This window comes from Arthrobacter sp. ASL1, assembly GCF_056680475.1.
Window position 1 is genome coordinate 3,155,038 of the sequence record NZ_CM155284.1, and the last position, 112,909, is coordinate 3,267,946.

Consider the following 112,909-nt stretch of genomic DNA (forward strand, 5'->3'; position numbering starts at 1 on the left):
GCTCATCTGGCCTGCCGTGTTGATCATCGCCGGGGCCGTGTTGGCCTGGCTGCAACTCGATGCGGTGAGCCGGCGGGGCCTGCGCAAGGCCGCGGGCGCGGACCGGGCCATGGGCATGGTGCGGCTACTCGGAGGCGTCGCCCTCGTGGTCCTGGGGCTGATTTTCCTGGTTTCCGGTGCCGTGAGCCTCGAGGCGCTGTGGAACGGGGCCTTCGTTGCCGTCATCGTGCTGGGCGGGGTCGTACTGGTCCTGGCACCCTGGGGGCTGAGGTTCTGGCGGGACTTCGAATCGGAACGGGCCAACCGCGTCCGGGTGGGCGAGCGGGCCGAGATCGCGGCCCACCTGCACGATTCGGTCCTGCAGACCCTGGCCCTGATCCAGAAGCGTGCCGGCGACGAGGCCCAGGTCCTGCGGCTGGCACGGGCCCAGGAACGCGAACTACGCCAATGGCTCTACCGGGAGACGCCCGTGGCCGAGGGTGACATCTGCGAAGCCATCCGGGCCGAGGCCGCACGACTCGAGGAATCCCACGCCGCCGTGATCGACGTCGTCAGCGTGGGCGAGCGTGAGGGCCTGGACGGGCACGACGCCGTGGTCCAGGCCGCCCGCGAGGCCATGCTCAACGCCGCCAAGCACGCCGGCGGAACGGTGTCGGTCTACGTGGAGGCCTCCGCCACCGGGGTCGACGTCTTCGTCCGGGACCGCGGTACCGGCTTCGACCCGGAGGCCCTGCCCGGGGACCGTTTTGGGGTCCGGGAATCCATTGTCGGGCGCATGCAGCGCAAGGGGGGATCCGCGACGATCACCAGCAGCGCCGGGGGCACCGAAGTCCACCTGGCCATTAAAAACGAGGCAAACGAGGAGCAGAACCGATGAACACCGGTGAACCGACACGAGGGATGCAGCCGATCCGCGTCGTGGTCGTCGACGACCACGCCATCTTCCGGTCGGGGTTGAAATCCGATCTGGATACCCGCCTGCAGGTGGTCGGGGAGGCGGCCACGGTGGACGGGGCGATCCGCGCCGTGAACGAATTGCGCCCCGACGTCGTCCTGCTCGATGTCCACCTGCCCGGCGGGCGCGGGGGCGGCGGGGCCGAGGTGGTGGCCGGATGTGCGGGCATGCTCGGCGATGTGCGTTTCCTGGCCTTGAGCGTTTCCGACGCCGCGGAAGACGTGGTGACGGTCATCCGCGCCGGCGCCCGGGGGTACGTGACCAAGTCCATTTCCGGGCAGGACATCTCCGACGCGGTGGTGCGCGTGGCCGCCGGCGATGCGGTCTTCTCGCCGCGGCTGGCCGGATTCGTGCTGGACGCCTTCGGCACGCAGGCCGCCGTGAGCGCGGACGACGAGCTGGACCTGTTGTCCGCCCGGGAGCTCGAGGTCATGCGCCTCATCGCCCGTGGCTACACGTACAAGGAAGTAGCGAAGGACCTGTTCATTTCCGTGAAAACGGTCGAAACGCACGTCTCGAAGGTGCTGCGCAAGCTGCAGCTCTCCAACCGGCACGAACTCACCCGGTGGGCCGTGGATCGCCGCATCCTCTAGCAACGGTTCTGCCCCGTGGTCACGACGGCCCGTGGGGCTTCGGGGCCGCGGGGCAGAAGCCGACGGGTGGGTAGACGGCTACCGGGCCTGGCCCAGCAGGTTGGCGATCCGGCCCACACCCTCGGCGAGATCGTCGTCGCCCAGGGCATAGGACAGCCGCAGGTAGCCCGACGGGCCGAAGGCCTCGCCCGGAACCACGGCCACCTCCGCCTTCTCCAGGATCAGTGCCGCCAGGTCGGCAGACGTTGCCGGGCGCGCGCCGCCGATGTCGCGCCCGAGGATCCCGCGGACATCGGCGTAGACGTAGAACGCGCCCTTCGGGGTCGGGCAGTCCACCCCGTCGATCGCGTCAAGCGCCGAGACGATGGCCTTGCGGCGGCGGTCGAAGGCGGTGCGCATCTCGGCCACTGCATCCAGGGGGCCCGAGACGGCGGCCAGGGCGGCCATCTGCGAGACGTTGGCGACGTTGGAGGTGGCATGCGACTGCAGGTTGGTGGCGGCCTTGATGACGTCCGCCGGGCCGGCCATCCAGCCCACCCGCCAGCCGGTCATCGCATAGGTCTTGGCCACGCCGTTGAGGATGACGACCCGATCGCCGAGCTCCGGGGCAGCCGTCGCGATCGAGGTGAACTTCGCGTCGTCGTAGGTCAAGTGTTCGTAGATCTCGTCCGTGACGACCCACAGGCCCTTGGCCGCCGCCCAGCGGCCGATCTCGGCGACCATCTCCGGCGGGTAGACCGCGCCGGTCGGGTTTGATGGGGAGACGAAGACCAGGATCTTGGTCCGGTCGGTGACCGCCGCCTCGAGCTGGTCGACGGTGACCAGGTAGCCCTGCTCCGGCCCGGCGAAGACCTCGACCGGCACGCCACCGGCCAAGCGGATGGACTCCGGGTAGGTCGTCCAGAACGGGGTCGGGACGATGACCTCGTCGCCCGGATCCAACAGGGTAGCGAAGGTGTTGTAGACCGCCTGCTTGCCGCCGTTGGTGACCAGCACCTGGGCAGGTTCGATGGCATAGCCCGAGTCGCGTTGGGTCTTCGCCGCGATCGCCGCCTTCAGGTCGGGCAGCCCGGCGGCGGGGGAGTAGCGGTGGAACCGCGGATCACGGGCAGCGGCGATGGCGGCCTCCACCACGTAGTCGGGCGTCGGGAAGTCCGGCTCGCCGGCACCGAACCCGATCACCGGACGCCCGGCGGCCTTCAGCGCCTTGGCCTTGGCGTCCACGGCGAGCGTGGCTGATTCGGCGATGGATCCGATGCGTCGGGAGATGCGTGACATGGGGTCGCTTCCTGGGGGTCGGGGCGTGGAGCCTGGCAGTTTCCAGCTTAGCGGCGTCCCGGCGCGCCGCCCAGAATGCGTCCGTGCGCGGAACGGCGCTTGCCACCCGCCCCGTGTAGGCGCCGGTCGGTTCGACTTGTGGGGGTCGAATGCGTAGACTGTTTCCTCGGTGTTGGAATACGCCTCGATGCGGTGTGCTTGAAGGCAAATCGCTGTGGGGAGGACCACCAATCCCAAAGGGTAGTGGCGCAATTGGTAGCGCAGCGGTCTCCAAAACCGCAGGTTGCAGGTTCGAGTCCTGTCTGCCCTGCGCAGTGGCAACCCACACAGCAGGTGTGGGGGCTCGGCGAAATCCACGTCACGGTGTGTTGCGGCCGACAGGCCGCGGTACACCGTGATTGTTTCAAGAAGCGAAGAACGCGAATCGAGGCACAGTGACCGAAGCAACAGCGGGAGGCTCCAAGGGGTCCCCCCGCGGCCGCAAGCCGGCCCAAGGTGGGCTCTTTGCGCGTATCGCCTTGTTCTTCCGTCAGGTCATTTCCGAGCTCAAGAAGGTCGTCACCCCGACCCGCAGCGAGTTGGTGAACTACACGCTGACCGTTCTGGGGTTTGTGATCCTGGTGATGCTCATCGTCAGCGGGCTGGACCTGCTGTTCGGGAACGGCGCGATCCTCGTCTTCACGAACCCGCCGGAGCGGTAGGAGCGGTCGACGCCCACTTTGTGGGTCCGACAGCCCGCGACCTCGCCACGATGAAATGTTCTGGTTTACCAGTCAAAGAAAGCAGGAACCGCAGTGTCCGAGCAGGAACTCGAACCGCAGGCCAACGACAAAGCCGTTGAGCAGGCAAACGAGGCCGACGCCGTAGAGGTGTCGGCCGATTCCGTCGTTTCGGAAGAGCCGTCCGCCCCCGACGCGTCCGAGGACACCGCGAACGACGACGCACCGAGCGCCGACGACGCAGCGCCCGAGGGCGAGGACGCCGCACCGAGCGCCGACGACGCAGCGCCCGAGGGCGAGGACGCCGCACCGAGCGCCGACGACGCAGCGCCCGAGGGCGAGGACGCCGCGGGCGATGCGGACGCCGAGGACAGTGTCCCGGAGCTCTCCCCCGAGGAGGCCGTCGTGGCCGCCAAGGAGGAGTTCCGCACCCAGCTGCGCCGCCAGCCCGGTGACTGGTACGTCATCCACTCCTACGCCGGTTACGAGAACCGCGTGAAGGTGAACCTCGAGACCCGCGCCCAGACGCTGGGCATGGAGGAGTTCATCTACGAGATCCAGGTCCCCATGGAAGAAGTCGTGGAGATCAAGAACACGGCCCGCAAGATCGTCCGCCGCGTGCGCATCCCCGGCTACGTGCTGGTGCGCATGGAGCTGACCGACGCATCGTGGGGCACCGTCCGGCACACCCCCGGGGTCACCGGGTTCGTCGGCAACGCCCACGATCCGGTGCCGCTGAGCCTGGATGAGGTCTACTCGATGCTCGAGCACACCATCGTGACCGAGGAGCCGTCGACGGATGGCAGCCCCTCCAAGCCGGGCCGCGCCCCGATCACCGAGGTCAACGTCGACTTCACCGTCGGCGAGTCGGTGACGGTCAACGACGGGCCGTTCGAGACCCTGCCGGCGACGATCAGCGAGATCAAGCTCGAGTCGCAGCAGCTCGTGGTCCTCGTTTCGATCTTCGAGCGCGAGACCCCCGTGACACTGTCGTTCAGCCAGGTCACCAAGATCCAGTAGGGATCACCGAAGACTTCGTCTCCCGCGCGGCCGCTTTCCGCCGCGGGAAACGATCCGGCCGCCGCGCCACGGCGGCCACCAGCCCCGGACACGCTCCTGTGTTCCGAGGGAAACGCATTGAGTAGAAGGACCCGAAATGGCCCCGAAGAAGAAAAAGGTCACCGGCCTCATCAAGCTGCAGATCCAGGCAGGTGCCGCCAACCCGGCCCCGCCGATCGGTCCCGCACTTGGTCAGCACGGTGTCAACATCATGGAGTTCTGCAAGGCGTACAACGCCGCCACGGAATCCCAGCGCGGCAACGTCGTCCCGGTGGAGATCACGGTCTACGAAGACCGCTCGTTCACGTTCATCACCAAGACCCCGCCGGCAGCCGAGCTGATCAAGAAGGCAGCCGGCGTCGCCAAGGGCTCCGCCACCCCGCACACCGACAAGGTCGCGAAGCTGAGCCGGGCACAGGTCGAGGAGATCGCCAACACCAAGATGGAGGACCTGAACGCCAACGACATCCAGGCCGCCGCCAAGATCATCGCCGGCACCGCCCGCTCCATGGGCATCACCGTCGAGGGCTAATACCGCCCCACCCGTTTCCGCCACCGGCGGGAACACCCCCCCAACATCAAAGAACGACGCCGGAGCCTCCATCCGGAGGATGCCACCGGCGTCGTAGTGGCAGGGTCCAGCGCGATCCACGAATGACCACGACTGCATAAGGAGAACAAGCAGATGGCAAAGCGCAGCAAAGCATTCCAGGCGGCTGTCGCCAAGATTGATGGCGACAAGCTGTACACCCCGACCGAGGCCATTGCCCTGGCCAAGGAGACGGGTTCGGCCAAGACCGATTCGACCATCGAGGTGGCCTTCCGCCTCGGCGTCGACCCCCGCAAGGCCGACCAGATGGTCCGCGGCACGGTCAACCTGCCGCACGGCACCGGCAAGACCGCACGCGTCCTCGTCTTCGCCAACGGCGACAAGGCCGAAGCGGCCATCGCCGCCGGCGCCGACTTCGTGGGCTCCGATGACCTGATCGCGAAGATCTCGGCCGGCTGGACCGACTTCGACGCCGCCGTGGCGACCCCTGACCTCATGGGCAAGGTCGGCCGTCTGGGCAAGGTCCTCGGGCCGCGCAACCTGATGCCGAACCCGAAGACCGGCACGGTGACCATGGACGTCGCCAAGGCCGTCACCGACATCAAGGGCGGCAAGATCGACTTCCGCGTCGACAAGCACTCCAACCTGCACTTCATCATCGGCAAGGTGTCCTTCGACGCCGAGAAGCTGGCGGAGAACTACGCGGCGGCACTCGACGAGGTCCTGCGCCTGAAGCCGTCCGCCTCGAAGGGCCGCTACATCTCCAAGGCCACCGTGGCCACCACCTTCGGCCCCGGCATCCCCGTGGACCCGAACGTGACCAAGGTCGTTGCCGGCGCCTAGCGCCAGCCGTCGCCCGGTCTCCGGGCGGAGAAATGGCCCCCGCATCCTGCTTCGGCAGGAAGCGGGGGCCTTCCTTTGTCTCCCCGGCCGGTCCGGCATGTGGACTGCTCCGGGCCCGCCTCTTTACGCGGCGGTCCGGGGCACGTAGGCTATTGATTGATAATTCCCAATCAGTGGTGCGGCATCATGTCGTTTCCAGAACCCCGGCGGAGGGCGCCATGCCAGGACAACTCACGATCGAGGACCTTCCGGTCCCCGCGACGGTCGACGGGGCCGGAGGGCCCGACTTCGCCGCCGTCCAGCAACTCTTTCGGGATGCCGCACGCGAAGAACTGGGCCACGAGGACCTGGTCTCCTCCGATGCCGTGCAGCTTGCCCGCATCCAGCCGAGCCCCTATGGGCGCAATCTCCTGCTGGTGGCTCGCGCCGGCATCGAGGCGACGGCGCCGGTCATCGCCGCCGCGCTGGTATTCCTGCCCCAGGCCGAGAACCTCAACGCAGCCGACATTGACCTTGTCGTCGCGCCCGCGTGGCGCCGGCAGGGGGTTGGCACCCGGCTGCTGGCACGGGCTACTGAGCTGTGCGGCCTTGAGGGGCGCACCATCCTGAATGGGTACGCGGAACTGTCGCTCTCGTCCGGCGACTCCGTAGGCGATCCGGGTGTCGGAATGACGATCATGTCGCCCGAGTCGGGTGCCGGATGGGTGGCGGCAGGTGCGCCCTCCACGGCATTCGCCAGCACGCACGGCTTCACCCTGGGCCAGATCGAGCGCGGTAGCCGTGTGGACCTGAAGCCGGCGACGGCCGTGGTTCTGGATCGACTTGAACGCCAGGCGGTTGCCGCCTCGAGCGGATACGACACGCTGTCGTGGACCGGGCCCGCCCCGGCCTGGGCCGTCGAGGACTACTGCCGCATCATCGAGCGGATGGACACCGACCCGCCCCTTGGCGGGCTGGAATTCGAGCCGTCACGTTGGGACGACGCCCGGCTGCGCACCATGGAGGACCGCCGCCGGCGACAGGGCACCACCTCCGTCGTCACCGTGGCCCGACAGGTGGCCACCGGGCGGTTGGTGGCCTATACCGAGCTGGTGGTCTTCGCCGGACGGGACGACGTGGCCTACCAAGAGGGCACGCTGGTCCTCCCCGAGCACCGGGGGCATCGGCTGGGTCAACTGGTCAAGGCGAGGAATCACCGCGACCTGGCACGACTCCAGCCCATGGTGGAGCGGATCTACACCTGGAATGCCGCGGAGAACGCATACATGTTGCGCATTAATGAGGCACTGGGATTCACGGCCTGCCTGGTCGAGGCCGGATGGATCCGCAAGTAGGGCCGGCGCGCCGGCGGCGCCCGCGCGGCGGCCCACGCTCGGGTGGGGTCCCCGGATCGCCTCGATTTGGCCGGGCCGGGCCGGTCGGGATATGGTTGGGGAACCAAAGACCGTCGGTCGGTGGTGCCCCGTGCCAGCACGGGAATCCATCCGAAAGTCCCAGCTAAGGGGCGGCCTACGCAGGTGAACGAAGTTTTCCTCCCCCATGCGGTCTACATTGCTTGGGGTTGAGAAGCCCCGTGCATCTGCGCGGGGCGTTTTTTATGCCAGCCCCCCCGGGGTGTGTGGGCCGGGAAGATCGACTCAGAGACAATCCCCGGAAGGAGGGTTATGGCAACGCAGATCAAGATTTCCGCAGTTGAGGAAATCGTCAACGACTTCAAGGAGTCCGGCGCCGCTGTCCTGACCGAATACCGTGGGCTCACCGTTGCACAGCTCAAGGAGTTGCGCCGTTCGCTTGGTCAAGACACCAAGTTCGCGGTCGTGAAGAACACTTTGACGGGCATTGCAGCCAAGGAAGCAGGCATCGAGGCATTCGATGGCCAGCTTGCCGGCCCGACCGCTATCGCCTTTATCAAGGGCGACGCAGTGGCCGCGGCCAAGAGCCTGACGGATTTTGCCAAGGCCAACGAGAAGCTGGTCATCAAGACCGGCTACTTCGATGGCAAGGCCATGGACGCGTCCCAGGTGGCCGCACTGGCCGCACTCGAGTCCCGTGAGCACCAGCTGGCCCGCGTGGCCGGTGTCCTCCAGGCCCCGGCTTCTGCCGCGGTCCGCACCATCGAGGCACTGCGTGCAAAGCGTGAAGAAGAGGGTGGTGCAGCATCGACTCCGGCCGAAGCTCCCGCCGCTGAGGCCGAGGAAGCACCTGCTGCCGACGCTGCCACCGAAGAAGCCTAAGGGCCCTTCACACCACCAAACATCTCGCGGCATCCAATCATGCCGCCCCATGGAAAGGACGCCACATCATGGCGAAGCTCACCACCGAAGAGCTCCTTGAGACCTTCAAGGAAATGACCATCGTCGAGCTCTCCGAGTTCGTTAAGACCTTCGAGGAGACCTTCGAGGTCTCCGCCGCTGCTGTCGCCGTTGCCGGCCCGGCCGGCGGCGCCGCCGAGGCCGCCGAGGAGCAGACGGAATTTGACGTCATCCTCGAAGGCGCTGGCGAGAAGAAGATCGCAGTGATCAAGGAAGTTCGCTCCCTGACGTCCCTCGGGCTGAAGGAAGCCAAGGACCTCGTGGACGGCGCCCCCAAGGCCGTTCTCGAAGGTGCCACCAAGGAAGCTGCAGAGAAGGCCAAGGAGGCCCTCGAGGCCGCCGGCGCGAGCGTCACGGTCAAGTAGCCTCACCGCACTTCAAGCGGGGCCCCGTACACCTTCCGGTGTGTGGGGCCCCGCTTTTTTAAAACGCGCGTCGGCTGTTGGGGAAGTCACATTCATTCGGATTGCCGGGCCCGATTTGCTACCGTGATAGGTAACGACTTGGTAACGCGCGGCACGGAGGGAGATGGATCGCATGTCCAGCTCCACGGCTACGGCCTCCCGCTCGGCCCCGGCAGACCCCGCCGCTTCAACGATCCCGGGCGCTTTGGAAGGCAAGATCGAGACGCCTCGGAAGGGCGGCCGGCTGGCCTTGCTGGACGGGCTGCGGCTCCTGGCGGCCATCGGGGTCATCCTCTACCACTACACCGCGTGGCATCACGGCTACTGGGGAGTCGAACCGGCCAAGGCGGCGTGGCCCTACCTGTCCCGCGTGAGCGTCTTCGGGAACATGGGCGTGCAGCTCTTCTTCGTGATCAGCGGCTTCGTCATCCTGCTTTCCGCCTACGGCAAGCGGCCCGCCCAGTTCATCGGATCCCGTGTCGGCCGGCTGTTCCCAGCGTACTGGGTGGCTGTCCTGGCGACCGGCGTGTTGATTTTCTTCATCTGGCCTTCGATGGGGGAGCGGCTCTCCTTCGCCGACTGGGCGGTGAACCTGACGATGATGCAAACGGGATTCCACGTCCCGCACGTCGACGGGGTCTACTGGACCCTTTGGGTCGAGATGCGCTTCTACGGACTCGTCCTGGTCCTGATGATGCTCGGCTGGGTGACCCGAAAGCGCCTCCTGGCGTTCGCGGCCATCTGGCCCATGCTTGGTCTGCTGGCCCCGCTGATTCCGAGCAACTTCGTGCGCCAGGCCCTCATCCCGGAACATGCCGCCCTCTTCGCCGGCGGGATGTGCCTGTTCCTGATCTTCCGCTTCGGTCACACGCCACTGCGGTGGGCCGTGCTTGGCCTGAATGTCGTCCAGGCCGCCTGGCTTACTGGAAAGACGGGTAGCTCCGAAGCAATGGACCTGGTGGGGTATGCCATTCCACCACAGGTCTACTGGGGCATTGTTGTCGGGATCTTCGCGATCATCGCGGTTTTGGTGCTGACGCCGCTGCGCCGGGTGGATCTGCCCGGCATGGCCCTGGCGGGAGCCCTGACCTACCCGATCTACCTGCTGCACGAGATCTGGGGATGGTGGATCATCGACCAGCTCAGCGGGCACCTCCCGCGTCCGGTCATCCTCGCCATCGCGATGGCCGCCGCGGGCATCGCCGCCTATCTGGTCTACCGGTTCGTCGAGCAAACGATCGGGCGCCGTCTCGGCAAGGCGGTCACCGCTGCCGTGGACGCAGTGGTTTCCCTGCGGGGGCCGGCGCGCGCCTTCGCCGCCCGCGCACGTGCGGCAGAGGACTCCCGCAAGCCAACCTCCCGGGTGGTACCCCACAACCCGGGGGGAATCACCCGGGGGCTGTAACCGGCCCCCGTCTGCTCAGGCGTCCCGGGAGAGCAGCAGGGCCTCGCCCTGCCCGCCGCCGCCGCACAGGCTCACCGCGGCCTTTCCGCCGCCGCGCCGCTGCAACTCGAGCGCGGCATGCAGTGCCAGGCGTGCCCCGGAGGCCCCAATAGGGTGGCCCAAGGCGATGGCACCCCCATGGACATTCGTCTTCTCCAGTGGATAACCCAGGTCCTTCAACGACTGGCATGCAACCGCACCGAAGGCCTCGTTGATCTCGATGAAGTCCAGATCGGAGACGGACCAGCCGGCCTTGTCCAGGGCGGAGTTGATGGCGTTTGACGGTTGTGAGTGCAGGGAGGTATCCGGGCCGGCTACCTGCCCCGGAGCGCCGATGACGGCCAGGATGTCCAGTCCCTTGCTCTCTGCGTATTCGCGGGAGGCGACGACGACGGCTGCTGCCCCATCCGAGAGGGGGGATGAGTTGCCTGCGGTGATGGTCCCGTCCTTCGCGAAGGCGGGGCGGAGACCGCCGAGCGTCTCCGCGGTGGTGTTGGGGCGGATTCCCTCATCCGCGTCGACGATTACCGGATCGCCCTTGCGCTGGGGAGCCGAGAGCGCGACGATCTCGGCGTCGAACACACCGGATTTCTGGGCTGCGGCTGCCCGCTGGTGCGATGCCGCAGCAACCTCGTCCTGCGGGAGCCGGTCGATCCCGAGCTCGGCATTCTTGGCTTCGGTACCCACCCCCATGGACTGTCCGTCAAAGGCATCGGTGAGTCCGTCGTGGTCGACCGAATCAATGGCGGTGAAGCTGCCGTAGTTCCATCCTTTCCGGCTGCCGGGCAGAAGGTGCGGGGCGTTGGTCATCGACTCCTGGCCGCCGGCGATGACCACATCCGCCTCGCCAAGGCGGACCATGCGGGCGGCATCGGTGATGGCAGCCAACCCGGAGAGGCAGACCTTGTTGATGGTGACCGTTGGCACGTTCCAGCCAATGCCTGCCTTGATGGCCGACTGGCGGGCCGGATTCTGCCCGCATCCAGCCTGCACGACATGGCCCATGATGACGGCCTGGACATCGACAGCCGGGACTCCTGCCTTGTCCAGGGCCCCGACGATGGCGGCGGCGCCCAGGTCCACGGCGGTGAAGCCGGCCAGTTGGCCCTTCAGTCGGCCGAATGGGGTGCGGGACCCCGAAATGATGACTGCGTCGCGGGGGTCGGACATGGTGCGCTCACTTTCGTCGAAAACAACTCTTTACCCAATTATGGTGACGCAGACCATAATGACCAAAGCGCGGAGAGCCGCCGGCGCGGGAAGTGCGGGTGAGCCCGGAATCGCGGTGGGGCAGGAGGTCCGCCAAATTTTTTTGGTTCCGATGCGGGCCTTTTGCCCGAACATCTAGTATGGTGGACAGATTCTCTACAGGCGTGTAATGTGGATCCTTGCGTCTTCCCTCTTTCCAGTCGGCCTTCATATAGCGGTGGGCCCGATGTTCGGTGGTGTTCCGGGTTCCTCATCCCGGGCGGGGATGGCGTCGGAAACCTGACGGTCTGTGGAAGGATCCATCTTGGTCGCCTCGAGCACCTCAAATCATCAAACCGCTAGTTCGGCTCGCACCGCGGAAGCGGCTGGCCGAATCACATTCGCAAAGATCCACGAACCCCTCGACGTGCCGAATCTGCTGGCGCTTCAGGTCGAGAGCTTCGACTGGCTCGTTGGCAACGAGAACTGGAAGTCGCGGCTGGAGAAGGCCCGTGCCGAGGGCGTTGCCGGTGTCGCCGACACGTCCGGGCTGGCCGAGATCTTCGAGGAGATCTCCCCGATCGAGGACTTCCAGGGCACCATGTCGCTGAGTTTCTCCGAACCTGAGTTCGCGGACCCGAAGTACACCGAGGCCGAGTGCAAGGACCGCGACGCGACCTATGCGGCCCCGCTGTACGTCAAGGCCGAGTTCATGAACAACAACACGGGCGAAATCAAGCAGCAGACCGTCTTCATGGGCGATTTCCCGCTGATGACCGGCAAGGGCACGTTCATCATCAACGGCACCGAGCGTGTCGTCGTCTCGCAGCTGGTCCGTTCCCCGGGCGCCTACTTCGAGCGCACCCCGGACAAGACCAGTGACAAGGACATCTTCACCGCGAAGATCATCCCCTCGCGTGGCGCCTGGTTCGAGCTCGAGATCGACAAGCGCGACCAGGTCGGCGTCCGCCTCGACCGCAAGCGCAAGCAGTCCGTGACCGTGCTGCTCAAGGCTCTCGGCTGGACTGAAGGCCGCATCCTCGAGGAGTTCGGGCAGTACGATTCCATCCGCGCCACCCTGGAGAAGGACGCGACGGAGACGAAGGAAGAGGCGCTGCTCGACATCTACCGGAAGCTCCGTCCGGGCGAGCCGCCGACGGTCGACGCAGCCCAGGCATTGCTCGACAACCTGTACTTTAACGCCAAGCGCTACGACCTGGCCAAGGTCGGACGGTACAAGATCAACCGCAAGCTCGGCGTCGAGACCCCGCTGGATTCGCCGATTGCCTCGGTGCTGAACATCGATGACATCGTCGCGATGATCAAGTTCCTGGTGGCCCTGCACGCCGGTGAAGCCACCGTTCCCGGCATCCGCAAGGGCGAGAAGGTCGACATCCGCGTGGAGGTCGATGACATCGACCACTTCGGCAACCGCCGCATCCGCGCCGTCGGCGAGCTCATCGAGAACCAGGTCCGCACCGGTCTCTCACGCATGGAGCGCGTCGTCCGCGAGCGCATGACCACGCAGGACGTCGAGGCCATCACGCCGCAGACGCTGATCAACATCCGCCCCGTCGTGGCCGCTATCAAGGAGTTCTTCGGGACCTCCCAGCTCTCGCAGTTCATGGACCAGAACAACCCGCTCGCCGGACTGACGCACAAGCGCCGCCTGTCCGCGCTGGGCCCGGGTGGCCTGTCCCGTGACCGTGCCGGCATGGAAGTCCGAGACGTCCACCCGTCGCACTACGGCCGCATGTGCCCCATCGAGACCCCCGAAGGCCCGAACATCGGCCTGATCGGCTCGCTGGCCACCTACGCCCGCATCAACAACTTCGGATTCATCGAGTCCCCGTACCGCAAGGTCGTCAACGGCAAGGTCACCGACCAGGTCGACTACCTCACAGCGGACGAGGAACTCGAGGCGATCATCGCCCAGGCGAACGCCCCGATGACCGACGACCTGCACTTCGTCGAGGACCTGGTCCTTTGCCGTGAGCGTGGCGGCGGCGGCGAGCCCGTGCTCGTCGAGCCGCCCGAGATCGACTACATGGACGTCTCCCCGCGACAGATGGTCTCCGCGGCCACCGCGCTGATCCCGTTCCTGGAGCACGACGACGCCAACCGCGCCCTCATGGGTGCCAACATGCAGCGCCAGGCCGTGCCGCTGTTGGCCTCCGAGGCGCCGTTGGTCGGCACCGGCATGGAAAAGTACGTCGCGGTCGACGCCGGTGACTCCATCACCGCCGGCAAGCCCGGCGTGGTCGGCGAGGTCTCCGCCGACCTGGTCACCGTCATGAACGACGACGGCACCGAGTCCGCCTACCCGATCATGAAGTTCGCCCGGTCGAACCATGGCAACGCCTACAATCAGCGTGTCCGCGTCGCCGAGGGCGATCGCCTGGAATACCAGTCGATCATCGCCGATGGCCCGTCCACCGACAATGGTGAACTGGCGCTGGGCAAGAACCTGCTCGTGGCGTTCATGTCCTGGGAAGGCCACAACTTCGAGGACGCGATCATCCTCTCCCAGCGCATGGTCTCCGACGACGTGCTGACCTCGATCCACATCGAGGAGCACGAGGTCGATGCCCGCGACACCAAGCTTGGTGCCGAGGAGATCACCCGGGACATCCCGAACGTCTCCGAGGAGGTCCTGGGCCAGCTCGACGAGCGCGGCATCATCCACATCGGTGCCGAGGTTGAGGCCGGGGACATCCTGGTCGGCCGTGTCACCCCGAAGGGCGAGACGGAACTGACCCCGGAGGAGCGCCTGCTGCGCGCCATCTTCGGCGAGAAGTCCCGCGAGGTCCGCGATACGTCCCTGAAGGTGCCGCACGGCGAGTCCGGAACGGTCATCGGCGTGCGCATCTTCGAGCGCGACAACGACGACGAGCTGCCCCCGGGCGTGAACCAGCTGGTCCGCGTCTACGTCGCGCAGAAGCGCAAGATCACGGACGGCGACAAGCTTGCCGGACGCCACGGCAACAAGGGCGTCATCTCCAAGATCCTGCCGATCGAGGACATGCCGTTCCTGGAGGACGGCACGCCGGTCGATGTGGTGCTGAACCCCTTGGGTGTCCCGGGCCGCATGAACGTGGGCCAGGTGCTGGAGATCCACCTCGGGTGGGCAGCCAAGCAGGGCTGGAAGATCGAGGGCGAGCCGGACTGGGTCAAGGAATTGCCCAACCTGCCGCGCGAATCCGGCCCGACGACCGTCGCCACCCCGGTGTTCGACGGCGCCCACGAGGACGAGATCCGCGGGCTGCTGGACCACACCAACGTGACCCGCGACGGAGACCGCCTGATCGGGAACTCCGGCAAGGCACGGCTGTTCGACGGTCGTTCCGGCCAGCCGTTCCCGGACGAGGTGTCCGTGGGGTACATGTACATCCTGAAGCTCCACCACCTGGTGGACGACAAGATCCACGCACGCTCCACCGGACCGTACTCCATGATCACGCAGCAGCCGCTGGGTGGTAAGGCGCAGTTCGGTGGCCAGCGCTTCGGCGAAATGGAAGTCTGGGCCCTCGAGGCCTACGGCGCCGCCTACACGCTGCAGGAACTGCTGACGATCAAGTCCGATGACATCCACGGACGTGTGAAGGTCTACGAGGCCATCGTGAAGGGCGAGAACATCCCGGAACCGGGCGTTCCGGAATCCTTCAAGGTGCTCATCAAGGAAATGCAGTCGCTGTGCCTGAACGTGGAGGTCCTCTCCACCGAAGGCAATCCCATCGAGATGCGGGACTCGGACGAAGAAGTGTTCCGGGCTGCGGAAGAGCTGGGCATCGACCTCTCCCGGTCGGAGCCGAGCTCCGTCGACGAGGTTTAGCACGAGGGGCGGAGGCCCGGCACCCTTGCCGGGCACCCGCCGTCGTACCCATTCCTTTTCCCCTCCCCGGCAGGTCCAGAACCTGCCGATGAACACCAGACTTCTTCAGAACAAGAGAGAGACAGGGACCATATGTCCAGCGAATCCTCATTCGGCACCATGCGCATTGGCCTGGCCACCGCGGAAGAGATCCGCGACTGGAGCTTCGGCGAGGTCAAGAAGCCGGAGACCATCAACTACCGCACCCTGAAGCCCGAGAAGGACGGTCTTTTCTGCGAAAAGATCTTCGGTCCTTCCCGCGACTGGGAGTGCTACTGCGGCAAGTACAAGCGCGTGCGCTTCAAGGGCATCATCTGTGAGCGCTGCGGCGTCGAGGTGACCCGCGCCAAGGTGCGTCGCGAGCGGATGGGCCATATCGAGCTCGCCGCACCCGTCACCCACATCTGGTACTTCAAGGGCGTTCCCTCGCGCTTGGGCTACCTGCTGGACCTGGCGCCGAAGGACCTCGAGAAGGTCATCTACTTCGCCGCCTACATGATCACCTCGGTCGACGAGGAGCGCCGCCACGCGGAGCTTCCGAACCTGCAGGCCCAGCACGACGTCGAGCGCAAGCAGCTCGTCGACAACCGCGACTCCGACATCGCGGCGATCGCCCGCGATCTGGAGAACGACCTCGGCAAGCTCGAAGCCGAGGGTGCAAAGGCCGCCGAGAAGAAGAAGGCCCGCGACCTGGCCGACAAGACGATGGCCCAGGTGCGCAAGCGGGCCGACGCCGAGATCGAACGCCTCGAGCAGGTCTGGGACCGGTTCAAGAACCTGAAGGTCGCCGACCTCGAAGGCGACGAGGGCCTGTTCCGCGTGCTGCGCGAGAAGTACGGACTTTTCTTCGAAGGCTGCATGGGCGCCGAGGCCATCCAGAAGCGTCTGGAGACCTTCGACATGCCCGCGGAAGCCGAACTGCTCCGCGACATCATCAAGAACGGCAAGGGCCAGCGCAAGACGCGTGCCCTGAAGCGCCTGAAGGTCGTCAACGCGTTCCTGACCACGACCAACAGCCCCATGGGCATGGTGCTGGACGCCGTGCCGGTGATCCCGCCGGAACTGCGCCCGATGGTCCAGCTCGACGGTGGCCGCTTCGCGACCTCCGACCTCAACGATCTGTACCGCCGCGTGATCAACCGCAACAACCGCCTGAAGCGCCTGCTCGATCTCGGGGCCCCCGAGATCATCGTGAACAACGAAAAGCGCATGCTCCAGGAAGCCGTTGACTCGCTGTTCGACAACGGCCGTCGTGGCCGCCCGGTCACCGGACCGGGCAACCGCCCGCTGAAGTCGCTCTCCGACATGCTCAAGGGCAAGCAGGGACGGTTCCGCCAGAACCTGCTCGGCAAGCGCGTCGACTACTCCGGCCGTTCGGTCATCGTCGTCGGCCCGCAGCTGAAGCTGCACCAGTGTGGCCTGCCCAAGCAGATGGCACTGGAGCTCTTCAAGCCGTTCGTGATGAAGCGCTTGGTTGACCTCAACCACGCGCAGAACATCAAGAGCGCCAAGCGCATGGTCGAGCGCTACCGTCCGCAGGTCTGGGATGTGCTCGAGGAGATCATCACCGAACACCCGGTGCTGCTCAACCGTGCACCCACCCTGCACCGTCTGGGCATCCAGGCCTTCGAACCGATGCTGGTGGAGGGCAAGGCCCTCCAGTTGCACCCGTTGGTATGTGCCGCGTTCAACGCCGACTTCGACGGTGACCAGATGGCAGTGCACCTGCCGCTGAGCCCAGAGGCCCAGGCCGAGGCGCGGATCCTGATGCTCTCGAGCCACAACATCCTCAAGCCCTCCGATGGCCGCCCTGTGGCATTGCCGTCGCAGGACATGATCATCGGCCTGCACCACCTGACCACCAAGCGTCCGGGGGAAGCAGGCGATGGACACGCCTTCAGCTCGGTTGCCGAGGCCCTGATGGCGCTGGACCGTGGCGATCTGCACCTGAACGCACCGGTGAAGATCCGGGTGGATGGCTTCGTGCCCTCCGCCGAGCAGGTTGCACCGGAAGGTTGGGTGGAAGGCACCCCTGCACTGATCGAGACCTCCCTCGGACAGGTGCTGTTCAATGAGACGCTGCCCGCGGACTACCCCTGGGTTGCCCGTGTCGCCGGTAAGGACGCACTCTCGGACATCGTCAACGACCTCGCCGAGCGCTACCCGAAGGTCGTGACGGCGGCGACGCTGGACAACCTCAAGGACTCCGGCTTCAAGTGGGCGACCCGCTCGGGCATCACCGTGGCCATCTCGGACATCACCTCGAACATGGACAAGGCCGCCATCTTGGCTCCCTACGAGGAGCAGGCTCTGAAGGTCCAGGCCCAGTTCGACAAGGGTCTGATTGCCGATGACGAGCGTCGTTCCGAATTGATCGACATCTGGACCAAGGCGACCGACGAGGTTGCCGAGGCCATGCGTGCCGGCATGGAGGAACTGAACACCATCAACCGCATGGTGACTTCGAAGGCCCGTGGTAACTGGCTGCAGTTGCGTCAGATCGCGGGTATCCGTGGCCTGGTTTCCAACCCCAAGGGCGAGATCATCCCGCGTCCGATCAAGTCCTCCTACCGTGAGGGCCTGTCCGTTCTCGAGTACTTCATCGCCACCCACGGTGCCCGTAAGGGCCTGGCGGATACCGCGCTGAAGACCGCCAACTCGGGTTACCTGACCCGTCGTCTGGTGGACGTCTCTCAGGATGTCATCGTCCGTGAAGCTGATTGCGGCACCGAGCGCGGCCTGACCGTGCCGATCGCCTACGTCGACGAGATCGGTACCGTGCGCATGCATGAGACGGTCGAGAACTCCGCGTACACCCGCACCCTGGCCGTCGACGTGGTCGATGGATCGGGCAAGGTGCTCGCCGCGGGCGGTTCAGATGTGGGAGATGTCGTCATCGACGAGCTCTTCAACGCTGGCGTCCAGGAGATCAAGGTCCGCTCCGTGCTGACCTGTGAGTCCGCCGTGGGCACGTGTGCACTGTGCTACGGCCGTTCGTTGGCCACGGGCAAGACCGTGGACATCGGTGAGGCCGTCGGCATCATCGCCGCACAGTCCATCGGTGAACCGGGTACCCAGCTGACGATGCGTACCTTCCACACCGGTGGTGTTGCCTCGGCAGAAGACATCACCCAGGGTCTGCCCCGCATCCAGGAGCTCTTCGAGGCCCGTACACCGAAGGGTGTCGCCCCGATCTCCGAGGTTGCCGGACGCGTGACCATCGAGGACGCGGAGAAGCAGCTGCGAATCGTCATCACCCCCGATGACGGCTCCGAGGAAATCGCCTACCCGGTGCTGCGCCGTGCGCGCATGCTCGTGGCAGACGGAGATTCGGTGGCGGTGGGCCAGCAGTTGGTTGCCGGCGCCATCGACCCGAAGCAGGTTCTGCGAGTTCTTGGACCCCGCGAAGCCCAGAAGTTCCTGGTCCGCGAAGTCCAGGAGGTCTACCAGTCCCAGGGTGTGGGCATCCACGACAAGCACGTGGAGGTCATCGTTCGCCAGATGCTTCGTCGCATCACGGTGATCGAGTCCGGCGAAACCGGGCTGCTGCCCGGCGAGTTGGCCGAACGCAGCCGCTTCACCAACGAAAACCGCAAGGCGGTTTCGGAGGGCAAGACGCCTGCATCCGGTCGTGACGAGCTCATGGGCATCACCAAGGCCTCGCTGGCTACGGATTCCTGGCTCTCCGCCGCTTCCTTCCAGGAGACCACGCGTGTCCTGACGCAGGCAGCGATGGAAGGCAAGTCGGATCCGTTGCTGGGCCTGAAGGAGAACGTGATCATCGGCAAGTTGATCCCGGCCGGTACCGGTCTGGATCGCTACACGCAGGTCACGGTCGAGCCCACCGAGGACGCCAAGGCCAACCTCTTCACCGGTCCGAGCGCCTTCACGGGCTTCGACTATGAAGGAGTCGAGCCGGGGATGAGCCCCGAGTTCCACGCCATTCCGATGGATGACTACGATCTCGGGAACGACTTCCGGTAGTCTCAGCGGTCCATGGACATGATGATGGCCGGCATCCCCTGGGGGTGCCGGCCATCATCATGTCCAGCGCCATCGCAGACATCAAATCAGGCGACTAGTCACCTGGGTGACGTATCTCCTGATCCGTGGGTCGGGAGCAGGATCCGAGGTTCCGTCACTGCCGCCACCGGGCAGGGAGCGAGGTTCCGGGGAGGTGGACGATGAATCGTGCCGGGGGATAGGCGCGCGATGAGACCGGAAGGCTGAACAAGGGCCGGACGGGGCGTGCCGAGACCCATTGGGCCGTGTCCAGCACTCCGAACTTGCGGGGCTCCGGCTCGAAGCCGGCGCGGGGGAGCGCGTAGAGCCGTCCGGCGGTGAAGCCGGGTGCCTTCAGATCGTTGGCGAAGACCGTGCGCCGGTACCAGCGGAGCCGAGACGAACGGTGCATGGCCATCGAGGCGTTGGCGATGAGGAAAGCATTGTCCCGGTCCACGAGTGCATAGAACATCGCCCAGTGCGGATCATGCGTACCGAACACCGCTTGCCGGCGGCCGAATGCGGAGGCATCAGAGGATTCGCGCTCGGTGCGGAATTCGGTGATCCCCTGGCGGTTGGACCCGTGGAAGATATATCGGTCCGTGGCCGCGAGATAGTCGAGGAATTCCGGGAACGCCTCCACGGTGCCCTCGGTGCCGGTGGCCGCGTCGGCCAGCAGATCGAGTTCCAGGCGGGCCAATGCCGGGCGGCGCGCCGCCCGGATGCGCCGGCGAAGCAGCGGGCGATATTCCATGGGAATAGTGTGCCACCGGCTGGGGCCGACGGTTACAGGGCGCCTTCCGTGTCGTGTTAGGATATGGGTAATTGTTTTTATGTGTGGCAAATGGACACGGTCCGGGTTGCGGGGAACTTGCGCAACAAATGCCACACTTTTGCACGCCTACGGTCGACTCCGCAAGCGCTGCGATGAAACGACCAAAAGCGCAGTGTCCGGTAGCCGCATGTGGGGCTCGGGCGCAGCAGAACCAAGAAACCGGAGGACACGAAAGTGCCTACTATTCAGCAGTTGGTCCGCAAGGGCCGCTCGCCGAAGGTCAACAAGACCAAGGCCCCTGCCCTGAAGGGCAACCCGATGCGTCGTGGCGTGTGCACCCGTGTGTACACCACCACCCCGAAGAAGCCGAACTCCGCGCTGCGTAAGGTCGCCCGCGTGCGCCTGGCCGGCGGCGTTGAAGTCACCGCGTACATCCCCGGTGTCGGCCACAACCTGCAGGAGCACTCCATCGTGCTGGTCCGCGGCGGCCGCGTGAAGGACCTTCCGGGTGTCCGTTACAAGATCGTCCGTGGCGCACTCGATACGCAGGGCGTGAAGAACCGCCAGCAGGCTCGTTCCCGCTACGGCGCCAAGAAGGAGAAGAAGTAATGCCTCGTAAGGGTCCGGCGCCCAAGCGCCCCCTCGTTTCCGATCCGGTCTACGGGTCCCCGCTTGTCACCCAGCTGATCAACAAGGTCCTGGTCGATGGCAAGAAGTCCACCGCTGAGCGCATCGTCTATGGTGCCCTCGAAGGTGTGCAGGCCAAGATCAACTCCGATCCGGTCGTCGCCCTCAAGAAGGCCATGGACAACGTCCGCCCGGCCATCGAGGTCAAGTCCCGCCGTGTCGGTGGCGCCACCTACCAGGTGCCGATCGAGGTCAAGCCGGGCCGCGCGACCGCGCTGGCACTGCGCTGGCTCGTGGGCTACTCCAAGGCCCGCCGCGAGAAGACGATGATCGAGCGCCTCATGAACGAGGTCCTGGATGCGTCGAACGGTCTGGGTGCCGCTGTGAAGCGCCGCGAAGACACTCACAAGATGGCCGAGTCCAACAAGGCATTCGCCCACTACCGCTGGTAACCGGCCTCATGCACGACGGCGCGGCGGGGCACCCCCGGTGCACCACCGCCGTCGTGCAGGAATCCACAGAATAAGGGAGACAACGTGGCACAGGACGTGCTCACCGACCTCACGAAGGTCCGCAACATCGGCATCATGGCCCACATCGATGCCGGTAAGACCACTACTACGGAACGCATCCTGTTCTACACGGGTGTGAACCACAAGATCGGCGAAACGCACGACGGCGCATCGACGACTGACTGGATGGAACAGGAAAAGGAACGCGGCATCACGATCACGTCGGCCGCCGTGACCTCCTTCTGGGACAACAACCAGATCAACATCATCGATACGCCGGGCCACGTTGACTTCACGGTCGAGGTCGAGCGCGCACTGCGCGTGCTCGATGGCGCCGTTGCCGTCTTCGACGGCAAGGAAGGCGTGGAGCCGCAGTCCGAGACCGTGTGGCGCCAGGCCGACAAGTACGACGTTCCGCGCATTTGCTTCGTGAACAAGATGGACAAGCTCGGTGCCGACTTCTACTACACGGTCGATACCATCGTGAAGCGCCTGGGTGCCAAGCCGCTGGTCATGCAACTGCCGATCGGCGCCGAGAACGACTTTGTCGGCGTCGTGGACCTTGTCCAGATGAAGGCCCTCGTGTGGCCGGGCGACTCCAAGGGCGACGTGACCATGGGTGCCGCCTACGAAACCCGCGAGATCCCCGAAGATCTCCAGGCCAAGGCCGAGGAATACCGTGCCAAGCTGATCGAGGACGTTTCCGAGTCCTCGGACGAGCTGATGGAGAAGTACCTCGAGGGTGAGGAAATCACCAACGAGGAACTGGTCGCCGGCATCCGCAAAATGACCGTCAATTCCGAGGCCTACCCGGTCTTCTGTGGTTCGGCCTTCAAGAACCGTGGCGTTCAGCCGATGCTCGATGCCGTCGTTGCCTACCTTCCCTCGCCGCTCGACGTCCCCCCGATGATCGGGCACGACCCGCGCAACGAGGAAATCGAGATGACGCGCAAGCCGAGCGAGGAAGAGCCGTTCTCCGCACTGGCGTTCAAGATCGCGACGCACCCCTTCTTCGGGCAGCTGACCTTCATCCGCGTCTACTCCGGCAAGGCGTCTTCCGGCCTCCAGGTGATGAACACCACCAAGGGCAAGAAGGAGCGCATCGGAAAGCTCTTCCAGATGCACGCCAACAAGGAGAACCCGGTCGATGAGGCACATGCCGGACACATCTACGCCGCGATCGGTCTGAAGGACACCACCACCGGTGACACCCTGGCCGCCATGGACGCGCCGATCGTGCTCGAATCAATGTCCTTCCCCGACCCGGTAATCTTCGTGGCCATCGAGCCGAAGACCAAGGGTGACCAGGAGAAGCTCTCCACTGCCATCCAGAAGCTCTCGGCCGAGGACCCCACGTTCACGGTTTCGTTGAACGAGGACACCGGCCAGACCGAGATCGGCGGCATGGGCGAGCTCCACCTCGACATCCTGGTGGACCGCATGAAGCGCGAGTTCCGCGTCGAGGCCAACGTCGGCAAGCCCCAGGTGGCCTACCGCGAGACCATCAAGAAGGCCGTCGACAAGGTCGACTTCACGCACAAGAAGCAGACCGGCGGCTCGGGTCAGTTCGCCAAGGTCCAGATGGCCTTCGAGCCGTTGGACACCACGGATGGCGTGTTCTACGAATTCAAGAACGCCGTCACCGGTGGACGCATCCCGCGCGAGTACATTCCCTCCGTGGATGCAGGCATCCAGGCAGCCATGCAGTTCGGCGTCTTGGCCGGTTACCCGATGGTCGGCGTGAAGGCAATCCTGCTTGACGGTGCCTACCACGACGTCGACTCGTCCGAGATGGCGTTCAAGATCGCCGGCTCCCAGGTGTTCAAGGAAGGCGCCCGCCGCGCCAACCCGATCATCCTGGAACCGCTGATGGCCGTCGAGGTCCGTACTCCCGAGGAGTACATGGGCGACGTCATTGGTGACCTGAACTCACGCCGTGGCTCCATCCTGTCCATGGAGGATGCCGCCGGCGTGAAGGTTATCAAGGCCAACGTTCCGCTGTCGGAGATGTTCGGCTACATCGGCGACCTGCGGTCCAAGACCCAGGGCCGTGCCGTGTACTCGATGAAGTTCGATAGCTATGCCGAGGTCCCCAAGGCTGTTGCCGAGGAGATCATCCAGAAGTCCCGCGGCGAGTAATCGTCCAGGGAACTAGACTGGTCGCGGACCGAAAGGTAAGCGACACCGGGTTTGCCGGCCGGGCAGGGATGTCCGGCCGGCCTCCCCAAGGCGTACGTGGTGTTCCCTTAGCGGAGCCGAACGGAAACCGCAATTTCAAGAAATAAACAAGCCCACAGTAGACTTAATCGAGATTCGCCTGCGAACCGCGCGGGCGAGGTAAGTCTTCTGAATACGTTCTAGGAGGAACCTGTGGCGAAGGCAAAGTTCGAGCGGACTAAGCCGCACGTTAACATCGGCACCATCGGTCACGTTGACCATGGCAAGACCACGTTGACGGCTGCCATTTCGAAGGTGCTTGCTGACAAGTACCCCGATCTGAACGAGCAGCGTGATTTCTCGGCGATTGACTCCGCCCCGGAAGAGCGCCAGCGCGGCATCACGATCAACATCTCCCACATCGAGTACCAGACGGAAAAGCGCCACTACGCGCACGTCGATGCTCCGGGTCACGCTGACTACATCAAGAACATGATCACCGGTGCCGCCCAGATGGACGGTGCGATCCTCGTGGTCGCCGCGACCGACGGCCCGATGGCCCAGACGCGCGAGCACGTGCTGCTGGCCCGCCAGGTTGGCGTTCCGACGCTGCTGGTGGCCCTGAACAAGTCCGACATGGTCGATGACGAGGAACTCCTCGACCTCGTGGAGATGGAAGTTCGCGAACTTCTGTCCTCGCAGGAATTCGATGGCGACAACGCCCCGGTGATCCGCGTTTCGGGCCTGAAGGCCCTGGAAGGCGATCCGAAGTGGGTTGCGGCCGTCGAGGAGCTCATGGAAGCTGTCGACACGTTCATCCCGGACCCGGTTCGCGACAAGGACAAGCCGTTCCTGATGCCGATCGAGGACGTCTTCACGATCACCGGCCGCGGAACCGTTGTCACCGGCCGCGCCGAGCGCGGTACCTTGGGCATCAACTCCGAGGTCGAGATCGTCGGCATCCGTCCGGTCCAGAAGACCACGGTGACCGGCATCGAGATGTTCCACAAGCAGCTCGACGAGGCATGGGCCGGCGAGAACTGTGGCCTGCTGCTCCGCGGCATCAAGCGTGAGGATGTCGAGCGCGGCCAGGTTATCGTCAAGCCCGGCTCGATCACCCCGCACACCGAGTTCGAGGCCAACGTCTACATCCTGTCGAAGGACGAAGGCGGACGCCACAACCCGTTCTACTCGAACTACCGCCCGCAGTTCTACTTCCGCACCACGGACGTCACCGGCGTCATCACCCTGCCCGAGGGCACGGAGATGGTCATGCCCGGCGATAACACCGAAATGAGCGTTGTGCTGATCCAGCCCATCGCCATGGAAGAGGGCCTCGGCTTCGCCATCCGCGAAGGCGGCCGCACCGTCGGCTCGGGACGCGTCACCACGATCACCAAGTAGTCTCTGCCTGATGATCTGACCTGTAGGTCGGAAGAGGCCCCGTCGTTCATTCGGCGGGGCCTTTTCATGTCCGGAACCAGGAATGGCCGCTACCCTCCACCGTTTGCGTGGGGCAAGTGGCCGACACACGTGTGTTCTTGGGCACGGCGGATCGGCATGGATTGGTAAATGCCGCCCCGATCTGACACACTGGATAAGTTGTTCAAGCGCCTCTTTGTGCCTTGTGCCCGCCGATCGGTCCGCCGATACCGGGGCCGAGGCCGGTTTCGACAGAGATTGCGTCCCGCCCGGGATAATGCCCGGGGCAGGGGCGGATACGACAGAAACATCGAGGCCCAAATATGACCCGCCCCCTTCTTGCGGGTCGTGTAGCCGATATTAGGCGACACGCCCGACCGCGGGGGTCGGAGCTTCGGCGGGGTGAGGAACCCGGGAATGTCCGGATTCAGCCCGTGCGGAGCGTGCCGGTCCGCAGGGACCAGTTAGTGCACAGTAACTGTACAGAGAGTGCTACTTAGAAAGAGGCATGACGCCATGGCGGGACAAAAAATCCGCATCCGGCTGAAGTCGTATGACCACGAGGTCATTGACGTTTCTGCCCGGAAGATCGTTGAGACGGTCACGCGCGCAGGCGCAACCGTAGTTGGCCCCGTGCCGCTGCCGACGGAGAAGAACGTGTACTGCGTGATCCGTTCGCCCCACAAGTACAAGGACAGCCGTGAGCACTTCGAAATGCGCACGCATAAGCGTCTGATCGACATCGTCGATCCGACCCCGAAGGCTGTTGATTCGCTGATGCGTCTCGACCTGCCGGCGGACGTCAACATCGAAATCAAGCTTTAGGGGAGGTGCTGAGAAACTATGACCGCAACCCGTAATGTGAAGGGCCTGCTGGGCACGAAGCTCGGCATGACCCAGGTCTGGGACGAGAACCACAACCTCGTCCCCGTCACTGTCGTGCAGGTAGATTCCAACGTTGTGACCCAGCTCCGCAATGCGGACCGCGACGGCTACGCAGCCGTGCAGATCGGCTACGGCCAGATCGACCCGCGCAAGGTCACTAAGCCGCTGGCGGGCCACTTCGAGGCCGCAGGGGTCACCCCGCGCCGCCACGTGGTCGAGCTGCGCACCGCGGATGCCGAAACGTACAACCTGGGCCAGGAACTGTCCGTGGAGGTCTTCGAGGCCGGCCAGAAGGTCGACGTCGTAGGCAAGTCCAAGGGCAAGGGATTCGCCGGTGTCATGAAGCGTCACGGCTTCTCCGGTGTCGGTGCATCGCACGGTGCCCACAAGAACCACCGCAAGCCCGGTTCCATCGGCGGAGCTTCCACTCCCGGCCGCGTTTTCCAGGGCCAGCGCATGGCTGGCCGCATGGGTGCCGAGCGCGTGACCACGATGAACCTTACGGTTCATGCAGTGGACGCCGAGAAGAACCTCCTGCTGATCAAGGGTGCCGTCCCCGGCGCCCGCGGCCGGGTCGTCCTCGTACGCACCGCCGTGAAGGGAGCATAAGCACCATGGCTAACACCGCACTGAAGGTCGAGCTTCCTGCCTCGATCTTCGACGTTCAGACCAACGTTCCGCTGCTGCACCAGGTCGTCGTGGGCCAGCTTGCTGCCGCCCGTCAGGGTACGCACAAGACGAAGACCCGCGCCGAGGTTTCCGGTGCCGGTCGCAAGCCGTTCAAGCAGAAGGGCACCGGCCGAGCCCGTCAGGGTTCCATCCGCGCCCCGCATATGACCGGTGGTGGCGTGGTCCATGGACCGACGCCGCGCGACTACTCGCAGCGCACCCCCAAGAAGATGAAGGCGGCCGCCTTGCGTGGAGCCCTCTCTGACCGCGCCCGCCACGATCGCGTTCACGTGATCGAGAACTTGGTTGCCGGCTCCGCACCGTCGACCAAGGACGCGCTGGCCACCCTGCGCGCTCTCACCGAGCGCAAGAACATGCTCGTAGTCATCGACCGCGCCAATGATGTTGCAGCACTGTCCGTGCGCAACCTGGTGAACGTCCACGCTCTCTACGTCGACCAGCTGAACACTTACGATGTTCTGGTCGCCGATGACGTGGTCTTCACCAAGGCCGCATTCGATGCCCTGGTCAACAAGGAGGACGCCAAGTGAGCGCCACCTTCTCCAAGTCCCCGCACGACGTCATCCTGGCGCCGGTCGTTTCGGAAAAGAGCTACGGCCTGATCGACGAAGGCAAGTACACCTTCCTGGTCGACCCGCGCTCAAATAAGACGGAAATCAAATTGGCGGTGGAGAGCATTTTCTCCGTCAAGGTTGACTCCGTCAACACCATCAACCGTGCAGGTAAGCGCAAGCGCACCCGCTTCGGATGGGGAACCCGCAAGGCTACAAAGCGTGCGATCGTCTCCCTTAAAGAAGGCACAATAGACATCTTCGGCGGTCCGCTTTCCTAAGCGGAGACCACTTTAACGAGGAATAAAACATGGCAATCCGCAAGTACAAGCCGACTACCCCGGGCCTGCGTGGCTCGAGCGTAGCCGACTTCGCAGAAATTACCCGGACTACCCCGGAAAAGTCGCTGCTCCGTCCGCTCACCAAGACCGGCGGCCGCAACAACTCCGGAAAGATCACCACCCGTCACAAGGGTGGTGGACACAAGCGCCAATACCGTCTGATCGACTTCCGTCGTCATGACAAGGACGGCGTGCCGGCCAAGGTCGCTCACATCGAGTACGACCCGAACCGCACCGCCCGCATTGCGCTGCTGCACTACATTGATGGCACGAAGCGTTACATCATCGCCCCGAACAAGCTCTCCCAGGGCGATGCGGTGGAAGCCGGCGCGAACGCAGACATCAAGCCAGGCAACAACCTGCCGCTGCGCAACATCCCGGTGGGTACCGTGATCCACGCAGTGGAGCTCCGTCCCGGCGGCGGGGCCAAGATGGCCCGCTCCGCAGGCGCCTCGGTCCAGCTGGTTGCACGTGAGGGCCGCTTCGCGCAGCTCCGCCTGCCCTCCGGCGAGATCCGCAACGTCGACGTCCGCTGCCGCGCCACCATCGGCGAGGTCGGCAACGCCGAGCAGTCGAACATCAACTGGGGCAAGGCTGGCCGCATGCGCTGGAAGGGCGTCCGCCCGACCGTGCGTGGTGTCGTGATGAACCCCGTCGATCACCCTCACGGTGGTGGCGAGGGCAAGACCAGTGGCGGTCGTCACCCGGTCAACCCGAACGGTAAGCCGGAAGGCCGTACCCGCCGTTCGAACAAGGAAAGCGACAAGCTCATTGTGCGTCGCCGTCGTTCCGGCAAGAACAAGCGATAGGAGCCTGGAAACATGCCACGCAGCCTGAAGAAAGGCCCCTTCGTCGATCAGCACCTGTATGTAAAGGTGGCTGCTGAGAACGAAAAGGGCACCAAGAACGTCATCAAGACGTGGTCCCGCCGTTCGATGATCGTCCCCGACATGCTCGGGCACACGATCGCCGTGCACGACGGACGCAAGCACATTCCGGTGTTTGTCACCGAGTCGATGGTCGGGCACAAGCTCGGCGAATTCGCTCCAACGCGGACTTTCCGCGGCCACGTGAAGGACGACAAGAAGGGCAAGCGCCGCTAACCCGCAAGGGTTAGTGAGTGCTTAGCACTTCTTCGATAGACGAGAGAAGGAAAGCAATGGAAGCCAAGGCAATTGCGCGCCATATCCGCGTAACGCCTATGAAGGCCCGGCGCGTCGTCGACCTTGTTCGTGGCAAGCAGGCGAATGAGGCTCTGGCGATTCTGAAGTTTGCCCAACAGGCAGCTTCGGAGCCGGTATTCAAGGTAGTAGCGTCGGCCGTGGCAAACGCCCGGGTCGCCGCAGATCGTGACGGTGTCGGATTCAACGAGGACGAGCTGTTCATCAGCGAAGCCCGCGTTGACGAAGGTGCAACGATGAAGCGGTTCCAGCCGCGTGCCCAAGGTCGCGCATTTCAGATCAAGAAGCGCACCAGCCACATCACCGTGGTTGTTTCAACCCCGGAGAAGGGTGGGGAAAAGTAAATGGGACAGAAGATCAATCCCAATGGGTTCCGACTTGGTATCACCACGGATCACATTTCGCACTGGTACGCCGACAGCAACAAGCCGGGTCAGCGCTACAAGGATTTCGTCCGCGAGGACATCAAGATCCGCGAGCTGATGACCACTGGCATGGAGCGCGCCGGCATCGCCAAGGTGGAGATCGAGCGCACCCGCGATCGTGTCCGCGTTGACATCCACACCGCCCGCCCGGGCATCGTCATTGGCCGCCGCGGCGCCGAGGCCGATCGCATCCGCGGCGAGCTGGAGAAGCTCACGTCCAAGCAGGTGCAGCTGAACATCCTCGAGGTCAAGAACCCCGAGATCGAAGCGCAGCTGGTTGCCCAGGGCATCGCCGAACAGCTTGCTTCGCGTGTGGCTTTCCGCCGCGCGATGAAGAAGGCCATGCAGTCGGCCATGCGCGCCGGAGCAAAGGGCATTCGTGTCCAGTGTGCCGGTCGCCTGGGTGGGGCGGAAATGTCCCGCAAGGAGTTCTACCGCGAAGGCCGTGTGCCCCTGCACACCCTGCGCGCGAACATCGACTACGGCAAGTTCGAGGCCAAGACGACCTTCGGCCGCATTGGCGTGAAGGTCTGGATCTACAAGGGCGATCTGACCAGCAAGGAACTTGCTGCACAGAACGCCGCGGCTCCGGCTCGTGGCCGTGGCGATCGTCCCGGTGGACGTCCCGCAGCTGGTGGCGACCGCCGTCGTCGTAACGACCGCAATACCGGTGCTCCGGCAACCGGGGCTGCCCCGGCAGCCCAGGCTCCGGCGGCCGCAGAAGGAGGACAGGCTTAAATGCTTATCCCACGCCGAGTGAAGTTCCGCAAGCAGCACCACCCGTCCCGTACGGGTACTGCCAGCGGCGGCACCACGGTCGCCTTCGGTGACTACGGAATCCAGGCCCTTACCCCGGCCTACGTGACCAACCGTCAGATCGAAGCAGCCCGTATCGCCATGACCCGCCACATCAAGCGTGGCGGCAAGGTCTGGATTAATATTTATCCGGACCGCCCGCTGACCAAGAAGCCGGCCGAAACCCGTATGGGTTCCGGTAAGGGTTCGCCGGAGTGGTGGGTTGCAAACGTCAAGCCGGGTCGGGTTCTCTTCGAACTCTCCGGTGTTACCGATGAGGTAGCTCGCGAGGCCCTGCGCCTGGCGATCCACAAGCTGCCGCTGAAGGCACGCATCGTGCGTCGTGAGGGTGGTGAATAGGAATGGCAATTGGATCCAAGGATCTCGCCACCGAACAGCTGGACGGTCTTGATAACGCCCGTCTGGTTGAGGAGCTGAAGAAGGCCAAGGAAGAGCTGTTCAACCTGCGCTTCCAGTCCGCCACCGGTCAGCTTGAGTCGCATGGTCGTCTGAAGTCGGTCAAGCGTGACATCGCGCGCATCTACACGGTGATGCGTGAGCGCGAACTGGGCATCCGCCCGGAGGTCACCGCCCCGGTCGAAGACGTCAAGGCCGATAAGAAGGCCAAGAAGTCCTCGAAGAAGTCCGAGTCGGACGAAGCACCTGAGGAAGCCAAGTAATGAGCGAGAAGGAGAACGCAGTGGCTGAAGCAGCAGAAGCTCGCGGTTACCGCAAAACCCTTCGCGGGTACGTGGTTTCCGACAAGATGGAAAAGACCATCGTCGTTGACGTCGAGGACCGTGTGAAGCACGCCCTCTACGGCAAGGTCATGCGTCGCAACAAGAAGATCAAGGCCCACGACGAGGCCAACACCGCCGGCATCGGCGACCTGGTCATCATCGCGGAGACCCGGCCCTTGTCCAAGGACAAGAACTGGCGCCTCGTCGAGATCGTGGAGAAGGCCAAGTAGCCTCCCCACGATCCCGCATGGATCTCGGCACGGCGCCGGTGTGCACCCCTCGGGGGAGCACGCCGGCGCCGTGCTTTTCTCGTATCCGGACGCTCGCCCTGCCCATATCATGCGATTGGCCCGGAGCGCACTTCTGGCGTAGACTTATGTTTCTGTGCGCTCTGCAGCGGGGACTATCCACCTTCGCTGCAGGCATTCGTGCGCGGCCCGGTGCGATCCGGAGCCGGCGTGCGGCACGGCTCTGCGGCATCACGCCTCGGCCCTGTCTCCCCAGCAGCATGCGGATTCCCTGTGGATCCCACCTGTTTGGAGATGGGGGTAAGCGAGCGCCGCAGATGGACCATATCCGTTCCGCAAGGCTCCCTGGGAGAACCGGCGAGACGACAGGAGTTGAAAGTGATTCAGCAGGAGTCGCGACTCAAGGTGGCTGACAACACCGGTGCTAAGGAAATCCTTACCATCCGTGTTCTCGGTGGATCTGGACGTCGCTACGCAGGCATCGGCGACGTCATCGTCGCCACCGTCAAGGACGCAATCCCTGGCGGCAACGTCAAGAAGGGCGATGTGGTCAAGGCCGTCATCGTCCGCACCAAGAAGGAACGTCGCCGCGTCGACGGTTCCTACATCAAGTTCGACGAGAACGCAGCGGTCCTCCTCAAGGCGGACACCGAGCCGCGTGGAACCCGTATCTTCGGTCCCGTCGGTCGTGAACTTCGCGACAAGAAGTTCATGAAGATCGTTTCCCTGGCTCCGGAGGTGCTGTAACCATGGGCGCAAAGATCAAGAAGGGTGACCTGGTTCAGGTCATCACCGGTGCCAAAGCCGAACGCGGTGGAGATCGCGGCAAGCAGGGCAAGGTCCTGAAGGTGTTCCCGGAGGCGAACCGCGTGCTCGTTGAGGGCATCAATCGCGTCACCAAGCACACCCGGGCCGGCCAGACCGAAAGTGGCGCCTCCACCGGCGGCATCCAGGTCGTCGAGGCTCCCATCCACGTTTCGAACGTCGCGGTCCTTGACCCCGAGTCGAAGAAGCCGACCCGCGTTGGCTTCCGCGAGGAAACCGTGGAAAAGAACGGCGTGAAGAAGACTGTGCGTGTTCGCTACGCCAAGGCTTCCGGAAAGGCACTCTAATGACTGAAGCAGCAGTAAAGGTTCAGCCGCGCCTGAAGGCCAAGTACGCCTCCGAGATCCGCGAAGCCCTGCAGACCGAGTTCAGCTACACGAACGTCATGCAGGTGCCGAGCCTGGTCAAGGTCGTCGTAAACATGGGCGTTGGCGAGGCCGCCAAGGACTCCAAGCTCATCGAAGGTGCCGTGCGCGACCTGACGGCCATCACCGGCCAGAAGCCGCTCGTGACCAAGGCCCGCAAGTCGATCGCCCAGTTCAAGCTGCGCGAGGGGATGCCGATCGGCACCCACGCAACGCTGCGCAACGATCGCATGTGGGAGTTCGTCGACCGCCTGGTGACCCTGGCTCTGCCCCGTATCCGCGACTTCCGCGGCTTGAGCGGTAAGCAGTTCGACGGAAATGGCAACTACACCTTTGGCCTCACGGAACAGGCAATGTTCCACGAGATCAACCAGGACAAGATTGACCGCGTCCGCGGCATGGACATCACTGTGGTGACCACGGCCAAGACCGACGAAGAAGGCCGCGCGCTGCTCAAGGCGTTGGGCTTCCCGTTCAAGACCGACAACTAGATCAACTACGTTACAGGTCCGCGTTTTCGCGGAAACCGTAGCGAGGAAGGGCCTCAGCCCAAATGACAATGACAGATCCTGTCGCAGACATGCTGACTCGTCTGCGCAACGCGAACTCGGCATACCACGACACCGTGTCCATGCCTTCTTCCAAGCTGAAGGTGCGCGTTGCCCAGATCCTCAAGGCGGAAGGCTACATCGGCGACTTCGTCGAGGAAGCCGCCGAGGTAGGCAAGAAGCTGACCATCAACCTGAAGTTCGGTCCGAGCCGTGAGCGTTCCATCGCTGGCGTCCGCCGCATTTCCAAGCCGGGCCTGCGCGTTTACGCGAAGTCCACCAACTTGCCGCATGTCCTTGGTGGACTCGGCATTGCCATCCTGTCCACGTCCTCGGGTCTCCTGACGGACCGCCAGGCAGCCAAGAAGGGTGTAGGTGGGGAAGTCCTCGCCTACGTCTGGTAACGGGAAGGGAGAAGCACCATGTCACGTATTGGACGACTTCCAATCACTATCCCTGCCGGCGTTGACCTGAAGGTCGACGGCTCCGATGTCTTCGTGAAGGGCACCAAGGGCGAGCTCAGCCTCACCGTTGCGTCCCCGATCACGGTTGCGTTGGAGGACAACACCCTGACGGTGTCCCGTCCGAACGACGAGCGCCAATCGCGTTCGCTGCACGGACTGACCCGCACGCTGATCTCTAACCTGATCACGGGCGTCACCGAGGGCTACTCCAAGAAGCTGGAAATCCACGGCACCGGTTACCGCGTGCTGGCCAAGGGCGCCAACCTGGAGTTCGCTCTGGGCTACTCGCACCCGGTCGTCGTTGAAGCTCCGGAGGGCATCACGCTTGCCGCCGAGGGCAACAACAAGGTGGTTGTCTCCGGTATCAACAAGCAGCAGGTTGGCGAAGTTGCAGCCAACATCCGCAAGCTCCGTCGGCCGGATCCCTATAAGGGCAAGGGCATCCGCTATGAAGGCGAAGTTATCCGCCGCAAGGTCGGAAAGGCTGGTAAGTAAACATGGCTCTTTCAATCAAGGGTAAGAGCAAGGCTGCCGCTCGCGGTCGTCGCCACCTGCGCGTACGCAAGCGCATCACGGGCACGGGCGTCCGCCCGCGCCTGGTCGTCAACCGCTCCGCGCGCCACATCTTCGTCCAGGTTGTCGATGACAGCCAGGGCGTCACCGTGGCATCCGGCTCCACCATGGAAGCCGACCTGCGCTCCTTCGACGGTGACAAGACCGCCAAGGCCAAGCGCGTCGGCGAGCTCGTCGCCGAGCGCGCCAAGGCCGCCGGCATTGAGTCCGTGGTCTTCGACCGCGGTGGCAACAGGTACCACGGCCGCGTGGCCGCGGTCGCCGACGGCGCAAGGGAAGGTGGGCTGGCACTGTGAGCGAAGCTACTAACGAGAAGGAAACTCAGGTGTCTGAAGCCACTGACGCAGCTGCGACGACCACGACGACGGAGAACACCTCCGGCGCCCGTCGCAACGACAACCGCGGCGACAACCGCGGGCGCGGCGAAGGCCGTGGCCGTGGCGAGGGGCGTGGCCGTGGCCGCGACTCCAAGGACAGCCGCAACGACGACAAGGACAAGTTCCTTGAGCGCGTCGTAGCCATCAACCGCGTGTCCAAGGTCGTCAAGGGCGGACGCCGCTTCAGCTTCACCGCACTCGTGGTGGTGGGCGACGGCAACGGCATGGTCGGTGTGGGCTACGGCAAGGCCAAGGAAGTTCCCGCGGCCATCGCCAAGGGCGTCGAGGAAGCGAAGAAGTCCTTCTTCCGCGTTCCCCGCGTCGGCTCCACCATCCCGCACCTGGTGCAGGGTGAAGCCGCCGCTGGCGTCGTGCTCCTGCGTCCGGCGTCCCCGGGTACCGGCGTTATCGCCGGTGGTCCGGTGCGTGCCGTGCTTGAGTGCGCCGGTATCCATGACGTTCTGTCCAAGTCCATGGGCTCCACCAACCAGATCAACATCGTCCACGGCACCGTGGCCGCGTTGAAGGCCTTGGAAGAGCCGGCTGCCGTGGCAGCCCGTCGTGGACTGCCGATGGACGAGGTTGTGCCGGCCCAGATGCTGCGTACGATCAACCAGAAGGCAGGTGCGTAAGTAGTGGCGAAGAACATTGTCCCGAGCGACGCAAAGCTGACGATCACCCAGACCAAGTCCACCATTGGTGGCAAGCAGAACCAGCGCGACACCCTGCGTTCACTGGGCCTCAAGCGGATCGGCCACACCGTGGTCCGTGACGCCGACCCCGTAACCGTGGGCATGGTCAACAAGGTTCCGCACCTCGTAAAGGTTGAGGAGGCGAAGTAATCATGGCCAATGAAAAGGCACTCAAGGTTCACCACCTGCGTCCGGCCGAAGGATCCAAGACCGCAAAGACCCGTGTGGGTCGCGGCGAGGCTTCCAAGGGCAAGACCGCAGGCCGTGGCACCAAGGGCACGAAGGCCCGCTACCAGGTCAAGGCCGGCTTCGCGGGCGGGCAGCTTCCGCTGCACATGCGCCTGCCGAAGCTGCGTGGCTTCAAGAACCCGTTCCGCGTCGAGTACCAGGTCGTGAACCTGGACAAGATCTCGGAGCTGTTCCCCGAAGGTGGCGACATCACCGTCGAGAACCTGGTCGAGAAGGGCGCCGTTCGCAAGAACCAGCCCGTCAAGGTCCTGGGTTCCGGCGACATCACCGTCAAGGTCAACGTGAAGGCCGACGCCTTCTCGTCGTCCGCAGCGGAAAAGATCGCCGCTGCCGGCGGTTCGGTGACCTCGCTTTAGGTCCCCGTGACAGCACGGTTTAGCTGAAAGGTCCCCAACGCCCGGGCACAGTCCGGAGCGCTGGGGACCTTTCGCATCGCCGCGGTCGGGTGGGTACCGCCCCCGATCGGCAGGGACCCCGACCCGCCCGTAGGGCTCCCGTACCTTCCCACTGCTTCGAAGAGCACCGAGAACCGGTAGACTCTCAGAAGTCCATTCCGGCATCAGGCCGAAACCACATCCTTCAGGAGGACGCTTGCTCAGCGCCATTGCCCGGGTATTCCGGACGCCTGACCTGCGACGTAAGTTGTTGTTCACGCTCGGCATCATCGCCATCTACCGTCTCGGCGTCTACATTCCCGCACCCGGGGTCGACTACGGCAACGTCCAGCAGTGCCTCGAAATGGGCAACACCTCGGGCGGCCTGTACCAATTCGTCAACCTGTTCAGCGGCGGCGCCTTGCTGCAGGTGTCGATCTTCGCCCTGGGCATCATGCCCTACATCACGGCGTCGATCATCGTTCAGTTGCTCCGAGTTGTCATCCCTCGTTTCGAGGAGCTGCATAAGGAAGGCGCTTCCGGTCAGTCCACGTTGACGCAGTACACGCGTTATCTGACCATCGCCCTCGGTCTGCTTCAGGCAACGACGCTGGTGTCGTTGGCCCGTAGCGGCAATCTCTTCCAGGGCTGTGCGTTGCCGATCGTCCCCGACCAGACCATTGTGCACATCCTGCTCATGGTCATCGTCCTGACCGCCGGAACAGGCCTGATCATGTGGATGGGCGAGCTGGTCACGGAAAAGGGCGTCGGCAACGGCATGTCCATCCTGATCTTCGTCTCCATCGCCTCCGGCTTCCCTTCTTCCATGAGCACCATCGCGCGCACCCAGGGCTGGGGCGTCTTCAGCGGAGTCATCCTGATTGGACTCTGTGTTGTTGCGTTGGTCGTTTTCGTCGAACTCTCCCAGCGCCGAGTCCCCGTGCAGTATGCCAAGCGCATGGTGGGACGCCGCACCGTCGGCGGCAGCTCGACCTACATCCCGATCAAGGTGAACATGGCGGGCGTGATCCCCGTGATCTTCTCCTCGTCGATGCTTGCCCTGCCGCAGATGCTCGTCCAGTTCAACATGCGCCCCGACGGGTCCCTGCCCGGCTGGGCCGTCTGGATCCAGGCGAACTTCAGTGGCAGCAGCCCGCTCTACATGGCCGTCTACCTGATGCTGACCATCTTCTTCACCTACTTCTACGTGGCGATCACGTTCAACCCGACGGAAGTCGCGGACAACATGAAGAAGTACGGTGGCTTCATCCCGGGGATTCGGGCCGGCAAGCCCACCGCGGACTACCTGTCCTATGTGCTGAGCCGCATCACCTTCCCCGGTGCCATCTACCTTGGCTTCATCGCCTTGACGCCACTGATCGCCTTCGTCTTGATCAAGGCTGACCAGAACTTTCCGTTCGGCGGCGTCTCGGTCCTCATCATGGTTGGTGTGGGCCTCGAGACGGTCAAGCAAATCAATGCCCAGATGCAACAGCGACACTACGAAGGACTTCTGCGATGACCAGACTCTTGATCATTGGCCCGCCCGGTTCGGGCAAGGGAACCCAGGCAGTACGCATTACCGACCGGCTGGGTATCGTGGCCATCTCGACCGGCGATATCTTCCGAGCCAACGTCAAGGGCGGAACGGCGTTGGGCGTGGAGGCCAAGAAGTACATGGATGCCGGTGACTACGTCCCCGATTCGGTCACCAACCGCATGGTGCGCGACCGGCTGAAGCAGGACGACGTGCTCAACGGCTTCCTGCTGGACGGCTACCCGAGGACATCGGCGCAGGTGGATGAGCTGGACGCCATCCTAGGAGAAGAGGGCACCGCCCTCGACGTGGTCCTGCAGCTGACCGCGGATCCTGAGGAACTGGTCGCCCGGTTGCTCAAGCGCGCGGAGATTGAGGGGCGGGCCGACGACACCGAGGACGTCATCCGCCACCGTCTGGACGTCTATGAGAAGCAGACCCAGGTTGTGGTGAACCGCTACCTGGAACGTGGCATCGTCCGCCACGTCGACGGACTTGGGGACATCGACGTGGTCACCGAACGTGTCCTCGCCGCGCTCGAGGGCACCGCAGTCTAGGCAGGTCCCCCCCACCGGGGATGCAGACGGCCGTCACCGCACCGAGTGCGCACGTGGCGGCCGTCTTGGCTTCCCCGGCCAGCGGCCGGCGTGCCGCACAGAGATTGACCACCGAACCGGAGGAACCCGCATGGCATTCGGCCAGCCCAAGATCGAGTACAAGTCCAAAGACCAAATCCTCAAGATGCGCGAAGCAGGGCTGGTGCTCGCCGAGGCCCTGGACTCGGCAGTGGCAGCAGCCCAGATCGGCACCACGACCGCAGAGCTCGACCGGGTCTTCGAAGCGGTCCTGGACAAGCATGGCGCCAAGTCCAACTTCAAGGGGTACTACGGGTTCCCCGCCACCATTTGCGCCTCGGTCAATGACCGGGTGGTCCATGGGTTCCCCTCCGATTACGTCCTAGCCGACGGCGACGTGCTCAAGATCGATGGCGGGGCGATCATCGAGGGCTGGCACGCAGACTCGGCACGGACGGTCATCGTCGGCACGGCCGACCCCGCGGACCAGCGGCTGTCCGATACCACCGAGGAAGCCATGTGGCGGGGGATCGCGGCCCTGGCCAATGCCCGGTTTGTCGGGGAGATCGGCGAGGCCATCGACGACTTCGTCTCCTCCCGTGACGGGGCGCCCCTCGGCATCCTCGAGGACTATGTCGGCCATGGCATCGGCACTGAAATGCACCAGGCGCCCGACGTGCTCAACTACCGTTCCGGGCACCGCGGCCCACGCGTGAAGCCGGGCATGTGCCTGGCCATCGAGCCGATGTTGGTGCGCGGGGACATCGAAACCCGGGTGTTGGATGACGACTGGACTGTCGTGACCACCGACGGCTCCCGCGCCTCACAATGGGAGCATACGGTGGCCGTGCACCTGGGCGGGATCTGGGTCCTCACGGCCCATGACGGCGGCGCCGCAGGACTCGCGCCATTCGGGGTCACCCCGACTCCGCTGCAGAACTAGCCTTCTTCTCCCCGGTGCGGGGGAGTGGGGCAAGGCACCGGATTTCGCAATATTCGATCTGCCGCGTAGGATTGCTTGTTGGTTGTCTCTACGTTTGTGCCCAAAAAAACTCCCGGTTAAACCCCGGCTGCCGGGCACGGGCGCTCGTCAGCCAAGAACATACACGCCGGAAGCACCAGCAACCGGCACAAACGTTAGCGGAGGATATGGCCAAGAAAGAGGGTGTCATCGAGGTAGAAGGCGCCGTGTCGGAAGCACTGCCCAACGCGATGTTCCGCGTTGAGCTGCCGAACGGACACGTGGTACTTGCCACTATCTCGGGAAAGATGCGTCAGCACTACATTCGAATCCTTCCGGAGGATCGCGTAGTGGTGGAACTCAGCCCGTACGACCTCAATCGTGGACGCATCGTCTACCGCTACAAGTAAAGACTTCTGCACCCCGGTCCGCCGGGGCACGAAGGTAGTTACAGTTCCACTGAAACAGCAACCGCAAAGGACCCAAACCGTGAAGGTTAACCCTAGCGTGAAGCCGATCTGCGACAAGTGCAAGGTGATCCGCCGTAACGGGCGGGTCATGGTGATCTGCGAAAACCCACGCCATAAACAGCGTCAGGGCTAAGTCTCCTTCGGGAACCTGAACCTGCGCGTAGTAATCGAATACTGGCAGTACAGCGTCCACTTACGCGGGACGCGCACCCCCGGCACGGAGGCCGGGGACCTGGCAACAGGGTGTGTACTGCTCCATACCTCCGCGAAACATGTGAGGAAGACACCAATATGGCTCGTCTCGCAGGCGTAGACATCCCGCGCGAAAAGCGCGTTGTCATTGCGCTGACATACATCTACGGCGTGGGCAAGACCCGTGCAGAACAAACCGTTGCCGAGACCGGGATCACCCCGGAAACTCGTGTCAAGGACCTCAGTGACGAGCAGCTCGTCGAGCTGCGTGACTACGTTGAGGGAAACTTCAAGGTCGAGGGTGACCTCCGCCGTGAGGTTGCAGCCGACATCCGCCGCAAGGTTGAGATCGGATCCTACGAGGGCATTCGCCACCGCAAGGGCCTGCCGGTCCGCGGACAGCGCACCAAGACCAACGCTCGTACCCGCAAGGGTCCGAAGCGCACCGTCGCCGGTAAGAAGAAGACCCGCTAAACAGCGGTTTCAGCCAAACATCTCGTAGGAGTTAGCAATGCCCCCAAAGACTCGTGGAGCGGTTCGCAAGCCGCGTCGCAAGGACAAGAAGAACATCGCGCTGGGTCAGGCGCACATCAAGAGCACCTTCAACAACACCATCGTGTCCATCACGGACCCGACCGGTGCCGTCATCTCGTGGGCCTCGGCCGGCGAGGTCGGATTCAAGGGCTCCCGCAAGTCGACCCCGTACGCCGCGCAGATGGCAGCCGAGTCGGCCGCCAAACGCGCCCAGGAACACGGCATGAAGAAGGTCGACGTGTTCGTGAAGGGACCGGGTTCCGGTCGCGAAACCGCTATCCGCTCGCTGCAGGCCGCCGGCCTCGAGGTGGGGTCCATCCAGGACGTCTCCCCGAGCGCCCACAACGGTTGCCGCCCGTCGAAGCGCCGCCGCGTCTAGTTTGACCCGATGCCGGTATGTGCCGCCGTCGTCCCCTGGAACAGGGGGCGACGGCGGCGCGCGCCACATGCGGTTCACTCGCCCGATCTAGACGGACGCCAGACGGCAGACGTCGTTTCCACCCACATGTGTTGCGTCATATAGCGGACGCTCGCTGAAAGGAAATGTAAGTGCTTATTGCACAGCGCCCCACCCTTACCGAAGAAGTAGTAGCCCCGAACCGCTCGCGGTTCACGATTGAGCCCTTGGAGCCGGGTTTCGGCTACACCCTGGGCAACTCGCTGCGCCGCACGCTGCTGTCCTCGATCCCTGGTGCAGCTGTCACCAGTGTTCGCATCGATGGAGTATTGCACGAGTTCACCACTGTTCAGGGTGTGACGGAAGACGTCACCGAGCTGATCCTGAACATCAAGAGCCTTGCTGTGTCCTCTGAGCACGACGAGCCAGTCGTCGCCTACCTGCGCAAGCAGGGCCCCGGCGTCGTCACGGCCGCGGACATCACCCCGCCGGCCGGCGTCGAATTCCACAACCCGGACCTGCACATCGCGACGTTGAACGCGAAGGGCAAGTTCGACATGGAACTGACGATCGAGCGTGGCCGCGGCTACGTCTCGGCGGCGCAGAACAAGAGCCTTGATGCCGAGATCGGCCGTATCCCGGTCGACTCCATCTACTCGCCCGTCCTGAAGGTGACCTTCCGCGTGGAGGCAACCCGTGTCGAGCAGCGCACCGACTTCGACAAGCTCATCGTCGATGTCGAAACCAAGGACTCCATCCTGCCGCGCGACGCCGTCGCCTCGGCCGGTACGACCCTGGTTGAGCTGTTTGGCCTGGCCCGCGAACTGAACTCTGCAGCAGAGGGCATCGAGATCGGCCCGTCCCCGACGGATGCCGCACTCGCCGCCGACATGGCGCTGCCGATCGAGGATCTCGAGTTGACCGTTCGTTCGTACAACTGCCTCAAGCGTGAGGGCATCCACACGGTAGGCGAGCTGGTAGCCCGCTCCGAGGCCGACCTCATGGACATCCGCAACTTCGGTGCCAAGTCCATCGATGAGGTCAAGGCGAAGCTGATCGAACTGGGTCTGTCCCTGAAGGATTCCCCTCCCGGGTTTGACCTGGCCGCTCGTGCTGCTGCCATCGACGAGGACGACGCCGAATACGGTGACGAAGAGGCCTAGGCCGACTTCAAAGTAATGTACTTTGCCCGAGGGACCCGCGCGGTGACGCGTTGGCCGGCGGGCACCATCTGAGGAGAAAACTACAATGCCTACCCCAACCAAGGGAAAGCGACTCGGAGGCGGAGCATCCCACGAGCGCCTCATGCTGGCGAACCTGTCGGCTCAGCTCTTCGAGCACAAGTCGATCACGACGACGGTGACCAAGGCCAAGCGCCTGCGCCCGTACGCCGAGCGCCTGATCACCTTCGCCAAGCGCGGGGACCTGTCCGCGCGTCGCCGCGTCCAGGCCGCCATCGCCTCGCGTAGCCGGACCAACAAGTCCGTCGTTCACGAGCTGTTCACCAACATCGCGCCGGCCATGGCCGAACGTGAAGGCGGCTACACCCGCATCACCAAGATCGGCAACCGCAAGGGCGACAACGCCCCCATGGCCGTCATCGAACTGGTGCTGGAGCCCGTTTCGCCGAAGCAGGCCGTCGTGAAGGAAGCCGAGAAGGCCGCCGAGACGTCCGCTCCGGTCGAGGCCCCGGTAGTCGAGGAGACCGAGGTCGTTGAGACCGAGGCCACCGAGGCTCCCGCGGAAGCCGCCGAGGAGACCGAAGAGAAGAAGGACCAGGCCTAGGCCCGGTCAGCTTCCGGGGCCGGGCCCGTCCAAGAAATTGGGCGGGCCCGGCCCTTTTTGGCGCCCACTGACTCCCACGACCTAGGATTGTGCCCATGGATCCCACCCCTTCGCCTCTCGGGTCCGGCGCGGCCCAGGACGGTTGCACCGTGCCGGACGCGGCAATCAACGAACCGGCAACGGTGCGGATCCGGCTCACCCTGGCCTACGACGGATCCGGATTCTCCGGATGGGCGATCCAGCCCGGCCGCAGGACCGTACAGGGCAGCCTGGAAGAAGCCCTGGCCCTGTTGTTCCGCCGTCTGGTCCGCACCACGGTGGCCGGCCGGACGGACGCGGGCGTGCACGCCCGGGGCCAGGTGGTCCACTTCGACCTGACGGAAGCGGAGTATCGTGCGCTGCCGCGCGGCAAGGACCTCACCGAGGACGAGGCCCTGTTGCGGCGCGTCCGGGGCGTCGCCAGCCGGATCGGGGGAGAGGTCTTCGTCCATGAGGCCCGCGCGGCCGCTCCCGGGTTCGATGCGCGGTTTTCCGCCCTGTGGCGCCGATACAGCTATCGCATTGCGGATGGCGCCGGGCGCTGGGACCCGCTGACCCGCGGGACCACGCTCTGGCATCCACGGGAACTGGACCCCGGCCTCCTGAATGCCGAGGCCGGGACAGCCGTCGGACGACACGACTTCCTCTCCTACTGCCGTCCCAAGGACTTCGCCACGACCATCCGCACGCTGGAGGACTTCTCCTTCAGCAGGCACGACGACGGAATCCTCGTGGCCAGCCTCCAAGCCGATGCCTTCTGCCACAACATGGTCAGGACCCTCATCGGGGCCACCCTGCGCGTGGCCGATGCCGAGGAGGAGCCCGGCTGGATCGAACGCCGGCTCGCGGAGCCGGTCCGTGACCACAGGACCCGTCTGGCCGCGCCCCATCCGTTGGTACTCGAGGAAGTTGCCTATCCGGAGGACCGGAGGCTGGCCGAACGTGCCGAATCCACCCGTGCACGTCGCCGGCCCGAGGACGTCCGACCCGTGGGCCACGACCGGTGACGCAAGGCATGGTCGTGGCTTTTGGATGCAGGGCTTCGATGCGCTAAAGTTGGTAGCTGTTGTGCGTGTCCTATGCCTGACACAACTTTCTCCGCGTGACGGCCCAGTTGCAGGGCCCTGGTCTGTGGAGACTGCAGGCAGCTAATGGATGGCCGGTTGGATTCAGACCTCACCTGAAGAACTGGTACAGCGCATCGATAACACAGTGTTCCTTTTTGCCGGTGGATCTCACAGCCACCGCAGGCGGAATGCTTGACCAGTATCCAAGGAAACGAAGGCAATAACCGTGCGTACGTACTCTCCGAAAGCCGGCGACGCAGTTCGCCAGTGGCACGTCATTGACGCCACTGACGTCGTTCTGGGCCGTCTCGCCAGCCAGACCGCAACCCTGCTGCGTGGCAAGCACAAGGCAACTTTCGCCCCCCACATGGACATGGGCGACTTTGTCATCATCATCAACGCCGAGAAGGTCGCCCTCACCGGCGCCAAGCTCGAAAAGAAGCGCGCGTACCGCCACTCCGGTTTCCCGGGTGGCCTGAAGTCCGTGAGCTACGCCGAACTGCTCGAAAAGAACCCGGTTCAGGCCGTGGAGAAGGCCGTTCGCGGCATGCTCCCGAAGAACTCGATTGCTGCCGAGCAGCTGTCCAAGCTGAAGGTCTACCGCGGTGCCGAGCACCCGCACGCTGCGCAGCAGCCCAAGACCTTCGAAATCACCCAGGTCGCGCAGTAGCGCTGGGCCCCGAAACAAGAGACTAGTTTTCAAGGAGAATCGTGGCTCAGAATACTGAAGAGCTGAATGAATTTGAGGGTGCGGCTCCCACCGCCTACACCTCCGAGTCGTCCGCAGCCGAAGAGACCGTCGTCAAGGAACGTCCGGCGCTGACCGTCGGCGGTTCCGCCGTGGGCCGTCGCAAGCAGGCCATCGCCCGCGTGCGCCTGATCCCCGGCACCGGCGGCTGGATCGTCAACGGGCGTACGCTCGAGGACTACTTCCCGAACAAGCTGCACCAGCAGGAAGTCAACGAACCGTTCAAGCTCCTCGAGCTGGACGGCGCGTACGACGTCATCGCCCGCATCCATGGCGGTGGCCCCTCGGGCCAGGCCGGTGCGCTGCGCCTCGGCGTTGCCCGCTCGCTGAACGAGATCGACCGCGAGAACAACCGCCCGTCGCTGAAGAAGGCCGGCTTCCTGACTCGTGACGCCCGCGTCATCGAGCGCAAGAAGGCGGGTCTGAAGAAGGCACGCAAGGCCTCGCAGTACTCGAAGCGCTAAATCGCTTCAGCGGAACCACGTCGTTCCGCAACGAGGACCCCACGGCAGAAGCCCTGGGGTCCTCGGACGTTAACAAGCATTCTCGGCTGGGCGAGTAAACGGCACCCGGTTGGCCGAAAGTGTGGCCGGATCGTTGCGGGTGTGCCCAATATTCCACCAGGCGAGCGATAAGATGGGCAGGATGGCTACATTATTTGGCACCGATGGCGTGCGTGGAAAAGCAAATGTACTGATCACCCCGGCGCTTGCCATGAACCTGGCAGAGGCAGCCGCCGTGGTGCTCGGCCTGCAGACTGTACCCGAGGGAAAACGCCCCCTGGCGGTCGTTGCGCGCGACCCTCGGATCAGCGGTGACTTCATTGCCTCGGCCATCGAGGCCGGATTCGCCTCGGTCGGCGTCGATGTGTTCGACGCCGGAATCCTTCCCACGCCTGCGGCCGCATACCTCATCGCCGACATGGAAGCGGACTTCGGCGTGGTCATCTCGGCATCGCACAACCCGGCACCGGACAACGGGATCAAGTTCCTGGCCCGCGGGGGCCAGAAGCTCTCCGACGCCCAGGAAGACGCCATCGAAGCCCAGCTCCAGGAGGACCCCCCGCGGCCCGTCGGAGGCAACGTCGGCCGCATCCGGCGCTTTGCCGACGCCGAGGACCGGTATGTCGTCCACCTGCTCAAGACCATGCCCCACCGCTTGGACGGGCTCAAGGTCGTTTTGGACTGCGCCCACGGCGCTGCCAGCGGCTGCTCACCCGAGGCTTTTGCCACGGCAGGCGCCGAGGTGGTCGTCATCGGGGCCAGCCCGGACGGCAACAACATCAACGATGGGTACGGTTCCACCCACCTGGAAAAGCTCCAGGAGCGAGTCGTCGCGGAAGGCGCAGACCTCGGCATTGCCCACGATGGAGATGCCGACCGCTGCCTCGCCGTTGACCACGAGGGAACTGTCATCGACGGCGACCAGATCATGGCGATCATGGCCGTGGCGCTCAAAGAATCCGGCCGGCTCAAGGACAACACCCTCGTCGCCACGGTGATGAGCAATTTGGGCCTGAAGATTGCCATGGAGAACGCCGGTATCCATGTCGCCGAAACCGGAGTTGGTGACCGCTACGTCCTGGAGGAGATGCGTTCGGGTTCCTACACGCTGGGCGGTGAGCAATCCGGCCATGTCATCTTCGCGGATTTCGCCACCACCGGTGATGGCGTGCTCACCGGGTTGCAGATAGCCTCCCGCGTTGCGGCAACCGGAAAATCACTCAAGGAGCTGGCCACGGTCATGACCGTGCTGCCGCAGGTCCTGATCAACGTCAAGGGCGTCAACAAATACGGTGCCCACACGAACACCGCGGTTTCGCAGGCCATCCTGGGCGCCGAAGCGGAGCTTGGCGGTTCCGGACGGGTACTGCTTCGTCCCTCGGGCACCGAACCGGTCGTCCGGGTCATGGTTGAGGCAACCGACCACGCTGTGGCCGGTGCGGTGGCCAATCGGCTTGCGGGCGTGGTCCTGGCCGAACTGGCCCTGTAGATCCCGCCGAAGCAGCCGGAAAAGGGCAAAAGGGTGGGCCCCATCCGATGGATGGAGCCCACGGGTCGAGACGATCGCTGGCTGCGACCGGGAGTGCCAGGTCTTAGCCGCGCGTCGTTCTGAGGGAATCGCGGATCTCGGTCAACAGGAGGACCTGCGCATCGACTTCTTCTTCTACCGCGGGCATGCCAGCGGCCAGACGTGCGTCGCGGCGCTCGATGATCTTGTTCATCGGCATCACTACGACGAAGTAGATGGCTGCAGCCACGAGCAGGAAGTTGACGACGGCGGTAAGGAGGACACCGATCTTGATCGCGTGTTCCGGGCCAACGGCCAGGAAATTGTCAAAGTTCGGCGTACCCACGAGCACGGAGATCAGCGGCATCAGCACGCTGTTCACCAGTGCGTCGACGACGGTGGCAAATGCGCCACCAATCACAACGGCGACGGCAAGGTCTACGACATTGCCCTTCATGATGAATTCCTTGAATCCCTGTAACATGCGGCTCACTCTACCCAGACTGAATGGCGAATGTCGGGAATTGGACGATGAACGTCATGAATATGTCGTGAATAGTGGATTCTGAAGGTTGTCAGATCTTCCGCAGCAGCATCCGGCGGATCGAATGGTCACTGTCCTTTGTCAACACCAGCTGCGCCCTGCCCCGCGTCGGCAGGACGTTTTCCCGCAGGTTGGGCTCGTTGATCCGCCGCCAGATCCCCAGGGCCGTTTCGCGGGCCTGCGAATCGGTCAGGCTCGAATAGCGATGGAAATACGACGCCGGATCGGCGAAGGCACCGCTGCGCAACTTCATGAAACGGCTGACGTACCAATTCTCAATGGCGGGCGTTCGGGCATCCACGTAGACCGAAAAGTCGAAAAAGTCGCTGAGCGCGAGTCCTGCGGTACCGTCCGATCGGACCTGGGCGGGGGCCAGGACATTGAGGCCCTCGACGATGAGGACGTCGGGGCGGTGCACGATGACTTCCTTCCCCGGGACAATGTCGTACGTCAGATGCGAATACCAGGGCGCCCGAACCTCGTCGGCACCGGACTTGACCGTTGATACGAAACGCAACAGCGCACGGCGGTCATATGATTCGGGAAAGCCCTTGCGGTGCATGAGCCCGCGACGTTCCAGGACCTCATTCGGATAGAGGAATCCGTCGGTCGTCACCAGCTCGACGTTGGGTGTGTCCGGCCAGCGGCGCAGCATTTCCTGAAGGACGCGGGCGGTCGTGGACTTGCCGACGGCAACTGATCCCGCGACGCCGATGACGAATGGGGTGCGGCGGGTGGACTCGCCGAGGAAGGTGTTGGTGGCCTGGTGAAGTTGCCCCGCCGCCTGGACATAGAGATTCAACAGGCGCGACAGCGGAAGGTAGACATCTCGGATCTCCGTCAGATCCAACTTTTCACCAAGCCCGCTGAGCCGGATCAGGTCGCCTTCGTCCAGCGGTTGGGTGATCTCGTTGGACAACCGTGCCCAGGTCTGCCGGTCCAATTCCACATAGGGGGACACTCCGGCGTCATTGTCTCGGGGTGAGGTCACCCCTGAATTGTGCCAAGGCCGGGGCGATTACCCCAAACCGGTGTTGCCGTTTAGTCGTGCGCAACGATCAGGCGCCCGCAGCCGGCCATGGCCGGGGAAGGTGCCCAGGCACGGTATTCTTGGGTCCATGTGTGGAATTGTTGGCTATGTAGGCCGTCCAGGAAAAACGACCGGTGACCACGGTGCCCTCGACGTGGTGCTCGAGGGTCTGCGGCGGTTGGAATACCGCGGCTACGACTCCGCGGGAGTGGCCGTGCTCGTAGAGTCCGGTGTCGAATCCCGGAAGAAGGCCGGCAAGCTGGTCAACCTCATCAACGAACTCGATGCCAACCCGTTGCCCGCATCGTTGACCGGGATCGGCCACACCCGATGGGCAACGCACGGCGGTCCCTCGGACAGCAACGCGCACCCCCACCTCGCCGACGGTGGCAAGCTGGCGATGATCCACAACGGCATCATCGAGAACTTCGCGGAGCTACGCAAGGAACTGCTTTCCGCCGGATACACCTTCGAATCCGAGACCGATACCGAGGTAGCGGCCGTCCTGCTGGGCGACATCTACGCGCATGCCGGTGGACGCGATCTGGCCACGTCCATGCAGCTGGCGTGCCAACGCCTCGAGGGCGCATTCACGTTGTTGGCCATCCACGAGGAACAGCCAGGCGTCGTCGTCGCCGCCCGCCGCAACTCGCCACTCGTCGTCGGATTGGGGGAGGGGGAGAACTTCCTGGGCTCCGACGTCTCCGGGTTCATCGACTTCACCCGCCGCGCGGTCGAGCTCGGACAGGACCAGATCGTCACGATCACCCCGGACAACCACACCATCACCGACTTCTACGGCAATCCGGCGGAAGGCACCGAGTTCCATGTGGACTGGGACGCCGCCGCGGCAGAGAAGGGCGGCTTCGACTCCTTCATGGAGAAGGAGATCTTTGACCAGCCGGCCGCCGTCGCCGACACCCTGCTGGGCCGTTACGACGCCGACGGCCGGATGACGCTGGACGAATTGCGCATCGACGCCTCCGAGCTGGCCGGGATCTCGAAGATCATCGTGTTGGCGTGTGGCACCTCTGCCTATGCCGGGTCGGTTGCCAAGTACGCCATCGAGCACTGGTGCCGCATCCCGGTGGAGGTCGAGCTCAGCCACGAATTCCGCTATCGCGATCCGATCGTGGATGCCAGCACGCTGATCGTGTCGATCTCGCAGTCCGGGGAAACCATGGACACGCTGATGGCAGTCCGCTATGCCAAGGAGCAGGGTGCCAAGACCCTGTCCATCTGCAACACCAATGGCTCGACGATTCCCCGCGAATCCGACGCCGTCCTCTATACGCATGCCGGACCGGAAATCGCCGTGGCGTCGACCAAGGCCTTCCTCGCACAGATCACCGCCACGTATGTCCTCGGCCTGTACCTCGCGCAGCTGCGCGGCAACCTGTTCAGCGGGCAGATCAAGGACATCCTGGCCGACCTGCAGGACATCCCAGCGAAGATCCAGGACGTCCTCGACCGGGCCGATGTCATCAAGGAACTGGCCCGCTCGATGTCCGACGCCAGCTCCGTGCTGTTCCTCGGCCGCCACGTCGGCTACCCGGTGGCCATGGAAGGAGCCCTCAAGCTCAAGGAGATCGCCTACATCCACGCCGAAGGCTTCGCCGCCGGTGAGCTGAAGCACGGGCCGATCGCCCTGATCGACGATGGCCAGCCGGTGTTCGTCGTCGTGCCTTCCCCGCGGGGACGGCACTCGCTGCACTCCAAGGTGGTCTCGAACATCCAGGAAGTCCGGGCGCGCGGCGCCAAGACCCTGGTGATTGCCGAGGCCGGCGACGAGGCAGTCCGCGACTATGCGGAGTTCGTCTTCCACGTTCCGGAGACCCCGACCCTCCTGATGCCGCTGCTGGCCACCGTGCCGTTGCAGCTCTTCGCATGTGAATTGGCCAGCGCCAAGGGATTCGATGTCGACCAGCCGCGCAACCTGGCGAAGTCCGTCACCGTCGAGTAGCGTTCGACCGCACCCCCCTGCAACGCCCCGGAACCTGCGTGGTACCGGGGCGTTTGCGTGTCTACCCGAGGGCGCGATCGGCCAAGCCGAAGACATAGGCCGCCTGCCCGGCGTGCTGGGTCGTGTCGTTGAGGACGCTGACCAGCCGCGACGCTGCCGAGACCTCCGGCTGCCACCGTCGATCCACGACCCGGTGAAAGTCCGTCTCCTCGAGCGACCCGACGATCGCCAGGGTGGCCTGGTGCACCGCCGCATGGTATCCGCCCAGCAGGCGCCCATCGGTGACGGAGAAGGCAGCAACATCGTGGACGCCATGGCCGAATCCCGTGTCGTGGGGACCGTAGGGCAGGTTGAACCGTTCGGCCCAGCCACCCTGCTGCCACTGCTGTCCGTCGGGAATCCGGTGCCCGCCGTGTTCGGCGGGTGCGGACCGTCCCGCGAGCACCGCAGCGAGGTCGGCCAGGTGGTCGTCCTGCACGCGCGCCAAGTGCCACACCAGCCAGGCGACGGAGTTTGACGCGGCATCTGGCTGGTACGACAACCAACGGGGATCGGCGTCGTGGACCAGGACGGAGACGGTTTCTGCAACACGGCCGAAGCCATCGACGAGCAATTCCAGGGCGGCCGGAGAGGACATGGTGGCTCCTTCAAGGTGGGGGAACCGAGGCTACCCCCGTACGCCCGACGGCCCAAGCCCTCCGCGTCGTCGCGGAGCCGAGCGTGCTGGCGTTATTGACGACGGCGCCGGTACCCATGCGGGCCTGGCCCGGGGCAACAACAGATAAGCTGGTGGCATGATTGTCGGCATTGGCGTTGATGTAGTGCAGGTTTCCCGGTTCAGAGCCCAACTCGAACGCACCCCGGCCCTTCGCGAGCGGCTGTTCGTACCGGCAGAACGAGAATTGAACATCCGTTCCCTGGCTGCGCGGTTTGCCGCCAAGGAAGCCGTCGCCAAGGCCCTCGGAGCGCCAGTGGGAATGAACTGGCAGCACTGCCAAGTGGTCGTCGACGCAGCAGGGGACCCCCAGGTGCTGGTGGACGGGACGGTCGCCGACGCCGCCATCGCGAAAGACGTCCAATATTGGCACCTGTCCCTCAGCCATGATGGCGACCTGGCCACGGCCATGGTCGTTGCGGAGCGCTAGACCATGATCAATGTATATACGGGAACACAAATCCGCGCCGCCGAAGCCGGACTCCTCGAGGCTGGAGAAGGCGCCGGGCTCATGCGAACGGCGGCCCACGGACTCGCCCACCACACCATGGCACTGCTCCGCGCTCGCTATGGGGCCGTTTACGGCGCCCGGGTCGCAGCCCTGATCGGCACGGGCAACAACGGCGGTGATGGGCTCTATGCGCTGGCCACGTTGGCAGGTCGCGGCGTTTCCTGCACCGCCATCTTGCTGGGGGACCGCGCGCACCCGGAAGCACTGGCTGCCTTCCGCCGCACCGGCGGCCGGGTGATCGACGGCGGGGTTCCGGCCTCGGGTGCCCGCGGGAAAACCCGCTTCCGTGCTGCCGCCGAGGCGCTACGAGGTGTCGACCTGGTGATCGACGCAGTGCTGGGCACCGGGGCGCAGGGGCGCCTCTCCCTGCCCGAGGTCCCCGCCGATCTGCCGGTGGTGGCCTGCGACCTGCCCTCCGGGGTGGACGCGGACACCGGGGCGGCGCCCAGCGGCGTCCTGCCAGCGGATCTGACCGTTACCTTCGGGGCGATGAAGACCGGTCTCTGCGTCGGGACCGGCCGTTTGCTGGCCGGCCGTGTCGAGGTTGTCGACATCGGTCTGGAAGCGGTGCTCGGCCAGCCCGACCTGCGGATCATCACCGGCACCGACGCCGGCGCCCTCACTCCCCGGCCGACGGGGGACCTGCACAAATACTCACGCGGCGTGCTCGGCCTGATCGCCGGTTCCGACCGGTATCCAGGTGCTGCGGTGCTGGCCGCGACGGCCGCCGTGAACACGTCCGTCGGGATGTTGCGCACCCTGGCCCCGGAACGCCCCGCGGCGTTGCTGGCCGCAGCCGTCCCCGAAGCGGTTCCGGCCGAGGGGCCCGACGTGCGGGTCGACGCCTGGGCCATGGGACCCGGGATCGCCGAGGACGAGGACCAGCTGGCCGCCGTCGAGCAGGTTCTGGACTCCCACCAGCGGGCGGTCATCGATGCCAGCGCGCTGCGTGCCCTCCAGCCGGCCCAGGGGCATACGGGACTCGTCTTGACGCCCCACGCCGGTGAACTCGAGGACCTTTTGGGCAAGGCAGGGGTGCGGGTCACGGTCGCCGACATCGAGGCCGATCCGGTCCGCTGGGCCCGCTGGGCGGCCGTCGGCTATTCATCGGTGGTGCTGTTGAAGGGCCACTCGACGATCTGCGTGGCCCCCGACGGATACATGGTGGTCAGCCTCAACGGGCCGGCCCAGCTGGCCACGGCGGGCAGCGGCGACGTGTTGACCGGGATGCTGGGCGCGATGCTCGCGACTTCCGACGCCGCAGGAGACTCGACGCATGGCCTCGTGGAACTGGCCGCCGCGGCAGCCTACCGCCACGGGGAAGCGGCCCGCATCGCGGGTCGGGACGGCGGCTTCGGTGCCGGCCGGCTGGCCCAGGTAGCCGGCAGGGAAGGCTACCTGGCGTAATCAGCCAGCCGGATCGAACTTGCGCCCGAGCGCGGCGACAGTCCAGCCGGCTTCCTCCCACTGGGCGTGATCCAGTACGTTGCGGCCGTCGACCAGACGGGTTCCGCGCACCCAAGGGGCCAGGTCCGCGGGCGTCAGCGCCTTGAACTCGTTCCACTCCGTCAGCAGCAACACCAGGTCGGCATCGCGGACGGCATCAGCCACCGAGTCCACATACCCGAGGCGGGGGAACCGCCGTCGTGCATTCTCATTGCCCTCCGGGTCGTAGACCGTGACCTCGGCGCCGTTGTTGTACAGGCGCCCGGCGACGTCCAGTGCCGGTGAGTCCCGGACGTCGTCGCTGTCGGGCTTGAACGCCACGCCGAGCACGGCGATGCGCCGGTCGGCGACGGAATCGTCGAGCATCTGGTGGGCCAGCGAAACCACCCGGTCACGGCGACGCAGGTTGATGTCGTCGACGTTGTGCAGGAAGGCCATCGTGTGGTTCAGCCCCAGCTCGCTGACCCGCGTCTGCAGGGCCCGGATGTCCTTGGGCAGGCAGCCCCCGCCGAACCCGATCCCGGCATTGAGGAACTTCCGGCCGATGCGCGAATCGAAGCCCAGGGCGTCGGCCAGCGTGCGGATGTCGCCGCCGACCGTCTCGGTGACCTCGGAGAACGCGTTGATGAACGAGATCTTGGTGGCGAGGAACGCGTTGGCGGCGACCTTGACCAGTTCGGCGGTCTCGAAGTCGGTGATGATGAGCGGGGTGTCCTGGCCCAGGGCCCGCGCGTAGACCTCGCGCAACCGGGCTTCGGCAGCAGCGGAGTCGATGCCGAAAACCAGCCGGTCAGGGGTCAGGGTGTCCTTCACGGCGAATCCCTCGCGCAGGAATTCGGGGTTCCACGCCAATTCCAGCTCCACGCCCGGCCGTGCCTCGGAGGCAATGACGCCGGCCAGGCGCCGCGCCGTGCCGACCGGGACCGTGGACTTCCCGACGATGAGTGCATCGCGGGTGATATGCCGTGCCAGCGACCTGACGGCGGCATCGACATAGCGCAGGTCTGCCCCGCGATCGGCGGCGCGTTCGGGGGTTCCGACGCCGACGAAGTGGACATCGGCCCACCCGCCGATCTCGGCGTAGTCGGTGGTGAACCGCAGGCGCCCCGACCGCACGTGCTTGACCAGCAGCTCCGGCAGGCCGGGCTCATGGAACGGCAACTCGCCCTGGGACAGCCGGTCGATCTTCGCCTGGTCGACATCCACCCCGATGACCTCGAATCCGAGCTCGGCCATGCACGCTGCGTGGGTCGCGCCGAGGTAACCGGTACCGATCACTGAAATCCTGAGCGTCATCTGCGCCTAACTGTTGTGTGGGGCGGGGTGGACTCCGACCATGTTAACCGTGCCGGGTGGGTTGCCGGTGGGAAGACGGTGAATGCACACTGTCCGCTGGCGGAATGTTGGGCGTTCGCGCGGCGTACCGTGGCGATCAGGCGGGGCCGGCTGTGTCGTGGGCTTGGGCGGCGAGGTAGGCGTGCAGTGCCTCGTGCTGGTCGCGTGGTTCGAAGCCGGTGGCGTGGATGCGAGTCAGGTCCAATACCGAGTTCAGGGGGCGGGGGGCCGCCTGTTTGCCGGCGAAGTACTCCGCGGTGCTGATCCCGGTGACGTCGCCGCGGTTCCGTCCCGCGGCGGCGTATGCCTCCACGGCGATGTCGGCCCAGCTGGCCGGTTCACCGGCGTTGGTCAGGTTGTACGTCCCGGCAGGTGCCCCGGTGGCCAGCAGGTGTGCGATGCCCGCGGCGATGGTGTCGGTGAAGGACAGGCGGCCGTATTGGTCGTTGACGACGGCGGGGCTGATGCCGCGTGCGGCGAGGGCGAGCATGGTCTTCACGAAGTTGTTGCCGTCCCCGATGACCCAGCTGGTGCGGATGAGGTAGTGCTCCGGCACGGTGGCGACGGCCAGGTCCCCGGCGGCCTTGGACTGGCCGTAGACACCCAGCGGTGACAGGGCGGCGTCCTCGGGGTAGGGGGCGGGGGAGGTGCCGTCGAAGACGTAGTCGCTGGAGACGTGGACCAGCCGCAGGGAATTCTCGGTGCAGATCCGCGCCAGGGCGGCGACCCCGGTGGCATTCGCCGCCCAGGCGGCGGTCCGGCCGGCCGGGGTTTCGGCCTCGTCCACGCGGGTGTAGGCGCCGGCGTTGATGATCGTGGCGTATCCGGACCAGTCCCGCGCAGCCAGGCCCGCGGTATCGGTGAGGTCCAGGTCGGTGCGGGTGGCGTAGTCGATGTCGTCGCGGTCGGCGAAGTGCCGACGCAGTGCGGTGCCGAGTTGTCCGCCGGCGCCCAGGACGAGGGTGCGTAGCGGGGCGACGGGGTCGACGTCGGCGAGCCGGGGGTGGGCGCGGTCCTTGTCGGAGAGTTGGGCTTGTTCCAGGGGGATGGGCCAGGCGATGGCGGCGGTTTCGTCGGCGAGGTTCACGAACGCGTACTTCGAGGTGGCCTCGGCGGACCAGTGGTCGTTGACGAGGTAGGTGTAGGCGGTGTCTTCTTCCAGGGTCTGGAAGGCGTTGCCGACCCCGCGGGGGACGAACACCGCGGTGTCCGGTCCGAGCTCGGTGGTGAAGACCTCCCCGAAGGACGCCCCGGCGCGCAGGTCGACCCAGGCGCCGAAGATCCGGCCGGTGGCCACGGAGACATACTTGTCCCAGGGCTCGGCGTGGATGCCGCGGGTGGTGCCGGCGGCGGCGTTGAAGGAGATGTTGTTCTGCACGGGCCCGAAGTCCGGCAGGCCCAGGGCGGTCATCTTCGCGCGTTGCCAGTTCTCCTTGAACCAGCCGCGGTTGTCCCCGTGCACGGGCAGGGACACCACGAGCATCCCGGGGATGTTCTCCACGGGCGTGGCGGCCAGGGGGGCGGGGCCGGTGGGCTTTTCGTGGGTGGCCATGGCCTAGTGTCCTGCCTGTTGGTACTTCGCCTCGGTCGCCGCCTTCTGCGGACGCCACCAGGGCTCGTGGTCGCGGTACCAGGTGACGGTGTCGGCCAGGCCGGCGGCGAAGTCGGCGCGGGCCGGGGCCCAGCCGAGTTCGGTGCGCAGCTTCGTGGAGTCGATGGCGTAGCGCAGGTCGTGCCCGGCCCGGTCGGTGACGTGCTCGAACGCGTCGGGTTCCTGCCCGAAGACCTGCAGCAGGGCCTTCACGACGTCGAGGTTGTTGCGTTCGCCGTCGGCACCGATGAGGTAGGTTTCCCCGATGCGCCCGTGGTTCAGGATCGTCCAGACGGCGCTGGAGTGGTCATCGGCGTGGATCCAGTCGCGCACGTTGGCCCCGCTGCCGTAGAGGCGGGGGCGCACCCCGTCGATCAGGTTGGTGATCTGGCGGGGGATGAACTTCTCCACATGCTGGTAGGGCCCGTAGTTGTTCGAGCAGTTGCTGATCGTCGCGGCCACCCCGAAGGAGCGGACCCAGGCGCGGACCAGCAGGTCAGATCCGGCCTTGGTCGAGGAGTACGGGCTGGAGGGGTTGTAGGGGGTGTGTTCGGTGAAACGCTGCGGGTCATCGAGTTCGAGGTCCCCGTAGACCTCGTCGGTGGAGATGTGGTGGTACCGGGTGCCGTGTTTGCGGGCGGCCTCGAGCAGGGTGAACGTCCCGGTGATGTTGGTATCCAGGAACGGACGCGGATCGTGCAGCGAGTTGTCGTTGTGCGACTCGGCGGCGTAGTGCACGACGGCGTCGGCCTCGCCGAGGAGGGTGTCCACCAGGGAGGCGTCGCAGATGTCGCCTTCGACCAGGCGGAACCGCTCCGGATCCAGGCCTTCCAGCGAGGCCGTGTTCCCGGCATAGGTCAGTTTGTCCAGTACGGTGACCCGCGCGTCGGTGTTCTCCAGGACGTAATGCACGAAGTTCGAACCGATGAAGCCGGCACCGCCGGTGACCACGAGATTGACCATGGGCAAGACATTACCCGGTCGCGCCGCCGTCGTGCCCTACCGTTCCGGGGTCACGACACAGTACGGTTGGGCCCATGAGGGGAATCATTCTCGCCGGTGGTACGGGCTCGCGGCTGCACCCGATCACCCAGGGCATCAGCAAGCAGCTCGTCCCGGTCTACGACAAGCCGATGATCTACTACCCGTTGGCCACGCTCATGCTCGCCGGCATCAAGGAGATCCTGCTCATCACGACCCCGCACGATGCGGACCAGTTCCAGCGCCTGCTCGGCGACGGATCGCAATGGGGTCTTCAGTTGAGCTATGCCGTGCAGGAGTCCCCGGACGGGTTGGCCCAGGCGTTTTTGATCGGCGAGGACCACATTGGCGACGGCAAGGTCGCGCTCGTGCTCGGCGACAACATCTTCTACGGTTCGGGCCTGGGCACCCAGCTGCAGAAACTCGGTGACCTCACCGGCGCCGCGGTCTTCGGGTACCACGTGGCGGACCCCCAGGCCTATGGCGTCGTGGAATTCGACGCGCAGGGCAACGCGGTGTCGTTGGAGGAAAAGCCCGAGAACCCGCGCAGCAACTACGCGGTGCCGGGCCTGTATTTCTACGACAACCGCGTCGTGGAGATCGCCCGGGCGCTGAAGCCCTCGCCGCGCGGTGAGCTGGAGATCACGGACGTGAACCGCCGCTACCTGGAAATGGGCGAGCTGAAGGTCTCCGTCCTGCCCCGGGGCACTGCCTGGCTGGACACCGGGACGTTCGAGTCACTGAATGACGCGTCCAACTACATCCGCACCATCGACGCCAGGCAGGGCCTGAAGCTCAGCGCCCCCGAGGAGATCGCCTGGCGGCAGGGCTTCATCACCGACGCCCAGCTCGATGCCCTGGCCCGGCCCCTGGTCAAGAGCGGCTACGGCCGGTACCTGCTGAACCTGCTGGATTCCGCGAACCAACGCGTCGGCAGCTGATGCGACAATGATGGCGTGACTTCGCAAACTGCGCCCCGGGTAGAGGAAGGCGGCACCATGCCCACGGACCAGGGGTTCGGGCCCGGTCCGGATTTTGAACGCCGGGCGGAAATCGACCTCTCGGCGATCCGGGACAACGTCAAGCGCGTGATCGAACTCGCCGCACCAGCGACCGTCATGGCGGTGCTCAAGGCCGACGCGTACGGGCACGGTGTCCTGCCCGTCGCGGCCGCGGCGCTGCAGGCCGGCGCGGGTTGGTTGGGGTTCGCCCACATCAGCGAGGCACTGGTAGTGCGCAAAGCGGGGATCACCGCCCCCACGCTGGCCTGGCTGCACACCACCGACGCGCCCTTCGCCGAGGCCATCGCCCGGAACATCGACCTCGGGGTCTCCGGCTGGGAGCTGGACTACATCGCCGCGGCAGCCAAACAGGCAGAACGTCCCGCACGCGTGCACCTGAAGATCGATACCGGACTGGGCCGAAACGGCTGCCCCCCGGCCCAATGGGAACGGCTGCTCGGGGCTGCCGCGGCCTACCAGGAGGAGGGGCTGCTGCGCGTGGTCGGCGTCTTCACCCATCTGGCGGTCGCCGATGAACCGGACCGCGGCGAAACCGACAGCCAGCTGGAATTGTTCCGTGAGGCGGTGAGCCTCGCAGAAGACGCGGGTTTCGACCTGGAGGTGCGTCATGCGGCCAACACCCCGGCCATCCTGTCCCGCCCGGACGCGCATTTTGACCTGGTGCGCCTGGGCCTGGGCATGTACGGGTTGAGCCCGTTTGCCGACCAGACGTCCCGGCAGCTGGGCCTGCGGCCGGCCATGCGGCTGGTGGCACGCATCGCCAATGTCAAGAACGTCCCGGCGGGTCAGGGCGTCTCCTACGGGTTGACCTACCGGACCGCCGAGCCGACCTCCCTGGCGCTGATCCCGATGGGCTATGGCGATGGCGTGCCGCGATCCGCCGTGGAGGGCCCGGTGCTCATCGACGGGCGCAAACTGCTCAGCCGCGGACGGATCGCGATGGACCAGTTCGTTGTCGACCTCGGCCAGGTCAGCGACCCGGCCTCGCTGGTCGGGGCCGAAGTGGTCCTCTTCGGTGGCGACGGGCCTTCGGCCGACGAATGGGCGGCCGCGGCACACACCATCAACTATGAGATCGTCACACGGATCTCCCCGCGCGTGCCCCGCTTGTACGTCGAGGGATCCTGGGGGCCCAAGGATGCCTGACACCACGGCCACCGCCGGCCGGGAAGCCGAGGCAGGGGCCCCCATCTGGACCGCCGAGGTCAACACGATTGGAGCCGAATCGACGCAGGATCTCGCGGCACGCATCGGCGCCGCACTGCTGCCCGGCGACCTGCTGTTGCTCACTGGGGAACTCGGCGCCGGGAAAACCACGTTCACCCAGGGGCTCGGGGCGGGCCTCGGCGTGCGCGAGGGCATCATCTCGCCGACATTCGTCCTCTCACGGATCCACCCGTCGGTAACGGGGGGCCCGGACCTGGTGCATGTGGACGCCTACCGGCTCTCCGGTGCCGGGGAACTCGAGGACCTGGACCTGGAAGCGAGCATGGACCGCTCGGTCACCGTGGTCGAGTGGGGGCTCGGCAAGGCGGAGCAGCTCAGCGACTCGCGGCTGGAGATCACCCTCGTCCGCGAGACGGGCTCCACGATGGCCGGACACGATGGTGCCCCCATCCTGGAATATCCGGAAACGGATGACGACGAACCGCGGACGATCACCGTCGTCGCCTTCGGCCCCGCGTGGACGAACCGCCGGCTCTTCTGAGGCTAGGGATTCGCGGCATCTCGCCCGGTGACCGTCGCCAGGCCGGCGCGCCTGGCGCCGTGCAGCGATGGGGAGTTCTCCCCATCGCGGAGTCGTCGCACCCCACCTAGGCTGGATTGGATGGGAAGGCTGGCAGGCATGAGACTGGTTGACGTGGAATTGCCTGCGGGCTGGAGACGACTCGAGGCCTTCGGCTGCAACTATCTGGCCTGCCACACGGGGCTCGGCGGGGCAGCCGATTCGGGCCGGGGCGACGGTCAGGTCGGCGAGGCTCCCGGGCAGACCGGCGACGCGGTACCGGTGACCGTGCAGGGGCTCGATATCCTCTCCCGACCGGTCGGAAACCGTGCGACCGGCATTCCCTGGGGGTCCGTTCCGTCCAGCAGCATCATTGCGGTCGAGTACCAGTCCCGCAACATCATGCAGGGAATCGGCGGCCTCTTCGTGGTTGACGTCGGGAGGACCCACATTTCCGGTTTTTCGGCCCGGCGCATGGATCTGACGCACCGGCGTACCGGGGTGGCCCTGTTTACCAGGCGTTGGGTCATGCCCCTGGGGGAGCGTACGCTGGAGATCGCGGCAACGTGCCCCCTCGACCATTTCCGCCGCCATATTCAGGACTTCGACGAGCTGGAAGACAGGATCCAAGTCGCCGCATGAACGCCCCATCGACCGGTGACCGGGAGGCCGCCGATGCCGCTTGGCCCAGTGGACCCCTGATTCGACCCGCCGCGTGGGACATCATGGTTCAGGCGTGGCCGGGTCGGGGGCTCCGCCGCTCGACCATCCGCAAACGGCGGTCCCTGGTCGCGGAGCTCGCAGCCCAGGGGTGGGTGGATGCGGCGGGCCGCTTCAGCGAGCAGGCCCGCGAAGTGCTCCCCGCCGCAGCGAATCCGACATCCATCTGGAACGCGACCGGACGCCACCAGGGGTTGACGTCCGACGTCAGGATCTATGGCGGCTCCGAGGACAGCACGCTGAGTGTCGGCCCCGACGCTGCCACCTTGCGAGGAGCCTCGGGTGACCACGCGCCGGTCCAGGGCGCGGAATTGCCCGTGGCCATCAGGAACTTGGATACCCATGAGATCCCCACACTCCTGTGCGCCTGGGCCGGGGTCCGGCCGGGGGCCCCACCAGCTGACCAGCGGCTGGAACTCCCGGTCCCCGTATTCACCGCCCGGGCCCACGGGACGGCGGGGCCGCCGCCCCACGAATTCGAGAACGCCCGGGAGCTGTGGAACGACGATTGGTTCGTCTGGGACGTCGTGACCCCTGCGGGGACCGGACACGGGTTCATCGGGACCGTTGACAACGGGAATTTCGCCTTCGGACACGTGGCGTCCGCCGGTGTCCCCATGATCCGCCTGGTGCCGATCAGAAGTGGCGAGATCTGGCGGATCCTCGAAGCTGCCCAGCAGATCTGAGGACGCGCGGCTGACAGGGATCCTGCGCCCGCATACGATGGAGCCGTGCTTATTCTGGCCATCGACACCTCCGCCACCGCTTCCGCCGCCTTGCTGAGGACCCGTTCCCCGGGCTCGGCAGCCCAATTGCTGGCGTCGTTCCACACGGACGAGACCAACACCCACTCCGAGGTCCTTGCCCCCGGCATCCAGGGTCTTCTCGCCGAATCGGGAAGCTCGGGTGCGGACATCGACGCCATCGTCGTCGGCGTGGGGCCCGGCCCGTTCACCGGACTGCGCGTGGGCATCGCGACGGCACGAGCCCTCGGTTTCGCATGGGGGGTCCCCGTCCACGGGGCCATGAGCCTGAACGCCTTGGCGCACGACGTGCTGGTCGACACTTCACCCAGTGGTGACCGCGACCATGGCTTCACCGTGGCCATCGATGCCCGGCGCAAGGAGCTCTACTGGGCGCGTTACGCCGCCGACGGCACCCTGCTGGACGGTCCCCGTGTCGGCGCCGCCGAGACGCTGCCCGCCGTGCCCGTCCACGGTGCCGGGGCGGGCATCTATGGAGAACGGCTGGCCGCGAACGGCGCACGGGTAGTGGACCGGTTCGCCGACCGCCAGCCCTCGGCGGCTTCGCTCGGTGCCTGGGCCATCCGGATCCTGGCGGCGGGCGGGGAACTGCTGCCCACGACCCCCCTCTACCTGCGTGATTCGGACGCAAAGGTGCCTGCGCAGATGAAGGGTGCACCGGCGTCGTGATCTACCGGGACATGACCGAGGCGGATATCCCGGCCGTGTGGGAACTCGAGTGCCGGTTGTTCCCCGAGGATGCCTGGCCGCTGGAGATGTTCCGCGACGAGTTGGGACAGCCGACGACGCGCAGATATTGGGTCGCGGAGGATGGCGGGAACATCGTCGCCTACTGCGGGATGATGTGCGTGCTCCCGCTGGCGGATGTGCAGACCATCGCGGTCCTGCCGGAATTCGAGGGGCAGGGCATCGGCTCCACGCTGCTGGGCCAGCTGATCGACGAGGCCCGCGAACGCGGGGCACGGGATGTCCTGCTGGAGGTCCGGGCCGATAATCCACGGGCCCAGACGCTCTACACCAGGTTCGGGTTCGAGCACATCCACACACGCCGCCGGTACTATCCGGGTGGCGTGGATGCGCTCGTCATGCGGTTGGAGCTGGACCCGGCCTAGCCCCCTTCGGCGCGACGGTTGCCGGGGCAGATGTCCCGCGCGAGACGCGACACGTCGGCGACGGACTCCTCGCCCTGTCGGTCGATCTCGTTGACCAGGTCCGCGGCCTCCGTCCACGCCGAGAGGGCCGTCGATTGGGGCACGCCGGAATGAAGCTGCGAACAGAGTTCGGCCCGACGATGGGCACCGGCCATGGTGGCGCTCGAGACCAGCGAGAGTGCGGCGTCCCTTCCGGCCTCGGCATCGCACTGCTCCACCGCGAGGTGCCGGCGTTGACGCCGATCCGGCCAGAGGCGGATGAAACGCTCGACGAAGGCCGCGGCCGCCGCGGTACCGAGCTGGTCCACCACCGAATGCGGGGCAGCGGCACACACGAGGGTGCTGGCTCCGGGGGCATCCCGTGGTTCGGCGCGGGTCATGGGATCATGGTGCGCCGCCCACCCCTCGGAACCACTCAAGGCATGCTCAAGATCGGCTCGAGGTTGTCCCGGTCGGGACTGCAGGGAACTTGCGCAAAAGTTTTGTAACCCCAGGTGCTGGTTCTGGGGCTGGAAACCGGCGCCGATGATTTCTTCACCAAGCCCTTCAGCCCCCGCGAGTTGCGGGCACGCATCGAAGCCATCATGCGCCGTCGAGCCCGGGACCGTGAGGCGTTGCAGGCAGCGTCGGTCGGCGACGGGGAGCAGGTGCCGGACGCCGCCGCGGATCCGAGCACGGCCGGGAACGGCGAACCGGTGGGCAGGCTTCGTCTCAACGGGCTGGTACTTGATCCGCCCGCGATCTCCGTTCGGGTCGATGACGGTGAAATCGCCGGAACCCCGACCGAGTTCACGCTGCTCCACGCGATCCTGGCCAGCGGGCGAACCGCCCGGACCAAAACCTCCCTGGTCCGTCGGCTGCGCGACGAGGACGCGGACTCCGGCCCCTTCGTGTCCGAGGCCGATGAGCGCAGCGTCGAGGTCCACGTCCGAAACCTGCGACGCAAACTCGGCGACAATGCCAAGGCCCCCGCTGGATCGAGACGGTCCGCGGGATCGGCTACCGGGCGGCATCCGCGGCGTAGTCCGGCCGCCGCCCGCTCCCCGGGGGGCCCCGGTCCTAGATGCGGTGACCGGCGATGACCTTGCGGGCCGCAGCCAGGTGTTTGGAAGTGCATTTCCCGCCGTAGCCCGCGGTCCAGCTCCAGCCGTTCTTCTCGGTTCCGGACAGGCGGGCTCCCATGGCAACGGCCATGCAGTCTGCCATGTGTTCCGTGCCGTTCCGGTTGCCGTAGACGGCGTTCATGCGCCGGGCCATGGCCGCGAAATCGTAGGTGAAGGCGCGGTATTGCAGAATGTGTGCGCACTCGTGGTACTGGATGGCGATGGCCTGCGGATGATTGGGATCCAGCCGCCCCCCGAAGCCGCTGCTGGTATCCAGGGTGATCCGCTCGACGTATTTCCCGGTCCACCCGCTGGCCTCAGCGTAGTTCCCGAGTCCCGGCCCTGCGGTGATCGGAACCGACCGGCACCACCGGGAGATGTTCTTGGCGGCCGACTGTCGCCAGCTGAGCTTGCCCGTCTTCGTGGAAAGTGCAACTTTGGAGACCCGCGACGTCTGGATCCAACCGGTCGCCGATCCGTATTCGACCTGGACGCGGCCCCTGGCCGTGGCGCTGCCCCGGCTGGCCAGCGTGTAGTCGGCCGGGACAGTGGCGAGCTTTTTGGCCGAGGTCGAGGACGCATAGAGCGGTGTCGCGCTGGAAGTCTGGAACTTCCCGTTCACGGTGCGCCGGACATCGGTGCGCTTGGCCCACCCGGTCCTTCCCGCACTGTAGAGCTGCAGGTAACTGCCCGAGACCCGGCCCGTGGCCACCAGCTGCTTGCCGCGGGTGATGGTGGCGACCGTGCTGCCTTTTCCCGGGGCTGAATGCAGCGCCGTTTTCCGCACCGTTTCGTACCGGGGCTGGGACAACTTCCGCGCGTACGACGCGGGGAACCAACCGGCCTTGCCTGCATGCGTAGTCCGGATCCACTTGCCCTTCATCGACCGGGCGACGAGGTAAGCGCCGACTTTGACCTTGGCCAGCTTGCGGCCGGACGCCGAGGGCGTCGCCCGCAGGTCATAGGCGCGGGTGACCTGGTACTGCACAGGCGGGGTCGACGGGACCTTGGCGGTAGTGATGGCGCGGCGTGGTGCCGAGGCCGCCACCGCCGTCGTACCGGAAACCGCTGCAACCACCGGGGCGGTCGGGACCGTGGCTCCGGAGGCGAGCGCGGGGACGGGGGCGAGGCTGCCCAGCAGCAATGCCAGTGCTGCGACGAGCGCGGTGCGGCGCATGGGTGGTCCTTTCCAGACCCGGTCCGCCGTCCCTGTCGTCAGGTGCCGCATCGCCGGTGCGATCAATGGTCCTAGGGATCGTAACCGAAGGAATGCCGCTCCGCCATGGTGTCTTGCCTCATGCCACGGCCGACCTGGCGTCGGCACTAAACTGGGTGCATGACTTCCCCCGCTCCGCTGGTCCTCGGAATCGAATCCTCCTGCGACGAAACCGGTGTCGGGATCGTCCGGGGAACCGAGCTGCTGGCCAACACGGTGTCCTCGTCGATGGACGAACACGTCCGGTTCGGCGGGGTGATCCCCGAGATCGCCTCCCGTGCGCATCTGGACGCGTTCGTCCCCACGCTGCAGGAGGCGCTCTCGACCGCCGGGGTCACCCTGAACGACATCGACGCGCTCGCCGTCACCTCCGGACCGGGCCTCTCCGGCGCGCTGATGGTCGGCGTCGCTGCCGCGAAGGCCGTCGCCCTGGCCACCGGCAAGCCGCTCTACGCGATCAACCACCTGGTGGCCCATGTGGGGGTGGGGGTGCTAGACGGCGGCACCTTGCCTTCCAGCCTTGGCGCACTGCTGGTTTCCGGCGGGCACACCGAGATCCTTCGCGTGAACTCGCTGGCCTCCGACATCGAACTGCTGGGGGCCACCATCGACGATGCCGCCGGCGAAGCCTACGACAAGGTGGCCCGGCTACTCGGGTTGGGGTACCCGGGCGGACCGGTGATCGACAGGCTGGCGCGCGAGGGCGATCCGAAGGCCATTCGGTTCCCGCGCGGCCTGACGCTGCCCAAGTTCCTCGGCACTGCAGAAGCGCCGGGAAAGCACCGGTACGACTTCTCCTTCTCCGGGCTGAAGACCGCCGTGGCCCGTTGCGTCGAGCAATACCAGGCCCGTGGCGAGGAGGTTCCGGTTGCCGACATCGCCGCATCCTTCCAGGAAGCGGTCGTGGACGTGGTGACCAAGAAGGCGGTCATGGCCTGCACCGAGCACGGCCTGGAGAACCTGCTGCTGGGCGGGGGAGTGGCGGCGAACTCCCGCCTGCGCGAACTCCTGGCGGCCCGCTGCACGTCGGCTGGCATCAACCTGCGGATCCCTCCGATCGGCCTCTGCACCGACAACGGGGCGATGGTTGCGGCGCTGGCCGCGCAACTGGTGATCAACGGTGTCCGGCCCACAGGCATCGGCTTCTCCGCCGACTCCGGCCAGCCCGTGTCCCAAATCAGCCTGTAGACGCGACGGGTACGCGAGGGAAGGACGCTGGACGACGGGGATCTGTTCCGCCGTGTCAGCGGGATGACGTCCACCAACGGCTAGCTGTTCCCGGGAACGGCTTCGTCGAGCGGCGACGGGGTACAAGCGACGGCATCGCACGTCGTGGTACCGGCGTCTTGGCCTTTAGGCAATGTGCATCCGGGCGATGTTGTCCTGGACGACGGCACGCAGGTCACCGGAATTGGCAGCGGCGATCTTACGCTGCCACTGGTAGCCGGCTCCACCGTTGATGATGCGTTCGACGTCGCCGAGCTCATTGCTGCAGCCGAGTTTTCGGGCGATCGGTTCGAGCCGGTTGATTTCGCGCATGAGGTGGTCGGTGACCAGCATTTCGTCGCCGGCGGCGTTGAGGATGATGATGGCATCCATGCCGTAGCGGGCTGCGCGCCACTTGTTCTCGGTGCGGTGCCAGGGCGGCATGACCCCGATGGTCCCGCCGTTGTCGAGGGTGGTGGACATGTCGTCCACCAGGCACTGGGTGAGCGCTGCGATGGCGCCAATGTCCTGCAGTGAGGACAACCCGTCGGCGATGCGCATCTCCACGGTGCCGAAGCGGGGCACCGGGCGGACGTCCCAGCGGATCTCGGAGATGTCGTCGATGACGCCGGTGTGCAGCATGTCCCCGACGTAGCCTTCGAAACCCGCCCAGTCGTCGAAGTGGTAGGGCAGCCCGGCGGTGGGCAGCTGCTGGAACATCAGGGCCCGGTGGCTGGCGTAGCCGGTGTCCTCTCCGCCCCAGAACGGACTGGAGGCGGAGATGGCCTGGAAATGCGGCTGGTAGTTGACCAGTCCGTCGACGATGGGCAGTGCCTTGTCGCGGCGGTCCAAGCCGACGTGGACGTGTACGCCGTAGATGACCATCTGCTGGCCCCACCACTGGGTGCGGTCGATCAGCCGGGCATAGCGTTCCTTGTCGGTGACCGGCTGCAGCTTCGGGGTGGCGAACGGGTGCGACCCGGCACAGTAGAGGTCGATGCCCAGCGGGTCGGTGACTTGGCGGATGACCCCGAGGTTCTCGTGCAACTCGGCCTTGGCCTGGGCGACGGTCTCGCAGACGCCGGTGACGATTTCCACGGTGTTCAGCAGTAGCTCCTGCTTGATGTGCGGGTGCTCGTCGTCCGGGTCCAGCCCGCCGTGCGCGGCGTGTACGCCCTCGAGGACCTGCTGCGCCACCGAACGCAGGTCACCGGTGGTGTGGTCAACGAGCGCTACTTCCCATTCGACGCCGAGGGTGGACTGCCGTGAGGTGGCGAAGTCAATCTGCATCCGGGCTCCTGACATGTGAAAAGGTTCGACCCGGCCATTCTATTGGGTGCAGGGGAGCAGCGCCGTCGGCATGGCCGCAGCGCCAGGGCGCGGGGCTCCCGGCGTCGGGCCGGGGGAGGGCCGCGGTCCTAGAAGTCGGTCGGCCGGTTCTCTCTCGAGGAGAAGACCGACTCGGGCCGTGGGAGGGTCTTGTCGTCGACGGTGATGTCCACCAGTTCGTTGTAGAACGCGATGAGGCCCGCGATCTTTTCGACAGCAGCGTAGGGATGCGGATAGGACCAGGCCACACCGGCGGCGCCCGGGGCGTCCCAGTACTCCTCGGCTCGGCCCTTGTAGGGGCAGTGGCTGTGGTTGGTGCTGCCGTCCAGCCGGTCCAGGGCGACGTCGCTTCGCGGAAAGTAGTAACGCGTGGGAAGACCCGTTTCGAACAGGAGCACCGGCCGGTGAGTTTCGGCGAGTGCGACGCCATCGAGGGTTACGGTGACGTGTCGGGAGCTCTGCAGGGCCTCTACCCGCTTGTGTGGATCGCGGGGATGGCCGAAAACCTCCTCGTCCTCCTCGAACCAGTGGTCGATGATCCCGGGCTGCCAGGTCAGCACGAGGCGGTCCTGGAGGTCCGCGTCGTCGAGTATCCAGGCGGCATGGGACAGGATCTTCCCGTCGAGGTGGAGATCGAACCACTGCGCCACCGGACCCTTGGGCAGGAAGAAGCTGCCGCCCGGGGTGGGCGGATGGGCAGCGGGCCGCAGCAGCTCCGTGCGGACGTCGTTGCGCGGGAAGGCGTACGAGGGAATCGGGAACGCGTCATCCCAGAACAGGATCGAAGCCCGGCTGTCCACCACGGTCGTGTCGCCGACCACGGCGCGGACCCACTTGTCACTGGTTTCGAAGCGCATGTGAACCACCCGTATTCCGTTCCTGTCAGTGCAGGAATCCTACGCCGGCTCGGCATCTTCGGATATGCCGCGGTCCTGCCGGGGCGAGGCGACGGCCCCGGCCGGGGTATCCGGGCGGAAGGCTAGACCGGCTCCACTTCGATCGCGACCCGGCGCTCGCCGATCCGGGTCAGCACCAACGTGGCGCGGCGCTTGGCCTTCTTGCCGGAACCGGCCAGCAGCGTCTTGCGCAGTTCCTCGGGCGCCACGTCGAGCCCGCGCTTCTTGATGTCCAGCACGCCGATGCCCGCCGACTTCGCCCACATGCGCAACGCCTTGACGTTGTAGGGGTGCACGCGCAGCACCTTGTAGGCCCGGGCGAACGGGGTCTCCACCAGTTCGGGCGCGCAGAAGTATGCGATGTGTGGGTCCAGCAGATGCCCGCCGACCTTGTCCAGCGCCTCGGCCACCAGGCCGGCGCGGATCACGGCGCCGTCGGGCTCGTACAGGTATCCCTCGATGTCGCCCACGGGAACGCCGCCGCGGATGGCGGCCCCGGGATCGAAGTCGTCGGAGGCGGTGAGTTCGTGCGACCCCCCGCCGCCCAGGACGAGTGCCGCCCGGCGGACTCCCGGTCGGGCCAGCGGGCCGAACCAGAGCGCTGCCTCGGTGACGTCCCCGTTAACCGAGACCCACTGGGCCTCGCAGCCGGCCGGCAGGGATTCGTGCGGGATGCCCGGGCCGAGCTTCACCCCCACCGGCAGGCCGCGGTCGGCGAGCGACTCGACGTACGACAACGGCGGGCTGAAGGCCTCGGGGTCGAACAACCGCGAGGTGCCCGAGGTGGAGGTGGTGCGCCGGGCAGGGTCGAGCCAGACGGCGTCGAACCCCTCCAGATCGAACGCGGTGGCGTCGGCGTTGACGACCCTGGCGTTCGGCCAGGGCATGAGGTTCACCGTGGCCGCGGCAGCGGTCGTCTCGTCGATTTCGACGGCGGTCACGTCCAGTTCCAAGGAGGCCATGGCCATGGCATCGGCGCCCAGTCCGCACCCGAGGTCGGCAATCCTGGACAGCCCGGCGTTGATGAACCGGCGCGCATGCAGCGCCGCGACGTTCAGCCGGGTGGCCTGCTCCAGACCGGCACGCGTGAACACCATATGCGAGGCAAATGGTCCCAGCTTCATGGCACCCTGCGCGCGCAGCCGGGCCTGGTGCACGACGGCGGTGACCAGTTCTGGCCCATGCCCCTCCTTGCGCAGGCGCAGGTTCAATTCCAGGGCGGCCTGGTCCGTGGCAGCTGCCTCGGCGGGAAGGGAATTGAGCAGGCCGAAGCCCTCGGGGGAGAGGACTGCAGCGAGGTTTTCCGTGGCTGGTGCGGGGGAGGGCATGAAAACAACCCTAACGTCGCCATGGGGAGTTCTCCCCATGGCAGTCCACGGCAGGGCGCGGTTAGTGTGAGGTGTCGGTTTTTGCAAGTTGGGTGCCTAGCCCACAGGTGGCAGGGGCACCCAAAGACGCACGGATGAAAGGTGGGGTCTGGTGGGTGGCATGGACAGTTACGACATCAATCCGGCAACGGTCCGGGCGGCACTGTCCAACGTGACGACCGATCGCGAGGACATTGCGCCCAAGCGCGAGGCCATGTTCGAGAAGATGGAAGATCTGATGGAAGCCGCCAAGATGCGTGCGGTCTCCACGGCCTTGTCTTCGGTGTGGAACGACCTCATCGCATTGCAAGCGGAAGCAGCCGAGACGCGCATCGAAAATGCGGTCAACGGCATGGAGGGGTCCGTCCAGGCTTTCGAGCAAGGTGACATCTCGATGATGGAGAGTGCCCAGGCGACGATGCGGCAGAGCCCCGAGCTGGAAATCGACGACGCCATCGTCGTAGAGGGATAACCATGTCGATCGATGCCACCGGCCTGCACGACTGGCCGAAACCGGACAACATGGACACGGCAGCCGAGGGTCTGACGAAGAAAGGCAAGGAACTCCGCGAAAAGGTCGAGGACTGCGAGACTGCCTGGAAGGCCCTGTACCCCGGATTCAAGACCGATCACGCCGCCGTCCAGGAAAAAGTTGAGCAGATGTTCGACCTGATCACGGCCCACGGTGATGCAGTCGAAGGGGCCACCTATCTGGTCGAGCAAGCCGTCAACGGGTTCGCCTCCAGGGTGCGGGAGCTTGAGCTCCGCCGGACTGAGGCCAACGAGCGCATTGCCGAACACGATCGGATGGTCGGCGAAGGGGACCTTCCCGACGGTGGAATCTACACCACCGATGCCGTGCAGACCTACGTTAACAACGTGGTCGGGGATCTGGTGCAGGCTGCGGAGGAGTGCGGCTCGGAGTTGGAAGGGATCGACGGTCAGGAGATCGCCGATGCCGGGTTCGTTGCACCAAGCCCCGGGCCCTCGGACGCGGTCACCGTGGCAGGGTGGACACAATTCTCGCGGGTCACCTACAACTACACCGTTCTCGAGAACGTCGAGATTCCCGTGTGGGACTACACCACGACGGCCCCGAGCGCTGACTGGGTGATTGATTCCGATGGCGTCATCAGCAGGGCTCCCTTCATCAATGGTCCGGAGGTGGTGGGGTCCCGCGTGGAAATCCAAGAAGTCGAGCACACGGGTACCAAGAAGTCCTGGACCGGGATGCGCACACCGGTGAATCCCTGGGCCTATGAACATTTTGACTGGTACAAGGACCGGGTGGATGCCCATGCCGAGCGATACACCACCGCGGGGCCGCGATTTTGGGATGTCAAGGGGCGTCTTCTGGATTTCGAGGAGGCGATGCGCAGCGGCGGGAACTTCACCCGGGCTCTCCGGGTCGCCGGGCCGATCGCGATGGTCGTCGGTGCGGGCCTGACGTACAAGAGCGAGTACGACAAAGCGCTGGAAGAAGTGGCTGCGGAGCACCCGGACTGGACGGACGAGGAAATCCGCAACCGCGCCGGTGAGATGTCAGCCGTCCAGGGCACCACCCAGGTCGGGCTGGACCTTGCTGCTGGATTGGGCGGTGCCGCCATCGGTACCGCGATCGGCGGACCAGTGGGTACAGTCATCGGCTTCGGAGCGGGCATCGCCATCAGCTGGATTGCGAACGAGACCGGCTTCAATGATTGGGTTAAGGACGGGGTCCAAGAGGTGTGGGACTGGGGCACCGATACGGCCGAACCAGTGACCGATGCCATCGGGGACGCCTGGAATTGGGCATTCGGCTAGTGTGCAGCACTGCTAGCCTGAGGAGGACGCCTGCACCGGGATATTGGTCCACGCCTCAAACCCAGCAAGGACAAGGAGGGCGCACGTGACGGTCGAACAATGGGGGCCGTGGGTGGCAGCAGCCATCGGCCTAGTGAACCTGGTCGCCGGAATCCAAGCCTATCGCGGCCGCTATCGAGCCTGGCTGATGCTCAAGGGCTCCCTGTTTCCGGGCTGGCCGGGGCTGGCCTCCTTGTATCTGGGAGTAGCCTTCACGTTGATCGGCGTTTCATCCTGGGTGATGGACCATGGGCCTTCGGCGCTCAAATTCATGCTCTTCATCCTGCTCTTCCCTTCGTTGGTGCTGGGTATCATCGCGATGTTCTGGCTGCCACCAATGCTGCTGCCGGCGTGGGTCAAGGAGACGCGTCGAAAGTTCACGTCGGGCCAGGACCGTCTCTCCCAGGCGATGGCACCGGGTGGGGCGTTGTACCGGCGTCTCGGGGTGGATCCCGAAAACCAGCCGCGTACCCCTCCGGAACATGACTCCCCGGACGAAGACGAGAAGGGGCCGCGGAACTGATGGCCGAATTTAATGTTCGCGCTTGGCCACATGAACGGTTGAAGGGCGTCAGCCTTCCGGTTCCGCGGGACTGGGTGCGGCTCGATTCTGCCGCCGACACCATGGTCTTGTCCTACCCCGAGGTGGCGGTTGGGACTTTCAAGCCCAATATCGTGGTGCGCAGCCTGCCGACCTCCGGTTCGCTCCCAGCGCTGGGTGCGCAGGCATTGGCCGGAATATTGGGAGGCATCCCGGGCTCCCATTGCATCGCCCACGACCGGGGAGAAATTGCCGGACGGCCGGCCCGCGGGCAACTGTTCACGTTTTCCGCCGATGACTACAACGTGTTGGTTGACAGGTGGGTCTTCTTTGCAGGAGCCGATGCCGTGGAGATCGCCGCTCATTACACGGTTGAACAGCAAGAAGACATCGCCCCCCTCTTTGCCGCGGTGCTCGGGGGCGCCGGCGTCGAAGACGTTCTCGAGCATGGACCCATGCCGGAGCCCATGCGTGAGCCGCCCATCGATGGGTACCTGCAGGAGACATCGGGGATCCGCGCCGAGGATTTGGGCCGTATCCCACTTCTTCAGCCCTACCGGCCGGTGGGTCCGATCCTGACGGACGACGCCTTTCAGCTCGTCTTGGAGCACGCAGGGCAGCAGCGGATGATGAAGGCGCGCATGTTGTCGGTCGCCGGGGAATGTGCCGAGCTGGTGGCGGCGGGCCTCATGGAACCGGATGGGGCTTTTACCCATGCATTCGCCATCCTCTCGGTACCCCTCCGGGAGGTCCGCCGCAGATTTGTGGTGGAGGGGCGGTACGGCACCCAAACCACACAACTGGATGCCTGGGCAGGCGGTGGGGGAGTACTGGTGGCGGCGCGGGCCTCGCACGCCCAGTTGGTATGGGGCAACGAGGAACATGCCGTCCCACCGGGCTCAGTCCGCTTGGAAATCGTCCGCGAAGGCACCCTGGCCGGTGTAGTGGCCGCCTGGGCCGGTCTGGGCCCGGCTTGGTCGGTACTGGGACGAGTCGACCAGGTGGCCCCGGGTGCATTTGAAGCCAGACTCGAGGGTGCTGGGGGTCCGCCGGAGAATGCAGATCGTCCGCTGCGCAGGATGTGGGAGCAGCCGTGGTTTGCGTGGCGCTTCCGCATGCCCGACCTCGACATGGAGAGGTCATGGTTGAACGCGGGAACCGCTGGCCACTTTGCGATTGGCCGCACATCGGCAGAGACCATGATGATCCAGGCCACCCCGTCAGCCCATGTCTGGAAGACCATGAGCCAGGAGATCGGCCTGGCGCTGCAACTCCACTAGGTCAGGTCGGCCGGTTCTCGCTACACGAACCGGGACATCCAGAGTATTTTCGGTTTCTCTCGGTACATCGATCTGCTCACTGGTGTTCGGCGGATGCCGCCTTTTCAGGGGGATTCTGGCCTACGCCGGTGTCACCAACCTCGCGGCATAGAATGGCCAGCGGACGGGCGGGTACCGTTGAACCATGCATACCCACCACGACGTCCCCGGCTCCCAGCCAACGGCATCCGCCGCGTTGGGACTGGCCGGCGCGATGGGGGATCCCGCCTTTTCCGGCGACGATGGTGGAGTCCTGGGCCGCTTCCCCGAGGCCGTCGCCGCTCACGGGCTCACCGATGGGGCCCGGACTCGAGGTGGCGGCCCGGCCCGGGGATACCGGATCGCGCTGTTCGCGTCGTTGGCAGTGGGCGCGGTGACCGGGCTGTCGCTCATGGCGGCTTGGATCCTGCAGATTGTCTTGACCGGTTCGTACATCCGCGTCGGGGGCGACTACTTCGGCACCGGCATCGAGGCCGCGGCAACCCGCGAACTGCTTTCCCTCCCGGTCGGCGGATTCGTGGTGGTCCTGCTGTTGTGCCTGGCGGGTATGTGCGCTGGCATCTGGGGCGTCCAGCGGAGCAAAACGGCTTAGCCCCATGGATCGGGCCACCATGATCGCCGTCAGGTGAGTTCCCGGCGCCCTCCTGTTTGCCTTGTGCTGGCCTTTTTCTGGGGCTCTGGGTGATCCTGTTCCCGGTCCTGGGATGGCTGCTGGAGGTCGCCCGCCCGCTGGCCGCGGTCGTGGCACTTTTCATCTGGTTCCCCAGCCTGCTCATCGGCATCGTCGGGATGTTCTGGCTTCCTCGGTTTCGACTCCCGTTGTGGATCGAGGATGGCCTCGGGAGATCCGCCGAGGGGTGGGCACCCTGTCTCTGGCGGTCAAACCCGGTGGGAGCCCCTCCGGCAAGCTCGGTGTGCCCCGTGATCAATGGCCCGAGCGCCGGAGGTCCGGGGGGGCCGTAGCTGCCAACGGGGAATTCCGCCTTTCCCAGGGCTGGGGTAAGGCGGGCAGGTGACGCTCCGCCGTCGTGCATTTTGGCACTCACCTTGACCGAGTGCCAACGACCTCATAGAGTCTGTACTGGCACTCGAACCCATCGGGTGCTAATAGCCTGAGGTACTTGCCAGCTGGCACCGCGACGACGGTTGGTACACCCCAACGGCCCCGTAACCATTGGTAACTCACGCAAAGGAGAGATCCGCATGTCGGTCTCCATTAAGCCTCTCGAGGATCGCATCGTTGTTCAGCCGCTCGAGGCCGAGCAGACCACGGCTTCCGGCCTGGTCATCCCGGACACCGCCAAGGAGAAGCCCCAGGAGGGCAAGGTCGTGGCAGTGGGCCCGGGTCGCGTTGACGACAACGGCAACCGCGTTCCCGTCGATGTCGCCGAGGGCGACGTCGTCATCTACTCGAAGTACGGCGGCACCGAGGTCAAGGTCGGCGGCGAAGAGTACCTGGTGCTCTCGGCCCGCGACGTCCTGGCCATCGTCGTCAAGTAGTTCCCCAGTGTGAAGCCCCGGCCGCAAAGGTCGGGGCTTCACTCGGTTACCAAGGAGTAGCAGCATGGCTAAACAGCTTTCATTCAACGACGACGCCCGCAAGGCGCTCGAGGCCGGCATCAACAAGCTGGCCGACACCGTCAAGGTCACCCTCGGCCCGCGCGGCCGCAACGTCGTCCTGGACAAGAAGTGGGGCGCCCCCACGATCACCAACGACGGCGTGACGATCGCCCGCGAGATCGAGCTCGACGACCCGTACGAGAACCTCGGCGCCCAGCTCGCCAAGGAGGTCGCCACCAAGACCAACGACGTCGCCGGCGACGGAACCACCACCGCCACCGTGCTCGCCCAGGCCTTGGTCAAGGAAGGCCTGCGCAACGTCGCGGCCGGCGCCGCCCCGGGTGAGATCAAGCGCGGCATCGAGGCCTCCGTCGAGGCCGTCGCCGCCCGCCTGGCCGAGAACGCCCGACCCGTCGAGGGCCAGGACGTCGCCAACGTGGCGGCCATCTCCGCCCAGAACGACGAGATCGGCGAACTCCTGGCCAAGGCGTTCGGCACCGTGGGCGCCGAAGGCGTCATCACGATCGAGGAATCTAACACCACCTCGACCGAGCTGACCATCACCGAGGGCATGCAGTTCGACAAGGGCTACCTGTCCCCGCACTTCGTCACCGACGCCGAGCGCCAGGAAGCGGTCCTCGAGGACGCCCTCATTCTGGTCAACTCCGGCAAGATCTCCTCCGTGCAGGACTTCCTGCCGCTGCTGGAAAAGGTCCTGCAGGCCAACAAGCCGCTGTTCATCATCGCCGAGGACGTTGAGGGCGAAGCCCTCTCGACCCTGGTCGTGAACAAGCTGCGCGGCACCCTGAACGTCGTGGCCGTCAAGGCCCCGGGATTCGGCGACCGCCGCAAGGCCATGATGCAGGACATCGCGATCCTCACCGGCGCCCAGGTCGTGTCCCCGGACCTCGGCCTGAAGCTGGACCAGGTCGGCACCGAGGTCCTCGGCTCCGCCCGCCGCATCACGGTCACCAAGGACAACACCACGATTGTTGACGGCAAGGGCGAGACCGCCGATGTCGACGACCGCGTGGCGCAGCTCAAGGCCGAGATCGAGCGCACCGATTCGGACTGGGACAAGGAGAAGCTCCAGGAACGCCTGGCCAAGCTCTCCGGCGGTGTCGGCGTGATCCGCGTCGGCGCGGCCACCGAGGTCGAGCTCAAGGAACGCAAGCACCGCATCGAGGACGCCGTGTCAGCGACGCGTGCAGCCATCCAGGAAGGCATCGTCGCCGGCGGTGGCACCGCCCTGGTCGACGCGCTCTCCGTGCTCGACACCGACCCGACCGTCACCGCCCTCGAGGGCGACGCCGCATCGGCCGTTGGCATCGTGCGCCGCGCCCTGGTCCAGCCGCTGCGCTGGATCGCGCAGAACGCCGGCTTCGACGGTTACGTCGTGGTCAACCGTGTGTCCGAGTCCGCCGTGAACTCCGGCTTCAACGCCAAGTCCGGCGAGTACGAGGACCTGCTGGCCGCCGGTGTCATCGACCCGGTCAAGGTCACCCGCTCGGCACTGCGGAACGCCGCTTCCATCGCCGCCCTGGTGCTCACCACCGAGACCCTGGTCGCCGAAAAGCCGGCAGACGACGAGAACGACGGCCACAACCACTAGGCCAGAGTTCGACGCCGGACCCTCCTATCGCACCCCGGTGTGGTGGGAGGGTTCCTGCGTTAAGCGGTGTCCGGATAGCATCTGGTCCATGGGCGAGCAGGAGCATCCCCTCGCGGGAGGGAACGTGGCCGCAGGCGTGGTCCGGGTGGGGGAGACCGTGCGCAAGCCCGCGACGGCCTCGACCCCGGCCATCGGATCCCTGCTGCACCACCTCCGGGCCACGGGTTTCGCGGGGGCGCCGCGCTTCCACGGCCTCGACGGGCGGGGACGGCAGATCCTCGACTACGTGGATGGCCCGCTCGCCGACACCCTTCCGCCGATGTCCCTCCACGACCTGGACCGGGTCGGGCGGCTGATCCGGGACCTGCACGACGCCACCTCGACCCACGTCCCCGCCGAAGGTGCGGTGTTCTCCGTCGAGATCGCCCCCGATCGGGAGGACCTGATCTGCCACCACGACCTGGCGCCCTGGAATCTGGTGTGCGCGGACGCGGGATGGGTCTTCATCGACTGGGACGGTGCCGGTCCGGGCAGCCGCCTCTGGGACCTCGGCTATGCCGCCCATGGTTTTGTTCCCCTGCATGCCGGCGGAACGCCGGCGGTGGACGGGCCGCGCCTGCGCGCCTTGGTGGATGGGTATGGGCTGTCGGCCAACGAACGGAAACGTCTGCCCGAACTCATAGAGAGTCACGTCCGCGGCATGTACGGACTGCTGATGGACGGCCACCACAGGGGACGCCAGCCGTGGGCGCAATTGCATGCGGAGGGCCACGGCGACCACTGGCTGGGCGCCGCGGACTACATAGCCGCGAACCTGGCGTTCTGGGTCGAAACACTGGCCGACGGCGTCGAAGAGTAGCGCCACGGACCGCCGCCAGCCCCGGGACCGCTCTGATGGCGACGACCGGTACCATGGCGTGCGTCACTGTTTCCCCTCAACGGAAGGCTTCTTGATGGGCCCGACCGACCCCAGATTCGACGTCGTCATCGTTGGCGGAGGCCACAACGGCCTCACGGCGGCCGCCTACCTTTCCCTCGCCGGCAAGTCAGTCCTCCTGCTGGAAAAGCTGGACGACGTCGGCGGCGCGGCGGTGTCCGCCCGCCCCTTTCCGGGCATCGACGCCAACCTCTCGCGCTACTCGTACCTGGTGAGCCTGCTACCCCAGACGATCGTGGATGACCTCGGACTCGAGGTCTCCTTCGTCGGACGCCGGTACTCCTCCTACACGCCCGACCCGGCAAGCCCCACGAGGGGCCTGCTCATCGACGACGAAGCCCCCGAGGCCACGGCCGACTCGTTCTCCACCATGGGGGCTCCGCCGGGGGAGGCCGAGGCCTTCACGACGTTCTACGCCGACTGCCACCGCCTCACCCGGGCCCTGTGGCCGACCATGACCGGCCCCCTGCCAACCCGTTCGGAGGCCAAGGCCCTCGCCGTGGCGGCCGGCGCCGGGGACACCTGGGAACGGCTGATGGAACGCCCTCTCGGCGAGGCCATCACAGGCGCCCTGCGTAACGATGTGGCGCGCGGGGTGGTGCTCACCGACGGGCTCATCGGGACCTTCGCCACGGCTCATGGAACCGACCTCCAGCAGAACATCTGCTTCCTCTACCACCTCATCGGCGGGGGGACGGGGGAATGGCGGGTCCCCCGTGGTGGCATGGGATCCGTGTCGGCCGAACTGGAGCGATCCGCCCGCAACGCCGGAGCCGTCATCCGCACGGGTGCCGAGGTGCTCTCCATCGGTCCCGACGGCTTGGTGGCCTACCGTCACGCGGGCGACCAGGAAACGGCCAGCGCAGACGTCGTGCTGGTCAACGCCGCGCCCGCCGTCCTGGGCCAACTGCGACGAGGGCGTGCCGCAATAGTTCCGGCAAACCCGAACCATCAACGGGAGGGCGCCCAGGTCAAGGTGAACCTCCTGCTCACCCGCCTGCCGCGGCTGCTGGACGACACGGTCACCCCCGAAGCCGCCTTCGGCGGCACCTTCCACATCAACGAGACCTTCACCCAGCTCCAGCACGCCTACGAGCAGGCCGCCGCCGGGCAGGTGCCCGATCCGTTGCCCTGCGAAATCTACTGCCATTCCCTGGCGGACCCCAGCATCCTCTCGCCCGCGTTGCAGGAGGCCGGCGCCCACACGCTGACGGTTTTCGGCCTGCACGTTCCCGACCGCCTCGTCACCGGGGACACCAACGAAGCCCTCCGCGACCAGCTCCAGGCGGCGGTGTTCGCCTCGTTGAACTCGGTGCTCGCCGAGCCCATTGAGGACCTGGTGATGCCCGACGCCGCGGGTCGTCCCTGCGTGGAAACGAAAACCACCCTGGATATCCAGCGGGCCCTGGGCATGCCGCGCGGCAATATCTTCCATGGCGGCCTCGATTGGCCGTTCGCCGAAGACGGGGCCCCGTTGGAAACTCCGGCGCAACGGTGGGGCGTGGCCACGGACGATCCGCGCATCCTGCTCTGCGGATCCGGTGCCCGGCGTGGCGGAGCCGTCAGCGGCCTCGGTGGCCATAATGCGGCCATGGCCGTCCTGGAGATGTCCGACGCCACCGATCGGTAACGGTCCGATAACGGCAAGCTGCTAAAGTGGTCGGCCGTGGGCCGCATGCCGCCCGCCGGGGGGACGACCAGACCAGCCACAGGAAAGCAGATCGCCATGGCCGAGCCACGCCACGCATCTCCACGTCCCGAGGCCGCCATTGAACGTCCGGCCCCCGTGAAACCGCACTACCGTCCCGAGGTGCAGGGGTTGCGCGCCTTTGCCGTGCTCATGGTCGTCACCTACCACGTCTGGCTCGGCCGGGTCTCCGGCGGCGTCGATGTCTTCCTGTTCATCTCGGCGTTCCTGCTGACCTCCTCGTTCGCCTACAAGGTGTCCTCGGGTCGGCCGATCGGACTGCTCGCCTATTGGCTGCACCGCTTCAAGTCGTTGTTGCCGGCTGCCGTCGTCGTCCTTTTGGTGGTCCTGGCGGCCACGGCATCGCTGCTGCCACGCACGCGCTGGGGCGAGGTCTTCGAACAGACCTGGTCCACGCTGTTCTACGTCCAGAACTGGACGCTGGCCCGCGACTCGGTGGACTACTACGCCCAGAACCACGGGGCGGCCAGCCCGCTGCAGCACTTCTGGTCGCTGTCGATCCAAGGCCAGGTGTTCATCCTCTGGCCGCTGCTCATCGCGGCGGCCGCCCTGGTCTGGAAGCTGCTGCGCCGGGCCCATCCCACCCTCGGGTTCGGGGCCGTCCTGGCCGTGGCGTTCGGTCTCGTGTTCGCCGGATCGCTGGCCTATTCCGTCCACATCACCACCACCAGCCAGTCCTGGGCCTACTTCGACACCGGCGCGCGACTCTGGGAATTCGCCCTCGGTTCGCTGCTGGCCGTCCTGATCCCGCGGGCCGGACAACTCCCGATGGCCGTGCGGATCCCCATGGGCTGGGCCGGGTTGGCCGCCATGCTCGCCTGCGGGATCCTGCTGCAGGTCCAGCAGCAGTTCCCCGGATACATCGCCCTGTGGCCGACGCTGGCCGCCGCGGCGGTCATCATCGCCGGCCGGACCGGCCATCCGTGGGGCGTGGACCGGCTCCTTGCCGCCCGTCCGCTGACCCGGCTGGGCGACATCTCCTACGCCCTGTACCTCTGGCACTGGCCCATCCTGGTGATCTTCCTGTCGACCCGCGGCGCCGGGGAACCGGGTTTCCTCGGCGGCCTCGGCGTCATCGGGCTGTCCCTGGTCCTGGCGTGGGCTACCACCAGGATCGTCGAGACCCCCTTCCATGCCTGGTCCTGGCCGCGCGCCCGCCGACGCCGGCTCGGCCTGGTCGTGGGCCTGCTCATCGGGGTCGTGGCCATGCCGCTCAGCGGCTGGCAGGCCCGGGTGGCGGCGTACGAGACCAGCGCCGTCGCCCAGCCCGCCGAGGACAACCCCGGTGCGGCCGCGCTGGAACCGGGGTTCGAGTTCTCCGGGGACCGGGATTCTGCAGTGCTCCCGCTGGCCAGCCAGCTCTCGACGGAATGGTCCAATTACGGTGGCGAATGCACCCAGGGTTACGAGCTGACGGATCCCGCCATGGAGTATTGCCAAATGGGTGGGAACCCGGCCACCGCCGCGAAGACGATCATCGTGCTGGGCGACTCGCACGCCCAGCACTGGACCGCAGCCCTGGACGCCGTGGCGCAGCAGAACAACTGGGCCTGGGTGCTCGTCACCCGCCCCGCCTGCCGGTTCGGCGCCGAAAGCCAGGAACGCGACGCCGGCTGCAACGCGTTCAACGCGGCGGCCACCGACTACGTCCTGGACCACGACGCCGATGCCGTCCTCACGCTGGGAACGCTGACCTCGTTCTACCCGGACTCGAAGGAGGGGACGCCTGCCGATGCCGAACGGATCGTCCCCGGCTACGAGGACGGGATCCGCCCGTTCCTGAAGCAGGGCAAGCAGGTCATCGCCATGCGCGACACCCCGCGCTTCACGTTCAGCGTCCCCGAATGTGTTGACCTGAACGGCGCGGATTCGCCGAAGTGCAGGGCACCGGTCGATGAGCTGGTGGCCGTCCACTCACCGCTGGCGGACCTGCGCACGGAGAACCGGGATGGACGCCTTCCCGGGAAGCTGGGGTTCCTGGACATGACCGATGCGCTTTGCCCGGACGGCATCTGCCGGCCGGTCGTGGGCAACGTGCTGGTCTACATGGACGAGTCCCACCTGACGAAGACCTATGCGCGCACCACGGCCGACATCTTCGAACGCAAACTCCGGGACGTGCTGGCCTGGTGAGCGGCCCCGGAACGTTGCGTTGCACACACTGCCAGAGCCGGGGCATACCGACAGGGCCCCGAAGGTTCTAGGATGTAATGAATCCCCCGCTGGCTCGCGAAAGGTTCCCCGTGTCCGAGTTCAATCCCTTTGCCCTCGAAGGCCTCACCTACGACGACGTGCTCCTGCTGCCCGGCCCGACGGACGTGATCCCCTCCGAAGCGGATACCTCCACGCGGCTGACCAAACGGATCAACATCAACATCCCCCTGCTCTCCGCGGCCATGGACACGGTCACCGAGGCGCCGATGGCGATTTCGCTGGCCCGCCAGGGAGGCATCGGCATCATCCACCGCAACCTCTCCATCGACGACCAGGCCCGCCAGGTCGACCAGGTCAAGCGCAGCGAATCCGGAATGATCACCGACCCGGTGACCATCAGCCCGGACGCCACCTTGCAGGAGCTCGACGACCTCTGCGGCCACTACCGGGTCTCCGGACTGCCGGTCGTCGACGCCGGCAAGAAGCTCTTGGGCATCATCACCAACCGCGACACCCGGTTCATCCCGCGTGAGCAGTTCATGACCACACGGGTCTACGAATCCATGACGGCCATGCCGCTGATCACCGCCCGCGTGGGCGTTCCCCGCCAGGAGGTCATCGACCTGCTGAGCAAGCACCGCATCGAGAAGCTCCCGCTCGTCGACGACGCCGGCATCCTGCAGGGCCTGATCACCGTGAAGGACTTCGACAAGGCCGAGCAGTACCCGATGGCCACCAAGGACGACGAGGGACGGCTGCGCGTCGGCGCCGCCGTCGGCTTCTTCGGCGAGGGCTACGACCGGGCCATGGCACTGGTCGACGCCGGAGTGGACGTCCTGGTCGTTGACACCGCCAACGGCCACAGCCAGGGTGTGCTGGACATGATCGCCCGGCTGAAGAAGGACCCCGCAGCCGCCCACGTCGACGTCATCGGCGGCCAGGCAGCCACCCGCGAAGGCGCCCAGGCCATCATCGACGCCGGTGCGGACGCCATCAAGGTCGGCGTCGGACCGGGCTCCATCTGCACCACCCGCATCGTCGCCGGTGTCGGCGTCCCGCAGATCACCGCCATCTACGAATCCGCCAAGGCCGCGATCCCCGCCGGGGTGCCGCTGATCGCCGACGGCGGCCTGCAGCACTCGGGGGACATCGGCAAGGCGCTGGTCGCCGGGGCCGACTCGGTCATGCTCGGTTCCCTGCTGGCCGGCACCGCCGAGTCCCCGGGCGACCTGGTCTTCATGAACGGCAAGCAGTTCAAGGCCTACCGCGGCATGGGGTCGCTGGGCGCCATGCAGACCCGCGGCAAGAACACCTCCTACTCCAAGGACCGCTACTTCCAGGCCGACGTCCCCACCGACGAGAAGCTGATCCCCGAGGGCATCGAGGGCCAGGTGCCCTACCGGGGCCCCGTCTCCGCCGTCGCGCACCAGCTGGTGGGCGGGCTGCACCAGACCATGTTCTACGTCGGCGGACGCACCATCCCCGACCTGAAGGAACGCGGGAAGTTCGTGCGGATCACCGCCGCCGGCCTGAAGGAATCGCACCCGCACGACATCATGATGACCGTCGAAGCACCGAACTACCGGTCGCGGTAGCGCCGGTGGCCCCCTCGCCCGTCCAGCTGAAGAAGCTCGCCCGCGCCCGCATGGAGCGCACCGGCGAAAGCTACACGACGGCACGCAAGGCCATCCTCGATGGCCGCCCCGAACGACCATCGGCACGCCCGGCACCGGCCGGGAAGGCGGCCACCAGCGGGAAACGGCGGACCGGCGACGACACCCCTGCCGTAGCCGTGACCCCGGCCGCGCCGGAGCCCGGTGAACTGCCCGAATATCCGGCACCCGCCGACGTCACCCAATACGACGCCGGTCTCTGGCAGCGCGTCCTCACCCAGTCCGGGGTCACCGACCCGGTGACCGGGAAGCCGTTGAGCGAGGCCATGCTGGCAGGGCTGGCCGGCGGGATCGGCTTCATGGTGTTCGTCTTCGAGTACGAGGAGACCACCACCGCCAGCGTCGTCACCCGGGCCCACCCGGAGCCCTACACCGAGAACCTGCTGTCGCGCTGCGGAGCCGTGGTGCGCGAGCAGAAAACGGGCAGCGCCCGGTTGGCCGCCCAGTACCTCGACGAGGGACTGGACGAGGGCCGGGCCGTCGTCGTCCGCGTCAGCCGCGCCGCCCTGCCCTGGGTCGACGCCGGCCTGGCCGACGCCGATGAACCCGTGGACGTGGCGGTGCTCGGCGAGCACGACGACGGCAACCTGCTCATCGACGATGGTTCCGGCGGGTTGCAGCTGATCTCTCCCGCGGATTTGGCCACCGCGCGCGGCCAGCGCAAGGCGGGCAAGAACTGGCAGGCCTGGATCCCCGCATCCACCGGCCCCGACGTGGCGACCCTGGCCGCCCACGTCGTGGCGGCCATCGGCGAGACGACCGGCCGCCTGCTGGGCACCCGCGAGCTGGACGGCATTCCGGATCATTTCGCCAAGAACTTCGGGGTCGCCGGATTGCGCACCTGGGCCGGCCGGCTGCTGGACACCACGACGGCCTCGGGCTGGACCCGGATCTTCGCCGAACCCGGGCGCCTGGCCCACGGGCTGGAGATGGTGGCCCTCTTCCTCGCCGACGGCCGCTACGGGGGACCCGGCGGGCTCCGCGGACTCTACGCCGAATTCCTCGACGAGGCCGCCGCCCTGCCGGGGCTGGCGGCCCTGGGGGAGTGCGCGCCGGCCTACCGTGAGCTGGCGGCCCACTGGGATGGACTGTCCGAGGCCATCGACCCGGATGTGGACCCCGCGGACCGGAGCCGGCACTTCGCCGACCTCGCCGCGCGGGCCACCCGGATCGCCGACGCCGAGGAGCATGCCGCACGCCAGTTGGCCGACGTGCTGGCGGGGCTGGAAAAGTCCACGTCACCGCGGGGATAGATTTTGCCTCCCCGCGCGTTGTAACCGGTAGGCTTATCCAAACGAACCTATTGAGGAGACCAGTTATGGCCACCGGGGGCAATCCGATGTTCCAGTCCAAGGCGTTCCGCGAACAAATGCGGCCCGCCGGAGACTCCACCGCCAACTCCCAGCGGACCGCGGAGCCGATGAGCGCGCAGTCCCTGCAAGACCTCTACAACTCCCCGTCGGCCGGGCCGGCCCAGACCGGCCGCCTGACCTACAACGACGTCGTCTCCAAGACGGTGTTGATGTTCGGCGCACTGGTGATCACCGCTGTCATCGGCTGGCAGATCCCCGCACTGATGCTGCCCGGGGTCCTCATCGGCCTGGTGCTGGGGCTGGTCAACAGCTTCAAGCGCGAGCCCTCGCCGGTGCTCATCATGCTCTACGCCGCGGCCGAGGGCCTGTTCCTCGGCGGCATCTCGCAGATCATCGATGGTCTCTACCCGGGGGCGGCCATCCAGGCGGTGCTCGCCACCTTCTCGGTCTTCGCCGTCACACTGGTCCTGTACCGCTCGGGCAAGTACCGGGCGACCCCGAAGATGACCCGGATGTTCTTCATCGCCATGGGCGCCTACCTGGTGTTCAGCCTGGTGAACCTGGGCCTGATGCTCTTCGGCGTCACGGACGGCATGTTCGGCCTGCGCTCGGGCTGGTTGGGCCTGGCGATCGGCGCGTTGGCGGTCCTGCTGGCCACCTACTCGCTGGTGCTGGATTTCACCCAGATCCAACGCGGCGTCGAGCAGGGCGCCCCGGCCAAGTTCGCCTGGACCGCAGCCTTCGGCCTCACCGTCACCATGGTGTGGCTCTACGTGGAGATCCTGCGCATCATTGCGATTCTGCGCGAGATGTAGCAACACCACCACCCAGGACGACGGCGGCGCCCGGCCCGGGCGCCGCCGTCGTCATGTATTGAACCCCGGATCCGCCACGGCGCTACCGTAGGGGGATGTCCAAGCAGGAAGGGACCAGCTCATGAGTGCACCGACGTCCGCGCCCACCGGCCGGCAGTTCACGATCCGCGGCGGAGGCGCCACGGCGGTCATCACCGAGCTGGCCGCCGGCCTGCGCAGCTACCAGCGCGACGGCATCGACCTGGCCCAGCCCTACGGCGAGGACTCCCTGCCGCCCTCGGGCTCGGGCATCCTGCTGGCCCCCTGGGGCAACCGGATCCGTGACGGCCGCTGGGAACTGGATGGGCAGCCCCAGCAGCTGGACATCACCGAGGTCAAGAACGGCAACGCCATCCACGGCCTGCTGCGCAACACCGGCTACCGGGTCGAGTCCTCCAGCGACTCCTCGATCTGCCTTGCCGCCGAGATCTTCCCGCAGCACGGCTTCCCCTTCCGGATGACCCACACGGCCACCTACACCCTCGACCCCGAGGGTGGGCTCTCGGTCACCCAGGACCTGGTCAACCACAGCGAACGCCCCGCTCCGGCGGCGCTCGGTGCCCATCCGTATCTGCGCCTGGGCGAGGTCCCGACGGAGGACCTGGTGCTCACCGTCGAGGCCGACACGGCGCTGGTCGCCGACGACCGGCAAATCCCCACGGGCACCACACCGGTCTCGGGGGAGAACGACTTCCGCTCGGGCCGCCGCGTCGGCGACGTGCGCGTCGACGTCGGGCTCACCGGGCTGACCCTGCACGACGACGGGGTGTACCGCCACCAGCTGATGGCCCCGGATGGGCGCGGTGTCGGCATCTGGGCGGATGCGACCTTCGGCTACGCCCAGGTCTTCGTGACCGAGAAGTATGCCGGACAGCCGCTGGCGGTGGCGATCGAACCGATGAGCGCCCCGGCCAATGCGTACAACTCCGGGGAGGCACTGCTCTGGCTGGCCCCGAATGAGCACCTGATCGGGCGCTGGGGCATCGAGTCATGGCTCTAGCCGCCGGTCCACGGCGCCGCGACGTCACCGGCGACATGCCGTATGGGGTGCGGATCGCCGCGGCGTGGAGCTGGCGGGTCGCCATCATCATCGGGTGCGCCGGCCTGCTGCTGTGGCTGCTCAGCCACGTGTCGCTGCTGGTCATCCCGCTGATGATCGCCGCCCTGCTGGCCGGGCTGCTGATGCCGGTGGTCCGGCTGCTCAAGCGCTGGCAGGTCCCCAACGGACTGGCCACCGGGTTGACGATGCTGGCCTTCCTGGCCGTCATCACCGGCTTGCTGCTGTTGGTCGGCCGGACCATGGCCCGCGGCATGATGAGCCTGTGGCAGCAGGCCCTGACGGGCATCTCGCAGGTCCAGCACTGGCTCTCCACGGGGCCGCTGCACCTGACCAACCAGGATGTCGACAACTACGTCGACGGCGTCCTGAAACAACTGCAGTCCAACAGCGACACCATCCTCAGCGGTGCTGTTTCCTGGGGGAGCACGCTGGGACACTTCGCCGCGGGCCTGCTGTTGGCGCTGTTCTCGCTCGTCTTCTTCCTGCTCGAGGGCGAACGCATCTGGTCCTTCGTCGTCCGGCTCATGCCCAGCCGTGCCCGGGCCGCCACCGACGGCGCCGGACGCAAGGGATGGGTCAGCCTGGTCAGCTACGTTCGAGTCCAGCTCTTCGTCGCCTTCATCGACGCCGTCGGCATCGGTGTCGGTGCCGCGATCCTCGGTGTGCCGCTGGCGTTCCCGCTGGGCGGGCTGGTCTTCATCGGATCCTTCATCCCGGTCATCGGAGCGCTCGTCACCGGTGCCCTCGCTGTGTTGCTGGCCCTGGTCGCCAACGGCTGGGTCAACGCGTTGATCATGCTCGCCGTCGTCCTGCTGGTCCAACAGGCCGAATCACACATCCTCCAGCCACTGGTCATGGGCCGGGCGGTGAGCCTGCACCCGCTGGCCGTCGTCCTGGCCGTCGCCGGCGGCTCGCTCATCGCCGGCATCGCCGGGGCACTGTTCGCGGTGCCCGTCCTGGCGGTGCTGAACACCATGGTCCGCTACATCGCGGCGCGCGGCTGGGAGACCCCCGACGCCCGTGCCACCGATGGCGACCCGCCGCCCGGACCCGCTACCGCGCTCACGGCACCGGCAGACATCGACGGCGAATCCGATGCCGTCCAGCCGAACCGCCCACGCACCGGAGAGCCACCCCGGTGACCGAAACCTTTCACGAAAGCGCCACCATGCAGCAGCCCCTGGAAACCACAGCCCACGACACCCTGCCCGTCAGCCTGGCCGACATCGAAGCGGCCGCCGAACTGCTGGAGGGCGTCATTGCCCACACCCCGATCGAGCACTCGCGCGCACTGGGTGTGCTGACCGGCAGCGACGTGTACCTCAAATGCGAGAACCTCCAGCGTGCCGGTTCCTTCAAGGTCCGCGGTGCCTACGTGCGCATGGCCCGGCTGACCGAGGAGGAGAAGGCACGCGGCGTCGTCGCAGCCTCGGCAGGCAACCATGCCCAGGGCGTGGCGGTGGCCGCCGACCGGCTGGGCATCAAGGCCCGCATCTACATGCCGCTCGGCGTTGCCCTGCCCAAGCTGACGGCAACCAAGGACCACGGCGCCGAGGTCGTCCTGCACGGGCACAACGTCGACGAGGCACTGGCCGAGGCCCAACGCTATGCCGACGCGACCGGAGCGGTGTTCGTGCACCCCTTCGACAACGCCGACATCATCGCCGGGCAGGGGACCATCGGGCTCGAACTGCTCGAGCAGCTGCCGGACGTGGACACGGTGCTCATGGGTGTCGGCGGCGGCGGGCTGCTGGCCGGTGTCGCCACCGCGGTGAAGGCCAAGGCCGCCGAACAGGGCCGCCAGATCCGCATCATCGGCGTCCAGGCCGAAAATGCGGCATCCTACCCTCCCTCGCTGGCCGCCGACGCCCTGGTACCGCTGGAGAAGGTCTCCACCATCGCCGACGGCATCGCCGTGGGCCGTCCGGGGCAGCTTCCGTTCCAGATCATCCGGGAACTGGTGGACGACGTCGTCACGGTCAGCGAGGATGCCCTGGCCCGGGCCCTGGTGTTCCTGCTCGAGCGCTCCAAGCTCGTCGTCGAACCCGCCGGCGCGGTCGGCGTCGCCGCCCTGCTGGAGGGCAAGCTGGCCGAGCTGGGCATCGATTCCAAGCGCACCGCCGTCGTGCTCTCCGGGGGCAACATCGACCCGCTGCTGATGCTCAAGGTGATCCAGCGCGGACTCGCGGTCGCCGGACGCTACCTGACCGTGCGGATGATGCTCGATGACCGGGCCGGCGAGCTGGCCACCATCTCCCGCGTCATCGCCGAGTCCGACGCCAATGTCACCGGCGTCGACCACACCCGCATCGGCGGTTCGCTGTCGATGGGGGACGTCGCCATCACCATCGACATGGAGACCAAGGGGCACCTGCACTCCGAGCAGGTGCTGGACAACCTGCGGGCCGAGGGATTCCAGCCGGTCATCATCACCACCTAGGACACGGTCCTTAAACGCCTGCGGGCCGCATCTCCGTGAAGGAGGTGCGGCCCGCAGTGGCGTGTGGCGTTCCGTTAGCCCTTGTACGGCTTGGCGGCCAGGATCTCCACATCGATGGACTTGCCGTTCGGGGCGGTGTAGCTGAGCTTGTCGCCCACCTTCTTGCCGTGCACCGCCGTACCGATCGGGGACTTCTCGCTGTAGACCTCCAGGCCCGAGTCGCCGGCGACCTCGCGGCTGCCGAACAGGAAGGTGGTCTTGTCGCCGGCGATGGTTGCATCGACCATCATGCCGGGTTCGACGATTCCGTCATCGGCCGGGGCGTCGCCCACTTCGGCCTTCTGCAGGAAGTCCTTGAGGTAGGCGATGCGGGCTTCCGCCTTGCCCTGCTCCTCCTTGGCCGCGTGGTAGCCGCCGTTCTCCTTCAGGTCGCCCTCGGAACGTGCCTGTTCGATGCGGTCGACGATCTCGGCCCGGCCGGGACCCTGCAGGTGCTCGAGTTCAGTGGACAAGCGGTCGTAGGCCTCCTGGGTGAGCCAGAGAGCCGGTTCATGGTTGGTGGTCACGGTTACTTCTCCTTGTAGTAATGGCCGGTCAGGTGACCGGCCGCCGAACTGCAGTGTTTGCCCGCCGGAGGCGATGCAAGCAAAGACCCCGCCGTGCGTGGTGAAGAACCGCGGTCCGTCACCAGGTCAAGGCGGGGTGGATCGTATTAGATTGATTTTACCCATTATCCGGCCAAAACCCCAAGTGGTAGTGCACCCGGCGGGTCTTGTTCCGGTTAGCCGGCCACCCAGCAGGTCGTCGCTCCGCCGGTCACGCCGAGGGATTCGGTGCGCAGGTCGAAGTCCTTCACGGTGGACTGCCGCCCGGATCCCTCCGTGGGGCCGAAGGTGACGGTCTTCCAGCCGACCACCGCGTAGGACTCGTTCATGACCTGCAGGTTGCAGGAGACGGTGTCCTGGCGTTTCTTCTCCAGCTGGATGGTGACGTTTGCCGTCGTGTCGGAGGTGATGTCGAAGGCGACATCCTTGCTGGTGTAGGACTTGACGTTCCACCAGGTCATGAGCCCGGCCACGGCGATCCCGAAGGCCAGTGCGACGCAGATCACGATGATTCTACGCCGACCGCTGAACGGGCGCTTGGGTGAGCCATACCGAGTGGCTACGCTGGAGGGTGGCGCACCGTCCGTTGATGGAGTCGGCGCCGGCTGCTGGGTGTTCATCCCCTCCAGTCTATGTCCTTTTGCGGGACGGCAAATCGCCGGCCCGCCAGCATCGAGGAGCAGTTCATCGTGGAAGAAGCCCGGGTTGTTCCCGTCCCGCCGTCGGAGGGGTTCCGTCTCCTGGCAGTACATGCCCACCCGGACGACGAATCCAGCAAGGGTGCCGCCACGATGGCCGCCTACGCCGCCGCCGGGGCCCGCGTGATGGTCGCCTCCTGCACCGGGGGTGAGCGCGGGGACATCCTTAATGCGAAGGCCGGCGAACTGGCCCATGCCCATCGTGACCTGGCGGGGTTGCGCCGCAAGGAAATGGCGGAGGCCGCTGCGGCCCTGGGCGTCGAACACCGGTGGCTCGGCTTCGTGGACTCCGGGCTGCCGGAGGGTGACCCATTGCCGCCCCTGCCGCATGCCTCGTTTGCCACGCAGCCGGTCGGCCGTGCCGCTGTCCCCCTGGTGAAGCTGATCCGTGAATTCCGCCCACACGTCGTCACCACGTATGACGAAAATGGCGGCTACCCGCACCCGGACCACATCATGACCCACAAGGTCACGATGGAGGCGGTCGAAGCAGCAGCCGATCCGGGGCGCTACCCCGAGCTGGGCGAGCCGTGGCAGGTCCCCAAGCTGTACTACGACCGTGCCTTCAGCCCCGACCGTTTCCGGACCCTGCACTATGCGATGGAGGAGAACGGCATCGACTCCCCGTACGCGGAGCGGATCAAGGCGTTCGAGGAGCACCCCGACGAGGAGATGTTCCGCTGGGTCAAGCACCACGAGACGACGACGCAGATCGCCTGCGCCGACTTCTTCGGTGCCCGGGACCGGGCGCTGCTGGCGCACCGCACGCAGATCGATCCGGACGGCTTCTTCTTCGCCGTGCCGACGGCGATCTTCGAGAAGTACTGGCCGTGGGAGGACTTCGTCCTCATCTCCTCCCAGGTCGAGTCGCAGACCCCGGAAACGGACCTCTTCGCGGGCCTTCGCTAGCACTTCGCCCACCGCCCGCCCGGGTAGACTGGATGGGCCAGTCTGCGCCGGTACCGTCAAGAAAGAGCGTGTTCGTGAACCTGTTGTCCTCCCTGGCTGTCGCCGCCAGCTCCGCCCCGGCCGTTCCGACCGGCGACGCCGCCCGCGAAATCGGACCGGGTTTTGCCGGTTTCGTCGCCACGGCGGCCATGGTCATCGTGGTGATCTTCCTCATCCGTGACATGAGTCGCCGCATCCGGCGCGTGCGTTATGCCGGAACGGCAGAGGAGCGTCAGGCCGAGCTGGTCGAGCGTGGACGCCAGCGTCACGCCGAGGGCGAGGAATTCCCGCCGAGCAGCCGTCCCGGGCCGGACGGCGACACCGGCCCCGGTCACACGCAATCGCACGACGACGGCGAGGCCGACGACACGAGCCGGGGCGGGGACCGCTAAGCACGAAAGCTGATCCTCAGACAACCGAATGGCGTTGCGGTAGGGATGCCCGCTGGGCGGGTTCGCCGCGCATGCTGCGGCGCATGGCCAGTCCCGATCCACGGAGCTCCCGGGGTGCCGCGCGTCGTCGGCAGCAAGGACCAGCTCGCTCGAAGCACCGCGGTCTCCCCAGTGCGTGGTGGCTTCATCGGCATTGCGCCCACCGGATGGTGTGGGTGGTTACCTGACGGCCAGCACGGCGATCATGATCGCGATGTAGTGGCAGGTGAACCCGCCGAGCGTGAAGGCGTGGAAGAGCTCGTGGAAGCCGAACCACTCGACGTGGAGGTTCGGCCGCTTGAGCGCATAGAACACGGCACCTGCGATGTAGAACGCCCCGCCGACGCAGACCAGGACGGCGGCCGGGACGCTGGCGGCGAAGAAGTCGCCGATGAAGACGAGACAGGCCAGGCCCAGGGCCACGTAGACCGGCGTGTACAACCAGCGCGGCGCATCGGTCCAGAACAGGCGGAAGGCGACGCCGAGGACGGCACCGATCCACACCAGCCACAACAGGAACGACGCCTTGGCCTGCGGGAGCAGGGCCCACGCCAGGGGCGTGTAGGAACCGGCGATCACCAACATGATGTTCGTGTGGTCCAGTCGCTTGAGCACGCGCTTGACCTTGGGCGTCCAGTTCCCGCGGTGGTAGACCGCTGACACGGTGAACAGCAGCAGTCCGGTGAAGGCGTAGACCGCGGAGGCGATCTTCCCCGCCGGCCCCGGAGCCAGGCAGACCAGCACGATGCCCGCAGCCAGGGCCAGCGGTGCCGTACCGGCGTGGATCCAACCGCGCAGATGGGGTTTGATCTCCTCGACCGGGTTGGAGGGAGGTGGCGTCATGCTCCGATTCTACCGGAGGGTAATGTTGCATTGGCGGGGCCGTTGCCCCATTGCAGGCGTGCCGCCGGGCCAGCGGGTCCAACCACCCGGTAACCTAGAGGCGCGGCAACCGTGCAGAGTTGATCCGTGTCGGCCGAATGACGGGAAGGGGACAACGTGCGGTTGCCCGAGGTCCTCTACCGCCTGTACGGCAAGGTGCTCCAGAAGGACATCCCGGCCGAGAAACTGCCCGGGCACATCGGCATGGTCGTGGATGGAAACCGGCGCTGGGCCAAGCTCGCCGGCGCCCCGACGGCGCATGGCCACCAGGCCGGGGCCGACAACATCGTCGAGTTCCTGGGGTGGTGCAAGGAGCTGGACATCCGCACCGTCACCCTCTATATGCTCTCGACCGACAACATGAGCCGCTCGAACGACGAGCTCGACGCACTCATGGGCATCATCGCCAACATGCTGGATCGTCTGGCCGAACAGCGTGACCTGTGCATCCAGCCCATGGGTGCCTACGACGAACTGCCCGACTACCTTTCCGACAAGCTCCACGCGCTCGGCGAATCGTCGAAGGACGCCACGGGGCTGCACGTGAACATCGCCCTCGGCTACGGCGGCCGCCGCGAGATCGTCGACGCCGTCAAGGAGCTGCTGCTCGACGCCGACGCCGCGGGCCGGTCGATCTCCGAGGTGGCGAACGACCTCGAGATCGATGACATTTCCCGTTTCCTGTACACCCGTGGCCAGCCCGATCCCGACCTGGTCATCCGCACGTCCGGGGAGCAGCGCCTCTCCGGTTTCCTCACCTGGCAAAGCGCCTACAGCGAGTTCTACTTCTGCGAGGCCCTGTGGCCCGACTTCCGCAAGGTCGACTTCCTGCGGGCATTGCGGGACTTCACCGACCGCCAGCGCCGCTTCGGTAGCTGAAGCCGGGCGCCGTCGTTTACTGACCCGTTACCGGCATTCCACGTATTCGGGTGTGTCGAGCGCCGGGATTTAACCTGCCGGGGCTAGCTTGAAGGCATTGGCAGGCACACCCGCCCGCCAATGCGGAAAGGCCACCGAACGTTGAGACACACTGTCAACGCGGGAAGGCCGGTCCCGGCCTTATGGCCTGACCGGATCCCCCGCAGAACGGTTACCTAGGGGCGCAACGCCCCTGTTGGGAGTCATCGTGGCAGTAGAAACCCAGTCCAAGAACGTTGCGGATTCCGCGGTCTTCGCCTCCGAAGCCGCCGTGGAGACCCCTTCCGGGACGGCGGGGCAACTGCCCACCGCCGCTCCCGACCGGGCCGCCCCGGACCCCGCGACCAGTGCGGGCAAACGGCAAAGCGTCGGGGTGAAATCCTACGTCCTGGACACCTCGGTCCTCATCGCCGATCCCCGGGCGGTGCTGCGTTTCGCCGAACACGAGGTGATCGTCCCCATCGTGGTCATCACCGAGCTGGAGAAGAAGCGCCACGACCCCGACGTCGGCTACTTCGCCCGCAAGGCGTTGCGCCTGCTCGACGAATTGCGGATCGAACACGGCGGCCTGGACAAGGCGCTGCCCATCGGGGATGAGGGCGGGTCGCTGCGGATCGAACTGAACCACATTTCCACCGAGGTGCTTCCGGTCGGCTTCCGGGGGGCCGACAACGATTCCCGCATCCTCGCCGTGGCCAAGAACTTCTTCGACGAGGGCCGCGACGTCACGGTCGTCTCCAAGGACCTGCCGATGCGCGTGAAAGCCTCGGCCATGGGCCTGCAGGCCGACGAATACCGCAACGGGCTGGTCGCGGACTCCGGCTGGACCGGGACCGCCGAACTCGACGTCGCCGATGCGGATGTGGAGGAGCTCTACAACAACGAACCCGTGCTCATCGAGGCAGCGGCCGAAATGCCGGTCAACACCGGGCTGGTGCTGCTCTCCAACCGCGGCTCTGCGCTGGGCCGGGTGGGGGATGACGGGTTCGTCCGGCTGGTCAAGGGCGATCGCAACGTCTTCGGGCTCCACGGCCGATCCGCCGAGCAGCGGTTGGCCATCGACCTGCTGATGGACCGCGATGTCGGGATCGTCTCCCTCGGGGGACGGGCCGGCACCGGGAAGTCGGCGCTGGCGTTGTGCGCGGGCCTGGAAGCGGTCCTGGAACGCGGGGAACACAAGAAGGTCGTGGTCTTCCGGCCGCTCTATGCGGTCGGCGGCCAGGAGCTCGGCTTCCTGCCCGGTTCGGAAGACGACAAGATGAACCCGTGGGCGCAGGCGGTCTTCGACACGCTCGGGGCGCTGGTGTCCAAGAACGTCATGGACGAGGTCATCGACCGCGGAATGCTCGAGGTCATGCCCCTGACCCACATCCGGGGGCGCTCGCTGCATGATTCGTTTGTCATCGTCGATGAGGCGCAATCGCTGGAGAAGAACGTGCTGCTCACGGTGATGAGCCGCATCGGACAGAACTCCAAGATCGTGTTGACCCATGACGTGGCCCAACGGGACAACCTGCGGGTGGGTCGTCACGACGGAGTGGCCGCGGTGGTCGAGACCCTCAAGGGGCACCCGCTCTTCGGGCACATCACCCTCACCCGGTCGGAACGCTCGCCCATCGCCGCCCTGGTGACCGACATGCTGGAGGAATCCGGAGCCTAGCCCTCCACCGAGCGCACCACCTTTGCCGGCGAGCCCACGACGATGGACCTTTCCGGTACGTCCCGGGTGACGACGGCGGCGGCGGCCACCACCGCATCGTCGCCGATCGTCACCCCCGGAAGGATGGTCGCATTCGCCCCGATCCAGACGTTGCGGCCGATGACCACGGGCGCCGGGTGCATGTCCGCCCGGCGGCCCGGGGCCACGTCGTGGTTCAGCGTCGCGATGACCACGTTGTGCCCGATCAGGCAGTCGTCACCGATGGCGATGCCTCCCTGGTCCTGGAACTTGCACCCGGCATTGATGAAGACACGGCTTCCGATTTTTGTGTTCTTGCCGAAATCGGAGGAGAACGGCGGGAAGAGCGTGACCGTTTCGTCGATAGCCGCACCGGTCAGTTCCGTGAGCAGCTCCCGCACCCGTTCCGGTTCGTGGTAGCCGCAGTTCAGTTCACCGGTGATGCGCAGCGCCTCCTGGCTGGTCCGGTGCATGACCTGGTGCCAGGGCGAGTCGCCCGTGATGGTCTGGCCGGCATTGAGCGCTTCCAAAAGTCCGTCGAGGTCCATGGTGTCCTTACAGGAGGCTGGGTTTGGCCGGTCAGCCGCGGTTCCGGCCGCGGATGATCCAGGGGATGTGGTCCCGGACGTCGGTGAGATGCATCGATTGTTCGACGAAGAGGTCGTCAAGCATGTACTCGTCCACCGCATGGATGGTAAGCCGGTGGCCATTGCCCTCGGCGGGGCCGTCGAGGGCCTCGCTGTAGACGCAGACCGCCGTCTGGAGGTCGATGAGCAGCCGGGTCCGACCGGCCTCGAGCAAGGGGAAGCCCTCCGTGTGCGCAGCGTAGGTGATGTTGGGGGAGACCACCGCCTGCAATGCCGGGCGTCCGTCGTGCCGCGTTTCGGCCAGATCATGGATCTCGACGCGGTTGGACAAGGGGAATTCCAGCGGTATCGGGGCGCTGCCGGCAAGTTCCACGGGGTCGAGCATCGCGGCCCACCGGGCGTCGCCGAACACCGGGTCGCCGTAGTCGGCCTCCGGACGGCGGGTGATCAGCCCATCGTCGTCGTACACGGGGGTCACCAGCCGGGGAGGAAGCAGCCACGAGGCGCGGGTCCCGGCGACGTAGAACGCGTCACGCGAGGCGTTGATCGACGTGGTGCTGAACAGCAACTGGCCCTCCGGGTCCTCGATGCGCAGGGCATCCGGCCGGCGCAACCAGGCGCTGACGCGGGGGATGGCCTCCGGTTCTTCGGGTTCAGCCCGGTCGACCGTCGCCGGTGCAGAGAGGGCGTCGAGCGGGGTGTGCTCTTCCTGGAGGCCGACGGGGGCTTCCGGGGAGGGAAGGCCGGTGGGGGAGCCAGCGAACCATTCGGCGTCGAAGCGCAGGGTCCGCCACCGCCATGGAGAGGATCTGCAGAGGCGCCGGAACGCGGCGGCCTCCTCGCGGGAGACCGCGGTCGGGCCTTGTGGGGCCGGGGCCGTCGATGACGTGTCCATGTCCACAGTCTAGACACCGTCGCCGGTTCCTCCGCCCGGCCTGCGTTAGCGTAGGACCATGATCGCGGAGATACTGGCACTGCGGGATGCCGCCCCTGCGGCCCTGGTACCGCTGCTGCTGGCGTGTCTGTTGTTCATCGTCAATGGTGCCCGCCTGACATGGATTGATGCCCGCACCCATCTGCTCCCCAACCGGATCATCCTGCCGTGGTACCCGTTCGCCGCCGTGCTCCTGGGGGCCACCGCCGCCCTGGCCGGGGACTGGGAGGCACTGGGCCGGACGCTGCTGGGCGGGCTCGCACTGTTCGGCTTCTACCTGCTGTTGCACGTGATCCAGCCGCGCGGCATGGGCTTGGGGGACGTGAAGCTGGCCGGCATCCTGGGGCTGTACCTGGGCTATCTGGGCTGGCCGCACCTGTTGCTGGGGACCCTGGTCGCCTTCCTGCTCGGGGCCGTGGTCGGCATCGTGCTCATCATCCTGCGCAGGGCGGGTTTGAAGTCGGCGCTGGCCTTTGGCCCCTACATGATTGTCGGCACCGCCGTCGCGCTTCTCGTGGCAGGGTAGGGGAATGCCGACTCCCGAATTCATCCTGTCCCTGCGCAAAAAAATCGGAAACGACCCGCTCTGGCTGCCTGGTGTCAAGGCCGTCGTCCAGCGTGATGACGGTGCCCTATTGCTCGTCAAGCGGGCCGACAACGGCCGGTGGACGCTGCCTGCGGGAATCATCGAACCCGGTGAGGAACCTGCCGCCACCGCTGTCCGGGAAGTCATGGAGGAGACCGGGGTGGCGGTCGCCGTCGAACGGCTGGCCGGCATCGGCACCACCGATCCGGTGACCTACCCCAATGGCGATCGTGCCCAATACCTCGACATGGTCTTCGCCTGCCGGTACCTCTCCGGCGCGGCCAGGGTCAACGACGACGAGAACACCGATGTCGCCTGGTTCACGGACTCCGAACGACCAGCCTTGCCTCCGAAGCATGCCCGGGCCGTGGCCTGGGCCCGCTCGGCGGAGACCGGTGCGCATTTCGTGCGCTGATCGTTTCCTCGCGGCCGTTCTATGACTGTTTCCCCGGCCGCGAGCAGGTTCTGCGGACGCTCTCCCTGAAGGCCACCGAGGAGATGCGGCGCCGCGTATCCGCCTTGCCGATCGCCCCGGACGCGCCGGTGGGCCGCTGGCATCGCCCGCGCCATCGAAAACCTGTTGGCCGAGATGATGAGAGGCGTAAGGATTCCGGCGTTCGAACCCGGGATGGTGGGACTCATGGTGGTCGGCGGGTTGACCGAAGCGCTGGTCGCCCATCTGACTACCCCGTCGGAGGATTGGATCCCGTCACCGGAGCCCATCGCATGAATGGAGCGCGACACTGTTCGGATGGCCGGGGGCCCGCCCGGACCATGGTCATGGCCGGTCCGCGGGTCTAGGCTGGCGTCACGGAAGCCGCCACAGGTCGCCACCGATTCATACAGGGTCGGTTGGCGCGAACCGAAGGGGAGACCATGGGATTCGAGCAGTACCACGAACCACCGGCCGAGCTGTCGGAGGAGACCCGGACCTTCGCGCGCATGTGCGCGAACCTGACCGAGGAAGCCGAGGCCATCGGCTGGTACGAACAGCGGATCTCGCTCGAGACCGATCCCATCGCCCGCGCCATCATGGAGGATTCGCTCGGCGAGGAGTTCAAGCACTTCTGCATGGAGTTGGAGTACTTGTTCCGGACCAAACCCAAATGGGGGCAAACGGCCCGTGGGACGTTGTTCCGCACCGGTGACATCGTCGCGAACGGAACGGCAGCCGAAGAGGCTGCCGGATCCGGCGGGCCGGCAGCTGGTTCGGCACCACCCCAGGACGCGTCGACATCATCAAGTGGTGACGGATCCCTGGGAATCGGCTCGTTGAAAGGAAGCGAATCATGACCTCCAACCACCTGCACCGCGAGCTCGCGCCCATCACCGATGCCGGCTGGAAGCTGCTCGACGACGAAGCCCGCGACCGGCTCACCACCACCCTGGGCGCCCGCAAGCTCATCGACTTCACCGGCCCCTTGGGGTGGGACCACTCGTCCACCAACCTCGGCAGGACCGAACGCCTGCCCGGGCCCGATGACGAGGGCATCACGGCGCGGCGTCGGCGCGTGCTGCCGCTGACGGAGATGCGGGTCGAATTCACGGTCTCCCGCGACGAACTACTGGACGGCGAACGGGGTGCCGCGGACGTGGACCTGGCCAACCTCGACATGGCCGCCGTGAAGATCGCCAGCGCCGAAAACAGGACCGTATTCCATGGATGGCGCCAGGCGAACATCACCGGCATCACGCAGGCCACCTCGCTGCCCACCGTCCCGCGGGTGGAGAACTTCTCCGACTATCCGCAGCGGGTGGCCCGTGCCGTTGACCTGCTGTTGGAGGAGGGCATCTCCGGACCCTTCGGCCTGGCCCTGGGCCCGGGCCACTACACCGCCGTCGTCCAAGCCACCGAACGCGGTGGCTATCTACTTTCCGAACACCTGCGCCGCATCCTGGAGGGGCCGATCGTGTGGGCCCCCGGCGTGCGGGGTGCGGTGGTGATGAGCCTGCGCGGCGGGGACTTCCTGTTCGAATCCGGGCAGGACCTATCCATCGGCTACAGCCACCACGACGCCGATGACGTGCACCTCTACCTGGAGCAGAGCTTCAGCTTCCGGGTCGCCACACCAGAGGCCGCCGTCCACCTGACCGCGGGTGGCGAGTGACCTTGCCTGGACCGGGCAGGGCACTGCAGGGGCCCGGGAAACAGTGCCGAGGCTAGGACCTGCCATCCGACGCGTCGGAGGGTCCCCGAGACGCGGCAGCCTGCTTGGTTGCACGCAGTTCGGCCTCCGCCTGCAGTGCCTCGTCGCCGGAGATGGCCTCCCCTCGGGCCACCATGCCCGGGGTATCGGACAGGGGGATTTGCTTGAGCAGGAGCGCCAGCACGAAGGCGAGGGCGATGAACGGGACCAGGTACCAGAAGACCGGGGCCAGAGAATCGGCGTACGCGGTGACGATGCCGTCCTGCAGGGCCTGCGGCAGCTTGTCCATGACCGAGGGATCCAGCGTTGCGGTGGACTGTCCCGCGTCGGCCGGGGATGCCCCCGCCCCGGTGAACACCGCGGTGAGCTTCTCCGAGAGGTTGTTGGTGAAGATGGCCCCGAAGATGGCTACACCCAGGGACGCACCGACCTCGCGGAAGTAGTTGTTCGTGCTGGTCGCGGTGCCCACCATCTCGGCGCCGACGGCGTTCTGCACGACCAGGACCACGACTTGCATGATCAAGCCCAGTCCGGCGCCGAAGAAGAATAGGAACACGCAGATCAACCACAGCGGGGTTTCGGCGGCCAAAGTGGTCATCGCGAGCATGGCGGCCGCCGTGAGCAGGGTCCCGGCGATGGGGTAGGCCCTGTACTTTCCGGACTTGGAGATAGCGATGCCGGACCAGATGGACGTTCCCATCATGCCCGCCATCATGGGCAGCATCAGCAGGCCGGAGACCGCTGCCGACGTCCCCGAGGACATCTGCAGGAACGTCGGGACGAAGGCGATGGCCGCGAACATGCCCAGGCCCAGGGTGAAGCCGATGGCGGTGGCCGTGACGAACACGCGGTTGCGGAACAGCGACAGCGGGATGATCGGATCGACGGCACGCAACTCGGCGACGATGAAGGCGGCTGCGGCGATGACCAGACCGGCACCCCACATCCACGTGGATCCCGCGGTCCAGCCGTGGTCGGCGCTGCCGCCGAAGTCGGTGAAGAAGATCAGGCAGGTCGTGGCGATGGACAGGAACACCACGCCGGCGATGTCGATGCGCTTTGTCGCCTTCTTGTTCGGCAGGGTCAAAGCGAACCAGGCGATGGCAAAGGCGGCGATGCCGATGGGGATGTTGATGTAGAACGCCCACTGCCACGTCAGGTGGTCGACGAAGAACCCACCGAGCAGGGGGCCGGCGACAGCGGAGAGGCCGAAGATGCCGCCGAGGGGCCCCATGTACTTGCCGCGTTCGGATGCGGGAATGATGTCGGCGATGATGGCCTGCGAGAGGATCATCAACCCGCCACCGCCGAGGCCCTGCATGGCGCGGAAGAAGACGAAGACCCAGAAGGTTCCGGCAAACGCGGCACCAACGGAGGCCAGTGTGAACATCCCAATGGCGATGAGGAAGAGGTTGCGCCGGCCCAGCACGTCACCGAACTTACCGTAGATCGGCATGACGATGGTGGTGGCCAGCAGGTAGGCGGTGGTGATCCAGGCCTGGTGTTCGACGCCGCCGAGCTCCCCGACGATGGTGGGCATGGCCGTGGAGACGATGGTCTGGTCGAGGCTGGAGAGCAGCATTCCGGCAATCAGCGCCGAGAAGATGATCCAGATGCGCCGTCGTGTCAGCGCAAGCGGCCCTGAGGCCTGCGGGGGAGCAAGAGTGCTCATGGGGTTCCTAGGTATTCTGTTCGGTCGGTGCTTCAGGAGGCGAAGAGCCGGGCCGCATGGGAGAAGTTGGAGGTGAGGATGGCGGTGAGCCGGGTGCGGGCCTCATCGTCGGACTCGTCCGCGCTGGCCCCGGGCTCCGCGGTGCAGCTTCCGTCGTGGCCGATGAATTGCTGGAAGCTGGTCATGCCCAGATGGGAGACGAGCATGGCAACCAGGCCCGCATACGGATCACCCGAGGGGAGCCCCTCGCGTTGGCAGATCAGCTCGGCCAGGGCCCGCTGGCGGTGCATGGAGGAATCGATCATGCGTTTCATCAAGGCCGGTTCGTCGTGCATGGCCTGCATGAACGCATGGATGTCGGTGCGGGGGATGTCCAGGGCGGCAAAGGCCGCCACGAACAGCTCCAGCAGGGCATCCTTCAGTGTCTGCGGGGGGACCGACCCGGTGTCGTCTGCTGCGGCTGCGGGCCCGGACGCCAGGAAACCGGCGGCAAACGGCTCGATCGGGTCGGCGCTCTTCGCCCCGAGGACGGCGTCCTCCTTGGTGGCGAAGTAGTTGAAGAAGGTGCGTCGGGAGACCCCGACCGCCTCGCACAGCTCCTCGATCGTGAATCCGTTCAGTCCACGTTCTGCGGTCAGCGTGCGGGCGTGCGCCGTCAGCGCGGCATAGGTTTCCAGCCGACGGCGTTCTCGGGTCCCGAGGTCTCCCGTTGCACTTTCGTTCATATAGTGCATCTTTGCACCATTCAACCTGGAGTGCATAATTCTCGCCGTGTGGGGTTGGCCACAGGCGGCGTGGTCGGAGACGACGGAAGGCGACCCCCCTCCGGGAGCCGCCTTCCGTCGTCGTGCTGGTGGTGCCGCTACTTGCCCGAGGGGGACGTCATCGTGGTGACGTCCAGGGCGGTGTCGAGTTGCTCCTCGGTGAGTTCACCGCGTTCGACGTAGCCCAGGGCCACCGTCGCCTCGCGGACCGTGAGTCCCTCGGCGACGGCCTTCTTGGCGATCTTGGCAGCATTCTCGTAGCCGATGAACTTGTTCAGCGGGGTGACGATCGAGGGGGAGGCTTCGGCGAGGAACCGGGCGCGCTCCACGTTGGCCGTGATGCCATCGACCATCTTGTCGGCCATGACGCGCGTGGTGTTGGTCAGCAGGCGGACGGATTCGAGCAGGTTCGCCGCCATCACCGGGATGCCGACGTTGAGCTCGAAGGCGCCGTTGGTCGAGGACAGGGACACGGTGGTGTCGTTGCCGATGACCTGGGCCGCGACCTGGATGGCCGCCTCGCTGATCACCGGGTTGACCTTGCCGGGCATGATCGAGGAGCCGGGCTGCAGATCCGGGATCGCGATCTCGCCCAAACCGGTGTTGGGGCCCGAGCCCATCCAGCGCAGGTCGTTGTTGATCTTCATGATCGAGTAGGCGATGTTGCGCAGCTGTCCGGAGGCCTCGACAAGGCCGTCGCGGTTGGCCTGCGCCTCGAAGTGGTTGCGCGCCTCGGTCAGCGGCAGACCGGTGTCCTCGGCGAGCAGGTCGATGACCCGCTGCGGGAAGCCGGCCGGGGTGTTGATGCCGGTGCCGACGGCGGTGCCGCCGAGTGGAACCTCGGCCACACGTGGCAGTGAAGCCTCGATGCGCTCGACGCCGTAGCGCATCTGCGCCGCGTAGCCGCCGAACTCCTGGCCCAGGGTCACCGGGGTGGCGTCCATGAGGTGGGTGCGCCCCGATTTCACGACGTCCGCGAACTCCTCGGACTTGCGGCCCAGGCTTTCGGCCAGGTGCTGCAGGGCGGGGACGAGGTCGTTGAGCAGGGCGTCGGTGACGGCCACATGGACCGAGGTGGGGAACACGTCGTTCGAGGACTGCGAGGCATTGACGTGGTCGTTGGGATGGACGCGGGTGTCGCTGCCGGAGGCCTCGAGCGCCCGGTTTGCCAGTGCCGCGAGGACCTCGTTGGTGTTCATGTTCGACGAGGTACCCGAACCTGTCTGGAAGACGTCGATGGGGAACTGCGCGTCGTAGTCGCCACCGGCGACCTGCTCGGCGGCGGTGACGATCGCCCGCGCGACCTCCTCATCGAGCACCCCGAGTTCCGCGTTGGCCAAGGCCGCGGCACGTTTCACCCGGGCCAGCGCCTGGATGTGCCGGCGTTCGAGCCTCTTGCCGGAGATCGGGAAGTTCTCCACGGCGCGCTGCGTCTGGGCGCTGTAGAGGGCGTCGGCCGGAACCCGGACCTCGCCCATCGTGTCGTGTTCAATGCGGAAGTCATCCTTGCTAGCCATGACTTCACCATACGCCGCCCGCGGTGCCGGACGGGCCCCGTGTGGCGTCAGATGGACCACATCGCGGCCTACAGGTTGCCGAACCCCGTCACCACTTCGGCCTTGCCTTCTTCCAGCCGGTAGGTCACGCCGATGACCGCCGTCTCGCCCGCATCGACGGCGTCGGAGATGATCTTCGAGGTGTCCACCAGACGGTGGGCCGACTGCTTGACGTGCTCCTCCACGGTGGTGTTCACGTCCGTGATGCCGGCCCGCTGGGCGGTGATGACCGACGGGGTGATTCGCTCAACGAGGTCGCGGATGAAACCCGGGGGCATCGTCCCGGACTCGAAGGATTCCATCGTGGCGGTCACGGCGCCGCAGCTGTCGTGCCCCAAGACCACGATGAGCGGCACGTGCAGCAGGGCCACGCTGTATTCGAGCGAGCCCAGGGCCGCATCGTCGGGGACGTGTCCGGCGGTGCGCACGACGAAGACATCGCCGAGGCCGACGTCGAAGATGATTTCCGCGGCCAGTCGGGAATCCGAGCAGCCGAAGATCACGGCAAAGGGATGCTGCGTGTTCACCAGCGCCGACCGGCGCGAGGCATCCTGGTTCGGGTGGTTGGTGGTACCGGAGACGAAACGGGCGTTGCCCTCGCGCAGTTTGTTCCACGCTTCGGCGGGGCTCAGGGTGGCGGACGTGGACTCTTGGGTTTCTTCAGGCATGTCCACAGATTACATCCGCGTGCGCGTGCGGCTACTTCTTCGTTGCTGCGTCCCGATCCTGCATGACGGCGCGGGCACTTTCGCGCAGCACGTCGTCACCGGAGTCGGAGCTGAGCAGGATGGTTGAGCCCTTGTCCTGAAGGAGCCAGGTCACCTGGGCGTCCTTGGAGAGGACCTTCCAAGTGGTCCCGTCGACGTCGACGGTTCCCGCGGGGGAAGCGTCCTCGGTCATCTTCGCGATCCATCCGGGGGTCGCGTCCCCGGTCTGGCGGACCTCGACGAAGCCATCGTCGTCCGTGACGTAGCCGAAATCCCAGTAGTCGATCTGGTCCGAGGACCCTGAGGTCCAGCGGGCGAAGTTCGCGTACCAGCCGTCGGGCATCTCCGGGGAGACCGGGGTGAAATCGGCGGCTTGACCCGCCTGTGAGGCAACCACGGAGACGTTCACATCGGGTTTGAACTGGTCGGCATTGCTGGGTGGATTCAACGCCACCACCGGAACGGCGACGGCGACCGTGAGCAGCACGGAGATGATCATGCCCTTCAACGACTGGTTGGCGCGCTTGGACTGGGCCGGCGTCAACACCGGGGTCACCGGCGGCTCGTCGGTCTCTGGCTGGCTCCGGGGTGCTTCACTCACACCTCCATTGTCCCCGATTTCCCGCCCGTCCGGTGACGGGGTGTCGGTCATCACCCTGTCATGGACCGCTCCACCCGATATGGTGGGAGGTGCTGCCCCTGGCATCCACACCCACTCGACGACGAGGAACACCGTGACAGAAGCCACTAATTTTGCCCAACTGTCCCCACGACTGTCCGTTGGCGACGCCGAACCGGACCGCAACCTGGCGCTGGAACTGGTACGCGTGACGGAGGCGGCGGCCATCGCCGCCAGCCCCTGGGTCGGATTCGGCGACAAGAACTCGGCCGATGGCGCGGCCGTCGACGCCATGCGTTCGCTGCTCTCGACCGTATCCGTCAACGGCACCGTCGTGATCGGCGAGGGCGAAAAGGACGAAGCACCGATGCTGTTCAACGGCGAGCAGGTCGGTGACGGCAGCGGCCCCGAGGTCGACGTTGCCGTCGACCCGATTGATGGAACCCGGCTGACCGCGCTCGGCATCAACAACTCCGTTGCAGTGCTGGCCATGTCCGAGCGGGGATCGATGTTCGACCCCTCGGCCGTGTTCTACATGGAGAAGCTCGTCACCGGCCCCGAGGCCGCCGAGCTGGTCGACCTGCGCCTGCCGGTGAAGCAGAACCTCTACCTCATCGCCAAGGCGAAGAACAAGCCGATCAACCAGATCACCGTCTGCGTGCTCGACCGCGATCGGCACAAGAAGCTGGTCCAGGAGATCCGCGAGGCCGGGGCGCGCACCAAGTTCATCATGGACGGCGATGTCGCCGGGGCCATCGCGGCCACCCGCGAGGGATCCGGGGTCGACGCGCTCATGGGCATCGGCGGTACGCCCGAGGGCATCGTCACCGCCTGCGCGATCCGTGCACTGGGCGGCGTCATCCAGGGACGACTGTGGCCCACGGACGACGCCGAGAAGCAGAAGGCGATCGACGCGGGCCACGACCTGGACCGTGTGCTGACCACCAACGATCTGGTCACCAGCGACAACTGCTACTTCTCGATGACGGCCATCACCGACGGCGACCTGCTCACCGGGGTGCGCTACAAGAACGACAAGATCTTCACGCACTCCATCGTGATGCGCTCGAAGTCCGGCACCATCCGGACGGTCGAGGGCGAGCACCAGTCACGCAAGTGGGAGCCGTACACCCGCTAGCCTTCACGGCAGGACACACTGCACGACGGCGGCGCCTCCGCGGGGAGGCGCCGCTTTCGACTGTCCCGGGGGGCCGGCCGGCCGCTGTCCGGCAGCTCTCGGCGTCAGCTGCGCCCGGACGTCGTGACCGCGAAGGCCAGGGCCGGTTCGTCGCCCTGGTGCTTGGCCACCACCGGGGCCTCGGCGGCCGGGATGAACACCGACTCGCCACGGGCGAGGCGCAGGTCCCCCCGGGGGGAGTCCAACAGCAGTTCCCCGGCCACGCAGATCACGGTCAGTGGCCCGTTTTGCGCCACCGCGACGTCGTCTCCGGCCATCCCCGGAACCGGCCCCTCGGAGCCGGCCAGTTCGATGCGCTGGAGCTGGAACTCATCGAAGGGAGGACGGTAGATCTCCTGGCCCAGCATCCCGTCCTCGGCCTCGAGATATGGAACGCCGACGCTGGTGAAGTCGACTGTGTCCATCAGCTCGGGCAGGTCGATGTGCTTGCCGGTCAGCCCACCACGCAACACGTTGTCGGAGCTGGCCATCACCTCCACGCCGAGCCCGTGCAGGTAGGCGTGGATGTTCCCTGCCGGGAGGTAGATCGCCTGCCCCGGCTGGAGGGTGAGGTGGTTGAGCATCAGCGATACCAGCACTCCGGGATCACCGGGGTAGAAGCCGGCTAGCGATTCCAGTTCCGCCAATCCGGGATCCCCGAGCTCGTGACGGCCGCAGGACACCGCGGCGGTGGACGACTCGACCAGCTGCACCACATCGACTCCACCGGAGAGCAGGTCGGTGAAGGCACCGCGCAGGTCGCCCTGCGCCAGGGTGGAGGCCGTGCGGCGGGCGGCGACGACCGCCCGGCCCCCGTCGTCCGGAATGCCGTCGTCCGCGGCGATCGTGTCGGCCAACCAGGTGAACAGGGATGCCGCATCGGCCGCATCACGGAAGCCGCACAACGCCGAGAAACCGGTCAGTGCGAAGAGGATCTCGGGCTTGTGGTTGTCGTCCTTGTAGTTGCGGTGCGGGGCGGCCCGATCGACGCCGGAAGCCTCCTCGGCGGCGAAACCGGCCCGTGCCTGGTCCAGGGTGGGATGCACCTGCAGTGACAGCGGCTGGTCTGCGGCGAGGATCTTCGCGAGGAAGGGCAGCCGCCCGTAGCGGTCGGCTGCCTCCTGCCCGAGGAAGCGGACCGGATCGGTGGCCACGAGCTCATCCAACCTGGCCGACCCGTCCCGGTCGGGGTGGCTGGCCATCGATGGCGAATCGGGGTGCGCCCCGATCCACATCTCCGCCGCAGGTGCGCCGGTCGCCGTGACGCCGAGCAATTCGGAGATCGCCGTCTTCGACCCCCAGGGGTAGTCCCGGATGGTGTTGCTCAGGCGGTACATTCTGCTCCTTGGGGTCTGGTCCTGCAGGGGGCGCTGCTACCCAATCTAGGCCAGACGCCGCCATCTCGCAGTCCCCGCGGGCCCATCGATGGCGGCGCCGGATCTCCGAACCGTGGACCGGGGAGGGCGGCGTCCATCGATGCTGGCAGGGTTCCCTGCACGGCAGGTTAACCCCGGGGGTCCTGCCGGGAAACGTTCGCGCGCCCCGGAACCACCGGAGAACGCAGCCCCCCGCGGAGGTGGTGGCTACGGCGCCCTGCACTCGTTGTTGTTGGCCGCGATCTCGGCGATCAGGTTCCGTTGGCCGTTGAGTTCCAGCTGCACCAGGTACTCCTCGGTGATAGGCGAACCATCCGGTTGCGTGGTCGGAACCGACCCGGGGTCGGACCCGGGCTCGATCTGCTCCTGGGTCATCGACCCGGCGTCGGTGGCGGATTTCGTGGCGGCGTTCGTGGACTCCGAGCCCTGCGAGGACTGCCCGGTGGCGTTCTTGGCGGCAGCTGACTTGGAGGCGGCGGCGGCCTTCTTGGCCTTCTCGGCGGCTGCGGCCCCGTCCTTCGTGGCCTCCTGCAGCAGGGCATCGACCCGGGTGTGGATGAGGTCGAAGTCGGGGTAGGTGGAGAACTTCGTGCTGAAGTCCGGGGCACCGAGCGTCAGCCGCTTGAACGGCGTCTTGCGCGTCTTGTTGGCCAGGTTGATGAAACTGCCCAGTTGGGTTTGCGGGATGTCGGTCTCGACGAGGTCCTCGCCGGCCGACATGATGCCGGAGAACTTGGTCAACACGGTCGATGGCTTGAACTGGTTGATCATCGCCTGCTGCAGGCACTGCTGCCGGCGGATGCGGTGGTAGTCGGTGGTGAAATCCCGGGAGCGGGCGAACCACAGGGCCTGCTTGCCGGTGAACTGGTGAGTTCCCGGAGCGAACCAGTGGGTCTTGATGTCGGTCCCCGCCCACTTCTTGGCGTTGTAGGGGACCCAGCCGCCGGACTCGACGGTCACCCCACCCATGGCATCGATGAACGAGGAGAAGCCCCCCATGTCGACGACGACGTAGGCCTGGACCTGTACGCCGGTGATGCCGGTGACGGCATCCATCATGGCCTCGGCCCCGGGGTTCTTCTTCCCCGGGTACAGATTGGCGTACTTTTCCTCGACGACCGGATACAGCGAGTTGATGATGCACTCGTCGCCGCAGTTGTAGCCGCCGGGAAAGACCTTCCGCAGCGGCGAGTCTGCGGGGAACGGGGCGTTCTGCAGGTTCCGGGGGATGGAGATCATGGCTGTCCGGCCGGATTTGGCGTCGATGCTCACCAGCGTCATGGAGTCCGGCCGGAGACCGACCCGGTCGGCACCGGCATCGCCACCCATGAGCAGGATGTTGTAACGGCCATCCACGGGTTCCATCGACGGGCCGGAGGCAAAGACGTTCTGGATGGTGTCACGACCGGTGTTCAGGATGAACGACCCGTAGCCCAGGGCCCCGCCGGTGATGACCATGAGGACCACGGTGCACGCGGCGACGATGCCGCGCATTCCCGGTGCCAGCAGGCCGGGCCGGATGATGACCAGGGTGTTGATGAACATCAGGATCCACCCGATGGCCAGGACGGCCAGCACGATGGCCAGGATCAGCTGGACGGTCGGCCGGGCCAGCAGTTCGATGACCAGGCCCTGGTTGACCAGGGCGACCACGACGCCGACGATGAGGACCGCCCAACAGGTCAGGGTGACGGCCAGGACCCTGCGGCCCAGCGTCCGGTTGCCGGCGACGACCTGGGCGCCGCCGGGGATGAAGACGGTCAGTGCAAGCAGGAAGAAGGCCCGTTTGGTCCGGGTGCCCGTGGAGGCCTGCTCGGGGTCGCGGACCGGGTTGTGCAGGCGGGGGTTCGTGAGGTTGTTGTCGGCCATGGATCAGGAACCCTGGCCCAGCTCTTCGGCGACTTGTCGGCGCAGGTTGGCGCCCTTGTCAGCGGCCTGTTGGCGCAGGCCGGCAGCGAAGGCGACCAGCCGTGCCCGCAATTCGCCAGCCAACTCGTCGGTTCCACTGGCCAGGGTGCGGGCGGCCAGCAGGCCCGCATTGCGGGCGCCACCGATCGAGACGGTGGCCACCGGGACTCCGGCGGGCATCTGCACGATCGAGAGCAGCGAATCCATGCCGTCCAGCGTCTTCAGCGGAACCGGGACGCCGATCACCGGCAGGGGCGTGACGGCTGCGAGCATGCCGGGCAGATGGGCGGCGCCCCCTGCCCCGGCAATGATGACGCGGAGCCCGCGTTCATGCGCGGTCCGCCCGTAGTCGATCATGTCCTGGGGCATGCGGTGCGCCGAGACGACATCGGCCTCGAAGGGGATGCCGAATTCGGCCAGGGCCTCGGCGGCCAGGCGCATCACGGGCCAGTCGGAATCGGATCCCATCACGACGCCGACCAGGGGCTGCTGGGTGCTCATGGGGCTAGGCTCCTTTGCTGGCCGCGTCGGGCACGGTGCCGTCGCGGATGATGGTGGCCGCCTGCGAGGCGGCATGGCGGACGTCGTCGATCGTCTGGCCGGGGGTTCCGACCACATTGACGTGGCCGATCTTGCGGCCCGGCCGAACGGCCTTTCCGTAGGCATGGACCTTGGCGCGGGGTTCGGCGGCCAATGCCGCGGGGAAGGCCGAGTAGAGGTCGGGATTTGCGCCACCGAGGAAGTTCTTCATAACGGTGACCTCCCCGAGCGCCGCGGTGTCGCCCAACGGCAGATCCAGGACCGCTCGCAGGTGCTGCTCGAACTGGCTGGTCACCGACCCGTTCATCGTCCAGTGCCCCGTGTTGTGCGGGCGCATGGCCAGTTCGTTGATGACGAAACCCGGGCCGCGGCCCGGGGTCTCGAAGAGCTCCGCGGCCATGACCCCGGTGACACCGAACTCCTCGGCGATGTGCAGGGCCGCCTGCGCGGCCGCCTGTGCGGCCGCCGGGTCCAGTCCGGGCGCCGGGGCGATGACCTCGTCGCAGACGCCGTCGACCTGGATGGTGTGCACCACCGGCCAGCCGCGGGACTCGCCGGAGGGGGCCCGGGCGACCAGCGCGGAGAGCTCGCGGCTGAAGCCGACCTTCTCCTCCGCCAGCAGGGGGTCCCCGGCCGCGAACCAGTCGGCACAGGCACGGGCGGCGTCGGCGTCGGCGAGCATGCGCACGCCCTTGCCGTCGTAACCTCCGCGCGGGGTCTTCAGGACCACGGGCCAGCCGGTGGAATCGCCGAAGGAGACGAGTTCCTCGACCGACGCAACCTGGGCCCAGACGGGGTTGGGCAGCCCGAGGCGTTCGATGGCCGCGCGCATGACGAGCTTGTCCTGTGCATGGATCAGGGCGTCGGGACGCGGCTGGACGTTGATGCCCTCGTCGATCAGGGCCTGCAGGTGTTCGTTGGGCACGTGTTCGTGGTCGAAGGTGAGCACATCGAGGTCGGTGGCGAATGCGCGCAACGTGTCCAGATCACGGTAGTCGCCGACCGGGGCATCGGCCACGGCCGCCACCGCGGAGACGTCCTCGGCCTCGGCCAGGACACGGAGACGGAAGCCGAGATTCGTCGCTTCTGGGGCCATCATTCGGGCAAGCTGGCCGCCGCCGACCACGCCAATCACAGGAAAATTCACCCTTTCAGGGTACCGAACGCCGGGCCGGGGGCTGGCCGCGACGGGGCCGGAACCGGGCATTTGTCAGGAAACTTTGAGCCGCTGGCGATAGAATGAAGGGCTGGCTGCGCCGTGTGACGCGCTGTGCCGGCGCTTGCGGAGACCTTGCACCCCCAGGTTGCGGCCCGCCCCGAATACCGTCTGTGGAGGAACATGCTCAAGGAGATCGCGGAAAAATGTCGCGGCCTATTCACTATGCTGTGGCGCGAGGTCATGAAGTTCGGCGTCGTCGGTGGCGTGGCCTTCATCATCGACACGGCGATCTTCATCTGGATGATGAACGGCCCGATGCACGGCTCGGAAGTCAAGGCCAAGATCGTCGCCGGCATGGTCGCCACGATGTTCTCCTGGGTAGCCAACCGCTACTGGACGTTCCGCCATCGCCGTCGCGCGTCCGTGGTGCGCGAACTGGTGCTGTTCATCCTCATGAACGGCATCGGCTTGTTCATCGCTGCGGCCTGTGTGTGGGTCACCAAGTACTGGATCGGTTTGACCGACTCCACGAGCCTGTTCATTGCCGGTTCCGTCGTCGGGCTGGTTTTGGGCACGATCTTCCGCTTCTTCGCGTACCGGTTTTGGGTCTTCACGGAGGAACTCGATGCGGAGCCAGGATTCGACCATGACCGGGAGCTGCTCGGCCAGCGTGCCCCGCACGCCGCCCCGGTCCCCGGAGCCGGTGACCAGGACGTCGATCCGGGAACCATCCAGCGGTCCTGACGCCCCCGGGCTCAGGGGCGGCGGACCACTCGTTCGTCGTCGAGGATCCGCTGCGTCACACTCGCCCCGGTGCCGAGCAGCACCAGCGGGGAGGTCCCGTTGAATTGCGAGACGGCGGCGCGCAATGCCGCGGGGAATTCAGCTCCGGGGCCCAGCAGGGCCGTGCCGTCCCCGGCGTCCAGCCCGAAGAGCTGCTCGTAGTTGAGATCCCCCGAGCCGTCGGCCATGGTCAGCGCCGGGCCCGAAGCCGGCACGGGGTCGGCCAGGTAGTAGTCGCCGAAGCCGCGCACCTCTCCCGCGTAATCCAGGGCACCGGACGGCAAGTCCCCGGGAAACGAGAGCGCCAGGGCGCCCAGGGCGACGGCGACGACCTCGGCGTGCGGGAATGCCTCGGCCGCTGCCACCGGTTCGGCGGTGACCACGAGGTCGGGTGCGGCAGTCGACCCGGCCGGTGCTCCCGCTGCTTCGGCCGGGACGATGATCTCGGCTCCGGTGGCGAGCACGGCGAATCCGATGGCCAGGGACTTCCAATGGGCCGGCAACTCGACGAGTACCCGCGTGCCGGGGCCGGCGTCGAATTCCTCGGCCAGGAGGTTGGCCGACTTGGCCACCCAGTTGTCGAAGACGTGTCCGCTCAGTTCAATACGTTCGCCGGGTTCGCCGTACCATGTCAGCAGTGGTGCCGCGGAGCCGCGGTGCCGCGCGAGCAACCGTTCCGTAAAATCTAACGAATTGGTATCGGTGGCCATGGGTGGATCCTCTCGAAACTGTGAAAACGCTGGTAATTCGGGGGAGTGCCGGACACGCCCGTTGATGTCGATGGTATCCGGGCGTGTTGCGGCATGAATTGGGTCGCATTCGTGGCTAGAATCCCCCGCTCCACTTGACGGGGGTGAGTTACACCATTGTAATTAGATGGCGAAGCGGCTTTTTCCAGACTACGGATGAAGTCGTGGCCCACACGACCAGGTGACGGACCGACGGACAGCGAACGTCCCGAGGCCCGGTGTGAGGCCGCCACGAGACACAGTCAACCAGCGGAAGGGCTCACATCATGGGGAACGCAGAGCGCATTCACGATCCCAGCCACGCCGAACAGGCTTCCACACGGTACGGCTCACGGGGGGTCCCCGCCGATTGGTTCCTGGATCCTGCCGACGACGCAGCTGCCGATAACTACCGCGGCACCGGGCTGGACCTGGATGACCAGGCCACCGCATTCCTTGCGGCCCACGCCACCGATGTGGAGGCCCCCGGGGCCCTGTTGGCCCCGGTGCGCGAGCTCCCCATCGAGCGGCCGACGCCGGCGCCGGCCGAGGTCGACCCACAGCAGCAGCTGTGGCTCGGGCTGCCCGGTTTCCCCGGTGCCGAGGATGAGGGCGAGCTCGGATGGCAGACAGAGGCCCTGTGCGCCCAGACCGACCCCGAGGCATTCTTCCCCGAGAAGGGCGGATCCACCCGTGACGCCAAAAAGGTCTGCGGCGCCTGCAACGTCCGTTCCGAGTGCCTGGAGTACGCGCTGTCCAACGACGAGCGCTTTGGCATCTGGGGCGGGCTCTCCGAGCGCGAGCGCCGCCGGCTGAGGAAGCGAGCGGTCTGATTCACTCGCAAGTACGCGTCACGGCCGTCGTCGTCGCACACGATGGGGAACGCTTCCTTCCGGTGACCCTTGAGGCATTGGCGGACCAGACCCGGCCGGTCGACCATTTCATCGGCGTCGACGCGGATTCGCGCGACGGCTCGGCCCAACTTCTCGTCGACGGCCTGCCCGCGGGCAGCCCACACGTCAAAGCCCGCCCACGCGGTTTCGGCGCCTCGATACGTGCCGGGGTGACCGGGGTCGATGCGCTGCCGCGCCGGGCCGGGGACCACACGACGACGGAGAACCTCCCGAAAGCCGAGCCGGGGATCCAGGACTGGATCTGGCTGATCCACGACGATTCGGCGCCCGATCCAGAAGCGTTGGGCACGCTGTTGGAGGCCGTCGAGACAGCGCCCGCCGTCACCATTGCCGGCTGCAAGCAACTCGACCGCGACAGCCCCCGACGCCTGGTGGACGTCGGCCTGGGGGTCAGCCGCTGGGGCGAACGCCTGACGATGATCGACGTCGATGAACTCGACCAGGGGCAGTACGATTCCCGTTCGGACCGGTTCGCTGTCAATTCCGCCGGTCTGTTGGTGCGCCGCGACGTCTGGGAACAGCTCGGCGGATTCGACCCCGCGCTCCCGGGCCTCGGTGACGACGTCGACTTGTGCTGGCGCAACCGCCTCGCGGGTAACCGCGTGGTCGTCGTCCCGGCCGCGAAGATGTACCACGCCGCCGACACCGTTCGTTCGGTCGCCGGCCCGCTGGCCAGCCGCCGTGCCGAGGTCTACCTCAGGCTCAAGCACACCTCTGCCTGGAAGGTGCCCTTCGTGGCGATCGGCGCCGTCATCGGCGCCTTGGTCCGGCTCGTCGTCTCGTTGTTGGCCAAGGACCCGGCCTTCGGATTCGGCCAGCTCAGCAGCACGTTGGCCGCCGTGTTCTCCCCGATGTCGCTGCGTGCATCGCGACGTGGGGCCCGGCGCACCCGCAAGCTACCCCGATCCATCGTGCGTCCGCTCATGGTGCCCCGACGCGAGGTCTGGGCGCACCGCCGCAACCTGCTGCAGGCGGCCGTTGCCGGCACCGTGCACGGCGATGGATCCGGGGGCGTCTCCGAGGCATCCAACCCCTCGGGCGACAATTCCGATGACTTCGCCGCCATAGCCGCCCCGAACCGCACCAGCGCCTCGGTCAGCGCACTGATCGCCGTCCTGGTCGCTGCCGTGCTGGCCCTGCTGGGCCTGCGCACGCTCTTCGGTGCGGAGGCGCTGGCCGGTGGCTCGATGCTTCCGGTGACCGACACCGTTTCGGGGATCTGGGCGCATGCCACCAATTGGTGGCAGGACGTCGGCACCGGGATGCCCGGTCATGGGGACCCCTTCGATGCGGTGCTCGGCGTGCTGTCGTTTCTGGGTTTCGGGGCACCGAATGCCGCCATGGTCGTGCTGTACATCGCGGCCATGCCGTTGGCCGCGCTCTTCGCCTGGTGCGCACTGGGCTGCGTCACCGCCAGCCGCGCCACGCGGATGCTCGGCGCCCTCGTCTGGTCGTTGGCACCTGCGCTGCAGGTGGCCCTCGGCTCCGGTCGTCCCGGCGCCATCGTCGTCCACGTGCTGTTGCCGCTGGTCGCCCTGGGCATGATCCGCGCCGTCGGCGGCGGTCGCCCCCGCGCCGAGCAGCATGCCGTGCCGGCACTCACCGATCCGCCCT

General features: G+C 66.2%; 118 protein-coding genes and 1 tRNA gene (2 of these 119 running past the window's edge). 90 read left to right on the top strand and 29 right to left on the bottom strand.

Translation table 11 applies throughout. The features are described from left to right. Both AC1MEQ_RS14960 and AC1MEQ_RS14965 read left to right on the top strand, forming a co-directional pair. On the top strand, positions 1-877 hold the 3' portion of the coding sequence (locus tag AC1MEQ_RS14960; protein WP_479791756.1) for an ATP-binding protein. 449 nt of this gene lie to the left of the window's left edge; the window shows 877 of its 1,326 coding nt (coding positions 450-1,326); the start codon falls outside the window, past its left edge; it ends in the stop codon at positions 875-877. After that, entirely contained in the window at positions 874-1,548 is a 675-nt protein-coding gene (locus AC1MEQ_RS14965; protein WP_479791757.1) for a LuxR C-terminal-related transcriptional regulator, read from the top strand. Before AC1MEQ_RS14960 ends, AC1MEQ_RS14965 begins: the two co-directional genes overlap by 4 nt. 78 nt (positions 1,549-1,626) lie before the next feature. On the opposite strand, the gene AC1MEQ_RS14970 is transcribed toward AC1MEQ_RS14965, so the two are convergent. Next, entirely contained in the window at positions 1,627-2,826 is a 1,200-nt protein-coding gene (locus AC1MEQ_RS14970) for a pyridoxal phosphate-dependent aminotransferase (protein ID WP_479791758.1), read from the bottom strand. Between the two features lie 237 nt (positions 2,827-3,063). On the opposite strand from AC1MEQ_RS14970, the gene AC1MEQ_RS14975 reads away from it, so the two are divergent. The 9 genes from AC1MEQ_RS14975 (at position 3,064) to AC1MEQ_RS15015 (ending at position 10,118) form a co-directional block, all read left to right on the top strand. Beyond that, positions 3,064-3,136 (top strand) — tRNA-Trp (locus AC1MEQ_RS14975). A 124-nt stretch (positions 3,137-3,260) separates the two neighbouring features. After that, positions 3,261-3,527: a preprotein translocase subunit SecE gene (secE, locus tag AC1MEQ_RS14980; protein ID WP_479791759.1), complete on the top strand. Its 267-nt coding sequence runs from the start codon at positions 3,261-3,263 to the stop codon at positions 3,525-3,527. A gap of 93 nt (positions 3,528-3,620) precedes the next feature. Continuing rightward, the gene (gene nusG / locus AC1MEQ_RS14985) at positions 3,621-4,565 is read left to right on the top strand and encodes a transcription termination/antitermination protein NusG (RefSeq protein WP_479791760.1); all 945 of its coding nucleotides are present in this window, start codon (positions 3,621-3,623) and stop codon (positions 4,563-4,565) included. 136 nt (positions 4,566-4,701) lie between these two features. Next, on the top strand, positions 4,702-5,136 hold the full coding sequence (gene rplK, locus AC1MEQ_RS14990; RefSeq protein WP_479791761.1) for a 50S ribosomal protein L11: 435 nt from the start codon (positions 4,702-4,704) through the stop codon (positions 5,134-5,136). A gap of 153 nt (positions 5,137-5,289) precedes the next feature. Next, entirely contained in the window at positions 5,290-5,997 is a 708-nt protein-coding gene (gene rplA, locus AC1MEQ_RS14995; protein WP_479791764.1) for a 50S ribosomal protein L1, read from the top strand. A gap of 218 nt (positions 5,998-6,215) precedes the next feature. Beyond that, entirely contained in the window at positions 6,216-7,331 is a 1,116-nt protein-coding gene (locus AC1MEQ_RS15000; protein WP_479791766.1) for a GNAT family N-acetyltransferase, read from the top strand. Positions 7,332-7,661: 330 nt separating this feature from the next. Then, on the top strand, positions 7,662-8,231 hold the full coding sequence (rplJ, locus tag AC1MEQ_RS15005; RefSeq protein WP_479791767.1) for a 50S ribosomal protein L10: 570 nt from the start codon (positions 7,662-7,664) through the stop codon (positions 8,229-8,231). A 68-nt stretch (positions 8,232-8,299) separates the two neighbouring features. Then, positions 8,300-8,674, top strand: coding sequence for a 50S ribosomal protein L7/L12 (gene rplL, locus AC1MEQ_RS15010; protein ID WP_479791769.1), 375 nt, complete (start codon positions 8,300-8,302; stop codon positions 8,672-8,674). A 172-nt stretch (positions 8,675-8,846) separates the two neighbouring features. After that, entirely contained in the window at positions 8,847-10,118 is a 1,272-nt protein-coding gene (locus AC1MEQ_RS15015) for an acyltransferase family protein (protein WP_479791770.1), read from the top strand. Positions 10,119-10,133: 15 nt separating this feature from the next. On the opposite strand, the gene AC1MEQ_RS15020 is transcribed toward AC1MEQ_RS15015, so the two are convergent. After that, positions 10,134-11,327, bottom strand: coding sequence for an acetyl-CoA C-acetyltransferase (locus AC1MEQ_RS15020; protein ID WP_479791771.1), 1,194 nt, complete (start codon positions 11,325-11,327; stop codon positions 10,134-10,136). A gap of 343 nt (positions 11,328-11,670) precedes the next feature. Between AC1MEQ_RS15020 and rpoB the strand changes: the two genes are divergently transcribed. Then, positions 11,671-15,177: a DNA-directed RNA polymerase subunit beta gene (gene rpoB / locus AC1MEQ_RS15025; protein WP_479791773.1), complete on the top strand. Its 3,507-nt coding sequence runs from the start codon at positions 11,671-11,673 to the stop codon at positions 15,175-15,177. A 132-nt stretch (positions 15,178-15,309) separates the two neighbouring features. Continuing rightward, on the top strand, positions 15,310-19,200 hold the full coding sequence (locus tag AC1MEQ_RS15030; RefSeq protein ID WP_479791775.1) for a DNA-directed RNA polymerase subunit beta': 3,891 nt from the start codon (positions 15,310-15,312) through the stop codon (positions 19,198-19,200). Between the two features lie 154 nt (positions 19,201-19,354). Here the strand turns inward: AC1MEQ_RS15030 and AC1MEQ_RS15035 are convergent, their stop codons facing one another. Beyond that, positions 19,355-19,972, bottom strand: a complete 618-nt coding sequence (locus tag AC1MEQ_RS15035; protein ID WP_479791777.1) for a hypothetical protein — start codon at positions 19,970-19,972, stop codon at positions 19,355-19,357. 255 nt (positions 19,973-20,227) lie between these two features. On the opposite strand from AC1MEQ_RS15035, the gene rpsL reads away from it, so the two are divergent. From rpsL to glmM, 37 genes are all read left to right on the top strand, one after another. Next, the gene (gene rpsL / locus AC1MEQ_RS15040; protein WP_372697002.1) at positions 20,228-20,602 is read left to right on the top strand and encodes a 30S ribosomal protein S12; all 375 of its coding nucleotides are present in this window, start codon (positions 20,228-20,230) and stop codon (positions 20,600-20,602) included. After that, positions 20,602-21,072: a 30S ribosomal protein S7 gene (gene rpsG / locus AC1MEQ_RS15045; protein WP_479791778.1), complete on the top strand. Its 471-nt coding sequence runs from the start codon at positions 20,602-20,604 to the stop codon at positions 21,070-21,072. Before rpsL ends, rpsG begins: the two co-directional genes overlap by 1 nt. 84 nt (positions 21,073-21,156) lie before the next feature. Then, on the top strand, positions 21,157-23,271 hold the full coding sequence (fusA, locus tag AC1MEQ_RS15050; protein ID WP_479791781.1) for an elongation factor G: 2,115 nt from the start codon (positions 21,157-21,159) through the stop codon (positions 23,269-23,271). Between the two features lie 231 nt (positions 23,272-23,502). Further along, on the top strand, positions 23,503-24,693 hold the full coding sequence (tuf, locus tag AC1MEQ_RS15055) for an elongation factor Tu (RefSeq protein ID WP_479791782.1): 1,191 nt from the start codon (positions 23,503-23,505) through the stop codon (positions 24,691-24,693). Between the two features lie 534 nt (positions 24,694-25,227). Beyond that, positions 25,228-25,536 carry a 30S ribosomal protein S10 gene (rpsJ, locus tag AC1MEQ_RS15060; RefSeq protein ID WP_013349689.1) on the top strand — a complete coding sequence of 103 codons (309 nt, stop codon included), beginning with the start codon at positions 25,228-25,230 and terminating at the stop codon, positions 25,534-25,536. Positions 25,537-25,554: 18 nt separating this feature from the next. Next, positions 25,555-26,205, top strand: coding sequence for a 50S ribosomal protein L3 (gene rplC, locus AC1MEQ_RS15065; RefSeq protein ID WP_479791784.1), 651 nt, complete (start codon positions 25,555-25,557; stop codon positions 26,203-26,205). A gap of 5 nt (positions 26,206-26,210) precedes the next feature. Next, complete coding sequence (gene rplD, locus AC1MEQ_RS15070; RefSeq protein WP_479791786.1) at positions 26,211-26,816, top strand: 50S ribosomal protein L4; 606 nt, start codon at positions 26,211-26,213, stop codon at positions 26,814-26,816. After that, positions 26,813-27,118: a 50S ribosomal protein L23 gene (gene rplW, locus AC1MEQ_RS15075; RefSeq protein ID WP_479791788.1), complete on the top strand. Its 306-nt coding sequence runs from the start codon at positions 26,813-26,815 to the stop codon at positions 27,116-27,118. The genes rplD and rplW overlap by 4 nt, the downstream gene beginning before the upstream one ends. Positions 27,119-27,147: 29 nt before the next feature. Next, entirely contained in the window at positions 27,148-27,987 is an 840-nt protein-coding gene (gene rplB / locus AC1MEQ_RS15080; protein WP_479791791.1) for a 50S ribosomal protein L2, read from the top strand. A 12-nt stretch (positions 27,988-27,999) separates the two neighbouring features. Further along, positions 28,000-28,281, top strand: coding sequence for a 30S ribosomal protein S19 (gene rpsS / locus AC1MEQ_RS15085; RefSeq protein ID WP_309851676.1), 282 nt, complete (start codon positions 28,000-28,002; stop codon positions 28,279-28,281). A gap of 56 nt (positions 28,282-28,337) precedes the next feature. Beyond that, entirely contained in the window at positions 28,338-28,703 is a 366-nt protein-coding gene (rplV, locus tag AC1MEQ_RS15090) for a 50S ribosomal protein L22 (protein WP_479791794.1), read from the top strand. After that, positions 28,704-29,522: a 30S ribosomal protein S3 gene (rpsC, locus tag AC1MEQ_RS15095; RefSeq protein WP_417217227.1), complete on the top strand. Its 819-nt coding sequence runs from the start codon at positions 28,704-28,706 to the stop codon at positions 29,520-29,522. Then, positions 29,523-29,939, top strand: coding sequence for a 50S ribosomal protein L16 (gene rplP, locus AC1MEQ_RS15100; RefSeq protein ID WP_479791797.1), 417 nt, complete (start codon positions 29,523-29,525; stop codon positions 29,937-29,939). It abuts the gene before it with no gap. Positions 29,940-29,941: 2 nt separating this feature from the next. Further along, positions 29,942-30,259, top strand: coding sequence for a 50S ribosomal protein L29 (gene rpmC, locus AC1MEQ_RS15105; protein ID WP_479791799.1), 318 nt, complete (start codon positions 29,942-29,944; stop codon positions 30,257-30,259). Beyond that, entirely contained in the window at positions 30,259-30,549 is a 291-nt protein-coding gene (gene rpsQ / locus AC1MEQ_RS15110; protein ID WP_479791802.1) for a 30S ribosomal protein S17, read from the top strand. Before rpmC ends, rpsQ begins: the two co-directional genes overlap by 1 nt. Positions 30,550-30,945: 396 nt before the next feature. After that, on the top strand, positions 30,946-31,314 hold the full coding sequence (rplN, locus tag AC1MEQ_RS15115; RefSeq protein WP_343900014.1) for a 50S ribosomal protein L14: 369 nt from the start codon (positions 30,946-30,948) through the stop codon (positions 31,312-31,314). A gap of 2 nt (positions 31,315-31,316) precedes the next feature. Next, entirely contained in the window at positions 31,317-31,679 is a 363-nt protein-coding gene (gene rplX / locus AC1MEQ_RS15120; protein WP_343900013.1) for a 50S ribosomal protein L24, read from the top strand. Then, positions 31,679-32,248 carry a 50S ribosomal protein L5 gene (rplE, locus tag AC1MEQ_RS15125; protein WP_479791805.1) on the top strand — a complete coding sequence of 190 codons (570 nt, stop codon included), beginning with the start codon at positions 31,679-31,681 and terminating at the stop codon, positions 32,246-32,248. The genes rplX and rplE overlap by 1 nt, the downstream gene beginning before the upstream one ends. Positions 32,249-32,310: 62 nt before the next feature. After that, entirely contained in the window at positions 32,311-32,709 is a 399-nt protein-coding gene (gene rpsH, locus AC1MEQ_RS15130) for a 30S ribosomal protein S8 (protein WP_343900011.1), read from the top strand. Positions 32,710-32,727: 18 nt separating this feature from the next. Next, positions 32,728-33,264 carry a 50S ribosomal protein L6 gene (gene rplF, locus AC1MEQ_RS15135; protein WP_479791808.1) on the top strand — a complete coding sequence of 179 codons (537 nt, stop codon included), beginning with the start codon at positions 32,728-32,730 and terminating at the stop codon, positions 33,262-33,264. Between the two features lie 2 nt (positions 33,265-33,266). Further along, complete coding sequence (rplR, locus tag AC1MEQ_RS15140; protein ID WP_343900009.1) at positions 33,267-33,638, top strand: 50S ribosomal protein L18; 372 nt, start codon at positions 33,267-33,269, stop codon at positions 33,636-33,638. Then, positions 33,635-34,351, top strand: coding sequence for a 30S ribosomal protein S5 (gene rpsE, locus AC1MEQ_RS15145; protein ID WP_479791811.1), 717 nt, complete (start codon positions 33,635-33,637; stop codon positions 34,349-34,351). The genes rplR and rpsE overlap by 4 nt, the downstream gene beginning before the upstream one ends. Before the next feature lie 3 nt (positions 34,352-34,354). Continuing rightward, on the top strand, positions 34,355-34,561 hold the full coding sequence (rpmD, locus tag AC1MEQ_RS15150) for a 50S ribosomal protein L30 (protein ID WP_479791814.1): 207 nt from the start codon (positions 34,355-34,357) through the stop codon (positions 34,559-34,561). Between the two features lie 2 nt (positions 34,562-34,563). Continuing rightward, on the top strand, positions 34,564-35,016 hold the full coding sequence (gene rplO / locus AC1MEQ_RS15155; RefSeq protein WP_343900004.1) for a 50S ribosomal protein L15: 453 nt from the start codon (positions 34,564-34,566) through the stop codon (positions 35,014-35,016). Positions 35,017-35,251: 235 nt separating this feature from the next. Next, a complete protein-coding gene (secY, locus tag AC1MEQ_RS15160; RefSeq protein ID WP_479791816.1) occupies positions 35,252-36,556 on the top strand; it encodes a preprotein translocase subunit SecY in 1,305 nt (434 codons plus the stop codon). After that, the gene (locus tag AC1MEQ_RS15165; RefSeq protein WP_479791819.1) at positions 36,553-37,128 is read left to right on the top strand and encodes an adenylate kinase; all 576 of its coding nucleotides are present in this window, start codon (positions 36,553-36,555) and stop codon (positions 37,126-37,128) included. The genes secY and AC1MEQ_RS15165 overlap by 4 nt, the downstream gene beginning before the upstream one ends. 130 nt (positions 37,129-37,258) lie before the next feature. Continuing rightward, entirely contained in the window at positions 37,259-38,089 is an 831-nt protein-coding gene (map, locus tag AC1MEQ_RS15170; RefSeq protein WP_479791821.1) for a type I methionyl aminopeptidase, read from the top strand. 206 nt (positions 38,090-38,295) lie between these two features. Beyond that, on the top strand, positions 38,296-38,517 hold the full coding sequence (gene infA, locus AC1MEQ_RS15175) for a translation initiation factor IF-1 (protein WP_007271050.1): 222 nt from the start codon (positions 38,296-38,298) through the stop codon (positions 38,515-38,517). A gap of 79 nt (positions 38,518-38,596) precedes the next feature. After that, positions 38,597-38,710 (top strand): 50S ribosomal protein L36, encoded by a 114-nt coding sequence (rpmJ, locus tag AC1MEQ_RS15180; protein ID WP_071894985.1) that lies wholly within the window; start codon positions 38,597-38,599, stop codon positions 38,708-38,710. A 158-nt stretch (positions 38,711-38,868) separates the two neighbouring features. Beyond that, on the top strand, positions 38,869-39,243 hold the full coding sequence (gene rpsM, locus AC1MEQ_RS15185) for a 30S ribosomal protein S13 (protein WP_479791823.1): 375 nt from the start codon (positions 38,869-38,871) through the stop codon (positions 39,241-39,243). A 37-nt stretch (positions 39,244-39,280) separates the two neighbouring features. Then, positions 39,281-39,682 carry a 30S ribosomal protein S11 gene (gene rpsK / locus AC1MEQ_RS15190; RefSeq protein ID WP_343899997.1) on the top strand — a complete coding sequence of 134 codons (402 nt, stop codon included), beginning with the start codon at positions 39,281-39,283 and terminating at the stop codon, positions 39,680-39,682. Positions 39,683-39,852: 170 nt separating this feature from the next. Continuing rightward, positions 39,853-40,863: a DNA-directed RNA polymerase subunit alpha gene (locus tag AC1MEQ_RS15195; RefSeq protein ID WP_479791825.1), complete on the top strand. Its 1,011-nt coding sequence runs from the start codon at positions 39,853-39,855 to the stop codon at positions 40,861-40,863. Positions 40,864-40,948: 85 nt separating this feature from the next. After that, on the top strand, positions 40,949-41,485 hold the full coding sequence (rplQ, locus tag AC1MEQ_RS15200; RefSeq protein WP_479791827.1) for a 50S ribosomal protein L17: 537 nt from the start codon (positions 40,949-40,951) through the stop codon (positions 41,483-41,485). A 95-nt stretch (positions 41,486-41,580) separates the two neighbouring features. Beyond that, the gene (locus tag AC1MEQ_RS15205; protein WP_479791829.1) at positions 41,581-42,531 is read left to right on the top strand and encodes a tRNA pseudouridine synthase A; all 951 of its coding nucleotides are present in this window, start codon (positions 41,581-41,583) and stop codon (positions 42,529-42,531) included. A gap of 286 nt (positions 42,532-42,817) precedes the next feature. Further along, positions 42,818-43,261 carry a 50S ribosomal protein L13 gene (gene rplM, locus AC1MEQ_RS15210; RefSeq protein WP_417217198.1) on the top strand — a complete coding sequence of 148 codons (444 nt, stop codon included), beginning with the start codon at positions 42,818-42,820 and terminating at the stop codon, positions 43,259-43,261. 41 nt (positions 43,262-43,302) lie between these two features. Then, positions 43,303-43,803, top strand: a complete 501-nt coding sequence (gene rpsI / locus AC1MEQ_RS15215; protein WP_479791837.1) for a 30S ribosomal protein S9 — start codon at positions 43,303-43,305, stop codon at positions 43,801-43,803. 181 nt (positions 43,804-43,984) lie between these two features. Beyond that, complete coding sequence (glmM, locus tag AC1MEQ_RS15220) at positions 43,985-45,331, top strand: phosphoglucosamine mutase (protein ID WP_479791838.1); 1,347 nt, start codon at positions 43,985-43,987, stop codon at positions 45,329-45,331. A gap of 103 nt (positions 45,332-45,434) precedes the next feature. Here the strand turns inward: glmM and mscL are convergent, their stop codons facing one another. Then, on the bottom strand, positions 45,435-45,833 hold the full coding sequence (gene mscL / locus AC1MEQ_RS15225; RefSeq protein WP_479791840.1) for a large conductance mechanosensitive channel protein MscL: 399 nt from the start codon (positions 45,831-45,833) through the stop codon (positions 45,435-45,437). A gap of 91 nt (positions 45,834-45,924) precedes the next feature. Then, positions 45,925-46,884: a type I pantothenate kinase gene (gene coaA / locus AC1MEQ_RS15230; protein WP_479791842.1), complete on the bottom strand. Its 960-nt coding sequence runs from the start codon at positions 46,882-46,884 to the stop codon at positions 45,925-45,927. 127 nt (positions 46,885-47,011) lie between these two features. Here coaA and glmS point away from each other — a divergent pair, with 127 nt between their 5' ends. Next, a complete protein-coding gene (gene glmS / locus AC1MEQ_RS15235) occupies positions 47,012-48,886 on the top strand; it encodes a glutamine--fructose-6-phosphate transaminase (isomerizing) (protein ID WP_479791843.1) in 1,875 nt (624 codons plus the stop codon). A 61-nt stretch (positions 48,887-48,947) separates the two neighbouring features. Here glmS and AC1MEQ_RS15240 read toward each other — a convergent pair whose 3' ends face one another. Continuing rightward, on the bottom strand, positions 48,948-49,523 hold the full coding sequence (locus AC1MEQ_RS15240) for a mycothiol transferase (RefSeq protein WP_479791845.1): 576 nt from the start codon (positions 49,521-49,523) through the stop codon (positions 48,948-48,950). 157 nt (positions 49,524-49,680) lie between these two features. Between AC1MEQ_RS15240 and AC1MEQ_RS15245 the strand changes: the two genes are divergently transcribed. After that, positions 49,681-50,031, top strand: a complete 351-nt coding sequence (locus AC1MEQ_RS15245; protein WP_479791847.1) for a holo-ACP synthase — start codon at positions 49,681-49,683, stop codon at positions 50,029-50,031. Positions 50,032-50,034: 3 nt separating this feature from the next. Then, positions 50,035-51,519 (top strand): NAD(P)H-hydrate dehydratase, encoded by a 1,485-nt coding sequence (locus tag AC1MEQ_RS15250; protein ID WP_479791849.1) that lies wholly within the window; start codon positions 50,035-50,037, stop codon positions 51,517-51,519. Here AC1MEQ_RS15250 and AC1MEQ_RS15255 read toward each other — a convergent pair whose 3' ends face one another. From AC1MEQ_RS15255 to rfbB, 3 genes are all read right to left on the bottom strand, one after another. Further along, entirely contained in the window at positions 51,520-52,854 is a 1,335-nt protein-coding gene (locus AC1MEQ_RS15255) for a UDP-glucose dehydrogenase family protein (protein WP_479791850.1), read from the bottom strand. A gap of 136 nt (positions 52,855-52,990) precedes the next feature. Beyond that, positions 52,991-54,445, bottom strand: coding sequence for a sugar nucleotide-binding protein (locus AC1MEQ_RS15260; protein WP_479791851.1), 1,455 nt, complete (start codon positions 54,443-54,445; stop codon positions 52,991-52,993). Between the two features lie 3 nt (positions 54,446-54,448). Next, positions 54,449-55,447 carry a dTDP-glucose 4,6-dehydratase gene (gene rfbB / locus AC1MEQ_RS15265; RefSeq protein ID WP_479791853.1) on the bottom strand — a complete coding sequence of 333 codons (999 nt, stop codon included), beginning with the start codon at positions 55,445-55,447 and terminating at the stop codon, positions 54,449-54,451. A 74-nt stretch (positions 55,448-55,521) separates the two neighbouring features. Here rfbB and rfbA point away from each other — a divergent pair, with 74 nt between their 5' ends. From rfbA to rimI, 7 genes are all read left to right on the top strand, one after another. Next, positions 55,522-56,406 (top strand): glucose-1-phosphate thymidylyltransferase RfbA, encoded by an 885-nt coding sequence (rfbA, locus tag AC1MEQ_RS15270; RefSeq protein ID WP_479791854.1) that lies wholly within the window; start codon positions 55,522-55,524, stop codon positions 56,404-56,406. Between the two features lie 57 nt (positions 56,407-56,463). Beyond that, a complete protein-coding gene (alr, locus tag AC1MEQ_RS15275) occupies positions 56,464-57,633 on the top strand; it encodes an alanine racemase (protein WP_479791856.1) in 1,170 nt (389 codons plus the stop codon). Further along, positions 57,626-58,195, top strand: a complete 570-nt coding sequence (gene tsaE / locus AC1MEQ_RS15280; RefSeq protein ID WP_479791858.1) for a tRNA (adenosine(37)-N6)-threonylcarbamoyltransferase complex ATPase subunit type 1 TsaE — start codon at positions 57,626-57,628, stop codon at positions 58,193-58,195. Before alr ends, tsaE begins: the two co-directional genes overlap by 8 nt. Positions 58,196-58,333: 138 nt before the next feature. Beyond that, positions 58,334-58,855 carry a hypothetical protein gene (locus AC1MEQ_RS15285; RefSeq protein ID WP_479791860.1) on the top strand — a complete coding sequence of 174 codons (522 nt, stop codon included), beginning with the start codon at positions 58,334-58,336 and terminating at the stop codon, positions 58,853-58,855. Next, a complete protein-coding gene (locus tag AC1MEQ_RS15290) occupies positions 58,852-59,619 on the top strand; it encodes a hypothetical protein (RefSeq protein ID WP_479791862.1) in 768 nt (255 codons plus the stop codon). The genes AC1MEQ_RS15285 and AC1MEQ_RS15290 overlap by 4 nt, the downstream gene beginning before the upstream one ends. Positions 59,620-59,664: 45 nt before the next feature. After that, positions 59,665-60,366 carry a tRNA (adenosine(37)-N6)-threonylcarbamoyltransferase complex dimerization subunit type 1 TsaB gene (gene tsaB, locus AC1MEQ_RS15295; RefSeq protein WP_479791864.1) on the top strand — a complete coding sequence of 234 codons (702 nt, stop codon included), beginning with the start codon at positions 59,665-59,667 and terminating at the stop codon, positions 60,364-60,366. Positions 60,367-60,377: 11 nt separating this feature from the next. Beyond that, on the top strand, positions 60,378-60,809 hold the full coding sequence (gene rimI / locus AC1MEQ_RS15300; protein WP_479796150.1) for a ribosomal protein S18-alanine N-acetyltransferase: 432 nt from the start codon (positions 60,378-60,380) through the stop codon (positions 60,807-60,809). Here rimI and AC1MEQ_RS15305 read toward each other — a convergent pair. Further along, on the bottom strand, positions 60,806-61,228 hold the full coding sequence (locus AC1MEQ_RS15305; RefSeq protein WP_479791865.1) for a hypothetical protein: 423 nt from the start codon (positions 61,226-61,228) through the stop codon (positions 60,806-60,808). The two genes, rimI and AC1MEQ_RS15305, sit on opposite strands and share 4 nt — an antisense overlap. A 114-nt stretch (positions 61,229-61,342) precedes the next feature. On the opposite strand from AC1MEQ_RS15305, the gene AC1MEQ_RS15310 reads away from it, so the two are divergent. Beyond that, complete coding sequence (locus AC1MEQ_RS15310; protein ID WP_479791868.1) at positions 61,343-61,930, top strand: response regulator transcription factor; 588 nt, start codon at positions 61,343-61,345, stop codon at positions 61,928-61,930. Here AC1MEQ_RS15310 and AC1MEQ_RS15315 read toward each other — a convergent pair. Next, positions 61,908-63,128 (bottom strand): SH3 domain-containing protein, encoded by a 1,221-nt coding sequence (locus tag AC1MEQ_RS15315; RefSeq protein ID WP_479791870.1) that lies wholly within the window; start codon positions 63,126-63,128, stop codon positions 61,908-61,910. The genes AC1MEQ_RS15310 and AC1MEQ_RS15315 overlap by 23 nt on opposite strands. Before the next feature lie 159 nt (positions 63,129-63,287). Here AC1MEQ_RS15315 and tsaD point away from each other — a divergent pair, with 159 nt between their 5' ends. Next, positions 63,288-64,355: a tRNA (adenosine(37)-N6)-threonylcarbamoyltransferase complex transferase subunit TsaD gene (gene tsaD / locus AC1MEQ_RS15320; protein ID WP_479791873.1), complete on the top strand. Its 1,068-nt coding sequence runs from the start codon at positions 63,288-63,290 to the stop codon at positions 64,353-64,355. A 165-nt stretch (positions 64,356-64,520) separates the two neighbouring features. On the opposite strand, the gene AC1MEQ_RS15325 is transcribed toward tsaD, so the two are convergent. The 3 genes from AC1MEQ_RS15325 to AC1MEQ_RS15335 all read right to left on the bottom strand — a co-directional run bounded on the left by AC1MEQ_RS15325 (position 64,521) and on the right by AC1MEQ_RS15335 (position 67,926). Beyond that, on the bottom strand, positions 64,521-65,663 hold the full coding sequence (locus AC1MEQ_RS15325) for a glutamate--cysteine ligase (protein ID WP_479791874.1): 1,143 nt from the start codon (positions 65,661-65,663) through the stop codon (positions 64,521-64,523). A 128-nt stretch (positions 65,664-65,791) separates the two neighbouring features. Next, positions 65,792-66,559, bottom strand: coding sequence for a DUF427 domain-containing protein (locus tag AC1MEQ_RS15330; RefSeq protein ID WP_479791876.1), 768 nt, complete (start codon positions 66,557-66,559; stop codon positions 65,792-65,794). 122 nt (positions 66,560-66,681) lie between these two features. Then, positions 66,682-67,926, bottom strand: coding sequence for a class I SAM-dependent methyltransferase (locus AC1MEQ_RS15335; protein ID WP_479791878.1), 1,245 nt, complete (start codon positions 67,924-67,926; stop codon positions 66,682-66,684). Between the two features lie 160 nt (positions 67,927-68,086). Here AC1MEQ_RS15335 and AC1MEQ_RS15340 point away from each other — a divergent pair, with 160 nt between their 5' ends. The 16 genes from AC1MEQ_RS15340 (at position 68,087) to ilvA (ending at position 86,978) form a co-directional block, all read left to right on the top strand. Further along, positions 68,087-68,437: a DUF6507 family protein gene (locus AC1MEQ_RS15340; protein ID WP_479791879.1), complete on the top strand. Its 351-nt coding sequence runs from the start codon at positions 68,087-68,089 to the stop codon at positions 68,435-68,437. Positions 68,438-68,439: 2 nt separating this feature from the next. After that, positions 68,440-69,768, top strand: a complete 1,329-nt coding sequence (locus AC1MEQ_RS15345) for a hypothetical protein (protein ID WP_479791880.1) — start codon at positions 68,440-68,442, stop codon at positions 69,766-69,768. An 85-nt stretch (positions 69,769-69,853) separates the two neighbouring features. Then, positions 69,854-70,330: a hypothetical protein gene (locus AC1MEQ_RS15350; protein ID WP_479791881.1), complete on the top strand. Its 477-nt coding sequence runs from the start codon at positions 69,854-69,856 to the stop codon at positions 70,328-70,330. Between the two features lie 107 nt (positions 70,331-70,437). Further along, positions 70,438-71,628 carry a hypothetical protein gene (locus AC1MEQ_RS15355; protein WP_479791883.1) on the top strand — a complete coding sequence of 397 codons (1,191 nt, stop codon included), beginning with the start codon at positions 70,438-70,440 and terminating at the stop codon, positions 71,626-71,628. A gap of 184 nt (positions 71,629-71,812) precedes the next feature. Then, positions 71,813-72,259, top strand: a complete 447-nt coding sequence (locus AC1MEQ_RS15360) for a hypothetical protein (protein WP_479791885.1) — start codon at positions 71,813-71,815, stop codon at positions 72,257-72,259. A gap of 611 nt (positions 72,260-72,870) precedes the next feature. Beyond that, complete coding sequence (gene groES / locus AC1MEQ_RS15365) at positions 72,871-73,167, top strand: co-chaperone GroES (protein ID WP_343899959.1); 297 nt, start codon at positions 72,871-72,873, stop codon at positions 73,165-73,167. Between the two features lie 64 nt (positions 73,168-73,231). Then, complete coding sequence (groL, locus tag AC1MEQ_RS15370) at positions 73,232-74,839, top strand: chaperonin GroEL (RefSeq protein ID WP_479791887.1); 1,608 nt, start codon at positions 73,232-73,234, stop codon at positions 74,837-74,839. Between the two features lie 88 nt (positions 74,840-74,927). Further along, a complete protein-coding gene (locus AC1MEQ_RS15375) occupies positions 74,928-75,698 on the top strand; it encodes a phosphotransferase (protein WP_479791889.1) in 771 nt (256 codons plus the stop codon). 94 nt (positions 75,699-75,792) lie between these two features. Further along, entirely contained in the window at positions 75,793-77,406 is a 1,614-nt protein-coding gene (locus AC1MEQ_RS15380; RefSeq protein WP_479791891.1) for a phytoene desaturase family protein, read from the top strand. 96 nt (positions 77,407-77,502) lie between these two features. Further along, entirely contained in the window at positions 77,503-79,617 is a 2,115-nt protein-coding gene (locus AC1MEQ_RS15385; RefSeq protein ID WP_479791893.1) for an acyltransferase family protein, read from the top strand. 77 nt (positions 79,618-79,694) lie between these two features. Continuing rightward, complete coding sequence (gene guaB, locus AC1MEQ_RS15390) at positions 79,695-81,233, top strand: IMP dehydrogenase (RefSeq protein ID WP_479791895.1); 1,539 nt, start codon at positions 79,695-79,697, stop codon at positions 81,231-81,233. Positions 81,234-81,238: 5 nt separating this feature from the next. Next, positions 81,239-82,564 (top strand): BtrH N-terminal domain-containing protein, encoded by a 1,326-nt coding sequence (locus tag AC1MEQ_RS15395; protein WP_479791898.1) that lies wholly within the window; start codon positions 81,239-81,241, stop codon positions 82,562-82,564. 65 nt (positions 82,565-82,629) lie between these two features. Next, positions 82,630-83,439, top strand: a complete 810-nt coding sequence (locus AC1MEQ_RS15400; RefSeq protein WP_479791900.1) for a Bax inhibitor-1/YccA family protein — start codon at positions 82,630-82,632, stop codon at positions 83,437-83,439. Positions 83,440-83,560: 121 nt separating this feature from the next. After that, a complete protein-coding gene (locus AC1MEQ_RS15405; protein WP_479791902.1) occupies positions 83,561-84,478 on the top strand; it encodes an aldose 1-epimerase family protein in 918 nt (305 codons plus the stop codon). Then, complete coding sequence (locus tag AC1MEQ_RS15410; protein ID WP_479791904.1) at positions 84,469-85,680, top strand: AI-2E family transporter; 1,212 nt, start codon at positions 84,469-84,471, stop codon at positions 85,678-85,680. The genes AC1MEQ_RS15405 and AC1MEQ_RS15410 overlap by 10 nt, the downstream gene beginning before the upstream one ends. A 26-nt stretch (positions 85,681-85,706) precedes the next feature. After that, a complete protein-coding gene (gene ilvA / locus AC1MEQ_RS15415; protein ID WP_479796151.1) occupies positions 85,707-86,978 on the top strand; it encodes a threonine ammonia-lyase in 1,272 nt (423 codons plus the stop codon). 74 nt (positions 86,979-87,052) lie between these two features. On the opposite strand, the gene greA is transcribed toward ilvA, so the two are convergent. Continuing rightward, positions 87,053-87,544, bottom strand: coding sequence for a transcription elongation factor GreA (gene greA / locus AC1MEQ_RS15420; RefSeq protein WP_479791906.1), 492 nt, complete (start codon positions 87,542-87,544; stop codon positions 87,053-87,055). A 215-nt stretch (positions 87,545-87,759) separates the two neighbouring features. Continuing rightward, positions 87,760-88,089 carry a DUF4307 domain-containing protein gene (locus tag AC1MEQ_RS15425; protein ID WP_479791908.1) on the bottom strand — a complete coding sequence of 110 codons (330 nt, stop codon included), beginning with the start codon at positions 88,087-88,089 and terminating at the stop codon, positions 87,760-87,762. A 126-nt stretch (positions 88,090-88,215) separates the two neighbouring features. On the opposite strand from AC1MEQ_RS15425, the gene mca reads away from it, so the two are divergent. Together mca and AC1MEQ_RS15435 are read left to right on the top strand one after the other, a co-directional pair. Further along, positions 88,216-89,190: a mycothiol conjugate amidase Mca gene (gene mca / locus AC1MEQ_RS15430; protein WP_479791909.1), complete on the top strand. Its 975-nt coding sequence runs from the start codon at positions 88,216-88,218 to the stop codon at positions 89,188-89,190. Between the two features lie 74 nt (positions 89,191-89,264). Beyond that, the gene (locus AC1MEQ_RS15435) at positions 89,265-89,621 is read left to right on the top strand and encodes a hypothetical protein (protein WP_479791911.1); all 357 of its coding nucleotides are present in this window, start codon (positions 89,265-89,267) and stop codon (positions 89,619-89,621) included. Between the two features lie 219 nt (positions 89,622-89,840). On the opposite strand, the gene trhA is transcribed toward AC1MEQ_RS15435, so the two are convergent. Continuing rightward, entirely contained in the window at positions 89,841-90,503 is a 663-nt protein-coding gene (trhA, locus tag AC1MEQ_RS15440) for a PAQR family membrane homeostasis protein TrhA (RefSeq protein ID WP_479791913.1), read from the bottom strand. 156 nt (positions 90,504-90,659) lie between these two features. On the opposite strand from trhA, the gene AC1MEQ_RS15445 reads away from it, so the two are divergent. After that, positions 90,660-91,421: an isoprenyl transferase gene (locus AC1MEQ_RS15445; RefSeq protein WP_479791916.1), complete on the top strand. Its 762-nt coding sequence runs from the start codon at positions 90,660-90,662 to the stop codon at positions 91,419-91,421. 412 nt (positions 91,422-91,833) lie between these two features. Continuing rightward, positions 91,834-93,120: a PhoH family protein gene (locus AC1MEQ_RS15450; RefSeq protein WP_479796152.1), complete on the top strand. Its 1,287-nt coding sequence runs from the start codon at positions 91,834-91,836 to the stop codon at positions 93,118-93,120. On the opposite strand, the gene AC1MEQ_RS15455 is transcribed toward AC1MEQ_RS15450, so the two are convergent. Beyond that, on the bottom strand, positions 93,117-93,686 hold the full coding sequence (locus tag AC1MEQ_RS15455) for a DapH/DapD/GlmU-related protein (RefSeq protein WP_479791918.1): 570 nt from the start codon (positions 93,684-93,686) through the stop codon (positions 93,117-93,119). The genes AC1MEQ_RS15450 and AC1MEQ_RS15455 overlap by 4 nt on opposite strands. A 31-nt stretch (positions 93,687-93,717) precedes the next feature. Continuing rightward, a complete protein-coding gene (locus tag AC1MEQ_RS15460) occupies positions 93,718-94,620 on the bottom strand; it encodes a hypothetical protein (RefSeq protein WP_479791920.1) in 903 nt (300 codons plus the stop codon). Between the two features lie 58 nt (positions 94,621-94,678). Here AC1MEQ_RS15460 and AC1MEQ_RS15465 point away from each other — a divergent pair, with 58 nt between their 5' ends. The 4 genes from AC1MEQ_RS15465 (at position 94,679) to AC1MEQ_RS15480 (ending at position 97,353) form a co-directional block, all read left to right on the top strand. After that, positions 94,679-95,185 carry a prepilin peptidase gene (locus AC1MEQ_RS15465; RefSeq protein ID WP_479791922.1) on the top strand — a complete coding sequence of 169 codons (507 nt, stop codon included), beginning with the start codon at positions 94,679-94,681 and terminating at the stop codon, positions 95,183-95,185. A gap of 4 nt (positions 95,186-95,189) precedes the next feature. Next, positions 95,190-95,660, top strand: a complete 471-nt coding sequence (locus tag AC1MEQ_RS15470; RefSeq protein WP_479791924.1) for an NUDIX hydrolase — start codon at positions 95,190-95,192, stop codon at positions 95,658-95,660. Positions 95,661-96,121: 461 nt separating this feature from the next. Next, positions 96,122-96,538, top strand: coding sequence for a ferritin family protein (locus AC1MEQ_RS15475; RefSeq protein WP_479791926.1), 417 nt, complete (start codon positions 96,122-96,124; stop codon positions 96,536-96,538). Then, positions 96,535-97,353 (top strand): family 1 encapsulin nanocompartment shell protein, encoded by an 819-nt coding sequence (locus AC1MEQ_RS15480; protein ID WP_479791928.1) that lies wholly within the window; start codon positions 96,535-96,537, stop codon positions 97,351-97,353. The genes AC1MEQ_RS15475 and AC1MEQ_RS15480 overlap by 4 nt, the downstream gene beginning before the upstream one ends. Before the next feature lie 52 nt (positions 97,354-97,405). Here the strand turns inward: AC1MEQ_RS15480 and AC1MEQ_RS15485 are convergent, their stop codons facing one another. From AC1MEQ_RS15485 to AC1MEQ_RS15505, 5 genes are all read right to left on the bottom strand, one after another. Further along, the gene (locus AC1MEQ_RS15485) at positions 97,406-99,064 is read right to left on the bottom strand and encodes an MDR family MFS transporter (RefSeq protein WP_479791929.1); all 1,659 of its coding nucleotides are present in this window, start codon (positions 99,062-99,064) and stop codon (positions 97,406-97,408) included. Between the two features lie 32 nt (positions 99,065-99,096). Then, positions 99,097-99,789 (bottom strand): TetR/AcrR family transcriptional regulator, encoded by a 693-nt coding sequence (locus tag AC1MEQ_RS15490; RefSeq protein ID WP_479791932.1) that lies wholly within the window; start codon positions 99,787-99,789, stop codon positions 99,097-99,099. A gap of 137 nt (positions 99,790-99,926) precedes the next feature. Next, the gene (locus AC1MEQ_RS15495; protein ID WP_479791934.1) at positions 99,927-101,345 is read right to left on the bottom strand and encodes a class II fumarate hydratase; all 1,419 of its coding nucleotides are present in this window, start codon (positions 101,343-101,345) and stop codon (positions 99,927-99,929) included. A 68-nt stretch (positions 101,346-101,413) separates the two neighbouring features. Continuing rightward, complete coding sequence (locus tag AC1MEQ_RS15500; RefSeq protein ID WP_479791935.1) at positions 101,414-102,052, bottom strand: carbonic anhydrase; 639 nt, start codon at positions 102,050-102,052, stop codon at positions 101,414-101,416. A gap of 31 nt (positions 102,053-102,083) precedes the next feature. Further along, positions 102,084-102,692, bottom strand: a complete 609-nt coding sequence (locus tag AC1MEQ_RS15505; protein WP_479791937.1) for a DUF4245 domain-containing protein — start codon at positions 102,690-102,692, stop codon at positions 102,084-102,086. A 79-nt stretch (positions 102,693-102,771) separates the two neighbouring features. Between AC1MEQ_RS15505 and glpX the strand changes: the two genes are divergently transcribed. After that, complete coding sequence (gene glpX, locus AC1MEQ_RS15510; RefSeq protein WP_479796153.1) at positions 102,772-103,848, top strand: class II fructose-bisphosphatase; 1,077 nt, start codon at positions 102,772-102,774, stop codon at positions 103,846-103,848. A 104-nt stretch (positions 103,849-103,952) separates the two neighbouring features. Here the strand turns inward: glpX and manA are convergent, their stop codons facing one another. From manA to AC1MEQ_RS15530, 4 genes are all read right to left on the bottom strand, one after another. Continuing rightward, positions 103,953-105,224: a mannose-6-phosphate isomerase, class I gene (manA, locus tag AC1MEQ_RS15515; protein ID WP_479791939.1), complete on the bottom strand. Its 1,272-nt coding sequence runs from the start codon at positions 105,222-105,224 to the stop codon at positions 103,953-103,955. Between the two features lie 246 nt (positions 105,225-105,470). Beyond that, complete coding sequence (locus tag AC1MEQ_RS15520; protein WP_479791941.1) at positions 105,471-107,132, bottom strand: LCP family protein; 1,662 nt, start codon at positions 107,130-107,132, stop codon at positions 105,471-105,473. A gap of 3 nt (positions 107,133-107,135) precedes the next feature. Continuing rightward, on the bottom strand, positions 107,136-107,672 hold the full coding sequence (gene purE, locus AC1MEQ_RS15525; protein WP_479791943.1) for a 5-(carboxyamino)imidazole ribonucleotide mutase: 537 nt from the start codon (positions 107,670-107,672) through the stop codon (positions 107,136-107,138). Between the two features lie 4 nt (positions 107,673-107,676). Beyond that, a complete protein-coding gene (locus AC1MEQ_RS15530; protein WP_479791944.1) occupies positions 107,677-108,810 on the bottom strand; it encodes a 5-(carboxyamino)imidazole ribonucleotide synthase in 1,134 nt (377 codons plus the stop codon). 240 nt (positions 108,811-109,050) lie between these two features. Here AC1MEQ_RS15530 and AC1MEQ_RS15535 point away from each other — a divergent pair, with 240 nt between their 5' ends. Continuing rightward, positions 109,051-109,614: a GtrA family protein gene (locus AC1MEQ_RS15535; RefSeq protein ID WP_479791946.1), complete on the top strand. Its 564-nt coding sequence runs from the start codon at positions 109,051-109,053 to the stop codon at positions 109,612-109,614. A gap of 11 nt (positions 109,615-109,625) precedes the next feature. Here the strand turns inward: AC1MEQ_RS15535 and AC1MEQ_RS15540 are convergent, their stop codons facing one another. Further along, on the bottom strand, positions 109,626-110,363 hold the full coding sequence (locus AC1MEQ_RS15540; protein WP_479791948.1) for a TIGR03089 family protein: 738 nt from the start codon (positions 110,361-110,363) through the stop codon (positions 109,626-109,628). 305 nt (positions 110,364-110,668) lie between these two features. On the opposite strand from AC1MEQ_RS15540, the gene AC1MEQ_RS15545 reads away from it, so the two are divergent. Both AC1MEQ_RS15545 and AC1MEQ_RS15550 read left to right on the top strand, forming a co-directional pair. Next, complete coding sequence (locus AC1MEQ_RS15545) at positions 110,669-111,214, top strand: WhiB family transcriptional regulator (RefSeq protein ID WP_479791949.1); 546 nt, start codon at positions 110,669-110,671, stop codon at positions 111,212-111,214. Next, positions 111,118-112,909: the 5' portion of a glycosyltransferase family 2 protein gene (locus AC1MEQ_RS15550; protein WP_479791952.1), read on the top strand. Its footprint extends 1,772 nt past the window's final position; only the first 1,792 of its 3,564 coding nucleotides appear in the window; its start codon is at positions 111,118-111,120; its stop codon lies off the right edge, out of view. Before AC1MEQ_RS15545 ends, AC1MEQ_RS15550 begins: the two co-directional genes overlap by 97 nt.

Coding starts and splice junctions, on each gene's coding strand:
- rpsQ (WP_479791802.1), top strand. CDS start 30,259: ATGAGCGAGAAGGAGAACGCAGTGGCTGAAGCAGCAGAAGCTCGCGGT.
- AC1MEQ_RS15000 (WP_479791766.1), top strand. CDS start 6,216: ATGCCAGGACAACTCACGATCGAGGACCTTCCGGTCCCCGCGACGGTC.
- AC1MEQ_RS15405 (WP_479791902.1), top strand. CDS start 83,561: ATGAGTGCACCGACGTCCGCGCCCACCGGCCGGCAGTTCACGATCCGC.
- AC1MEQ_RS15330 (WP_479791876.1), bottom strand. CDS start 66,559: ATGCGCTTCGAAACCAGTGACAAGTGGGTCCGCGCCGTGGTCGGCGAC.
- AC1MEQ_RS15035 (WP_479791777.1), bottom strand. CDS start 19,972: ATGGAATATCGCCCGCTGCTTCGCCGGCGCATCCGGGCGGCGCGCCGC.
- AC1MEQ_RS15165 (WP_479791819.1), top strand. CDS start 36,553: ATGACCAGACTCTTGATCATTGGCCCGCCCGGTTCGGGCAAGGGAACC.
- rplV (WP_479791794.1), top strand. CDS start 28,338: ATGGAAGCCAAGGCAATTGCGCGCCATATCCGCGTAACGCCTATGAAG.
- mca (WP_479791909.1), top strand. CDS start 88,216: ATGTCCTTTTGCGGGACGGCAAATCGCCGGCCCGCCAGCATCGAGGAG.
- AC1MEQ_RS15540 (WP_479791948.1), bottom strand. CDS start 110,363: ATGGCCACCGATACCAATTCGTTAGATTTTACGGAACGGTTGCTCGCG.
- rpsM (WP_479791823.1), top strand. CDS start 38,869: ATGGCTCGTCTCGCAGGCGTAGACATCCCGCGCGAAAAGCGCGTTGTC.
- AC1MEQ_RS15465 (WP_479791922.1), top strand. CDS start 94,679: ATGATCGCGGAGATACTGGCACTGCGGGATGCCGCCCCTGCGGCCCTG.
- rfbB (WP_479791853.1), bottom strand. CDS start 55,447: ATGGTCAATCTCGTGGTCACCGGCGGTGCCGGCTTCATCGGTTCGAAC.
- AC1MEQ_RS15030 (WP_479791775.1), top strand. CDS start 15,310: ATGTCCAGCGAATCCTCATTCGGCACCATGCGCATTGGCCTGGCCACC.
- tsaD (WP_479791873.1), top strand. CDS start 63,288: ATGACTTCCCCCGCTCCGCTGGTCCTCGGAATCGAATCCTCCTGCGAC.
- AC1MEQ_RS15380 (WP_479791891.1), top strand. CDS start 75,793: ATGGGCCCGACCGACCCCAGATTCGACGTCGTCATCGTTGGCGGAGGC.
- AC1MEQ_RS15480 (WP_479791928.1), top strand. CDS start 96,535: ATGACCTCCAACCACCTGCACCGCGAGCTCGCGCCCATCACCGATGCC.
- rplC (WP_479791784.1), top strand. CDS start 25,555: ATGACCGCAACCCGTAATGTGAAGGGCCTGCTGGGCACGAAGCTCGGC.
- tsaE (WP_479791858.1), top strand. CDS start 57,626: ATGCCTGACACCACGGCCACCGCCGGCCGGGAAGCCGAGGCAGGGGCC.
- map (WP_479791821.1), top strand. CDS start 37,259: ATGGCATTCGGCCAGCCCAAGATCGAGTACAAGTCCAAAGACCAAATC.
- rpsS (WP_309851676.1), top strand. CDS start 28,000: ATGCCACGCAGCCTGAAGAAAGGCCCCTTCGTCGATCAGCACCTGTAT.
- glmS (WP_479791843.1), top strand. CDS start 47,012: ATGTGTGGAATTGTTGGCTATGTAGGCCGTCCAGGAAAAACGACCGGT.
- AC1MEQ_RS15335 (WP_479791878.1), bottom strand. CDS start 67,926: ATGCCCTCCCCCGCACCAGCCACGGAAAACCTCGCTGCAGTCCTCTCC.
- AC1MEQ_RS15490 (WP_479791932.1), bottom strand. CDS start 99,789: ATGAACGAAAGTGCAACGGGAGACCTCGGGACCCGAGAACGCCGTCGG.
- groL (WP_479791887.1), top strand. CDS start 73,232: ATGGCTAAACAGCTTTCATTCAACGACGACGCCCGCAAGGCGCTCGAG.
- AC1MEQ_RS15250 (WP_479791849.1), top strand. CDS start 50,035: ATGATCAATGTATATACGGGAACACAAATCCGCGCCGCCGAAGCCGGA.
- AC1MEQ_RS15520 (WP_479791941.1), bottom strand. CDS start 107,132: ATGGCCGACAACAACCTCACGAACCCCCGCCTGCACAACCCGGTCCGC.
- ilvA (WP_479796151.1), top strand. CDS start 85,707: ATGCAGCAGCCCCTGGAAACCACAGCCCACGACACCCTGCCCGTCAGC.
- rplO (WP_343900004.1), top strand. CDS start 34,564: ATGGCCAATGAAAAGGCACTCAAGGTTCACCACCTGCGTCCGGCCGAA.
- AC1MEQ_RS15290 (WP_479791862.1), top strand. CDS start 58,852: ATGAACGCCCCATCGACCGGTGACCGGGAGGCCGCCGATGCCGCTTGG.
- rpsK (WP_343899997.1), top strand. CDS start 39,281: ATGCCCCCAAAGACTCGTGGAGCGGTTCGCAAGCCGCGTCGCAAGGAC.
- AC1MEQ_RS15460 (WP_479791920.1), bottom strand. CDS start 94,620: ATGGACACGTCATCGACGGCCCCGGCCCCACAAGGCCCGACCGCGGTC.
- rplJ (WP_479791767.1), top strand. CDS start 7,662: ATGGCAACGCAGATCAAGATTTCCGCAGTTGAGGAAATCGTCAACGAC.
- manA (WP_479791939.1), bottom strand. CDS start 105,224: ATGTACCGCCTGAGCAACACCATCCGGGACTACCCCTGGGGGTCGAAG.
- AC1MEQ_RS15255 (WP_479791850.1), bottom strand. CDS start 52,854: ATGACGCTCAGGATTTCAGTGATCGGTACCGGTTACCTCGGCGCGACC.
- alr (WP_479791856.1), top strand. CDS start 56,464: ATGCCCACGGACCAGGGGTTCGGGCCCGGTCCGGATTTTGAACGCCGG.
- AC1MEQ_RS15020 (WP_479791771.1), bottom strand. CDS start 11,327: ATGTCCGACCCCCGCGACGCAGTCATCATTTCGGGGTCCCGCACCCCA.
- infA (WP_007271050.1), top strand. CDS start 38,296: ATGGCCAAGAAAGAGGGTGTCATCGAGGTAGAAGGCGCCGTGTCGGAA.
- AC1MEQ_RS15385 (WP_479791893.1), top strand. CDS start 77,503: ATGGCCGAGCCACGCCACGCATCTCCACGTCCCGAGGCCGCCATTGAA.
- rplK (WP_479791761.1), top strand. CDS start 4,702: ATGGCCCCGAAGAAGAAAAAGGTCACCGGCCTCATCAAGCTGCAGATC.
- AC1MEQ_RS15500 (WP_479791935.1), bottom strand. CDS start 102,052: ATGCCTGAAGAAACCCAAGAGTCCACGTCCGCCACCCTGAGCCCCGCC.
- AC1MEQ_RS15360 (WP_479791885.1), top strand. CDS start 71,813: ATGCATACCCACCACGACGTCCCCGGCTCCCAGCCAACGGCATCCGCC.
- AC1MEQ_RS15345 (WP_479791880.1), top strand. CDS start 68,440: ATGTCGATCGATGCCACCGGCCTGCACGACTGGCCGAAACCGGACAAC.
- purE (WP_479791943.1), bottom strand. CDS start 107,672: ATGAGCACCCAGCAGCCCCTGGTCGGCGTCGTGATGGGATCCGATTCC.
- rplX (WP_343900013.1), top strand. CDS start 31,317: ATGGGCGCAAAGATCAAGAAGGGTGACCTGGTTCAGGTCATCACCGGT.
- rplE (WP_479791805.1), top strand. CDS start 31,679: ATGACTGAAGCAGCAGTAAAGGTTCAGCCGCGCCTGAAGGCCAAGTAC.
- AC1MEQ_RS15340 (WP_479791879.1), top strand. CDS start 68,087: ATGGACAGTTACGACATCAATCCGGCAACGGTCCGGGCGGCACTGTCC.
- rpsG (WP_479791778.1), top strand. CDS start 20,602: ATGCCTCGTAAGGGTCCGGCGCCCAAGCGCCCCCTCGTTTCCGATCCG.
- mscL (WP_479791840.1), bottom strand. CDS start 45,833: ATGTTACAGGGATTCAAGGAATTCATCATGAAGGGCAATGTCGTAGAC.
- rplQ (WP_479791827.1), top strand. CDS start 40,949: ATGCCTACCCCAACCAAGGGAAAGCGACTCGGAGGCGGAGCATCCCAC.
- AC1MEQ_RS14965 (WP_479791757.1), top strand. CDS start 874: ATGAACACCGGTGAACCGACACGAGGGATGCAGCCGATCCGCGTCGTG.
- AC1MEQ_RS15260 (WP_479791851.1), bottom strand. CDS start 54,445: ATGGCCACCCACGAAAAGCCCACCGGCCCCGCCCCCCTGGCCGCCACG.
- rfbA (WP_479791854.1), top strand. CDS start 55,522: ATGAGGGGAATCATTCTCGCCGGTGGTACGGGCTCGCGGCTGCACCCG.
- rpsJ (WP_013349689.1), top strand. CDS start 25,228: ATGGCGGGACAAAAAATCCGCATCCGGCTGAAGTCGTATGACCACGAG.
- rplF (WP_479791808.1), top strand. CDS start 32,728: ATGTCACGTATTGGACGACTTCCAATCACTATCCCTGCCGGCGTTGAC.
- groES (WP_343899959.1), top strand. CDS start 72,871: ATGTCGGTCTCCATTAAGCCTCTCGAGGATCGCATCGTTGTTCAGCCG.
- rplA (WP_479791764.1), top strand. CDS start 5,290: ATGGCAAAGCGCAGCAAAGCATTCCAGGCGGCTGTCGCCAAGATTGAT.
- AC1MEQ_RS15015 (WP_479791770.1), top strand. CDS start 8,847: ATGTCCAGCTCCACGGCTACGGCCTCCCGCTCGGCCCCGGCAGACCCC.
- AC1MEQ_RS15400 (WP_479791900.1), top strand. CDS start 82,630: ATGGCCACCGGGGGCAATCCGATGTTCCAGTCCAAGGCGTTCCGCGAA.
- AC1MEQ_RS15285 (WP_479791860.1), top strand. CDS start 58,334: ATGAGACTGGTTGACGTGGAATTGCCTGCGGGCTGGAGACGACTCGAG.
- rpsC (WP_417217227.1), top strand. CDS start 28,704: ATGGGACAGAAGATCAATCCCAATGGGTTCCGACTTGGTATCACCACG.
- rplD (WP_479791786.1), top strand. CDS start 26,211: ATGGCTAACACCGCACTGAAGGTCGAGCTTCCTGCCTCGATCTTCGAC.
- glpX (WP_479796153.1), top strand. CDS start 102,772: ATGGTGGGAGGTGCTGCCCCTGGCATCCACACCCACTCGACGACGAGG.
- AC1MEQ_RS15205 (WP_479791829.1), top strand. CDS start 41,581: ATGGATCCCACCCCTTCGCCTCTCGGGTCCGGCGCGGCCCAGGACGGT.
- AC1MEQ_RS15535 (WP_479791946.1), top strand. CDS start 109,051: ATGCTCAAGGAGATCGCGGAAAAATGTCGCGGCCTATTCACTATGCTG.
- guaB (WP_479791895.1), top strand. CDS start 79,695: ATGAATCCCCCGCTGGCTCGCGAAAGGTTCCCCGTGTCCGAGTTCAAT.
- rpmC (WP_479791799.1), top strand. CDS start 29,942: ATGGCAATTGGATCCAAGGATCTCGCCACCGAACAGCTGGACGGTCTT.
- AC1MEQ_RS15375 (WP_479791889.1), top strand. CDS start 74,928: ATGGGCGAGCAGGAGCATCCCCTCGCGGGAGGGAACGTGGCCGCAGGC.
- AC1MEQ_RS15305 (WP_479791865.1), bottom strand. CDS start 61,228: ATGACCCGCGCCGAACCACGGGATGCCCCCGGAGCCAGCACCCTCGTG.
- AC1MEQ_RS15530 (WP_479791944.1), bottom strand. CDS start 108,810: ATGATGGCCCCAGAAGCGACGAATCTCGGCTTCCGTCTCCGTGTCCTG.
- glmM (WP_479791838.1), top strand. CDS start 43,985: ATGGCTACATTATTTGGCACCGATGGCGTGCGTGGAAAAGCAAATGTA.
- rplP (WP_479791797.1), top strand. CDS start 29,523: ATGCTTATCCCACGCCGAGTGAAGTTCCGCAAGCAGCACCACCCGTCC.
- AC1MEQ_RS15495 (WP_479791934.1), bottom strand. CDS start 101,345: ATGGCTAGCAAGGATGACTTCCGCATTGAACACGACACGATGGGCGAG.
- rpsH (WP_343900011.1), top strand. CDS start 32,311: ATGACAATGACAGATCCTGTCGCAGACATGCTGACTCGTCTGCGCAAC.
- rplB (WP_479791791.1), top strand. CDS start 27,148: ATGGCAATCCGCAAGTACAAGCCGACTACCCCGGGCCTGCGTGGCTCG.
- AC1MEQ_RS15475 (WP_479791926.1), top strand. CDS start 96,122: ATGGGATTCGAGCAGTACCACGAACCACCGGCCGAGCTGTCGGAGGAG.
- AC1MEQ_RS14970 (WP_479791758.1), bottom strand. CDS start 2,826: ATGTCACGCATCTCCCGACGCATCGGATCCATCGCCGAATCAGCCACG.
- rplL (WP_479791769.1), top strand. CDS start 8,300: ATGGCGAAGCTCACCACCGAAGAGCTCCTTGAGACCTTCAAGGAAATG.
- AC1MEQ_RS15410 (WP_479791904.1), top strand. CDS start 84,469: ATGGCTCTAGCCGCCGGTCCACGGCGCCGCGACGTCACCGGCGACATG.
- AC1MEQ_RS15325 (WP_479791874.1), bottom strand. CDS start 65,663: ATGCAGATTGACTTCGCCACCTCACGGCAGTCCACCCTCGGCGTCGAA.
- AC1MEQ_RS15240 (WP_479791845.1), bottom strand. CDS start 49,523: ATGTCCTCTCCGGCCGCCCTGGAATTGCTCGTCGATGGCTTCGGCCGT.
- AC1MEQ_RS15245 (WP_479791847.1), top strand. CDS start 49,681: ATGATTGTCGGCATTGGCGTTGATGTAGTGCAGGTTTCCCGGTTCAGA.
- AC1MEQ_RS15315 (WP_479791870.1), bottom strand. CDS start 63,128: ATGCGCCGCACCGCGCTCGTCGCAGCACTGGCATTGCTGCTGGGCAGC.
- AC1MEQ_RS15470 (WP_479791924.1), top strand. CDS start 95,190: ATGCCGACTCCCGAATTCATCCTGTCCCTGCGCAAAAAAATCGGAAAC.
- rplR (WP_343900009.1), top strand. CDS start 33,267: ATGGCTCTTTCAATCAAGGGTAAGAGCAAGGCTGCCGCTCGCGGTCGT.
- AC1MEQ_RS15455 (WP_479791918.1), bottom strand. CDS start 93,686: ATGGACCTCGACGGACTTTTGGAAGCGCTCAATGCCGGCCAGACCATC.
- trhA (WP_479791913.1), bottom strand. CDS start 90,503: ATGACGCCACCTCCCTCCAACCCGGTCGAGGAGATCAAACCCCATCTG.
- rimI (WP_479796150.1), top strand. CDS start 60,378: ATGACCGAGGCGGATATCCCGGCCGTGTGGGAACTCGAGTGCCGGTTG.
- AC1MEQ_RS15485 (WP_479791929.1), bottom strand. CDS start 99,064: ATGAGCACTCTTGCTCCCCCGCAGGCCTCAGGGCCGCTTGCGCTGACA.
- AC1MEQ_RS15545 (WP_479791949.1), top strand. CDS start 110,669: ATGGGGAACGCAGAGCGCATTCACGATCCCAGCCACGCCGAACAGGCT.